This window comes from Leifsonia sp. 10L418, from assembly GCF_056395445.1.
Genome location: NZ_JBFTJN010000008.1, coordinates 112128 through 224543 on the forward strand (window position 1 = coordinate 112128; position 112416 = coordinate 224543).

Genomic DNA, 112416 nt, shown 5'->3' on the forward strand with positions numbered 1-112416 from the left:
TGTCCGCTTCTGATTTCTATTTGAGAACGTAAATGACCAGGAAGAGCCCGATCCAGACGACGTCGACGAAGTGCCAGTAGTAGGAGACCACGATGGCGCTGGTGGCTTCCTTGTGACCGAAGTGCTTGACCGCGAAGGCGCGGCCGATGACCAGAAGGAATGCGATCAAACCACCGGTCACGTGGATTCCGTGGAATCCGGTTGTGATGTAGAAGGCTGAGCCGTACGCGTTGGAGCTGAGCGAGATGCCCTCCGAGACCAACGTCGCGTACTCAAGCACCTGGCCGGCCACAAAGATGGCGCCGAGGGCGTAGGTGAGGAAGAACCACTCGACCATGCCCCACTGGCTGGGCTTCCAACCGGTCGCCCGAGGCTGAAGTCGCTCTGCAGCGAACACGCCGAACTGGCATGTCACTGAGGAGGACACCAGGATCAGTGTGTTGATCAGCGCGTAAGTGAAATTGTGCTTGTCCGTCTCGAACTGCCACAGTTCGGGCGCAGTCGACCGAAGGGTGAAGTAGATGGCAAAGAGGCCGGCGAAGAACATAACTTCGCTGCCTAGCCAGACAATGGTGCCCACTGCCACGCTGTTGGGCCTGTTCACTACCGGCGCAACAGCCGTATGAGTAATTGAGGTGCTCGTCACCCCTCCATTATGGCCGATATTCGTACAGCTTTTTCTCATTCAGGCATGCCTGTCGCCCAATGGTTATGGTTAGGTAAGCCTTACCGAGCGATGAAAATCCGCGTGATTTCGGGGGAGTAGGCAGATTCCTCTACGATTGTGCGCATGCTGGAATCGCAGTCTTGGCCCAATATCCTGAGCTCCCTTCTCCGTGGAGAGGACCTGAGTGTCGCCGATGCCGCCTGGAGCATGGAACAGATCATGGTCGGCGAGGCCACAGCGGCCCAGATGGGCGCGTTTCTGGTGGCTCTTCAGGCCAAAGGGGAGACTGTCGACGAGATTGTCGGGTTCCGTGACGCGATCCTCGATCACGCCATTCCACTCCCCGTCAACCCCATGGCCTTGGACATCGTCGGCACGGGTGGAGACAGGTTCGGCACCGTCAACGTGTCCACGATGGCGTCAATTGTTTGTGCGGCCTCTGGCGTACCAGTAATCAAGCACGGCAATCGAGCGGCAAGTTCCGACTCGGGCGCGTCGGATGTGCTCGCGGCGCTCGGCATCGACCTCACGCTGTCCGCCACCACGGTCGCCGAGATCCTGGATGCGACGGGAATCACTTTCGCGTACGCCGCCGCTTTCCATCCCGGTTTCCGTCACGCAGCGGCCACGCGCAGCGAACTGGGCATCCCCACGGTCTTCAACTACCTCGGCCCACTGTGCAACCCGGCGAGGCCGGAGGCCTCGGCGGTCGGTGTCGCGACACTGTCTCGCGTTCCGCTGTTCGTCGGCGTGTTCCAAACCCGCGGTGCGACGGCCCTTGTCTTCCGCGGCGATGACGGCCTCGACGAGATGACCACGACAGGCCACAGTCACGTCTGGGAGATCTCCCGCGGACTGGTGACCGAGCACGACATCGATCCTCGCGACCTCGGCATCAAGCGGTCCAAGATGAGTGACTTGACCGGGGGAGACGCCGCGCACAACGCCTCCGTTGTGCACTCGGTTCTGGCCGGCGATCAGGGCCCGGTGCGCGACATCGTGTTGCTGAACGCCGCGGCCGGATTGGTCGCCTACGCGTTGGCACAGGATCCCTCCCAGAGCCAGATCAGCATTCTGGATCGTTTCCGCGCTCAGATGCTCGTCGCAGCGGAGGCGATCGATTCGGGCGCCGCCGCTCGCAAACTCGCACAGTGGGTCGAGGCAACCCGGGGCTGAGCCGGGCGCGTCACGTGTTGCCCCCACAAAAGTCCGACCGACCTGCCCTGATGGCGTGGTCGGTCGGACTCTGCTGTTTCGTCAGTTGACGTCTTCGTCGACCCATCCGAAGGTCTTTGTCACGGCCTTCTTCCAGTTGCGCAGCTGACGTGCCCGCTCCGCCTCATCCATCTGCGGCGTCCACCGGCTGTCTTCTTGCCAGTTGGCCCGCAGATCGTCAAGGTCGCTCCAGAACCCGACGGCAAGGCCTGCCGCATAGGCAGCGCCGAGCGCAGTCGTCTCGGCGACCACGGGGCGAACGACCGGGACGCCCAGGATGTCAGCCTGGAACTGCATGAGCAGATTGTTCGCGATCATTCCGCCATCCACCTTGATTTCGGTCAGCGGCACGCCAGAATCTGCGTTGACGGCTTCGATGACCTCACGCGTCTGAAAGGCAGTCGCCTCGAGTGCAGCACGGGCGATATGGCCCTTGTTGACAAACCGAGTCAACCCAACCAGCGCGCCACGGGCATCCGATCGCCAGTACGGTGCGAACAGGCCGGAGAACGCCGGCACGAAGTAGGCGCCGCCGTTGTCGTTGACGGTTCGAGCCAGTGCTTCGATCTCGTCGGCCGACGAGATCAGGCCGAGGTTGTCACGCAACCACTGCACGAGAGCACCGGTCACGGCGATTGAGCCTTCCAAAGCGTAGTGCGGAGCTGCGTCGCCGAGCTTGTAGCCCAACGTGGTGAGGAGGCCGTTCTTGGAGTGGACGATTTCTTCGCCGGTGTTGAAGATGAGGAAGTTGCCCGTGCCGTAGGTGTTCTTCGCCTCGCCGGTGTCGAACGCGGCCTGGCCGAACGTTGCTGCCTGCTGGTCGCCCAGGATGCCCGCAACCGGAACTTCTCGCAGCAACGAGTGTTCCTCGACGATCCCGTACACCTCTGACGAGCTCTTGATCTCGGGAAGCATGGACTTCGGCACATTGAATGCGGCGAGGATGTCGTCGTCCCACTGCAGCGTCTCGAGATCCATGAACATCGTGCGCGACGCGTTGGTCACATCCGTGGCATGCACGCCGCCGTTGACACCACCGGTGAGATTCCAGAGAACCCACGCGTCGGTGTTGCCAAAGAGCAGGTCGCCGGCTTCTGCCTTCGCCCGGGCACCCTCAACGTTCTCCAGGATCCAGACGATCTTGGTGCCCGAGAAGTAGGTCGCCAAGGGCAGGCCCACCTTCTGTTTGAAGCGCTCGACGCCACCGTCGGCGGCCAGCCGGTCGACGATCGGCTGGGTGCGGGTGTCTTGCCAGACAATCGCGTTGTACACCGGCTCGCCGGTTGTCTTATCCCAGACGACTGCAGTCTCACGCTGGTTCGTGATTCCGACTGCCTTGATGTTGTGGCGGGTGATGTTCGCCTTGGCCAAAGCCTGACCAATTACTTCACGAACGTTGTTCCAGATCTCCTTGGGGTCGTGTTCGACCCACCCGGCTTGCGGAAATATCTGTTCGTGTTCGAGCTGGCCGGTCGAGACGACCGAGCCTTCTTTACTGAAGATGATGGCCCGAGAACTCGTTGTTCCCTGGTCGATCGCGAGAATGTAATCAGTCATGGTGACCTCCGTTGGGCGGACTCTCTACCGTCGCTGGCCGGCGCAGTTGCTGCACATGAGGCGTGGAGATGAGACGCTGCAACGAACGGGGGCCAGGGTGAGCGTTTGGCTACACCCTAGCCTCGGCGCTCTGTGAGGGGAATGGCCAGGGTCCTCCGTGCGCGTTGCCCTTACCCCGCGGGCGAGCATGGCGTAGTTTGAGCGGGAGAACCACGACGATTCGAGACGGAGCAGACGTCCGGGTGGTTTCAGATTTGCCGAGTGAACGGAAGCTCATGAAGAAGCTCATCAATGATCCGAAGAATGTCGTTACCGAGGCTGTGTCAGGTTTCGGTGCGGCCCATGCCGATCTGGTCACGGTCTCCCTCGACCCGATCTTCATCGTTCGCCGTGACGCACCGGTGTCCGGAAAAGTGGGAATAGTGAGTGGCGGTGGCAGCGGCCATGAGCCCATGCACGGCGGGTTCGTCGGGCCGGGCATGCTCGATGCCGCAGTTCCTGGGGCAGTGTTCACTTCCCCGACGCCCGATCCCATCCTTGCCGCGACGAAGGCAGTCGACGGCGGCGCCGGAGTGCTGCACATCGTCAAGAACTACACCGGCGACGTGCTCAATTTCGAGACAGCGGCCGACCTGGCAGCGGCCGAAGACATCGACGTGCGCGCAGTGATCATCAACGACGATGTTGCGGTCAAAGACTCGCTGTACACGGCCGGGCGTCGTGGGGTTGCCGGTACCGTGCTCGTGGAAAAGATTGCCGGTGCGGCGGCCGAACGCGGCGACGATCTCGCCGGCGTGGCTGCAATTGCCGAAAAGGTGAATGCGCAGGTGCGAACCATGGGCGTTGCCCTCACCCCGTGTGTGGTTCCCCACGCCGGTGAGCCGAGCTTCACCCTGGCCGATGACGAGATCGAAATCGGTATCGGTATCCACGGCGAACCCGGGCGGGAACGCATCAAACTCGAACCGGCCGATGCGATTGTCGACCGGCTGCTCGCCGCGGTGGTCGACGATGTGCCCTTCGTCGCCGGTGACAAAGTGCTGCTGATGGTGAACGGCATGGGCGGCACGCCGCAGGTCGAGCTGTACATCGTCTATCGGCGTGCGGCCGAGGTGCTCACCGAAAAGGGGATCGACGTCACCCGGTCATTGGTCGGAAACTTCACCACCTCCCTCGAAATGCAGGGCGCGTCCATTAGCGTGTTGAAATTGGATGACGAACTGACCACGCTCTGGGATGCACCGGTTCACACCGCTGCATTGCGCTGGGGTCGGTAGGGAACTGAGGCGGATCTGCCCCGGACGGTCGAGGTTAAAGTTGGAGAAGGAGACCGAATGAGTGTGGGAGCCGACTGGGCCGAGGCATGGATCAGGCGAAGCGCGGCGGAGATCGCCCTGAATCGCGCCGAGTTGAACACGCTGGATCGGGACATCGGCGACGGCGACCACGGTGAAAACATGGATCGCGGCTTTCAGGCTGCCCTTCCGAAGCTCACCGAGCTAGCCAATACGGCGACTCCGTCCGATGTGTTCAAAGTCCTCGCCACGACGCTGATCTCCACGGTCGGCGGCGCGGCCGGCCCGCTCTACGGCACCGCGTTTCTCAAGGGATCGCTCTCGATCGTGGGTCTGACCGAACTCGACGGCACCGGCATCGTCACCTTTCTCACCGCGGCACGTGACGGCATCGTTCTGCGCGGCAAGGCCGAGTCGGGAGACAAAACCATGGTCGATGCCTGGACGCCCGCCGTCGACGCCGCGGCGGCGGCAAACGGGGCGGGCGCGAACGTCGCGGAGATTCTCGCCCGCGCGGCCGATGCCGCGCAGGCTGGGGCTGTGTCCACTGAACCCTGGGTTGCCCGCAAGGGGCGGGCGAGCTACCTGGGCGACCGGGCCATCGGTCACCGTGACCCCGGGGCCGAGTCGACGGCGCTTCTGCTTCGGGCCGCAGCCGACGCGGCAGGGACGGCTTAGCCGTGGCTGCAGCAGGCGCGCGGGTCGGGGTCGTCTTTGTCTCGCATAGTGAGAAGATCGCCGATGGTCTCGTTGACCTCGCCCGGCAGATGGCACCGACCGCGCTTCTCGTCGCGGCAGGTGGTACCGACGAGGGCGGCATCGGCACGAGCTTTGACAAGGTCAGTTCGGGCATGGCAGCGGCCGACACCGGTGCCGGCGTTGTGGTGTTGTGCGACCTCGGCTCAGCGATTCTGACTGCGGAGACGGCGCGTGATTTTCTTGTTGACGCAGACCGCGAGCGTGCAGTGATTGTTGATGCGCCGCTGGTCGAGGGTGGTGTTGCCGCCGCAGTTGCGGCCGAGTCGGGAGAAGACCTCGCCGCGGTGGTCGCTGCGGCGCAGTCGGCGAATGCTGCGCACGTCCCCGTCCAGGCGCCGGCCGGCCCGGTGTCCAGTGCGGTACCTGCCGGCTACACCCGAACGGTGACTTTGATCAACGCCGACGGCTTGCACGCGCGACCCGCTGCCGACTTCGTCAAACTTGCAACGACCTTTCCGGTGCGGGTGACGGTCAACGGCAAGGATGCGAAGAGCTTGCTGGGCATCATGGCGCTGGGGCTCACCCGGGGTACCGCTGTCGAGATCAACACCCTTGATGACGAGGGAAAGGGCGCCGTCGACGCCTTGGCCGCCTTGATCGAATCGGGCTTCGGCGAGGCCTGATCAGCTGATGATGCTCCGTTCGGCCGTGTCGAATAACTCGTGCGGATCAGGGCGATCCGGCGTATCGTGTGGGCATGGCCGACGAGAAGAAGTCCCGAGCGAACGGGGCATACGCGCACCTCTTCGAATGGGTGGAAGACAAGCTTCGACCAGCATTCGAGAACCCGCCGCCCGGCCGTTACGACGCGGAGACCAGCGTCGACTTGGCTGTGTGCCCCGTCTGCGGGCGATCCATGCAAGAGCACGTCATTGACCATTCGGTACAGAACACTCGGTTGATCTGCCCAGGTCCGCCGACTAACACCGGTGACCCCGATGTGTTTGAGCCGGTCAACGAATTCGGCATGGTCATCCACCCGACGCCAGAGGATACCTCCACCTAGGTTGCCGGACGCCCTGCCGCTGGTAGTGTCGGCGCATGAGCGGGAGCCGGCGGTCGCGATGAAGCGTCTCAGCGGCATGAGCCGGTCTGGTGGGGGAGTGGCGCGACCGAGTCGGGTCTGGTGGTTCGTTGGAGCGGGGTTCATTGCAACGGCGGTACTTGCTGCGGTGACGGTGGCGGCACCGGTCGCGTCACTCGTTGTCGTGGTCTTGTTCTGGGCCTCCATCGCCGTGGGGATGGTGGTCCGATTGGTCAAGGCGCGGCCTGGCTCGCGCATCCGTTCTGCCTTCGGGCCGGTGATGAGCGCTGCCGAGGAGTACCAGCGGCTGTACACGACTCAGCCGGGACTCGGCATCTCGATCGACTACGCGATCCGGGAGCAACAGGAGAACAGCGCTGAAACGCCGGGAGGGCAAGACCGCTGAATCTGCGGAAGGCGAATATGACCGTTCATCGCTTCTGGGCGGTATAGACCACAAGCGATCCGCACAGTCGATAGGGCACTCCGCCGCGTTCCTCGCAGACCGACGCGGATTCAGTCATTGCGCGCAACACCGTCCATCCAGCAAAAAGCGAGCTGAAACACGCCCGTGCGTCAGCGGCAGAGAGTGTGGTCTCGACGATTCCGGTGGAGCGTGAACCATCGGCAGCAATCTCTACTCGGTCGGCAACGACCCCGAACGAGACGATTCCTCCGGGAACTGTCGCCTCCCGGCACTGCGTGAGGAGCGCTCGCATGGCACGGGGGGAGTTGAGATGCTCAATGACCGAGAAGCCGACAATCAGCGCCGTAGGGTCATCGCCGAGTCGGTAGTCTTCGAGGTCCGCGACCACGGGCATGACCGACTCGAGCACCCCGGCGGCGCGACAATTGCTGACGAGCATCGCGACAGCGCTGGGAAGTAAATCGACCGCGGTGACGGTCGAACCGATGGGGAGAAGCTGTGCCATCGGCACCGTATGTCGTCCGACTCCTGCTCCGAGATCGTATGCTCGGACCGGCTCGGTTTGAGAGACGAGACTGATTGCCTCGAGTACCGACGGGTGCGGCGCGGCCAGCCAGGAACCATCCGTGCCGAGCGACGTGACGGCGTAGAAACTCTCGTGATAGCGAATGGTTTCCAAGCGAGCCGCGCTGATGCCAGCCATGAACTCGACGCTACTCCGACAGCGGATTGCACGATACGGCAGGTGCCGGCGGGCGGGCCAGGAGCGCGAGGCGCGGGCTCGGCGCATCCGTCGTCTGGTGAAGCAAACAGCAGCAATGGTGTCTGCTCGGCAACGACGCATGTCCTTCCACTTCCAATCTATCGCCGAGGGGGTACCTTGCGGCAAGCCCCCTGTCGTGTCCCACACTTGTCGTGCCCCGTTAAGGAGGGAGTTGCTGTCATGACGGTGACCACCAGTGCGTTTGATCTTCCCGACCGCCTCGCTGCTAAAGCTGACCCGCGACTGATCGGGAGCGATGAGCAACACTTCGCTGACATTGCGACGACTCTCGAGCAGTCGATTGCCGAGCTGACGGCCCGGCTCGCTGGTCTGCGCAGGGCGCCCGGCGGTAGCGGTCAGGAAGCGATGGACCGCGACCTGGAGATCCACCGACTGACGTCCCGCCTCCGGCTTCTGCGCCGGTTTGGACTGGACCTCTGCCTCGGCCACGTCGTTCGGGCCGACAATTCTGAAACCATCTATATCGGGCGGCTGGGGCTGGTCGATAACACGGGCCGTCGGCTCCTCCTCGACTGGCGTTCCCCGGCGGCCGAGCCGTTCTTCGGGGCGACACACGCCAACCCGATGGGCATGGCCAGCCGTCGCCGGTATCGCTGGACGCGCGGACGGATCAGCGACTATTGGGACGAAGTCTTCGCCCTCGACGGGCTGGAAGGTCGCGCTGCTCTCGACGACCAAACCGCCTTCATCGCCAGTCTGGGCAGCAGCAGGTCGTCACACATGCGTGACGTGCTCAGTACAATCCAGGCCGACCAGGATTCCATCATCCGCGCAGGGTCTCGTGGCGCTCTGGTCGTCGAGGGCGGGCCGGGAACGGGCAAGACGGTTGTTGCTCTGCACCGCGCCGCATACCTCTTGTACTCCGACTCGCGGATCGCCCGGGGTGGGGGAGGCGTGCTCTTCGTCGGTCCGCACCAGGCCTATCTGGCCTATGTCAACGATGTTCTACCCAGCCTGGGAGAGGAGAGCGTGCAGATTTGCACGCTGCGCGACTTCGTGGCCGAGGGTGCGTCGGCGCAGGTGGAGATCGATTCGGATGTCGCCCGGTTGAAGGCAATGGGCGACCTGCTGAGTGCAATCGAGGCTGCGGTGAGGGTGTACGAGCGTGCTCCGTTGAACGCCATGACGATTGAGACGCCCTGGTCGGATGTCTGGCTCAGCGCTGCCGAGTGGTCTGAGGCATTCGACGCCCCGGACCCCGGTACTCCGCACAATGAGGCGCGTGACCAGGTGTGGAACGCTCTCCTCGACATCCTGATCGACAAATTCGACGATGAAGAAGTCGCACCCCAGACGGTGCGTCGGGCACTGCTGCAGAACGACGAGCTGACCAGTATTTTCACGAAGGCCTGGCCGTTGCTCAACCCGGTCGGAATCGTCAGCGACCTGTGGTCGGTTCCCGCCTATCTCGGCGCGTGCGCGCCGTGGCTCACTTCCGAGGAGATTCGGATACTGCAGCGCCCGGATGCCCAGGCCTGGACGGTATCCGACCTGCCCTTTCTGGACGCCGCGCGCCTGCGAGTGGGTGATCCGGGAGTGGCTCGACGCCAGCGTTTGCGCGAAGCCCAGATCGTCACAGATCGGGACCAGATGGAGCGAGTCGTCGACGATCTCATCGCGGCAGACGACTCAGAGCTGCTCGTGATGTCGATGTTGCGCGGTCAGGATGCCCAGAACAGTTTGCTGGACGAGTCAGCGTTGCCTAACGCTGACCCTGACCTCCTTGCGGGACCGTTTGCCCACATCATCGTCGACGAGGCTCAGGAACTGACGGATGCCGAATGGAGGATGCTGCTGGTTCGGTGCCCGTCCCGGAGCTTCACCATTGTGGGGGACCGGGCGCAGGCGCGGCATGGGTTCACCGAGTCGTGGGACGAGCGGCTCGCCCGGATTGGGCTGGGGAACTTCAGTCTGAACTCATTGAGCATCAACTACCGTACGCCTGAGGAGATCATGGTCGAGGCTGAGCCGGTCATTCGGTCAGTGTTCCCGCATGCCAACGTGCCGACCTCCGTCCGCCGAAGCGGGGTTCCGGTCGAGCACGCATTAGTGTCGGATCTCGGGTCGATCCTCGAGGGCTGGCTCGCCGAGCATCCCGAAGGAGTCGCGGCCGTCATCAGCACCGACGGAAGCGATGGCGACGTCTTCACCTCACTGCCTCGCATCCGGTTTGTTACCCCGGAACTCTCACAGGGACTTGAGTTCGATCTCGTCGTGCTCATCGACCCCGAAACATTCGGAACGGGCATCGAAGGGGCAGTTGACCGTTACGTCGCGATGACTCGGGCGACCCAACGCCTCGTCATCCTGTCGACGGCAAAGCGCGACTGAGCTTGAAGTGGCACACATTCCTTGCGGTTCTCGTGAATTCGGGTGGCTGCTTGCGCGACCCCGCCAGTAAGCTGGCCGCAAATCGGCCGCGGGCGGATTGCTCGAGGCTGACGTTGTGTAACGAGGAGGCAGATCATGGGCGTGACGGGAATCGGCGGGCTCTTCTTCCGCAGTAATGATCCGGACGCACGGGCGGCGTGGTACCGCGAGCATCTCGGTATCGAGGCCGGTCAGGACAAAATCTGGCAGCAGGAAGCAGGCATGACCGTCTTCGCGCCGTTTCCCGCCGACAGCGACTATTTCGCGGCGGACCAAGCGTTCATGCTCAACGTGCGCGTCACGGAGCTGGATGCGTTGGCCGGGAAGCTGGAGGCGGCGGGCATCGCCGTGGAGCGCCGTCCCGAGTGGAACACCGACGACTACGGTACCTTCGCCCGCATCCACGACCCCGAGGGACTGGCGATCGAGCTGTGGGAGCCGCCGGAGTGATCCGTTTCGAGATCACACAGCCGACTGTGGCGGATGCCCCGGTCATCGCAGCACTCCATGTCGCCACGTGGCGAGAGGCGTACGGCCATCTGCTTCCTGCGGAATTCTTTATGGAGAAGCACCTGCACGGACGTCAGGAGCAGTGGGATCAGGCCCTTCGAAATCCCCGCGATGAATGGACGATTCGGGTTGCCAGGACAGGGGAGGGGATCGTCGGGTTCGCCGTGGCCGGGCCAAGCTCTGGTCCGGAGGGACGACACCTCCCTCGGGAGCGCCAGTTGTACAGCCTCTACGTGCTGGCGGACTCTCACGGAACCGGCGTCGGCCAAGCGCTGCTCGACGCGGTACTGGGCGAGGTGCCGGCGATGCTCTGGGTGGCGAAGGAGAATCCACGCGCCATCGCGTTCTATCGTCGCAACGGATTCGAGTTCGACGGCGTTGAGACGTTTGACCTGAGCGCTCCGGGGATCACGCACGCCCAGATGGTGCGTTAGTCGAGGGGAGTGGACTGCCAGCATTAATGCTCGTAGAGTTCCATCCACAGGGGAGGCGGAGCCTATGCTCAAGAGAATTCTCGGTCTAGTCGGTCGAGCCTTCCAATGGCTTGCTGCCGTGATCACTCAGGTCGGCGGTGCGGCCAATGGAGGTCGAGAGGCTGACCAGTCTGCGCGTTCGCTTTATGAGGAGAAGAAGGACTACCGCCCGTAGCGAGCTTCACGATTTCTCGTTGACAGCTATGCGGTGCTCAATACAGTCGGTGCAGTACGCAAAGCGTATTGAGAGCTGGAACGCCTCGCCCTGGACGGGTAGCCCTTGTCTGCCATCATCCGATCTGGACGAGTGCGGCCCTCGCTGCCGACGGCAAAGGGTAGCCCCCGGTCGCTCAAGGACCGGAAGCCATGTTGAGGATACGTGGCTCGGTGTTACGCGGGTCAGGAGCGCAGTCTCAACGCGGAGACGCTGGCCATCACGGCGCCGATGAGCACCGGGTAGCCGCTCGCTGCGCCGAAGGCCACCGCATTGAACGGATTCAGCCAATCTGAAGCCGACCCCGACGATCCGATTCGTGCTGCCACAACGGCGGCGACGACGAGGACGATGACAACGCCGGCCGTCAGGCCCACTACGGGCCAGCGCCACGCAATGGCGACCACGAGGGCGCCGACGAGGGCGATCAACGCCAGGGTCAGAGGATTGACCGTGAAGGTCCCAGGGATTTGCGCCGTCGCGACCACCGCGATGACGTAGTAGACAACGACGCCCGTGAGGGCACCGAGTACCAACGACACCGCGATCTTGGAACCACTCAATCGTGCATGGCCCAACTCAGAATCTGATTTCACCATAAAAGCATCCCTTATCAGTTGACCCCTGCCTTAAGGAATCTGTTTCCCCCCAGAGCCTTGACGCACAGGTCTACCAGCGAACTTTTCAACCTGTCTAGATCCCTCTACCCCCCCCCAGTCCGGGTGCCGGCGCGGAGCTCTGACTTTGTCCTGCATTGACGGTTCGTCAGGGGATCATTCAGGGACACACCTCATGAGAAGAACGACATGTCTGATGAGACCGGACAATCGAGGAGGCGTCGGGATGCTTCTCCAGATCTTCTGATGGTGAAATCGATTAACCGCATTTCTACAAAGGTCTGGCTCTGGTGAGCCATCAGTTCGCCTTCACAGGAGGCGCGGTTCAGACGCGCTGCCTACTCGCCAACGCACACGGCCCCGGAATTCTGTGAGAAACGCGGCCTCGAGATCGCACGCTTCCTAGCCAAGGACGCTGATTAGACACGGATGGATACGCAGCTGAGTGAACTCGTTCGAGCGGATCGCTCTGGGTGATCCGACGAATCAGTCCGCCTATGTCACGAATATCAGTTCGGGGGCATGGGAGTTCTGCTTCCAAAACGTCTGTGTCTGTTGGGGCCGCTAGCAAGGAGCTTGGGCAAGATCCTACGATAGCTACGGCCGGGTGCGACGCAGGTGCAACGGTCCGGATCACGAACACCCTCTATTTTCGACGCATCGGCCGGTGCCGTACACTGCGTGGGGTGGTCAATGATCCTGGCATCTGGTTCCTGAATCGCGCTGAGCGGGGGAATCTGGCCACTGCCGTGCACGCCGGCGCCACCGGGTTGCCGTCCTGGTCCGAGGGTAATCTTGTGCAGCCTCTGATTCATGGCGCAACCTACTTCGCACGGCTGCACGAGGAGCTGACGGCGCTGCACGCAGGAGACCGCGTGTGGTTCACCGACTGGCGTAGCGACGCCGACGAGCGGCTGCTGGCAGACGGACCCTCGATCGGCGATCTGCTTGCTGGCTTGGCCCGTGTGGGAGTGGAAGTGCGGGGCCTTGTCTGGAGATCCCACGGAGAACGTGTGTCGCCCCCGATCAGCGGCCGAGCCAATGAGTTGCTCAGCCGTCAGATCAACGCCGCAGGCGGAGAGGTGTTGCTGGATCAGCGAGTACGCCTGTTCGGCTCCCATCACCAAAAATTCTTCGTCATCCGCCATCGCGACAACCCGTCGCGGGACATCGCATTCGTTGGCGGGATCGACCTCAGCCACAGCCGTCGGGACGACGCCGGCCACGCCGGAGACCCGCAAGCACTGACCATGGATTCACGGTACGGCCAACGACCCCCGTGGCACGATGCTGCCCTTCAACTGCGTGGCCCCGTGGTGAGTGACCTACTGGCAGTTTTCGCTGAACGGTGGAACGACCCTACTCCGCTGGACCGGCGCACTCCCTACCGGATGCTGAAGCAACGACTTGCCCGCATGCCTCCGCAACCCAAGCCGCTCCCAGAAACGTTGCCACCACCACCACCGGCGGGCCCTCACGCTGTACAGCTGTTGCGCACTTACGGGGTGAAACGTCCGCCGTTCCCGTTCGCGCCGGCCGGGGAGCGCAGCGTTGCGCGCGCCTACGCGAAAGCCTTCGCCCGCGCCCGCTCTCTGATCTATATTGAGGACCAGTACATGTGGTCGACTGAGGTCGCGGCCGCTCTCGCCAAGGCCCTCAAACGGAACCCCGAATTGAACGTGATCGCCGTCGTGCCCCGTTACCCTGCCTCCGACGGCCCTCTCACGGGGCCGCCGAGCCGGATCGGGCAACTGCGTGCCATAAGAATGCTGCGCCAAGTCGCGCCAGGCCGCGTCGGTGTGTTCGACCTTGAGAACAGTGCCGGAACTCCGATCTACGTCCACGCCAAGATCTGCATCGTCGACGATACCTGGATCACCTGCGGCTCAGACAACTTCAACCGTCGATCCTGGACCACCGACAGCGAGCTCACCTGCGCAGTCCTCGACACCACTGCCGACAACCGGGACCCATCCGGTACCGAGACCGGCCACGACGATTCCCGACGGCTGGCCCGCGATCTCCGCCTCCAACTCTGGGCCGAACACCTGGGTATGGACCAGAACGATCCCCAACTCTACGACCAGTCGGCTGGGCTCAAACTTTGGAACACCGCCGCCGCCGGTCTCGACCGCTGGCACGAAACTGACCGCCGCGCCCCTCGACCCACCGGAAACGTGCGCCACCACACTCCCGAACCCGTCCCGCCCATCCAACGACTGTGGGCGGTCCCGATCAGCCGCCTCGTCCTCGACCCAGATGGCCGCCCCCGCCGGCTGCGAGGTACTGCGCAGTTTTAGGCCCACGAGGGTGGCGCCACCATCACGGCACGCAGATCACACAACCAGCTCGAGCCATCCACTCGACGCTGGTGCCGAGAGCGGTGCCGGTGGAGAATAAGCACCCTGCGAAAGGTGCATCATGGGTAAGGACATCAGAGCATTCTGGACCGAAGACCTGTTCAGCGCGTTGCGTGTGACGCCAGGATTCACACTGGCACACGTCGAGACGGGCTCGACTCCGGGCTTCAACGGACGGAAGAAGGACTCCGCCGCGGCAGGAGCGGAAGGCGCCGGCATCCTCTCTCATCTACAGGAGATGCTTTTCGCGAACAGCAAATGCGGGGACAACCGCAAGGTGCTCCTCGTGTTGCAAGCCATGGACACGGCGGGAAAAGGCGGAATCGTTCGACACGTCGTTGGCGCCGTCGACCCACAGGGGATCAGCCACTTCGCCTTCAAAGCACCCACTAGGGCGGAACTCCGCCACGACTTCCTCTGGCGTATCCGCAAACGTCTGCCCGAGGCCGGCATGATCGGAGTGTTCGACCGCTCCCATTACGAGGACGTGCTTATCGCACGTGTTCATGAACTCGTCCCGGCAGCGGAAATCGAGAAACGCTACGACCTGATCAACAAGTTCGAGCAGGAGCTTGTCGACGATGACACCACCGTGATCAAGGTCATGCTGCAGATCAGCTCGGCCGAGCAAAAGTCGCGCCTCGCCGAGCGTCTGGACCGCCCCGACAAGTACTGGAAATACCACACCGTCGACGTTGACGAGCGGGCTCGCTGGTCGGGTTACCAGGAGGCATACCAGGTAGCGCTGGAGCGCACCTCTACTGCTGCGGCGCCCTGGTTCGTTGTTCCCGCCGATAGGAAATGGTATGCGCGCCTGGCTGTGCAACACCTCCTTGCTAACGCGCTGAATAGCATGGTCCTGTCCTGGCCAGCGGCAGAGTTCGACATTCCCGCCGAGAAGCTCCGTCTGGCCGCGACCACCTGATGGCCTCCACTCGTTCATTTCCTGATGCAGCAGCGTCCCGTGTGGCCGCCGTCGTCTACAACCCGATCAAGGTCGATCTGGCGGCCGTCAAAGCCGCGGTGACTGTTGAAGAAAGAGACGGCGGATGGGGACCGACACTGTGGTTCGAAACCAGCGAGGAGGACGCCGGCCAGGCGGCAACCAAAAAAGCACTCGCAGCCGGTGCCGGCATGGTCATCGCGGCCGGGGGAGATGGCACCGTTCGCGCCGTTGCCGAGGCGGTGCATGACAGCGCTGCGTCGCTCGCGTTGCTTCCGTCCGGGACGGGAAACCTTTTGGCTCGCAATCTCAGCCTCCCTCTCGATGATCTGGAAGAGTCCATCCACATCGCGTTCACCGGTGACGACCACAATATCGATCTCGCCCTCATCGATATTCAGGGCGAGGACCAGTCAACAACTCGACACGCGTATGTTGTCATGGCCGGCCTCGGCCTCGATGCGAAAATGCTCGTGCACACCGACGACGACCTCAAGAAGAAGATCGGCTGGCTTGCCTACGTCAGTGCTCTCCTTGCAGCCGTGCGCGACAAGGAACAACTTCACCTGCGCTACAGCCTCGACAAAGGGCGAACTCGCTCGGCCCGCGTGCACACCCTCATCGTCGGCAACTGTGGTTCTCTCCCCGCTGACATCGTTCTCCTTCCCGATGCGGCCGTCGACGACGGCATGTTCGAACTTGTCCTTCTGCGCCCTGAAGGCTTCATGGGTTGGTTGCAGATCGCCGTCAAGATCATCTGGGAGAACGGGGTACTCCGCCGCACGGAAACCGGGCGCACATTGGCCGGCCCGACGAAGAGAATTAGAGCGCTCCACTACGCCACAGGGAGTGAGCTGACGGTCCGCTTCACGCGGGCCCATGACATCGAGCTGGACGGCGACAGCTTCGGCACAGCACAAGCACTGAAGACCTGGATCGAACCGGGAGCACTGACGGTGCGTCTGGCGGCTGAAGATTGAGCCATCACATAACTATCGGCCACTGGCGATTTACCATTGCTCCATGGGCATCCGTCGGACCCCCGAGGTAGCAGCCAAGCCACCTGCGAAACGCATCACACGCCTCTGGCCGCTGGTGAGCGGCATCGCCGCGCTAGTGCTCACCTTTGCATTGGGCGCACTGATCGTGCTCCGCAACAACGGGTTGCCGTTCTCGATCGACACCAGGTGGATGCAGGATGTCATCGAGCATCGCGCGCCCGTCTGGGACGCCCTCTCGCTCGCAATGAATTACCTCGGTGGCGGCCTGGCCGCAATCCTCATCGTGCCGGTGCTCATCATCGCCGCCCTCTTGCTCGTGAAACGTCCCTGGGCAGCCGGGTACTACCTCGTGGCCACTCTGGTGACCGGGGGCACCGTGCAACTTCTCAAGCATCTGTTTGGCAGGGCGCGGCCAGAAGACATTCTCGTAACCGTCGATTACGGATCATTCCCGTCTGGTCACGTCGCGAACGCAGCGACCATGGCCGCCGTTCTCTTTATCCTTTTCCCACGCTTCTGGGTAGGGGCAGCCGGTGTCTTGTATACGGCCGTGATGATGTTCAGCCGCACCTACCTCGGCGCGCATTGGCTGAGCGACACGATCGGCGCGTTACTCCTGGGGATTGGGGTCGCGATCGTCGTCTGGGCGCCGCTTGCCGCGAAACTCGACGGTGAGCATGAACTTGCACCGCCGTATCCCGCGAAGCTCAGGCATCCGCGCCAGGAATGAGTGAGAAGGTCTGAAAGTCGATCCCGCGGTCAGGACAGGCGGGCCAGGCGCGCCCGTGCACAGCAATACACCGCATATGCGATGAGTCCGATGCCAATCGCCGCCAGGATCAGGGCGCCATATGGCAGCGCGACAAGTGATTTCAGCGCCCCATCAAGTCCGGTAGCTTCGCTGGGGTTGAAGGTAGCGGCCGCGATCACGAAGAGTATCCCGACCATGCAGAGGGCGACCCCTTTCGCAACGTAGCCCAGCACGCCCAGTGTGACGACGATCCCACCGGCAGTTCCCGACGGAACGACGATGTCGTCGGTGAACTTCTTGGTTGCACCTTTGAACACGAAGTATCCGCCGATCCCTCCCACACCGAGTCCGACCAGGATCAATAGGATGACTCCGCCGGGTGCCGCAATCAGCGTGGTGCTGAAATCTCGTGTGGAGGTGGCGGAGTTCGTCGATCCGCCACTGGCAAAGATGAATGTGATGGCTGCGATGGCAAGGTAGGCAATCGCCTTGCCGAAGTCACGGATGCGGTGGGCCCACTTTCGTTTGGGGTCCGGACCGACAGCGACAATGATTTGAATGATCTGCCACAGCCCGAGAGCGACCAATCCAACCACGATGATCCACAACAGCACGGCACCACCGGGCGCCTCGGCGAGTTTCGCAAGGGCGCCAGATTGGTCGGCTTCACCGCCTCCTGCGCCGATTGCGAGGCTGAAGGCGATTGCACCGATGACGCCATGCAGCAGGCCATTGACCACGAAGCCCATACGTGCCAGAAATTGGAGTGTCTTACTGCGCTTCGCGGTGCGCGCGGCCTCGGCCGCGACTCCATCTGACATGTGCACAGCGTAGCCCCGCACCGCCACATTCACAGGATGAGTTATCGCGCCTTGAGCGCAACGCTCGGCCCAAGTTCACCCAACCAGGGCGTCACCAACACCGTGTCGACCACCATCGGTAGGCGCCGACGTGCAGGAGCAGTACGTTCTTCTCAACTGAGACGCGTTTGACGAAAGGGATGCAAATGAGAAACGTACAGTTCCATTGGTCAGTTCTGGGAACCGTGGGGTAGCGATATGCCTCCCGCTCGCGCACTCGATGGCAAACCGGCCGGCGCAGTCGGCGGGCCCGCCCACCTGAAAGTCGGACTCGTCATTGCCGCAGGCCTGCTCGTCGCCGTGGGAACGGGATGGTTTTTTCTCATGCTGGCCTCGGTGTCTGGAGAGTTCGGTCTGGCCCGAGCCGACTGGCCAATTCTGACCTGGTTGGTCGAGCACCGGACGCCGGTTCTCACCTCTGTCACAACGGTGATCGCGACAGTCTCGGGCCCGGTGGGCATGCCGATCATTGTTCTCGTCACAACACTCGTCTGGGCGTTGACCTCCCGACGCCTCTGGCGTCCGGTGCTCCTTGCGAGCGCAATGATCCTGGGTGTGCTGCTCACGTTCCTGATCACGCACCTCGTCGGCCGCCCTCGGCCGCCCGGAGATCTGATGTTGCTGGGGTTCGACCCCACCCCGTCTTTTCCGTCGGGCCATGCCGTTGGAGTGGGCGACTTCCTCCTGGTCGGGGGATATCTCATCTGTTCACGGATGTGGTCGGTGACGCGCATCGTGCTGTGCGCGCTCACCGCTGTCGTTGGCATCTTGTTGGTCGATTTTTCTCGTCTGTATCTGGGCTACCACTGGTTTACCGATGTTGTAGCGGCTCTGGGGTTGTCGGTGGCAGTGCTTGGACTCGTCATCGCCGTTGATGCCGTGAGGCAATCCAGAGGAGAACGATACGCGCAGAGCCGAACGAAAGAATTCCACTGGTAGCACGATCTGTCCTTGACTTTCTCGCCGGCCTGCTTCAGATTCGCGTCGCCTGTGTGGCCGAGATCAGAGACAAATGCATTCCTATCAGGAAAAGACGATTCGGGGGACCGTTCTCCAACTTTCAACAATCTGCACGGTTTGCACTTTCCATCTTTACGAGCTGACATAATGTGCATTATCGGACACATTCGATATGCCACGGAAAGCGGCTGTTCTTCCGGTTTTCCGCTGGTTCGGCGTCAGGATGCTTCCTGTGGCGCCGTGCGCTGACGGCCGTGTGTTTTGCACTGTTTTGCAAACAGACTGTGTTGTGAAAATCGCGCACAACGCGGCTGCACCGGTGATCGACGCATTGGCTGCTGGTTCGTGCTGAGCTATTTCACGATGCAGCTTCGTTGCCCCGCCGGACTCCGGGCGAGGCAGCTCGCCTGAACCGAATGTGCATATTATGTCAGGTGATTTCGGCTGCACGCAGGCAGCGACGGCCCAGGTTACGAATTGCCGGACGAACATCGCGACCGTGCACCCTCGCGCAGTAGGTTGGGCCTGAACTATTACCTTCGCTCGACACCGTTCCCATACGGACTAGTCGCGGCGTTCACTGAGGGGAACAGCATGTCACAAGGTGTCACGGTATTCGATCTCACGATCGATCCAACACAGCTGAGCAAGTCCGAAGTCATGGGAATTCGCGTCGCCATCGGCATCAGCGGCCTGGTCGCAGTTGGGCTCGGGATCGTTGTGCTCGTCTGGCCGGAGTCCACTCTGTCGGTGATTGCCGTTCTGTTCGGTCTCTATTTCTTGATCGTCGGAATCGTGCGCGTTACTCGCGGCCTCTTCACCACCGGGATGAGCGGCGGGTTGAGGATTCTGGCCATTCTGCTCGGCCTGTTGCTGATCATCGCGGGTATTATCACGATCCGAAACCCACTCGATTCGCTCGTCGTGCTCGGCATGCTCGTTGGCATCTCATGGATCATCGAAGGCGTCGCCGCACTCGTCGAGACTGCGTCTGACTCCAGCCGCTGGTTTGGCACCCTGTTCGGTGCGATCAGCATCATCGCCGGCATCATCGTGCTGCTCGTTCCCCTGCAATCGCTCAGTGTGCTCGTGATCATCGGTGGAATCTTCCTGATCGCATCGGGTCTCGTTCAGCTCGCGCAGTCCTTCACCTTCGGTCGCGCGGCGAAGTAGATCCCTACAACGTTGCCGCAGATTGCACAGACAAGAAAGGCGTCGCACTCCCCCGGAGTGCGACGCCTCTTCTGTTGGTGAAGTTTTACGCTCCGAAGTCTGAGATGTCGCCGACGTAGCGCGTGTTGTTGGCCGGAACCGGTTCAACAGCGGCCGACGCGATCTCGGCTGCGAACTCGCTGACGTTGTAGAGGCGCCCCGCTGAGTCCTTGCGGGCGCTGATCGCTCCCGGGTTGGCACGCTCGAGCAGTGTCGCCGTGATCGTTCCCTCGATCATGTCACCGGAGACGACGACAAAGCCGATTCCCTTTTCGTCGAGCTCGGGGATCAGGGCACGGAGGGCGTCCTCCCCCGCACGCTTGCTGCGCGCGACGGGCTCGTACTCCGGCATCGTCTCGGTGGTCTCGATGAAGTGTGCCTGGTGGCTCGTGACGAAAACGACGCGGGCGCCGTCGGCCAGCACGGGCACCGCAGTCTTCAGCAAGTTGACCTGAGCGTCTCGGTTCAGCTGCATCGCGTAGTCGGCGGCCATGCCGCTTTCCATACCGCCTGAGGCATTCATCACGAGGATGTCGAGACCACCGAACTCAGCGCGGATCGTTTCGAACATGGCCGCGACCGAATCCGCGTCCGTCAGGTCAGCCCCCACGGTGAGCGCGGTGCCGCCGGCCGCACGAATCGCGTCTGCGAGCTTCGTGGCGCGAGCCTCCTTGTTGCGGTAATTGATGACGACCTTCGCGCCGGCTTCGGCGAAGTAGCCCACCGTGTCGGCGCCGATCCCCCGGGACGATCCCGTGACGAGTACACGCTTGCCCTCGAGTGTTCCGGCTGCAAGTGGATTGGTCACATGTACTCCTCAGAAATAGTTCAAGTTCAACAGAACGACACTACCAAGTTGACGGTCAGTCCCCGTGGTCCACCTGCTAGTTTCGAAGATGTACCCAACAAAGAAGGGGGCTCAAATGGACATCTTCCTCGCTGACTACGGCTGGATTGTCTGGCTTGTGCTCATCCTCATCTTCGTGACAATTGAAATGGTCACACTCGAACTCACCTTCCTCATGATGGCCCTGGGAAGCCTGGGTGGGCTGGTGTCCGGACTCCTCGGCGCCCCCTGGTGGTTGCAGCTGATTCTCGCCGTCGCTCTGTCACTCGTGCTTCTGCTTGGCATCCGTCCCCCGTTGCTTCGAGCGCTCAAGCGCGGCGGTGACCCGAGCAAGACCAATGTCGACGCCCTCATGGGTCTCGGCGGACGCGTGGTTCGCTCAGTCGGCATGAACGGCGGGCAGGTGCGTTTGGATAATGGGGAAACCTGGACCGCCAGGCTCTCCCCCGATGTTCCCCCGCGCGACTTGCAGCCGGGCGAAATTGTGAGCGTCACGGCAATCGACGGCGCCACCGCAGTTGTGGTGCCTTCTGAAGGGAACACTCCATGATCGGCACCAACCTCCTCATCCTGCAGATCTTCGTGGTGATTGTGATCGTGGCGCTCGTCGCCTTCCTGATCGTCACGTTGTTCAAAGCGATTCGCATCATCCCCCAGGCCAGCGCAGGCGTCGTCGAACGGCTCGGTCGCTATCACAAGACCTTGATGCCCGGCCTGAACCTGCTCATCCCGTTCGTTGACCGGCTTCGGCCGTTGATCGATATGCGCGAGCAAGTCGTGTCGTTCCCGCCGCAGCCGGTGATCACCGAAGACAACCTGGTGGTGTCGATCGACACGGTCGTCTACTTCCAGGTGACGGATGCACGTGCCGCGACCTACGAGATCGCCAACTACCTCGGCGCGGTCGAACAACTCACGACGACGACACTGCGTAACGTCGTCGGCGGGCTGAACCTCGAAGAGGCCCTGACCAGCCGAGACAACATCAACGGCCAGCTGCGTGTGGTTCTCGACGAAGCAACGGGCAAATGGGGAATTCGTGTCGGCCGGGTCGAGCTGAAGGCCATTGACCCGCCTCACTCCATCCAGGATTCGATGGAGAAGCAGATGCGGGCAGAGCGTGACCGACGTGCCCTCATCCTGACGGCGGAGGGCACGAAGCAGTCCGCGATTCTCACCGCGGAGGGCGCGCGACAGGCCGCCATCCTCTCCGCCGAGGGTGACGCCAAGGCGGCGGTGCTGCGTGCACAGGGTGAGGCCGAGGCCATCACGACCGTGTTCAAGGCGATTCACGACGGCGACCCCGACCCCAAGCTGCTCGCCTATCAATACCTGCTGACCCTTCCCAAGCTCGCCGAGGGCAGCGCCAACAAGCTGTGGATCGTGCCCAGCGAACTGACCGAGGCCATGAAGGGAATCGGTCGCGCATTCGCACCGCAGGGCCCGGCCGGCACCCCCGTCCCGACCACCGCAACTCCGGCCGCCTCCCCCGCCGGCCCCACTCCCCCGGCGTCGTAATAAGGAACAGGTACCACGCATCACCGCGCTTTCATTCTTCTCCCCGGCAACACCCCGCATTTTCGCGCATCGCGGATTGGCCGTCAACGCGCCGGAAAACACACTGTTGGCGTTTCTCAACGCGCTCTCGACCGGGGTCGGCTACCTCGAGACCGACCTTCACGTGAGCCAGGACGGCGTCGCAGTGATCAGCCACGATGCCGATCTGTTGCGGCTGGCCGGCCGTTCCGTTCGGGTCGACCAACTGACCATGGCGGAATTGCGCCGAGTCGACCTCGGATTCGGACAGACATTCTGTTCGCTCAGTGAAGCCCTCGACGCGTTTCCGCAAGCACGGTTCAATCTCGACATCAAAGCCCTCGGTGCGGCCGAGCCGACTGCGCGTGCTGTGCAGAAGGCGAAAGCTACGGATCGAGTGTTGATCGGGTCTTTCTCTGAGGAACGACGGCTGCGCGCTCTGAGCCTGCTTCCGGGTGTCGCAACGTCTGCTTCTGCGGCAATTCTGCGTCAGGTGGTGTCGGCCGCAAAGTTTGGGTTGACGGCGCAAGTGCGGCGGAGTATGACTGGCATTCACGCTGTGCAGGTTCCGGAGAGCGTGAAGTTTCTGAGAATTGTCACACCCCGATTCGTGCGTCTCATGCACGCGACGGGTGTCGAGGTGCACGTCTGGACGGTCAACGAAGAATCGGCCATGAATCGTCTGCTCGATATGGGTATTGACGGCATTATGACTGACCGGTGCGATGTCGCCTTGGGGGTGCTGGCCCGGCGAGACTGAGAGTTTCCTCTCAGATGGCGGGTCACGGAAAGATAACGCCCAGCTTCATGGTTTACAACTGTGAATGCATCGCGAGAGGAGACCACACGATGGCGGATCGCAGTTTGCGTGGAATGAGATTGGGCGCACAAAGCCTTCAGACTGAAGAGGGAGTCACCTTTTCTCCACGAGTTAGTCACACTTACCTGTGTGCCGCGTGCGGACGCGAAACGGTGTTGATTTTTTCGGCTGAAGCCGACGCACCTGACGAGTGGGAGTGCAAGCACTGTTCCCAGGTGGCAACCCGCCTCGTTGATTCGAAGCCCGTTGTCGTCGACCACTCAGATGAGAAGATTCCCCGCACCCCGTGGGACATGCTGCTTGAGCGTCGCACCCTGCCCGAGCTTGAGGAACTGCTCGAAGAGCGCCTCACGTTCTTGCGCGCACGTCGCGGACAGCAGAAGATCGGCGCATAACGTGAAGTGACCCACCAGCATCCGGGCGTGGCGATTTCATACGCTCGAATTGTACGGACCGGCCGAAGCCACGCTTAACTGCGTGGCTTCTTCCGTTTCCGGCCGTCTCGTTGAACGGCGCCGGACTGAACCGTGCCGGACTGAACCGCACCCACGGCGCAGAAAGCGAATCCGGCGAGGCCGAGGCCCGAAACAAGCCATTCAATCCCCCGCCCTGCGGCCATGGCCGGGGTCACCGTGTCGCTGAGTGGAACCGTCTGAACCATTGCTCCTGGCACCCAGGTGGGAAGCGAGTCGAGGGTCGACCCGTCCGGGGTGATGATTGCGCTGGTGCCGACGGTCGAGATGTTGACGACCGTGCGCCCGGCTTCAATCGCCCGGATGCGCGCGATGGCGAGTTGCTGCACGCTCTCGTCGGTCGTGCCGAAATCGGCATTGTTGGTCTGCGCCAGAATGATCTCTGCCTTCTTGTCGATCATCTCGTGAACGAGTTGATCGTCGGCGATGTCGAAACAGATCGCGATTCCGGCGAGTAGGCCGTTGATGTCGAAGATGTTGCTCTGGGTGCCGATCGTGTAGTCGCGGGAAATCAGGTCGATCAGCTCGGGAGCAAACGGGCGCCAGAACGCTCGATTCGGCATGTACTCGGCGAACGGAACCGGGTGCACTTTGTCGTAAATCTGCACGGCGCCCTCGTCGGCCTTCCAGAGCAGCGACGAGTTGTAGTAGAGCCCGTCCCGATGGGTGATTGTGCCGGTGACGACGGGGGCATCCATTGCCGTGCTGATGTAGTCCATGATGCGCGTGGCATCCGCGGATCTCGTCGGGTCGACATCGCTCGCGTTCTCCGGCCAGACCACGAAATCGACGCTCTCGCTGACCAACGGCAATGTCGCGGAGGCGTGGTCGTTCAGAATCTGACCCGGCGCATGCTGAGCGAACAGCCCGGCGTCGGCCCCGCCTTGCACCGCTGCCAGACGAGTGGTTCCCGACTGGATTGTCGGCCAGGCCGGAAAAACAATGAGCAAGGCGACGGATGCGACGGCGATCCCCCAACGGGGCGCCACCCGGAGATCAGGCTCCCGGATCAACTGAATCGCGAGGGCACTCAGCCACACGATCAGGAAGCTGAGCCCTGACATGCCGACCCAGGCGACAAGCGGGCCGAACGGACTTTCCGACTGCGAGATCGCCACCCTGCCCCAGGCGAAGCCGCCGTACGGCCAGACGGCGGCCAGCGCTTCGCGGGCCGTCCAGAGGCCCGCGACGACAATCGGCACCATGCCGACCCGGCCAAGCGGGGTCGGCCAGACGCGCGGACCCCAGCGCAGGACAACGGCGATCAAGGCGAGTCCGATGCCGAAGAAGATCGCCTCGAGCACGGCCAAGGCCAGCCACGGGACCGGTCCGAGGTAGAGCGTCAGCCAACTGATGTGGATGGCCCAGAACGAGAACCCGGCCGTCAGGCCGACGAGAAGCCCGGTCCACGGCCCCCGGCCGATCAGAGCGACGAGCATTAGGGCCACGGCGACCGGGGCCAGAAACCACAGGTTGAGATCGGGGAACGCCGCGTCGAGAACAGCACCAGCACCGACCGCAGTGAGGAGGGCCGCCCAGAGTGGGAGCCGAAGTTGTTCTGTAGCCGGCAGCGCGGCCGGAGCCTTCTTCGCGACCGGCGCCGCAAGCGGTTCGGTTGTTGCCACTGTCACCATTTCAGCCTAGCCAACCGATGAGTAGGCCACGATGCCGCGACGTATCGAGTCCATTGCAACCCGGGCAGTGCGCCCCACGTGGCCGTCTGCGACAACCGAGAGCTGGTCGAGCAAGTCGATGGTTTGCTTGGCCCAGCGCACGAAGTCACCGGCAGCCATCTCTGCCTCTTCGAGTACGTTGACGAGCGAGTCGCCGCGCGCCCACCGCCACATCGCCAGGCTGAGGCCGACGGCCAAGGGGTTGCTGCCGGGCAGGTGGTTGTCGCGCTCCAGGTCGTCGAGGCGGCTCCAGAGCTCTTGGGTCTCATCCAACGCCGGTCGAAACGTGCCCTTCGGCAGGTAACGAGCGTCGATCAGGCCCTCGTCGCGACGCGGCTCGAAGACGAGCGCGCACGCCATGGCTGCCAGGCCGGCGGCATCGAGGTGGTTCCAGAGACCGCGGCGCAGTGACTCGGCGACCAGCAAGTCGCGCTCCGCATAGATGCGACGCAGGATCAGACCGCTCTCGCTCAGCGTGAGCTGGCCCGACGGATCGGCGACGAGGTAATCGAACCCGAGGAGCACATCGGTGACCCGGTCGAAGATGCGGGCGATGGCACCGGTGCGGGAGGCAATCTGCTTGCCCAGGGCGTCGTTCTGCCGTTTGAGCTTCCAGTAGCGTTCGGCCCACCGCGCGTGCTGCTCTCGTTCGGGGCATTGGTGGCAGGGATGCGCCTTCATGCGCTTACGCAGGCTCTGCAGCTCGCGTTGGCGCAGCTCGCGTTCGCCGCGCTTGGTCTGATCGCTGCGCTCGTTCTCACGCTCCAGGTCGCTCAACCGGCGACGGATGCCCGAATACTCGGTGAAATCGCCGAGGTGGCAGGTCATCGCCTCGGCGAACCCGGCCAGCGACTCATCTTGTTGTCGAACGGTGCGCGCGAGATCCACAACGGCTCGGTCGGCTTGGAACTGAGCAAACGACGACTCGAGCACCTGGCGGGTGCGCGTGCGGCCGAACTGATTGATCAGGTTCACCGCCATGTTGTAGGTGGGTTTGAAACTTGAGTTAAGTGGGTAGGTGCGCCGGGACGCCAATGAAGCGACAGCTTGCGGGTCGAGCCCCTGCTGCCACTGGATCACCGAGTGGCCGAGCGCGTCGATACCCCGGCGTCCGGCACGGCCGGTCAGCTGCGTGTACTCCCCCGGCGTGATCGGAACCCGAGCTTCGCCGTTGAACTTTTCGAGCTTGTCGAGCACGACGGTGCGCGCCGGCATGTTGATGCCGAGCGCGAGAGTTTCGGTCGCGAAGACGGCCTTGACCAGCTTCTTCTGAAAAAGCTCTTCGACAACTTCTTTGAACGCGGGCAGCATGCCGGCATGGTGCGCGGCGACACCGCGCTCGAGCCCGTCGAGCCATTCCCAATAGCCGAGCACGGCCAGATCCTCATCGAGCAGGGTGCGGCACCGGTCGTCGACGATCGCGCGGATCTCATCGCGTTCCTGCTCGTCGGTCAGACGCACGCCGGCGCGCAGCACCTGGCGAACCGCCTGATCACAGCCGACCCGGCTGAAAATGAAGAAGATCGCCGGCAGCAGGTGCTTGCCGTCGAGCATCCGCACGATCTCGGAGCGATCCATCCGGCCGAGCTCTGGCTGCATCCGTTCGTGATAACGGCCGCCGCGATCGTTGCGTCGCCGGTTGTTGCTGAAACGGGAGGATGCGCCTCCTCCGCCTCCACGAGTCAACTGCACGAGTTCCGGGTTCACCCGGTGTGTCGCTGCTTTGCCCGACGAATCGAAGAGGTCGAGCATTTTGCTCTTGACCAGAACGTGCTGCTCGAGAGGAACGGGCCGCTCCTCCGAAACGATTACGTCGGTCTCACCGCGCACAGCCTGCAGCCAGTCACCGAATTCTTCGGCGTTCGACACGGTGGCGCTCAGCGACACCATGCGTACCGACTGCGGGAGGTGGATGATCACTTCTTCCCACACAGCCCCGCGGAACCGGTCGGCCAGATAGTGCACCTCGTCCATGATGACGAAGGCCAGGTTGGTCAGCAGATCGGAGTCGGCATAGAGCATATTGCGCAGAACCTCGGTGGTCATCACCACGATGCGCGCGTGCGGGTTCACATTGGTGTCGCCGGTCAGTAAGCCCACTTCGTCGGCGCCGTACTGGGCGACGAACTCCTGAAATTTCTGGTTGCTCAGCGCCTTCATCGGCGCCGTGTAAAAGACCTTGGCCGAGGGAGTCGCCATCGAGAGGAACACGGCGAACTCGGCGACGATGGTCTTCCCGGCGCCGGTGGGCGCCGCGACCAGCACGCTGTTGCCGTCTTCGATCGAGGTGCAGGCAGCAATCTGGAACGGGTCAAGACCGAAGTTGAGTCCGGCTCGGAATGCTTCGACTTGGGGATGTCCGGCGCGGGTGCGTGCTGCGGCGAATCGTTCGGCTGGGGAGAGTGTGTCTGTCACGTTTGCGGGCACGAATCTGCGGGGATCAGACGGCATACTCTGCGGCGAACGACTGGGCGCGTTTGGCGACTCGGCGATCGTGGAGCCAGGCGATTCCGTAGGCCAGGAAGTACAGAACGATCATCGGAAGCGCGAGAAGGAACATGGACACCACGTCGGCGGCCGGCGTGGCGATCGCGGTGAACAGAATGATGACCAGGATGGCGATCCGCCACGATTTGATGATCGACGCGGCGCTGATCACTCCGGCGAAGTTCAGCAGCACGATGAACACGGGAAGCACGAACGCGACGCCGATGGCGACGACGAGTTTCAGAACGAAGTCGAAATAGTTTTGGGCGTTGATGAACGCCGCGTCTTCTGAGGGCGCGAAGCTGGTCATCAGCTCGACCACATGCGGGAGCACGTACCAGCCCGCCGCGCAGCCGGCGAGAAACAACGGCACAGCGGTGAAGAAGAAGCCGAAGGTGTACTGCTTCTCACGACGGGTCAGACCGGGCACCAAGAAGGCGAAGATCTGGTAGAGCCACACCGGGCTCGACACAATCAGGCCCACATAGAGCGAGATCTTGAGCTTCAAGTCGAACGCCGACGTGATGTCGGGATAGTTGATCTGGGCGTTGCGGTGCTGCGCCTCGATGATGGCGTAAATCGGCTCGCGCAAGGCATCCCAGACGAAGTCTGAGAGAAACCAGCCGGCGATCGCACCGACGAACAGTCCGGCGGCCGCGAGGAAGAGTCGCTTGCGCAACTCGAGAAGGTGCTGCCCGAGCGACATCTTCCCGTCGCGGCCCGCCCTCTGTGGGACGCGCCCAGTCACCAGATTACGGCTTTGTCGTGGGATCGGCCGGGCGAGCAACTTCGGCGTTCGGGTCTTCGTCGACCTTGTCGCTCTTGATCTCGCTCTTGAAGATCTTCATTGACTGTCCGAGGCTTCGGGCCAGTCCGGGCAGTTTCGGTGCGCCGAACAAAAGCAGCACGACGACAAGGATGATTAGGAAGTGCCATCCGGTCAAGTTCTGAAGCATGAGGCTGTGTCCTCTAAATTCGTTGGGGTGTGTGTGAGTAGTTTACCGCGGTCAATCCGTGTATCTCGACGAACCTGGCGGCGACGGGCGTGTTCAGCACGATCCTGCTCCCGTAGGAACCCGAGTTCGCCGGCATCCTGAAAGATCGCCGGGTCGAATCGGGGCTCGTGCTGGGCCGCTGCCTCGGCGAATGCCGCGTCGAGCAGCGTCATTTTGTCGCCGAGTTCGGCCAGAGCATCGGCCGTGACCATCGCTTTTCGAAAAAGCCTGATCGCGAACCAGACGAGCATGCCGAGCAGCCCGAGAATCAGCGCGCTCCAAATCAGGAGCCAGCCCCACCATGCCATGGCTATGCCTCGGTCTCGTCGTAGTGGGCGGCGCCATCCGCAGCCCAGTCGGCGACAACCCGACGAGCCGCATCCGGCGACACGACCGTGACGATGCCGGCCAGACCGGTGACGAGCCGTTTGAGACCGTGAAAGTGGGCAACCCGCAGGGTCGTGCGCACTCGGTCGCCGTTTCCGATTGGTTCTTCACCGACCGGCCGGTAGTCGGCCATGAGCCGCATGGCTGTGGCCGGCAGTTCCACAACGACCGTGAGATCGTCGTCGGAGCCTTCGAAGAGGCGTTCTGGAAGCCGCACATCACCGGCATGCGCTGCGGCCGGCTGATCTGTCGGCGCCACCAGGCTCATCCGGTCGAGCCGGAAGGTGCGCACGGCCTCGCGGAGGTGGCACCAGCCGCGCAGGTACCAGTCGTTGTCGACGGATTCGACCCTCAGCGGGTCAACGACACGGTGAACGCTCTCGCCCCGTGCGTTCAGGTAATCGAATTCGACGGGCAACCCGTCGCGCACGGCGGCCTGAATCGTCGAGATCGTCTCGCTGGCGACGACCTCAGAGACCGCGACCTGGCTGGGTGCCGACGAGGCGCCACGGGTCAGTTTGGCCATCACTCTGGCAATTGCCTCTTTGTCCGCGTTCTCCGGTAGCGAGGACAGGTACTGAAGGCCGGCAATCAGCGCAGCGGCCTCCCGCGCGCTGAGCCGGGGAGCATCGTCGATGGCCACCAGGTGGGTGAGCACGATGCGGTCGTTGTCTTCGAACTCATCCCAGTGGATGTCGAAGAGGTCGCCGTGCTGGTACTGACGTGACTCCCCCGGCACTCCCGAGAGCGCGATCAGCCGAACTGCATCGCGCACCTGGTTCGGGCTGACGGCGAAATGGGCGGCGACCTCGGACACCTCGACGTTGGTGTGCTCGGTGAGGTACGGGACCAGCGACAACAGAAAAGTCAGCTTGTCTGGCGCGCTGAACTGGGCAGCTCGTTCGGTCATGAGTTCACGCTTCCGCTGTCTGTTGCGCCGGGTGCGGCACTCGCCGGTGCGGAGTGGGCGTCGCGCACCCCGATCAGGCGGGTGCGCACGGCCTGGCGTAGCTCCCGTGGCGTCTGGACGACGACCTCGGGGCCGTAGCCGGCGAGTTCGTCGGCGAGGATGTTCAAGTCGGTGAAGTGCAGGGTGAGCAGGTTCTCGCCTTCGTTCTCCGCGGCATTGCGTTTGCCGAGGCGAAGCGCTGCGTCGCTGCCGGGGCGCACCTCGACGACGGCCGTGTTGGCACTCCAGAGGCGGTCGAGGTCTTCGAGCGCGTTCTGCGCGGCACCCGGCACCACCTCGGCGCTGGGACCGGGCATCGTTTGCACCGGTCCGGTGATGCGTGACAGCAAGAAGGTGCGGTTGGCGTCGGCGGCCAGGTCGGTGGCCGCAAGGTGCCAGCGCCCTTCGTGCAACACGATGGCGCGCGGGATGACCTGCCGGCGGCGCGGCGCGGGCTCACCCGGCTTCAGATAGAGAAATGCGACACTCTGCCCACGATCGAGAGCCTTGCTCAGTGGCTCGAACGCCGCATCCCGCGCCCGGAGGCTCGGCGCATAGCCGAGGATCGGATCGTTCGAGTCAACCCCGAGCGAATTGAGCTTGGTGAGCGCCCGGCGGGATTCCGCCGAGAGCGAGCCCTCCCGCCAGACCGTGCCGGCAAGCTTGAGGAGCATGAGCTCGTCGGCCGAAAAGGTGATGTCGGCGGGCAGGTCGTAGAGGCCCTTGGGAATGCGATAGCGCAGGTGGTGGTTGCTTCCTGGCTCGTCGTCGGAGTCGATGGTTTCCAAGGGGATGCCCAGGTCGCGGATGTCGTCTTTGTCACGTTCGAATTGGCGTTCCAGGCTCGCATTGTCACCGCCCAGCACATAGCGCTGACGGTAGCCCTGCACCGTGGACAGAATGTCGGACTTGGTCAGCCCGATTTCGGTCGCGATCAGCGCGAGGACGAGGCTGAACAGGCGTTCCTCAATGGCGACGGTGGGGTGTTTGTCTGCGGTGGGCGGCACAGGGGCGATTCTATGGGATTGACGTGCGCGGGAGGTGGAGGCGGGCAAGACGAACGCCCCGCGTCGGCCAGCTGACTGACCAACACAGGGCGTTCGGGGAAGCCGGTTGCGGCATCCGGAAGTGAACCTAGTTCACACCGAGGATGTCGACGACGAAGACCAGGGTGGAGTTGGCGGGAATCGATCCCGACTCCTGGTCGCCGTAACCCTGGTCGGGCGGGATGACCGCAATGATCTGCGATCCGACCGTCTGGCCGATCAAGGCGTCGGCGAATCCGGGGATCACGCCGCCCTGAACCTTCGAACCGTCGGCCGCAACGAACTGCGCAGGGGTGCCCTTCTCCCAGCTGGAGTCGAAGACCTTCTTGGTGTCCCAGACCACGCCGGTGTACTGCACGGTAACGGTGTCACCCTCCTTGACGACGGGGCCGTTGCCCTTCTTGAGCACACCGATGGCGAGCTCGGTCGGAGCATCGCCTGAGGGAATCGTGATTCCGGGGGTGCCGTCTTCGGCCAGTACGACCGCCGGCAGGCCGGATGCGACGGGCTGGTCCTTGCCGTTGGCGCGCGGCAGGTAAGCCTTCACGACATCGATCACGAAGACGAGGGAGTCGGTGGCGCTCACGCCGAGCTGTTCCTGACCACCCTGCGGGCCGAAGCCGTCGGCCGGGGAGACAGCCACTGCAACGCGTTCGCCGACCTGGGCGCAGAGCAATCCGTCGACGAGGCCCTTCATCGTCGCGTCGTTCAGCACCAGGGTGGCGGCTTTCTCGCCGTCGTAGCCGGTTGCCTCAATCAGTTCGCCCGAGGTGCCGTTGTAGACGCTGAAGTCGACCTTGACCATCTGGCCCTCGACCAGCGGGTCGCCGGACCCTTCGATGATCGTGGTGCGCTGCGTGGTCTTGGTCTTCAACGGGGTCGGGAAGTCGACGGTCGGAGCCGTGCCGAAATCACCCGAAACGTCGATGAGCTCTGACGCGGCGCCCGACTTCACTGGTGCAGTACAGTCGGCAGCGGCAGTGCCGGGGGCGCTGCATCCCGTCAGGGCTGCAGCCAGAAGCGCAGCGGTGGCGATCAGTGCGGATGCTTTACGCACGAGTCCTCATTTCAGTACAGGGTGTCCGGTGTCAATCAATGTCTGTCAATGCGTGGTGGCCCGTGTGGCAGTGCTGTGACGCACTGCCAGTGGCGAGCCGGTGCCTATCCTAACCGGCGTCGACGTTGTCGCCGGTGCCGTCGGCGACGGTGTCGTCACCGGTGCTGACACCATCGACCTCGAGCTCCCGGCCCTTGGACAGGGCGGCGCTGGTTCCGGCGGCGCGCATCCGCTTGCGCATGCTCTTCGCACTCACATTGCGTTCGCCGAGTGCGCCAGGGGTCCAGGCTTCGAAGTCCGCGTCGGCGAAGTCGGTCTTCGACGGGCGACGCTTGAGCTCGGGCAGGATCGTGTCGGGAGCCAAACGGCGGGCGGTGATCAGGAATCCGGTGTGGCCGATCATCCGGTGGTCGGGGCGGACCGCGAGGCCCTCAACGTGCCAGCCGCGCACCATCGTCTCGTTGGAGTCCGGGTTCGTGTAGAGGCCGCTGCCGCGGATTGCCTCGGAAACGCGCGAGAGCTGAGTGACGGTCGCGACGTAGCAGAGCAGCACTCCACCGGGCTTGAGCGCGTCGGAGACGACGCCCAGGCACTCCCAGGGAGCGAGCATGTCGAGCACAACCCGGTCGACGCTCTGCGGTTCCATCGTGTCGGGCAGGGTGTCGGCGAGGTCGCCGAGAGTGATCGTCCAGTTGTCGGGGTCGTAGCCGAGGAACGTGGCGATGTTGTCGCGGGCGACGTCGGCGAACTCTTCACGGCGTTCGAACGAGGCCAGACGACCGGACTGACCGATCGCGCGCAGCAGCCAGAGCGAGAGGGCGCCGGATCCGACACCGGCCTCGACGACGGTGGCGCCGGGAAAGATGTCGGCCTGGGCGAGGATCTGGGCGGCATCCTTGGGATAGATGATCGCCGCGCCACGCGGCATCGACATGACGAAGTCGTTGAGGAGCGGGCGCAATGCCAGGTGCTCGACGCCGACGTTGTTCGTGACGACGGAGCCATCCGGCAGGCCGATGATGTCGTCGTGGGCGAGGATGCCGCGGTGCGTGTGGAAGACCTTCCCCGGTTCAAGCGAGATGGTGTTCAGCTTGCCCTTGGGGCCGGTGAGTTGAACACGGTCGCCGACCCGGAACGGGCCGCTGTTCTGGTTGACCTGGTTGTCGCTCATGCTGTTGCGTCCTCGTGGTTGTCCGCTGTGGCGCGGGAATTGGTGTGTTCAAAGTCAAGAGTTGCGGGGGCGGCTTCGTCCAAGAGGTCGAAGCGGATGCTGCACAGTGCGGAGAAATCGGCCAGGGTGCGCTCAGCGAGGGTGGGCCAGCGGGTGTGCGTGTCGGCCTCGGGAAGATCGACCTCGTGCGGCACGTGGATCGCAATCGTGCCGGCGGCAATGGCTGCGCCGAGTCCGGTCGGGGAATCCTCGATCGCGACGCAGCGGGCCGGGTCGACGTCGAGCAGGGTGGCGGCGAGCAGGTAGGCCTCGGGGTGCGGCTTGCTCTTCGCAACCATGTCGCCGGCGACAATGACGTCGAACGTGCCGGCGCCGATGAGGTCGGCGACCTGACGCGCCATCCGCTCGATCGACATCGTGACCAGGGCCATCGGCACGCCGGCTTCGGCGAACGCGGTGAGGAGTTCGCGGGCCCCGGGGCGCCAGGGCAACCCATGTTCGTTGATCTTCAGCTGCACGCGGTCGGTGAGCCAGGACACGATGGCGTCAAGCTCCATGTCGACGCCGCGCGACTGCAACACCGCCGCCGCGTTCGGCAAACCGGAGCCGACGAGCAGCATGCAATCGTCGTAGGTCCAGGTGCCGCCGAAGGAGGTGACCAGGTCGGTCTCGGCCTGCATCCAGTACGATTCCGTGTCGATCAGGGTTCCGTCCATATCCCACAGAACGGCCGCGGGCAGGGGGGAAAGAGTTCTGATCTGGTTCACGGGGTTCAAGTCTAGAGGGCACGGCCTATCCTTGACTGTGGGTGCGCCGAACGGGCACGCGGAATGATCGAGGTTTGCAAGCGTGACAAACGGCAATGGGTTTTTGAGCGGGCGCCTTCTTGTGGTGGCGTTCGAGGGCTGGAACGACGCAGGCGAGGCTGCCACCGGCGCGGTGAGCACGCTCAAAGATTTGCTGGGCGTCACACCGATCGCTGAAATCGACCCCGAGCTGTACTTCGACTACCAGTTCAACCGCCCCACGATCTCGACGAATGACGAGGGCGGCCGCTCGATCGAATGGCCAGAAGCGGTCATGTACGGCCCGGTGTCGCCGGGCGTGGCGCCCGTTCCGCTCGCCGAAGACGCCGAGTTGGCTGTCAGCGGAACCAACGCCGGCAACATCTACCTGTTGCTCGGCACCGAGCCGTCACGCAGTTGGAAGAGTTTCACGTCCGAGATACTGGATTCGGCGCTGGCCGCCGACATCAGCGGGGTCGTCTTTCTGGGTGCGATGCTCGCGGATGTCCCCCACACGCGACCGATTTCGATCTTTGTCTCGAGTGACAACCCTCAGGTGCGCAAGGAATTGCACATCGAGCGCAGTAATTACGAAGGACCGGTCGGCATTCTGAGCGTACTGTCCGAGGCTGCGGAGAAAGTCGGGATCCCGACACTCTCGATCTGGGCTTCCGTGCCGCATTACGTGCATAACGCGCCGTCACCGAAGGCCGTGCTGGCTCTGATCGACAAGCTCGAGGAGATCATCGACGTCGTCATTCCGCGTGGCGACTTGGTCTCGGATGCTGCCGAGTGGGAGCGCGGAATTGACGCACTCGCCGCCGACGACGACGAGATGGCCGCCTACATCGCGCAGCTCGAACAGGCTCGCGACACCGTCGACTCCCCCGAGGCAAGCGGTGAGGCGATTGCCCAGGAATTCGAGCAGTACCTGCGCAAGCGCGGGGACGGCCGTGAGGGCTGGGCCGACGGCCGCTCCGGGCCGGATGGGCGTCCGGGGCCCGAAGGCCCGCCGCGCGCCTAGCTCTCACATGCCGCGATTCGGTGTCGGCCCGATTGCTAGAGCTGCACCCCGAGAAGCGCGTCGATCGCCTGCGCGATCAGCGCCGGGTCATCGGACAGCGTGGCGGTTGCAGCGTCGATGACGGCCAGCGCGCCCGGAGTGTCGAGGTCGTTGTGCAGGGCGTCACGCAGCTGCTGAACGACAGCGTTCGCCGAACCCGTGATGGCCGGCTCCGCCGCATCCGTTGCCGCATCCGTGCTCGCTTGGTCGGTCGCGAACGCGGCACCCCAGCGAGCCAGGCGAGCCTGTGCCGCCTCGAGCGTGGCGTTGGTCCACTCCCAGTCGGAACGGTAGTGCTCGGAGAGCAGAGCGAGTCGGATGGCCCGCGGGTCGACGCCCTCGGCGCGAAGCCCGGAAACGAGCACCAGGTTGCCGAGCGACTTGCTCATCTTCTCGCCCTGGTAGGCGACCATTCCGGCATGGGAATATACGCCGGCGAGAGGATGCCCGGACAGGGCAGCCGCATGACCGGCGCTCATGTCGTGGTGCGGAAAAATCAGGTCGCTTCCGCCGCCTTGCACGGTGAAGTCGGTGCCGAGCTCCTTGAGCGCGATGACCGAACACTCGATGTGCCAGCCCGGGCGGCCGGCACCGACGCGGGTCGGCCAGGACGGCTCGCCCTCGCGGGCCGCACGCCAGAGCAACGGGTCGAGTGCGTCACGCTTGCCGGCGCGATCCGGGTCGCCGCCATGCGCGGCGAACAGCTCGAGCATCGCGGGGCGGTCGAGGTTGCTCTCGTCGCCCAGGCGCCAGGGCGCGGCTTCCTCGGCCGCGGCGTTGTCGAAGTAGAGATCGGCTCCGCGCTCCCCCGATTCGGTGAGCAGCGCATCCGGGGTGTCGACTGCATAGGCGAGACCGGCGTCAGCGAGTGCGCACACCGCCGCTGAGATCTCGTCGATCACCTCGGTGACGGCCACGTAGTCGTTAGGCGGCAGGATGCGCAGAGCCGCCATGTCGGTGCGAAAAAGCTCAACCTGCGACTCGGCGAGTTCGCGCCAGTCCACGCCGGTGGCCGCCGCCCGCTCGAGCAGCGGGTCGTCGACATCCGTCACGTTCTGTGCGTAGTGAACCTTGTAGCCGGCGTCGAGCCAGACGCGCTGCAACGTATCGAATGCAAGGTAGGTGTTCGCGTGCCCGAGGTGGGTCGCGTCATACGGGGTGATTCCGCAGACGTAGAGGCGGGCGACGTCTGCCGGCTGCGCGTAGACGAGCACGTCAGTCGCCGTGTCATGAAGCAGCGGGGCGTCGGAATGGCCCGGCACAGACGGGACGACAGGATGTTGCCAAGCACGCATGAGATCCAGCCTAACTATGCGGCGATGACGTTCGTGCCCAGAAGCACGAACACGACGATGCCGGCCACGATGCGGTAGATCACGAAGGGCAGGAAGCTGTGCTTCGAGATGTAGCTCATGAAGAACGCGATCACGACCAGGCCGACGAAGAAGGCGACGATCGTGGCAACCAGGGTCTCGGCGGGACCGAAGACCTCTGGCGTGCAGTTGGTGGCACCGGCAAGGCAGGGGTCGGCAATCGACTTGTAGACCTGGTAGAAACCGCTGCCGAGCACAGCCGGGATGGCGAGCAGGAAGGCGTAGCGGGCCGCAGCCTTGCGCTCGTAGCCCATGAACAGGCCGGCGGTGATCGTGCCGCCGGAACGGGAGACGCCGGGGATCAACGCGAGGGCCTGGGCGAAGCCGTAGATCGTGCCGTCGCGCACGGTGAGGTCTTTCAGCCGGCGCTTCTTGGCGCCGACGTGGTCGGCGATACCGAGCAGGATGCCGAAGAGGATGAGCATCGTCCCGGTGATCCAGAGGTTGCGCAGAACCGTCTCGATCGCATCCTGAAAGAGCAGGCCGAGCACGATGATCGGCAGTGAACCGAGGATGATGAGCCACCCCATGCGGGCATCGGGGTCGTTGCGCGGAACCTTGCCGACCAGCGAACGGCACCACTGGCCGATGATCTTCACGATGTCGCGCCAGAAATACAGCACGACGGCGACTTCGGTTCCGATCTGGGTGATGGCGGTGAACCGGGCGCCCGGGTCTTCACCCGTGCCGATCAGCTGACCGACGATGCTCACGTGAGCGCTCGACGAGATCGGCAGGAACTCGGTGAGGCCCTGGACCAATCCGAGAATGATGGCGTTAATGAAATCCACTTGTGGTGCTCCGCAGGTTTAGTAAGTCGACAGCAGGTCGGTCAGAACCCGCCTGCCAAACACTAATGCGTCAAGCGGCACCCTCTCGTCAACGCCATGGAACATGCCCGGAAAATCCAAATCGGCTGGGAGTTTCAAGGGGGCGAAACCGTAACCGGTGATTCCAAGCTTGCTCAGGGCTTTGTTGTCGGTGCCGCCAGAGAGCAAGTACGGCAGAACAGGCGCGCCGGGGTCATGCGCGTCCAAGGTGCTGACAATCGCGTCAATGAGCGCGCCGTCGAAGGGGTTTTCGAGGCCGATGTCGCGGTGCATGACGACGATTTCGATGTCTGGCCCGACGAGCTCGGCGATTTCGGCGAGCACGGCGTCTTCTTCGCCCGGCAGCGTACGCACGTCGATCAGTGCCTCGGCGGTGTCGGGGATCACATTGTGCTTGTATCCGCCCGTCAGGACCGTCGGGTTCGAGGTCGTGCGCAGGCTTGCCTGGATGAAGCCGGAGGCGGTGCCCGTGGCGAGAGCCAACGCGTCGGGTCCCACCCGCTGCGGGTCGACATCCAGGATGCGCGCAATCTCACCGAGCAGTTGCGTGGTCGTGTCGGTCAGGCGGATCGGCCATTCGCGGCGGCCGACGGCGGCAACGGCCTCGGCCAGTCGGGTCACCGCATTGTCGTGGATGAGACGTGAGCCGTGCGCAGCGCTGCCGCGGGCGACGAGTTTGATCCAAATCAGTGCTTTCTCGCCGGTCTGCAGCAGGTACGAGCGCTGGTCGCCGAACGTGATGGAGTAGCCGCCCACCTCGCTGATCGCCTCGGTGGCACCGGCGAAAAGGTCGGGGCGGGTGTCAACCAGATAGTGCGAGCCGAGCACTCCCCCGGCTTCCTCGTCGGCGAAGAAGGCGATTACGAGGTCACGGGCCGGTGCTTCGCCGGCACCGAGGATGTCTTTCAGGGAGGCGAGCATCATCGCATCCATATTTTTCATGTCGACGGCGCCGCGGCCCCAGAGCAGACCGTCTTTGATCACTCCACCGAACGGGTCCACCGACCAATTGGCCGGGTCCGCGGGAACCACGTCGAGGTGGCCGTGCACGACGAGCGCACCCTTGTTGCTGTCACGACCCTTCACGCGGGCGACGACGCTCGTGCGGCCGGGTTCGGATTCAAAGATTTCTGGCTTGAGGCCGAGTCCGCGCAAATTCTCGGCAACGTAGTCGGCGGCATCCGCCTCACCGTTGGAACGCCCCTCGCCATAGTTGCTCGTGTCGAACCGAATCAGGTCGCGTGCGATGCGTGCGGTGAGATCAAGAATTTCTTCTTCGGGCCGTGCGTTCCCAGTGATTGACATGTGGTTCACGGTACCGGTCGATTCGACACGCCGCCAAGCTGAGAAATGCTCGCCCGCACGGCGGCCGAGTGGTGTTTTGGTGCTCAGAAACCGTGCTAAGTTATTACCTCGTCAGCAAGAAACACAACGCAGACGACATCCAGTCCGGGTGGCGGAATTGGCAGACGCGCTAGCTTGAGGTGCTAGTGTCCGTATAGGACGTAGGGGTTCAAGTCCCCTCTCGGACACAGTAAGAATCCCCCGTAGAACTTCGGTTCTGCGGGGGATTTTTCGTTAACGCGTGAAAAGAACTTTGTGAAGAAATTCTGGAGTCGACGCTCTGAGCGCGGCCACGAACTCGTGATCGCAGAAGTCGCCTCGTGATTTCTAGATCCGGCGGCGCCCCGGCGTGACTACCGCCCCGACGACTGCCGCCTTCGCCACTGGGGAAGGGCCCGGCGTCACTGCTGCTGCGACAACGGCGGTTTTCGCCACGGGTGCGCCGACGACGCCGACTCTTCCCACTCGTCCTGGTCGAAGTGGCATGTCACTCTCCTACTCTCTCGAGTGTTTGATCGGCCTCGAGTGAGGCGATGATGGCCTGAATGGGAATTCGCCCATTTGCAATCAACTGCCCGCCCGCTCGGCGGGCCGCCGATGCGAAGGGTGCCGCCCAGAGGTTCTCGTAGACAAGAACTCCGGCGGTGCTTCCGGGATCCATCGCGGCCGAAAGGTGCAGAACGTCATCCTCCGCCAGCAGCTCAGCGAGCTCTGCCTCAATCTTCTGCAGCGCGCCGAGCTCGTCCATGTCGGAGAGTTCCATCGCCTCAACAACGCCATCGTCGCCTTTGGCGAGAATCAGGATGTCGATGATCCGAATCGTGCCTGCATCGACAAGTCTCACCAGTTCATCGACCATTTCGCCCGTGAAATTGGATTGGTCTTTGGGAAACTCAACGATCACAAAATCGACGGGTCCCAACTCGTCGAGTGAAGTCTCGGCCATAACATTCCCCTCTGTCGGTCTCGATCGCTCTCGTTCGGACCAAGAATGTGGCCCATGGTACGCCTCGCCCTGGCAGTCCAACAGGCCGAATCAGCGTGACCCCTGGCCTGGCCCGCCCTGACCGCCAGTGTGGTGTTCCTGCTGGCGCCGCAGGCGCGGCAACGTTGTCGGCGCGGACTCTGCCGCCGAGGGATGCTCGACCGCGTGTGCCGCATACCAACGGTGATAGGAGGCGACCAGGGGGACAGAGGTCAGCCCGTGAAGGATGACGCTGAGCGCGACGGTCACAATGACGGTGGTGAGCACGACCTCGCTGTCGGGGATGCCCCGTTCGAGAGCGAGCAGAGCGAACACCAGCGAGGCGAGCCCGCGTGGGCCGAACCAGCCGATGAAGGCCACGGTCGGGCGCCTGACCCCCTGACCGGCGAATGCGATCACGACCGGGATCATGCGAACGAGGGTCAAGCTGAGCGCTGCGTACAGCACGACCTGCCAGGTGATATGCGGGAGAACGAGGGTGAGCGCGAGGGCTCCGAACCCGATCCAGGTGACGGCGGCGAGAAAGCCTCCCGCTTCTTCGGTGAGCAGGGTGACAGCCGAACCGCGCGCGCCCGAGAAGCTTCCGAACGCGATGCCGCCGACGAACGCCGCGATGAATCCGCTGCCGCCCAGCAGGACTGCGACGGTGTAGGCCAACAGCGCCACCACGAGCGGCAGAACCTGTCGCCACTCGCGCCCGATCCATCCGCGCCGATCCGCTGAACGGAACAGGAGCCCGCCCACGATGCCCGCGCCGAGTCCGGCAGCGAGTCCCCCGCCGATCTGAATGGCCATGTTACTGATGACGGATGCGGTCACCCCCGCGTGCAGGTCGGCATTGGCAACGTCGAGCGCGACGAGGAAGAAGGGCACGGCAAGGCCGTCGTTGAGACCGCTCTCCACGTCGAGCGCTTGGCGTACGCGGGCCGGCACCGCCGGGTCCGAGACGACTTTCTGGCCGAGCGCCGCATCGGTCGAGGCCAGCATTGTGGAGAGGAGAACAACGGATGCGAGCTCCATGCCCGGAAAGACAAGCGCCCCAACGCCCACGCCGGCCAGCATCGTGAGCGGGAGCCCGATCAGGAGTAGTCGACTCGGCCAGCCGAGCTCGTGTCTGAGCGATCGGAGGTTCAGCCGGCTCGCGTCGCTGAACAAAAGCAGAACCAGCGCGACCTCCGCCACTCGCTCGGCAAACACGGACTCGACTGAAAAGTTGAGAATGCCGAGGGCCGAGGCGCTGACGAGGAGGCCGGCAACCATCAGGAAGAGGGCGGAGGTGATGCCACGCCGGTCAAGTGGCCCGGAGAACACGCTCCAGATCAGGATGAGCGCCAGTATCGTCGTCGCCGCTACCATACGGATCAGTGTGGCCTGCGCACGCCCATCCTCCAAGGCACGATGCCGCGACGGCCCTATCGTGGCCAGGATGTGAAGCGGATAATTGCTCTCATGCCGACCGATGGCTCGGGACTCGACGAATTGGCCAGCGCGCACCTGGCGTTCGACGAGTGGCGCTGGGAAGATGCGTTTACTCATTTCATGGCCGCTGACGCCGAACATCCGTTGGCATCTGCAGACTTGGAGCTCTTGTCCAGATCTGCGGAGTTGACCCGGCATGACACGGTGGCATCTCAAACGCTTGAGCGCGCCTATGCCTCCTGCCTCGCGGAGCACGCTGAATTGCGCGCGGCCCGCCTGGCGTTTTGGCACGGATACCGGTTCGCTTCTCTCGGGGAATCCGGGCAGGCCGAGGCCTGGCTCGGCAGATGCGAGCGACTCGTCGACCTGCACGGCGATTGCGCCGAACGCGGCTACCTGTTCTTGCCGCGCATCCATCATCTGATCCACCAGAAGCGCACCGAGGAGGCGCACGCCGCAGCTCAGGAAGCGATGGCGATCGGTGATCGTTTCACCGACGCCGACCTTTCTGCACTAGCACGCCAGCTCGGCGGACGCGCTCTCGTCGAAGCCGGTCGGGTGTCGGAGGGAATGCGCCTTCTGGGCGAAGCCATGCTCATCGCAACCACCGAGCCGGTGACCGAGCTCAGCAAGGGCCTGGTGTACTGCGCGGTAATCGCCAGCTGTCAACGGGTGTTCGCCGTCGACCGGGCCCGTGAGTGGACCGCGGTACTCGACGGCTGGTGCCGGTTGCAGGAACAGCTCGGAATGTTCAGCGGCACCTGCCGAGTTCACCGAGCAGAGCTCATGAAGTTCGGCGGCCTCTGGTCAGAAGCTCTCGATGAAGCTCGCCGGGTGACCGCTGGGCTGTCCGCCGACGATGACGGACGGGCCTCCGCGTTCTATGAGGAAGCAGAGATCCACCGGCTGCGCGGCGAACATCGGGCGGCCGAGCTGGCCTACGAGCGAGCCAGCGCACTCGGCGGAGAACCGCAACCGGGGCTGGCGCTGCTGCGTCTGGACCAGGGTCGGTTCGATATCGCGAGCGGCGCGATCAGTCGGGCAGTGATTACCAGCAGAACCGACCTCGACCGGGCCCGGTTTCTTCCCGCCCAGGTCGAGATCATGTTGGCGGTCGGCAACAGCTCGGAAGCCCAGGCTGCCGCGCACGATCTCGAAGAAATCGCCGCGCTCTACGACACTCCCGTCTTGCAGGCGATGTCTGCGCAAGCGAGCGGCCTTGTTCTGCTTGACGCCGGCAACCCCGAAGATGCGCTCCGCTCGCTGCGTCTGGCGCTGCAGCTCTGGTTGATGCTGGCGGCGCCGTATGTGGCGGCTCGGGTGCGCGTCGGCCTTGCTGCAGCATGCGGTGTGCTGGGCGACATCGAGGGTGCGCGGATGGAATTGACTGCGGCACGAGACACCTTCGCCGCGTTGACGGCACGCCCCGATCTCGACCGCTTGGCGTCAGCGCACCCGGCAGCCGCACCTGCGCACGTGCTCAGCGCGCAAGAGCTGCGGGTGCTGCGCCTGGCCGCGCGCGGAGCGACGAACAAGCAAATCGCCACCCAGCTGAAACTCAGTGTCAGAACCGTCGACCGGCACATGAGCAACATCCTCGCGAAACTCGCTGTGCCGTCACGGGCGGCAGCGACCGCCTACGCCTATGAGAACAGGCTGATTCAACGCTGACTGTTGGCGTCGGGCGACGGATGCCTCGACCGCCCAGGACTCCGCGCGGCGGACTGGGTAGAAGTACCCATTCGGTAGGAGCAGGGTGCGGAAGATTTCGCCGATGTGCCGGCAGGGGACGCGTTCTACCGTGTGTGCATGGAACAGCTACGGAACTCAGAAAACACGTCAAGCGGTTGGAATCGCATCGACGTGATCGTGATCGGCGGTGGCCAGGCGGGACTCTCGGTCTCGTACCACCTCGCCCAGTTGGGCGTGCACCATGTGGTGCTCGATGCGGCAGCCCACATCGGCGATGCCTGGCGCAATCGATGGGACAGCCTGCGGCTGTTCACCCCGGCTCGATACGACGGCCTCGACGGGATGAGGTTTCCTGCCGACGGCGGCAACCTGCCGACCAAAGATGAGATGGCCGACTACCTGCAGGCGTACGCGTCGCACTTCGGCCTCCCGGTGTTGAGCGGGATGCGGGTTGACAGTCTGTTTCGCGACGGTGACGACTTCATCGTCACGTGCGGCGCCCGGGTCTTCATCACCAGTCAGGTCGTCGTGGCAATGGCGAACTTGCAAGTCGCCCAAGTGCCGGCCGGCGCGAAGGGGCTCTCCCCCGCCATCCGCCAGTTCGACGCGGTCAGCTATCGCAATCCCGAACAACTCGCAGAGGGCACGACGCTCATCGTGGGAGCCGGAAATTCGGGCGCCGAAATCGCAAAGGATCTCAGCGCGACGCATCCCGTCGTCTTGGCTGGAGCGGGTCCCGGTGAGTTGCCCTTCGCCTCGACAAGCTTCATCGGCCGTCATATCGTCGTGCACCTCCTCAACCGCATCATCTTTCCGAAGGTTCTGTCGGTCGATACACCCATCGGGCGGCGGGTGCGGCCGAACATGATGAAGCGTGGCGTGCCGTTGATTCGGGTGCGGTCGAAGGAGCTAGTGGCCCTTGGGGTGCGCCGAGTCGGCCGATGTGTCGGAAGTGCTGACGGGAGGCCGCTGCTCGAGGATGGCACCGTGCTGCCCGTCGCCAATGTGGTGTGGTGTGCCGGATTCATCGCTGACTTTTCCTGGATTCACCTGCCGGTATTCGGTGCAAACGGCGAGCCGATTCACGATCGAGGACTCGTGGCGACCGAGCCGGGGCTCTATTTCGTTGGGCTTCACTTTCTCACGTCGGTCTCGTCGGCAATGGTGCACGGTGTGGGCCGAGACGCCCGGAGAATCGCGTCTGTGGTGGCGGAACGGGTCGAAGGCCGACCGCCCGCGACCGAGAAGGCACAGGATCACGCGGTAGGATTGACCTAGATTTCCGGTGCCGCGCAAGCCGCGCCGGAGAGTACTGGTTGAGACAGTGCTCACAGCCCCGGCGCTTTGGCGCCGGGGCTATTTTGTTCGACGCAGCGTCTTTTCGGCACAGCGGATGCCATCGACGCGTCCGGCCTGTGACCTACCGTCAGGACCGGTCCCGCACTAGCATTTTTTCATGGTTCAGTTTGTGGTCGTGGAATGCCAGCGCATTCACCATGAGTGCTGATTACGAGTTCCACACCGACTGGCGCATTCCGGGCACGGTGCCGGAGATCGCGGAGGTCCTGGCCGATGCGGCGACGCTGCCCCGCTGGTGGCCGGCGGTCTACCTCACTGCCGTCGTGTGGCGACCTGCGGATGCCGAGGGACGCGGCGCGGTTGTGCGGCTGCACACGAAGGGGTGGTTGCCGTATACCCTCCATTGGACCTTGACCGTGACCGAACCCGTCACAGCGGCAGGATTCGCTGTGACTGCCGACGGCGATCTCGTCGGCGACGGCCGGTGGTCGTTCGAGCAGGACGGACCCGAAGTCGTCGTCGGCTACGACTGGCGGGTGAGCGCAAGCAAGGCGCTGTTGCGCCGTCTGACCTGGCTCCTGCGTCCCGTGTTCGCTGCAAACCATCGCTGGGCGATGGCACGCGGCGAGGAGAGCCTGAAACTTGAGTTGCGTCGTCGGCGTCAACTGACTTCCGGAGCCGATCGACCGGTGCCGGCCCCTCCCGGCGCGACGTTTCGGCTTCGCCGGCGATCCGTGTCACGCTAGCGTGGCCGAACGACGGGAGGCAAAGTCGCGAGGAATGCAGCGACGGCGTCGCGCTCCTGCTCCGCGTGAGGCCCGATCCAGAGGAGGTGGCTGACCGAATCGGTCATCACCAGCGTCGCGTTGACGATCTGATCGACGAGCGCAAACGGATGTTCCTGGCCAACTGCCCCGTCGTGACGGCTCGCCACGATGAGTGTGGGCTGATGTATCGATTGGGTGACGTCGATCGGCTCCCGCAGATCGTTGAGAAAGCCTCTTCCCGAGCGCATCCGTGTGAAGAGCGCCACCAACTGTGCCCGGTCCGCCTCCGACAGTGCCCGGAGGGCTGTGTGAGCGGGAAGCGTGGAAAGAGTTGTGAGCATCCCCCACAACATGATGTCGGGGAACAGGCCGAAGAAGAGACGCGTGACTCCCCACGTCACTCGTTCAACCGTCGGGCGGAAAAGCACCGTCGCGCCAGTTCTGGTCCACCGTGTAGGCCAAGGCAGAAAACTGACTGAACCTTCCAAGACCAGCCCGGAGACAATATCTGGATGCCGCGCCGCGAACGTCATCGCAGTACGACCGCCAGCGGAGATCCCGATCGACACCGCGTCCTGATAACCGAGTTGCGCACAGAGCAACGCAATCCGGTCGACGTAGGCCGCGTCATCCGGCCCAGCCTTGAGGGGTGTACCGCCATAGCCGGGTCGCGAAGGGTGCAGAAGCGACCAGCCGGCAGAGCTGAAGGACTCTTGCCCGATCGCGAGGTCCGCCCGCAGGTGCCCACCGTGAAAGAGAACGGCCAGGCGCGGCCCGCTCGTGCGAAGAAGGTACTCGATCTCTGCACCGTCAATCACCCGAGTCACGGGCACCGTGGGCTGCCGTTTCATGGCCTCACCCTAGTACCGGCCATATCGCCCAGCAGCGATGGTCAATTGGTTGTGATACTCCAGCCACAAGACTATGGTGATCGCATGTCCACCGAAATGCGCGAACCGACCTTCTGGGTGCTCACCGTGTTGACAGGCGGCCGACGTCATGGCTACGCGCTGATCGAAGAAGCCCGTCAGCTTTCTGGAGGGCGCGTCCGCCTCAAGGCTGCCACGCTCTATGCGGCGCTCGAACGACTCGGACAGCTTGGTTGGGTAGAACTCGACGGTGATGAGGTGGTTGACGGTCGCTTGCGCCGCTACTTTCGACTGACCGATGCGGGCGCAGCTGAGCTCGAGACCGAGGTCGCCCGGCTTGAGGCGAACGCCGGCCAGGCACGAGCCCGGCTTCAAGCCCGCAGCTTGTCAACTCCGATTGCGGCGTTCTAACTGTGAGCGGCCACGGAGACGGCTCGCGCAGTGCGGCAGAGGCGGCACGGGCGTCGCGATATCGGAAGCTCGTGCGCTGGTATCCGTCCGACTGGCGCAAGCGCAACGGTGAAGCACTCGTGTCAGTGCTCTTGGACGAGGATGATGCGCAGGGACACGTCGCGCCCACCTTGTTGAGCAGCCTCACCGTTGTCGCCGCCGGCTTGCACGAACGTTTCATCGCACCCGAGCGTCTCAATCGGGTCGGTCTCGCCGCACAGGTCGTCGCGGCCGTCTTCTCGGTGTGGTATCTCGCCGTGATTGCCTGGGCTCCGGGCATTACCTCTGCAGGAACGATAGGACCGTTCTCGAACCCGTCGGCGATCATCGGCGCGATGCTGACGAGCGGGCTGGTGTGTGCTCTGCTCGGACGAGGGAGGACGGCTCGGCTTGTCGCGATGCTCAGTGTTCCCGTCACAATCCTGATTGGAATCCTGTCAGCGAGCCATTCCTGGCTGGGCCCTGGCCTGCCTGCCGTCGTCATCTTTGCCGGACTCGGGCTGATGGCTGGTCTGCAGCTTCGCTCCACCGTCGATGTCGGCCGAGTTCTCGGCGCCCTCTTCCTGCTGGTTCTCGGGATCTACCTGTCGCAGATCGTTCTCGCGCGCTTGCCCGTGCTGACGTCAAGTGCGGTGGGTGTCGGGATGGCCATCGGGGCAGCCGCGTCGTTGACGGGCGCGCTCGTGCTCCTCTGGCCGCTGCGACCGCGTCCCCGTCGCACGGAATTGAATTAGCGCCGCGAAGCCGGCGCGGGGTATCCCGTTGGGCGCGCGGTAGAAACCGCGCCCACGGGGATAACCCGCGCCCAAGTCGAATCGCGGCTTCACGGGCGACTCACTGGGTCTCGACAGGCTCGACCTCCGTCTCATCCCGACCGTGATTTAGACGTACGCCGGATGCTCCGGCGGCAGCGCATGCCGCTGCCCAGCCGCCGCCAGCTGCACGTTGCGGGCTTCCCATTCGGCGAGCTCGCTGCGCAGGGTCTCGAGGGTCTGTCGGTCCGGGCACTGCGCCACGCTCATCCCGCACCCGCACTGTGCCGGCTGGGACGGATTGACCGTATGCCGGTGGGCGAGCCGCCAGAGCACTGCCATCGCCCGGTCGGTGCGCCGGGAGGCGAGCTCCGTCTTGCGCTCGGCCCGTTTGACGAGATCGTTCTCGAGAACGTCCCGGATGCCCCCGCGCGGCGTTGAATCGAAGCTTCCGGCCAGCAGGCTCCGCAGCTCGTCGACCTCGGCCACACGTTCGGCAATGGTCTGGTCTTTCGCCGCCAACTCAGCGGTCGCGTTCTCAACCGCTGTCGCATGGACATCCTGCAGCTCGGTGTAGAGCCGAAGCCAAAGCGCGACATGGTCGGCGTCGCGACGTTCGGCCCGATCGGCGCCGGTGTGCCGCACGCAGAACGAGCAGACAACCTGATCGGCCGCCGACGTGAAATGGAACGGCTGCATCGACCGGCAGCACAGGCACTGTGCGGCAATGTCTTGATACAGCGGATAGGCGTGGGCCACTCGAACTCCTGTGGTCGATGGGGGAACAACGCGACGTCACTTCGTGGGTTGAACGAGGTGAGGTTGAGCTCCGGAAACGAACTCTGGGTGAGGCGGGTGAGTCAGGCGCCGCTCGGCGCCTCGTCGATAATGCCGATGAACCGGGTGCCGATTCCGTCAACCTCACGACGGGCCAGACCCTCTGCCGGCTCCGGCAGTTCATCGAATCCATGATGATCACAGCTGAGGTAGGTGAATGTCGGCCACCACTTCTTGGGCCGGGCCGCCTCGGTGAAACCACAGATGTCACAGCGAAGCTCCACCCAGACCGGCTTCTTTCCGGTGCGGTTTGCGCGCGACTGGGCCAGCCAGACCGGTGGATTCGTGTCGATCTCGGCGAGCTGCGCCTCAGTCAGTCGCGAGGGAATCCCATTGCGCTGAGCCATCTCGAGCGGGATATCAAGGCGGAGTGCTGCTTCTCTTCTGGTAATCATCTCCACCAAGAATAGGCCGTCGGCCGCACCCACGCCGAGGCGGCCCGCGGGCAAGAGCGGCAGCGCCTGAGATGAAAGAATGATCGGATGCCTGACATCCACTCTCCGCTTGGTCTGCTGCTTGACGTCGACGGGCCGATCGCGAGCCCCGTGACCCGCACCATCGCCACCCCGAGCATCGTCAACGACCTGATTCTGCTCGCCGGCGCGAACGTGCCGATCGCGTTCATCACCGGTCGATCAGCCGACTTCATCCGCGACGAGGTGATTGCTCCCCTGGTTGCCGCCGGCCTGCCCGATGGGCTCCGGATGTACGGCGTGTGCGAGAAAGGGGCGGTCTGGTTTCCGATCAGCCCGGCCGGCATGGGCGAGGTTGTCATCGACGCCTCGGTCGCATTCCCCCAGGCCGTCATCGACGAAGTGCGCCAACTGGTCGCCGAGCGGTTCAGCGACACGATGTTCTTCGACACGACCAAGCGCGCGATGATCTCGGTCGAGCAGCGCACGGATGTCGACAGCGCGACCTATCTGGCGGCCCAGCCCGCCTTCAACGAAGCCGCGTTCGCCATCGTCGCCCGCCATGGTCTCGGCGTGCGCTACGGCGATCGGGAGAAACCCGCCGCGGACGGTTCGGTTCCGTTCCGCCTCGACCCGACGATCATCTCCACCGACATCGAGTCGGTGACCCTCGACAAGGACCACGGCGCCCGTCGGGCCCTGGAGTTCTTCGCCGAGTCCGGTTCGCTGCCCGAGGTCTGGCGCTCAGTCGGTGATTCTCGTAGCGACTATCTGATGGCCGATCACCTGCATGCCGCCGGGTATGACGTCGCGCACGTCGACGTGCGACCGGCCGATGGCATTCTGGACCGCCCCTACCCCGTGATCGTCATGGGTGAACAGATTCACGACGAGGCCGGGGCCGCTTTTCTTGACTACTGGGTGGAGAAACTGACGCTGCGCTAATCCAGCAGCCGCACGCCGTTCTGCAGGGTGCTGCGCAGCTCGAAGACCTTCTCGAAACTCCCCCGGCTCATCCCTGGCATGCCCTCGCGCAGCAGCCCGACCAAGCGTGACCGCGGAACGACGAGAAGAATCGGGCGGCGACCCCGCGCCGGCAGCGTGAAGACTTCGCTGAGCGCCGCATCGGGAAGCACGATCACGAGGGCGGTGAACTTCACCCGCAGCTCACGGGAGAACGCCCGGGCGGCGTCTTCGAAATCGTGAATCGGCTCGGCGCCCTCAAGCGACTCCCCGACCAGTTCGCCGCGCTTGAGCTCGACCGGACCGCCCCAGTCCTCCGACAGGATCGCGAAGAGGCCGGCCGGACCCAACACCACATGGTCGAGCTTGTGGCCACGCGGGCCGGCTGCGACGTCGTGCCAGGCGGTGTAGCCGATCCCGAGACTCGAGATGAGCTGGGCGGTGGATTCCTCGGCGAGGGCCTTCGCCAAGGTGTGCCGGATCTCCCGCGGGGCAGAGCGGATCAGTTGCGGCGCGTAGGGGTCGTCGAGCGTGGTTCCGCGGCCAGACCACTCCCGGATCAGCGTGAGGTAGTGCTGCCGGGCAATGCCACCGGGATGCCCGTGCATGCGTGCCTTCGGCCCCGACGACTGGGTGGAGCGACCGGAAGCACCGCCGCCCGCGCGAGCAGATCCCGACGCACTGCCGGGACCCGCCGTGCGCGTCGGATGCTGATCGGCATCCGCGTAACGATGGCCGTCGTAGGCCGCCCGACTCTGGGGAGTGCCGATCCGCTCCCAGGCTGTCTGTACGGCCTGAAATTCAACGGCGTTCCCTCCCACATCGGGGTGGGTGGCACGCAGGCGCCGACGATACGCGCGGCGCAACTCGTCGTCGCCGACCGTGGCGGCGACACCCAACACTTCATAGGGGGTGGATGCGGCGGGACTATCAGGCATCCGGGGCGTTCTCTTTCAACGTGGATCAAGGGCGGGAGACACCGCTCAATCGGCAGCGCACCCCCACGGGCGGTATAACAACGTATCGAACAATTCTGGCACGATGCCGATGAACACCTGATCATGGCTGCGGATGCCCGCGCGTCGCGCTGGGCACCCGACGCGTGGTGAACCCGGCCAGAGCGCGATTCTGTGCAAGCATCGGCGCATGAAGAGTAATACGTCGTGGCCGCGAGTGCACCGGTCCGGCACCCGATTCGTGCTGATGCTGGTGGCGGGCGTGCTTGTGGCTACCATCACCGGGCTCCTCGGCTACTGGGACTTCGCGCTCATCGCCGGCTGGGGCGCCGCCTCCATCACCTATATCGTCTGGGTCTGGGCGATGATCGGGCGTATGGATGCCGCCACGACGGCCAGCCACGCAACGCGCGAGGACCCGGCGCGACCGATGGCCGACCTCCTGATCGTGCTCGCCAGCATTGCGAGCCTCGGCGCCATCGTGTTTCTGCTCATCGGAACCAGCGGAGCCAGCGACAGGGTGCAGGTGGTGGTCGCGGTGTTCGCGGTCTTCGGCGTCGCACTGTCCTGGTTTCTGATCCACACCCTGTTCACGCTGCGCTACGCGTCCCTGTACTACCGAGGGGTCGACGGGGGCGTGGACTTCAACCAGAAGGAACCGCCGAGCTACGGCGACTTCGCCTACCTGGCGTTCACCCTGGGCATGACGTTTCAGGTTTCAGACACGAACCTGACCACTCGTGAGGTGCGGATGACGGCCTTTCGACACGGTTTGCTCTCGTATCTCTTCGGCTCGGTGATTCTGGCCAGCCTGATCAACCTGATCGCCGGGCTCTCGAGCAGCACGTCATAAGCCCGGCCCTGCAGGAGCAGGGCCGGGCTGGGTAGAGCGAGACGGAGAGTTAGTCGCGCAGAATGTTCGTCGGAATCGCGATGGACAATGCCACGCACAGAATTCCGGCGAAGAAGATCGGCAGCATGCCGGCGGTCACAGCGAACGCGAGGCCAAACAGCCACATGCCAAGCACGAAGATGGCGAGAGAGACGATGAAGATAACGACATTCATGAACTGTTCCTTGCGATGGGCTGCCAACGGGCACGGCTGACGCCGCACCATCGAGCGTAGCGCGTTGCCGGGCACCGGAGGCGGCACAGAGAAAAGCCGGTCCGTTCGAAGGGCTCCTGTTACCCTGAAATGACCAAGACAGGGGTAGCAAGCCCAGCTGATCGGTCGGGTTCTCCCCTCTCAGGCGAGGAGGAATCCATGCAAGCGTCCGAGACTCTCAGCAAGAATCTGCAATCAGTTCTGGTGGACCTGATCGAACTGCATCTTCAGGGCAAACAGGCGCATTGGAACATCGTCGGAACGAATTTTCGCGATCTGCACCTCCAGCTCGACGAGATCGTCGATGCAGTGCGCGAGTTCTCCGATGTGATCGCCGAGCGGATGCGCGCGCTCGACTGTGTGCCAGATGGCCGCAGCGAGACGGTCAGCGACACGACCAAGCTTCCGCCCTTTCCCGACGGCGAAGTCAGCACGTCGGACGCCGTCGACCTGATCACCGAGCGGCTGACCGCGACGGTGAACAACGTTCGTGCCGTGCATGACGAGGTCGACGATGAAGATCCGTCGACCGCCGATCTGCTCCACGGCATCATCGACACGCTTGAGCAGTATGCCTGGATGGTCGGCGCCGAGAACCGTACGCCGCGCAAGCCCGGGTTTGAGCGCGTGGCCCGAGTTCTCTGAGGCTCGACGATGGCAGGGCCCCGCCTTCCGGATCTGACCGACCGTCCGCACACGCTGCACGTGGAACGGGTGATGGTCTCGCATCCCTCCGACCTCTACGACGCCTGGACCGAGTGGTTCGAACTGTGGTTCGCGGCCCGCGGTTCGGTGTCGATGCTCGCCGAGGTGAACGCGCCGTTCTTCTTTCAGACCGAGTTCGAGGGCAAGAGACACCCGCACTATGGGCGGTTTCTGCGCCTCGAGCACGACCGTCTCGTCGAACTCACCTGGGTGACGAGTGGAACGCTGGGTGCCGAAACCGTGGTCACGGTCGAGCTGATCCCGCACGGTGAGTCAACGCTGCTCCGTCTCACCCACGCCGGATTCCCGAACGCCGAGCTGAAGGAGCAGCACGCCGCGGCCTGGCCGGAGATTCTTGATCAGCTCGACGCACGGCTCATTGAGCACAGCGGGCAGTGAAGCGCAGTCCACAGCTTCACACGGAGTTCGCGCCAGGCCCGCCTGCATCGGTACCGTGGGACCATGTCAGAAACAGCCGAGGTGAGCATCCGTGTGCATGATGGCATCGGCCACCTCACCCTCAACCGTCCGGAGGCGTTGAACGCCCTCACCCATTCAATGGTGCTGTTGCTGACCGAAGCACTCACCGCGTGGCGGGACAGTTCTGAGGTCTCACTCGTCGTTCTCGACGGCGCCGGCGACCGCGGCCTCTGCGCCGGCGGCGACGTGCGCGTTCTCTACGACAACGCCGTGTCGGGAGACACCGCTGCCTCGCTCGCCTTCTTGCGCGACGAATACCGGCTGAACGCAATGATCGCCGAGTACCCGAAGCCGTTTGTGGCGATCATGGATGGCGTCACAATGGGCGGCGGGATCGGTCTGGCCGGTCACGCCAGCATCCGTGTCGTGACCGAACGCTCGAAGCTGGCCATGCCGGAGACCCGAATCGGCTTCTGCCCGGATGTCGGCGGCACCTGGCTGCTCGCCCGCGCTCCGGGCGAACTGGGTACCTACCTGGCGCTGAGCTCGGCGACCATGAGCGGCTCGGACGCCCTCGTGCTGGGTTTCGCCGACTACTTCGTGCCCTCGCGGTTGCTGCCGCACCTGTTGCTGGCCTTCGCCGAGCGCGCAGATCCCGGTTCACCGAGTGAGATTGTGCTCCTTTTCGACGAAACGCCTGAGCCGTCGGAACTCTCCCTTCGTCGCAACTGGGTCGACGCCTGCTTCTCTGCCGACACCGTGTCAGAGATCATCGCGCGACTCGACGACTACGCCGCGACCCATTCCAGCGAGGAGGCGAGAGCCGCCGCCGATGCGCTGGTCTCCCTCTCCCCGACCGCGGTGACCGTCACGCTCGCCGCGCTCCGCGAGGCACGCGGTCTTCCCGGTCTGCGCGCCGCGCTGGAGTTGGAGCACCGGGTCTGCGCCTGGCTGCTCGATGAACCTGACCTGCGTGAGGGAATTCGCGCGCAGATCATCGACAAAGACCGCTCACCCCGTTGGAACCCGGCACGCCTCGACCTGCTTTCGCCCGATCTCCCCGCCCGTGCCCTGCAGCATCCGGTGACCGACCCACTCTGGTAAAACGCATCACTGGCCTGCGAGATGAGCCTTGTCGACTCCTTGGCACGTGAGTAGGTGTCAGTCAGAGGTCGCCTGGCGGTACCCGTCGAGTAGGGCATCCGTGAATTCGACTGGTCGTACCACGCTGACCATATGGCTGGCGCCGGGCACCGTCACCAGCCGGCCGTCGCGGGTGGCCGCGAGATAACGGCCGGCGTGGGCGCGCACGTGGTCGAAGCGGCCGTTGACGAAAAGCACGGGCACGTGGATCTCCCGCAGCCGGTCGACGGGGTGCAGCGCCAGCAGTGAGAGAAGCACGTCATCCATGACCTCCAGGGCGACTCCCCCGGCGATCACGTCGGTTGCCCCCGGCTGCGGAACGAGGAGTCGCACCGTGAAGTCGTTGAGCGCCCGGCCGCGATCGGGAAACGTGTGAATCACCTTCGACGCGGCCCGCCAACCGTGCATGATGACGGGGTGAGGCACCGTCGCACACGCGGCTGCGAGCAGCCCAGCGACCCGGCCGGGATTCTGCGCCACCCATTCGATCGAGAGATAGCCGCCCAGCGAGAACCCCACCAGGTAGGGCTTGCTCCCGGATGCCTCTGCCGCCGTCACCGCGTCACCAATGGCCTTCAAGGCGAGGTCGAGGGTGAAGCGCTCCCCCAGGCGCTGTCCGTGCCCGGGTAGGTCGATCGCGAGGGTGGGAATGCCGAGGCGGCCGAGGTGCTCCACCTGGTGGCGCCAGAGGGTCGCCGAGGTGCGGAGGCCATGCACAAAGATGACGGTGGCGGGCATGCCCTTCATTGCGGCCACGAACTAGACGAGCTGACCGATCTCGCCGATCGGTTCGAGCAGCTCGGGACCATTGCCGTCGGCAGGAAGCGGAGCAACCGCATAGAACTGCAGACTCGCGGCCAGCGGGCGCGACGCGTCGACTGCCGCATTCGCCAGGCCTTGATCGCCCTTGGTGTGCGGGTCGAGCCAGTGATCCCACCATTCTTCGGGAAGCACGACCGGGATGCGTTCGTGAAGCTCTGCGAGCGGGCCCTGAGCGTCGGTCGTCAAGATCGTCGCGGTCAGCACCCAGCGGGCCGGGTCGGTGTCGGCCAGTGCGGGGTTGCGCCACCACGAGTAGAGGCCGGCAAAAGCGAGAGGCAAGCCGTCGTCGGAATGCACGAAGTAGGGAGTCTTCTTCGTGCCGACCGTGTGCCATTCGTAGTATCCGGTGGCCGGGATCAGCGCCCGCTTGGAGGCCAGCGAGTTCTTGAAGGTCGACTTCTCGCCGACGGTCTCTGCGCGTGCGTTGAACGTGGGGTACGGGGCGACGAGTTCTTTCGCGAATGAGGGAACCAGCGACCAGCGTGCCGATTCGAGGCGCCGCACCGCCGGCTCTTGCTTGGCCGACTCGAGCACGATCGGAATCTGCTCGGTCGGCTTGACGTTCCACGACGGCTCGGGCAGGTTCTCTCCCTCATGTTCGACGTCGAACATGGCGACGAGATCGGGCGCCGTATCGGTAATGATGAATCGACCACACATAGGGCTAGGTTACTCCCGGACCCGGTTGATATCGGGAAAGGCGTGCCCGCACGGCACGGTGCACTCACAGCGATTCAGGACGAGAATTAACGTAGACGGCAAGCAGGAGTCTTGCCGTTCGGGAGATGATTCTCATGTTCTGGACAATTCTGTGGTGGACGATCGCAGGCATTATCGTGATCGCCTTGGTGATCGCGTCGATCCGCATCGTCAAGCAGTATGAGCAGGGTGTCGTGTTGCGATTCGGCCGGCTGACCGGAACCCGGATGCCGGGATTGCGGTTCATCATCCCGTTCGTCGACGTCATGCACAAGGTGTCGCTGCGGATCGTAACGCTGCCCATCCAATCGCAGGGCATCATCACCCGTGACAACGTGAGCGTCGGGGTCTCCGCGGTCGCCTACTATCGGGTCGTCGATCCGGTGAAATCGGTGATTGCGATCGAGAACGTGGGGGCAGCGATCGACCAAATCGCGCAGACGACGTTGCGCAAGGTGGTCGGTCAACATGCATTGGATGAGACGCTCGCCGAGACAGACACCTTGAACGTGAACATTCGCGAGATTCTTGATGTGCAGACTATCGACTGGGGTGTCGCGGTGACCTTGGTCGAGCTCAAGGACATTCTGCTTCCTGATTCGATGAAGCGCGCCATGGCCAAGCAGGCGGAAGCCGAGCGGGAGAAGCGCGCGAAGATCATCGCCGCCGAGGGCGAGTCCCTGGCCGCTGCGGCCCTGGGTGATGCCTCGGACACGATGATGGCGCATCCGCTTGCCCTGCAACTGCGTACTCTGCAGACCCTGGTCGACATCGGCGTCGACAAGAACACGCTCGTGGTCTTCCCCGCGCCGTTGATGAGCACGATCGGTGAGCTGAGCAACTTCTTGGCGCGGGAATCCACGGCGAGCGGTGAGTTTGCGGGTGGCGACAAGCCGGGCGATGCCGTCGTCTCTGCGCATCCGTCGGTTCCGCTCGCCGGTCCGCGCACGGTTCCGGAGGCGGTATGAACCGGGGGGTGATCCGGATGTCGGTGGTCACTGTCAGAGTGGTCGGCGCACGGAATTCAGCGCGCCGGTGAGCCGCCTTCCGACTCGCCGTGAATGCTGAATCTCGATTGACTTAATAGAACAAGTGTTCGAATATTGAGGTATGTCCATTCCCGCCGTCTTTCCCTCGCCCGCAGCAGGTGCAGCGGGTGCAGACGGGCATGGTGCAGATCAGTACGGTGCATCTCAACACGGCGCAGATCAACAGAGTGCGCACAGCCGGGTGGCCCTGCTGCAACAACGTATCCAGGGCATGCAGGCCACCAAACTGTCGACGAAGGCGCTGCCCACCCTTCCCGCCCTGGCCGATGTCTTGCCCGGCGGTGCGTTGCGGGAGGGCGCTGCCTACTCGGTCGACGGCTCCACCACCCTCGTGATGGCGCTGCTGGCGGGCCCGTCGCAGAGCGGCGCCTGGTGCGGAGTCGTCGGCCTGCCGCATTTCGGTGCCGAGGCGGCGACCCGGTTCGGCATCGACCTCGAACGACTCGTCTTGGTGCCGTCACCCGGCGAGCAGTGGCTCACCGTCACCGCAGCCCTCGTCGACGTGCTCACCGTGGTGGTCACCCGCCCGCCGCAGAAGGCCAGTGATGCGGATGTCGCCCGGTTGGGCGCCCGCCTCCGCCAACGCGGTTGCGCGCTGATCGTGGTGGGCGACTGGCCGCAGAGCGAAGCACAGTTGCGGGTGACCTCGAGCCGGTGGAGCGGCGTGGGGCGCGGGCATGGCCTGCTGACCGGGCGTGAGGTGACGGTCTCGTCCTCCGGGCGCACCGGGTTCGCCCGGGCGAACAGCACGCGGCTCTGGTTGCCCGACGGCGAGCAGCAGTTCAAGCCGGCGAAACCCCAGCTCGGGGCCGTGCCGGCACTCGCCCGGGCCGGCAACGCAGCCGCCCGGAACGGCCTGACCCATGCGGTGGCGGGGTGACCATGTCTTCCCGGCTGACCCGCACGATTGTGCTGTGGTGTCCCGACTGGCCGATTGTCGCGGCAACCCAGGCGCTGGAGTCCGGGGTGAGCGCCGACGAACCATTGGCCCTGATCGAGCACGGCCTCGTCTTCGCGTGTTCGCGTGCCGCCCGGGCCGAGGGGGTGCAGCGCGGTCTGAAACTGCGCGAGGCCCAATACCGCTGCACGACGTTGACCGTTCTTCCCTATGACCCGGTGTACGACGCCCGCGCGTTCGAACCGGTGATCCGCCGCATCGAAGAGATCACGCCGGGAGTGCAGGTGCTGCGGCCCGGAACCAGCGCCATCCGCGCCCGCGGGCCGAGCCGTTATTACGGGGGCGAAGAGGCCGCCGCGCGGGAGCTCATCCGCTGCCTGGTCGAACTGGGCATTCCCGATGTGCGGGTGGGAATCGCCGACGGCCCCTTCGCCGCTGAGCAGGCGGCGCGTGCCACCCGGAACCCTGAGAACCCGGTGCTCATCGTCGAGCCCGGCGACTCGCCCCGCTTTCTCGCCCCGCTGCCGGTCAACATCCTGGTCGATTCCCGGCTCGCCACCCTGCTGCACCGGCTCGGCGTGCACACCCTCGGCGACTTCGCCGCGCTGCCCGCGCTCGATGTGCGCCGCCGGTTCGGCGCGGAGGGCGCTGCTGCCCATGAGAAGGCGAGCGGGCTCGACAGCAGAAGCGTCATCGCCCGAGTTCCGCCGAAACTGCACGATCTCACGGTGGAGTTCGACCCGGCGCTCGACCGCGTCGATCAGGTGACCTTCGCCATCCGGGCGGCGACCGAGGGATTCATCGATGCGCTCACCGAGGCGCGGTTGGTGTGCACGGCGGTGGCGATCGAGGTGCACACCGAATCAGGCGAGATTTCGCTGCGCAGCTGGCTGCATCCGCGTTGGTTCACCGCCGGGGATGTCGTCGACCGGGTGCGCTGGCAGCTGCAGGGGGGCGGCAACATCGATACCGGGCTGCGCTCAGGCATCGCGAAGGTGCAGATCACGCCGGAACGGGTCGACTCGACCGGTCACCACGAGCAGGGGCTGTGGGGTTCGGGACCCGACGAACGCATTCACCACGGACTCACCCGGGTGCAGAGCATGCTCGGGCACGACGGCGTGCTCACCGCGGTCATCGGCGGCGGGCGGATGCTGGCCGACCGGCAGATCCTGGTGCCCTGGGGCGATGAGGTGCCCGGGGCCGGCGCCGTACTGCGCGGTGCGCAGGCACAGCCCTGGCCGGGCAGCCTGCCCGGGCTGGCACCCTCGACGGTATTCACTGTGCGACGGCCCGTTGCCGTCGTTGCCGCAGGGGGTGAGTCGATCGATGTCGACGAGCGGGGCATCCTCACCGGGGCGCCGAGCTGGTTCTCCCCCACCACGAAGGCCGCCGACCAGCGCCCGATCGATGCCTGGGCCGGGCCGTGGCCGGTCACCGAGCGCTGGTGGGATGCCGAACGCGGGCGCGGGTTGCATCGCTTTCAGGTGGTCGACGCCGACGGCAACGCCTGGCTGCTCGCGCTCGAAGAGCACGTGTGGTGGGCGGAGGCGCGCTATGACTAGGCAGGTGTCGGTCCGTTGGTCGAGCTTGTCGAGACCGGGTGCGCCGATCTCGAGACCAGCTCACGAGATCACTTCGACAGGCTCAGTACATCGCTCGACAGCTCGATCACCGGGTGTGAGAAGAAGGTGAGTACCCATGGGCTGGAGTAACCCCCCGATCCCCTGGTCTGAGCTTGAGCGCAAACTGTCCGACCAACGCCGCCCGGGCGGCGCCCCGCCCGCCGCCAACGGGGGTGACAGCCCGGCCTGGTCGAGCAAGCGTCAGCCGTACGAGCCGCACGAGCCGGCTCCGGCGCCGTCCGGCGAGACGGTGCCCTACGCCGAGCTTCACGCACACTCCAACTTCAGCTTTCTCGACGGGGCCAGCTCACCAGAGCAACTGCTCGAAGAAGCAAGCCGGCTGGGGCTGACCGCTCTCGCCTTGACCGACCACGACGGCCTCTACGGCGTGGTGCGCCTGGCCGAAACCGCCGAGAGCTTTCCGAACATCGCCACGGTGTTCGGCGCCGAACTCTCGCTCGGGCTCAGCGCGCCGCAGAACGGCGTCGCCGACCCGGAAGGAACCCACCTGGTCGTGCTCGCCCGCCAGGAGGAGGGCTATCACCGGCTGGCCTCGGCGCTCACTCACGCTCAGTTGAACGGCCAGGAGAAGGGCCGTCCGGTCTACGACCTCGACACGCTGGCCGAGCAGGCGTCCGGGCACTGGGTGGTGCTGAGCGGATGCCGCAAGGGCGCCGTGCGTCAGGCCCTCGCCACGAGCGGTCCGGCTGCGGCCGCCGCCGAGCTGGCCCGCCTGGTCGACCTCTTCGGCGCCGACAACGTCTACGTGGAGCTGTTCGACCACGGGCACCCGACCGACAGCAGCACCAACGACGTGCTGGCCGAGCTCGCCGGCCAGGCCGGCCTGCCGATCATCGCGACGAACAGCGTGCACTATGCCACCCCGTCTGAGCACCGGTTGGCCGGCGCGCTCGCCGCGGTGCGCGCGCGGCGCAGTCTCGACGAGATGGACGGCTGGCTGCCGGCATCCGGCGGCGCGCACCTGCGAAGCGGCGCCGAGATGGCCGAACGGTTCGCCCGCTTTCCCGGTGCCGTCGCCAACACGGTTCCGCTCGCCGCCGAACTCGCTTTTCCGCTGCGCCGGGCCCGACCGCGGCTGCCAAAATTGAAGGTGCCCGATGGACACACACCGATGAGCTGGCTGCGCAAGCTCACCTGGGAGGGAGCGGCCGCGAAGTACCCCGGCTACGACGACCCCGGCTCGCACAACAGTGTGGCTGAGCGAATCGAGAAAGAGCTCGCTGTGATCGAGGCAAAAGACTTTCCCGGCTACTTTCTGATCGTGCACGACATCGTGCACTTCGCGAAGGGCCGCGGCATCCTCTGCCAGGGCCGCGGCTCTGCGGCGAACTCCGCCGTCTGCTTCGTGCTCGGGATCACCGCCGTCGACTCGATCTACTACCGGTTGCCCTTCGAGCGTTTTCTCTCGAGCCTGCGTGACGAAGAGCCGGACATCGACGTGGACTTCGACTCCGACCGCCGGGAGGAGGTCATCCAGTACGTCTACGCCACCTATGGGCGGCTGAACGCCGCCCAGGTGGCCAATGTGATCACCTACCGGCCCAAGTTCGCCGTGCGGGACATGGCCAAGGCGCTCGGCTACAGCACCGGGCAGCAGGATGCCTGGTCGAAGCAGATCGAACGCTGGGGCGGGCAGGTGGCCAGCGGCGACCACGACATCCCCGCATCCGTCGTCGAACTCGCCGAGCAGGTGCTCACCTTTCCGCGGCACCTCGGCATCCACTCCGGAGGAATGGTGCTCACTGACCGGCCGGTGGGCGAAGTGTGCCCGATCGAACACGCCCGCAAAGAGAACCGCACGGTATTGCAGTGGGACAAAGACGACTGCGCCTGGATGGGCCTGGTCAAGTTCGATCTGCTCGGCCTCGGCATGCTCGCCGCCCTGCAGTACACCTTCGACCTCACTGCCGAGCATCTCGGTGAATCGTGGGCGCTCGACACGATTCCACGGGAGGAACAGGGCGTCTACGACATGCTCTGCCGGGCCGACTCGATCGGCGTCTTCCAGGTGGAGAGCCGGGCGCAGATGGGCACGCTCCCCCGGTTGCAGCCACGCCGGTTCTACGATCTGGTGGTCGAGATCGCGTTGATCCGCCCCGGCCCGATTCAGGGCGGCGCCGTGCACCCGTACATCAGGCGCAAGCTCGGCACCGAGAAGGTGACCTACCTGCATCCGAAACTCGAACCGGTGCTCGAACGCACCCTCGGGGTTCCGCTCTTTCAGGAGCAGCTGATGCAGATGGCCATGGCCGTCGGTGGCTGCACCGGCGAAGACGCCGACCTGCTGCGCCGGGCGATGGGCTCCAAACGCGGGATCGAGAAGATCTCCTCACTCAAAGCCAAGCTCTATGCGGGGATGGCGGAGAACGGCATCGAAGGAGAACTCGCCGACAACATCTACGACAAGATCGAGGCGTTCGCGAACTTCGGTTTCGCCGAGAGTCACTCGATCAGTTTCGCGCTGCTCGTCTACGCGAGCGCCTGGCTCAAGCTGCACTACCCCGGCGCGTTTCTCGCCGCGTTGCTGCGCGCCCAGCCGATGGGGTTCTATTCGCCGCAATCGCTCGTGGCGGATGCGAGACGGCACGGCGTGATTGTGCTGCGCCCCGACATCCTGCACTCGGGCGCCGATGCCGGCCTCGAAGTATTGGGGAGTGCGCCGGGCAACGCGCCGGGTGCGCAGGCTTCGGAGACGGCTGCCGCTCCGGGCGGGCAAGACAGCTGCCTCGCTCACGACCAACCGGAGGTGCCGCTCTTCGACCGGTCGATTCCGCCGGACTGGGCGAAGCACCGCCGCGACGGCGGCTTCGCCGTGCGACTGGGCCTCGCCGAGGTCAACACCATCGGGCAGGATCTCGCCGAACGCATTGTCGCCGAACGCGCGGCCTATGGCCCCTATCGGTCGATGGCGGATGTCGCGCGTCGCGTCGGATTGACCACCGAACAGCTCGAGGCGCTCGCCGCGGCCGGCGCGTTCGACGCACTCGGCCTGGAACGGCGAGAGGCGCTCTGGAACGCCGGGGATGCCAGTCAGGACAAGGCCAGCTATCTGAGCGGCTCGATGGTGAGCGTGCAACCGCCGCTGTTGCCGCTGCTGAGCCCCGCCGAGCAAGTGGTCTACGACCTCTGGGCCACCGGGATCTCGACCGACGACCATCCGATCCGCCATGCCCGCGAGAAACTGACCGCCCGGGGCGCGCTGCGGGTCGACCAGTTGGCCGAGCATGAATCCGGCCGACGGATCGAGGTGGGCGGGGTGGTCACGCACCGCCAGCGACCGGCGACCGCGGGCGGGATCACTTTCATCAACCTGGAAGACGAGACCGGAACCCTCAACGTGATCGCCGGGATCGGGGTCTGGAACAAGTACAGGCGCATCGCCCGGGAGTCGCCCGCCCTCGTGGTGCGCGGCATCCTGGAGCGCTCCCCCGAGGGCGTGACGAACCTGATCGCCGACAAGTTCGAGCCGTTGACCGTCGGGGCGCGGATGAACTCGCGGGACTTCCGCTAGCTCGGTGGTCGAGCCATCCCGTCGGTCGAGCCTGTCGAGACTCGGCGAGCCGGCCTCCGGACTCGACCCGCTCACCCGGCTCCGGCACGGGGCCGAAATCAGGAGTGGAGGTGTGTCGGCCGGGGTGCTCCCGCGGAATTCCGTGGCGCAGCATCTGCGACACGCCCTCCACTCCTGATTTTGGTACCCCTCGATGGCGTTCGCTCCTCAACGAGGATGTCGTGAGGCTGGCCACCGACCTGGAGTGGCAGAGTCTCGCCGTTGCCGCCGGCAACTTTCAGGAGCGATACCGGCCGGGTGCCACCCCCTGGTTCGGATTTTCACTCACTGCCGTTGATAGCAGCGGAGGTACCGGCGGGGATTCCGCTGTCGAACAGCTGACGGCTGCGAGACGCGCCCTGGCCACGGAGCTCTTGCTGGCCGTGCCGAACGGTTGGACGGCCTGGCGGCCACGCTCCTGAAAGCGTGTCGCTGAGACACCGATCTCGACAGGCTCGATCAACGGGACGGTTCGATCGACGTTTCGGCTAACGTAAAACAGTGATTGACGATCGATACGGACACGACGTGCTCGCCCCCGGATGGCGAGAAGCCGGCAGAACCCTCATCAACAAGCAGGAGGCCACCCGCGACCTCGTCGTCGAAGAGGTGGCGACCGGGTTCTGCGGCGCGGTGACGCGCGTCGAGAAGGGAATCGTCACTCTCGAAGACCGACACGGCAAACTGCGCCTGTTTCCGCTCGGCACCGGATTCCTGGTCGACGGCGTGCCCGTCACCCTCATCAACCCCACGATGAAGACCACCCAGCAGCGCGCCCGCACCGCATCGGGATCGATGGCGGTCGCCAACACGCCGGCCCGGGTCGCATTGCCGAGCCGCATCTTCGTCGAGGGCCGCCACGACGCGGAACTCGTCGAGAAGGTCTGGGGCGCCGACCTCAGGATCGAAGGCGTCGTCGTTGAATACATCGAGGGCGTCGACAATCTGGCTGAGCTCCTGGCCGAGTTCAAACCGAGTGCCACGCGCAAAGTCGGGGTGCTCGTCGACCACCTCGTGCCCGGATCCAAGGAGAGCCGGATCGCCGAAGCCGTGGCGCGCGGGCCGCACGGCCGTCATGTGCTCGTCGTCGGACATCCGTATGTGGATGTCTGGCAGTCGGTGAAGCCGGCCCGCCTGGGGTTGGCCAGCTGGCCGCAGATCCCCCGCTCGATCGAGTGGAAGCACGGAATCTGCCAGGCGCTCGGCTGGCCACACGCCGAGCAGGCCGACATTGCCCGAGCTTGGCAGCGGATTCTCGGGCAGGTTCGCAACTACGCCGACCTGGAGCCTGAGCTGCTGGGACGGGTCGAACAACTCATCGACTTTGTGACCGTAGATAACGCTTGATAACGAATTTCTGAAAGGTTCAGGTGAAAACGCAGCTTCATGGTCTAGTGTTTAGAAAGAAGTTGTAGTGCTTGCACGTCTTAAAACGCATTGACCCCGGTCTGTGCGCCACATTCCTTTCGGAAGCGGACGACGAATACCGCGACGAACGGTCCCGACAGTCGGGACCGGTCTTACACTCCTGGAGGAGTTTCATAATGGCAACAGGTACCGTGAAATGGTTCAACGCTGAAAAGGGCTTCGGCTTTATCGCACCCGACGACGGAAGCGCCGACGTGTTCGCGCACTACTCCGCAATCGCTTCGAGCGGCTACAAGTCCCTCGATGAGAACCAGAAGGTTGAGTTCGAGGTGACGCAGGGCCCGAAGGGTCCGCAGGCCGAGAACATCCGCGCCCTCTAAATCCTTTTTTAGGGCTGGTTCTTCTGAACGCTGGTTCTTTTGAACTACGTAGTTCTTCGGAACTGCAACAACAACGCTCTCCGCTTCGGCGGGGGGCGTTGTTTCGTTAACGCGTGAACTGCGGCCAGTAGTCGGGTGGGCCGAAGCCCACCCATCCGCTACTTGACCAGGTCTTGCCAGCCATCGCCGTCGACGTACTCGAAGATCAGGTTCGTCTCCGTGTGGGCGACAGCGGGATGCTCAGCCAAATGCTCGAGGACGAAGTCGCGCAGGTGAGTCGCATCGGCCGCCGCAACGTGCAGCAGATAGTCGTCGGCGCCGGCGGTGTGAAAGAGGCCGATCACGCCGGGCCAATGCGGGGCGGCATTGCGGAAGGCGTCAATCTGACCACGCGCATGCTTGGCCAGCCGCACCGAGATGAGCGCCTGCAGTGAGGCACCGAGGGCGGCGAGGTCGATGTTCGCCCGGTACCCTCGAATGTGGCCGAGTTGTTGCAGGCGTCGCAATCGCAGTGACACCGTCGACTCGGCAACGCCAATCTCGGCCGCGAGGGCAGCGCCAGAAGCCCGAGCATTCACTGACAGCGCCCTGAGCAGCGCCCGATCGACTCTGTCGAGTTCGGCCTTCTTCGAATCCATGGGTCCAACTTTCTGTTTCAAGAAGTTTATGCGACCTGGACCCCTGATTTGGAAGAGACTGCGAGCCAACTTGTACATCTGAGCAGGATCTGCTTTTCTCGGGTCATGACAACGACGCATGAGCAGCTCGACACGACGCACGAGCACATCGAAACACGGGCCGTTCACGGTGGAATGCGCGGGGTGGCCGCGGGCGGTTCACACGTTCCGGTGATTGATCTGTCGACGACAAACCCATTGGCCGGCGTCGAATCGGGTGGCGACTCCTACGAGAACCTGGCCACCGGCGGCGACCTCGGCGCAGGCGATTCCGCCGTCTACCAGCGGCTCTGGCAGCCGGGTGTCGCCCGGTTCGAAGAGTCGCTCAGCGCACTCGAAGGAACAGAGGGCACCGTCGCGTTCGCGACAGGGATGGCGGCACTCAGCGCCGTGCTGATCGCCGCGGTTGCCGCCAAGACTCCGCACATCGTCGCCTTGCGTCCCCTGTACGGCGGAACCGATCACGTTCTGGCTTCCGGCCTGCTCGGCACCGAGGTCACCTGGACCGATGTTGCGGGAGTTGCCGCCGCGATTCGCCCCGACACCGGACTCGTCATTCTCGAAACGCCGGCCAACCCCACGCTCGAGCTCACCGACATCCGCGCGGTGGTGGATGCGGCGGGCACCGTTCCGGTGCTCGTCGACAACACATTCGCCACGCCCGTGCTGCAGCGTCCGCTGGAGTCGGGAGCAACACTGGTTCTGCACAGTGCCACGAAGTACCTCGGTGGTCACGGTGACGTCATGGGCGGCACAGTGTCCGGCCCGACCGAGTGGATCGTGCGCCTGCGCCAGGTGCGCGCCCTCACGGGTGGCCTGCTTCACCCCTTCGCGGCGTACCTGCTGCACAGGGGTCTTCGCACGCTGCCGGTGCGCGTACGTGCCCAGCAGGACACCGCGGGCGAGGTGGCCCGCCGCCTCGTCGGACACCCGGCCCTCAACCGGGTGCTCTACCCCGGCCTGCCGGGACAGGACCCGGCCGGCTTGATCGGCCGCCAGACGTCCGGTGCCGGATCGCTGATCGCTCTCGACCTCGCCGGCGGCTTCGACGCCGCCGTGCGCTTCACTGAGGCCTGCGAATTGATCACCCACGCCGTGTCACTCGGCGGCATCGATTCGCTCGTGCAGCACCCGGCTTCACTCACCCACCGCCCGGTCGAGGCCAGTGCTCGCCCGTCGGCCGGAGTCGTGCGCATCTCCATCGGCCTCGAGCACGCCGACGATCTCACCGCCGACATCCTGCGGGCGCTCGACGCGGTGTAACGAATTCGTCGGTCGAGCGTGTCGAGACCAGGTCACCAGGTCTCGACACCCGGCGATGACCGGGGCGAAGCTGACGTTGCGGTAGGCAAACGCTGTTTCACCGGCGCCCACCCGCTGCACGGCGCCGTTGATCGGATAGTAGTGATTCGCCGACTCGAGACTCGGCACTCGGCCGCCGAAGTCTGCCGCAACCTTCAAGGCATCGTCGGAAAGCTCGGTGAGAAAATCTGCCTTCCAGTACGCCTGCAGGCCCTTCGGCAGCATCGGATCGAAGAGGGTGTTCAACACGGGATAGGGCAGGGGTCCGACGAAGGAGCCGAGCACCGGTGCGGCGTCGAGAATGGGTTGCCATTGCGCCGGACCCTCAGCCGGATCGCCGGTCCAGGCGCCCACAATCACGCAGACCGGCTTGCCGTGCCACTCCTCGGGCAGGAACGGCACGGGAGGCCCCTGATGGAAGCCCAGGAAGACGCCGAGCTCTTCCGGGGCCGAAGCGATCAGATCGCGATACATCTCCCCCACCGCCACGGCGTGTTCTGCCGAGAAGATGACGACTCCGCCGTAGATCATGTCGACCGGGTGCAGCTGAAACTCCAGGGAGGTGACGACCCCGAAATTGCCGCCTCCACCCCGGAGCGCCCAGAACAGGTCGGCATTCTCCTCAGCACTCGCCGTCACAAACCGACCGTCGGCCGTGACGACATCCGCCGAGAGTAGATTGTCGCAAGACAACCCGTGTTGGCGAGCCAGGTAGCCGATGCCGCCACCGAGCGTCAGGCCGGCGACTCCGGTCGACCCGATGATTCCTCCCGTCGTGGCCAGTCCGAAGGCGTGGGTTGCATGGTTGAAGTCGGCCCAGGTCGCGCCGGGTTCGGTACGAGCCGTGCGGGTCGAGGGGTCGACGCGCACACCCTTCCGCGCGGCGAAATCAATCACGACCCCTCCGTCGCAGGTGCCAAAGCCGGGCGCGCTGTGCCCACCGCTTCGAATGGCGAGGTCGAGCCCGGCGTTCCGGGCGAAGTTCACTGTGGCCATCACATCCGCAACCTGGCTCACCCGAACGATAGCGGCCGGATGTTTGTCGATCGACCCGTTGTAAACAGCCCTCGCCTCCTCATAGTCGGCGTCGCCGGCGACGATCACTTGACCGCGGACGAGTTCACGGAGGGAGTCGAACTGATCAGACATGGGTCTCCTCGTTTCAATTTTCTCGGGTCGCAGATGCTCTTCGGAGGCGACCCTAAATCTCATCGGCGGCGTACGATATACGTAGATTGCGCATGCTTCTGCCGCGGGTGTAACCCACGCTCGCGCGAATCGAGTCGCCCGTGGATTCATTCTCAGAACAACACCCTGAAGCTCGAATTCGCTCGGTTGCTAGGCCGGGCGATCCCAGAGCGCCCTCCCCCGTGTCACCGGCGCCGTCAGTCGCCTCAGTCAGCGTTCTCACGCCACGAGAGCTCAGGGTGCTCACCCTGGTCGCCGGCGGGAGCACCAACGCCGCTATCGCTGTCTCACTGTCGTGCAGCCCCCGCACGGTGGCGAAGCACCTTGAGCATGTCTATGCGAAGCTTCACGTGGCGAACCGGGCCGCCGCCGCCGCGCGCCTCGCCACGGCGGTCGCTGAGCAGCGCTGACCCACGATGTCGCCAGAGTCGTCAGACGTGGATCTGGTGGCTAGCTGCGCCCGAGACGCCGACGCAGCAAGTCGATCCGCTTCTGCAGCTGGGTCACGCTGGCTTGGGCGACGGCAGGGCCACCGCAGAGCTGACGTAGTTCGGCGTGCACCATGCCGTGCGGTTCTTGCGAGAGCTTCGACCACATTCCGACGAGGCTGTTCAGCAGGGTGCGCTGCTCCTTGAGGGTGCGGAAGAGCGCTGGCTCACCCGGCTGCTCCTCGCCGGTGACCGGATCTTTGCGCTTGTCCGACGACCGCTTGGATTGCCGGGCCTGACGCTGCTGCAGTAACTCAGAGACCTGCTCGGGCTCCAGCAGGCCGGGGATTCCGATGAAGTCGAATTCTTCGTCGGTTCCGGGTTCGGCGAGTTGGCCGAAGTCGGCACCGTCGAAGACCACGCGGTCAAACGTGGCCTGCGAGTCGATCGCTTGCCAGCTGAACTCCTCGCCGAGTTCGTCTGACCCCTTCTCCTGCCGGTTCGCCTCGGCGACCATGGCGTCTTCGGGGTTGTACATCCCGTCGCCCTCGTCATCGCGATTGCGGCGATCGAGTGCGTGATCGCGCTCCAGCTCCATGGCGCCGGCGAGTCCGGTCAGGGCGGGAACGTCAGGCAAGAAGATTGAGGCGGTCTCACCGCGGCGACGTGCCCGCACGAACCGGCCGATGGCCTGGGCGAAGAAGAGCGGAGTGGAGGCACTCGTCGCGTAGACGCCGACGGCCAGTCGCGGCACGTCGACACCCTCGGAGACCATACGCACGGCCACCATCCAGCGCTTGCTGTTCTGGGAGAACTCTTCGATCCGGTCGCTGGATTCCTTCTCGTCGGAGAGCACGATGGTGACGCTCTCCCCTGAGATCTCCTCGAGGATGGCGGCGTAGGCGCGGGCTGCCGTCTGGTCGGTCGCGATCACCAAGCCACCGGCATCCGGGATGCCGTGGCGCACCTCGGTGAGACGCAGATCTGCGGCGCGCAGCACGGCAGGAATCCACGAACCGCCGGGGTCGAGCGCGGTGCGCCAGGCCTGAGAGGTGATGTCTTTGGTGTTGCCCTCGCCGAGCTTGGCTTCCATCTCTTCACCGGCCCGCGTGCGCCAGGTCATGTGGCCGGCGTAGACCATGAACATGACGGGGCGAACAACACCGTCTTCGAGGGCGCGGCCGTAACCGTAGTTGTAGTCACTCTGCGAGAGACGGATGCCGTGCTTGTCGGGCAGGTAGCTCACGAACGGAATGGGCGACGTGTCAGAACGGAACGGGGTTCCGGTCAGCGAAAGGCGACGTGTGGCCGGATCGAAGGCTTCACGGATCGCATCGCCCCAGCTCAGGGCATCGCCACCGTGGTGCACCTCGTCGAGGATCACCAGGGTGCGGTTGGCCAGGGTGATGTCCCGGTGCAACGCAGCACGGGTCGCCACCTGTGCATAGGTGACGGCGATGCCGTGATAGTGGTTGCCGTAGCGGCCGTCGCTGTTTTTGAAGGTCGGGTCGAGACGGATGCCCGCGCGCGCCGCCGCATTCGCCCACTGCGTCTTCAGATGCTCGGTGGGGGCGACGACGGTGATGCGGTCGATCACTCGGCGAGAGCGCAGTTCAGCGGCGAGGCGGAGGGCGAAGGTGGTCTTGCCGGCGCCGGGGGTTGCGGCAGCCAGAAAGTCGCGCGGCTCGTTCTGGAAATAGGCTTCGAGCGCCTCAGCCTGCCAGGCACGCAGCTTGCTTGCGGTTCCCCAGGCGGCTCGTTCCGGGAAGGAGGGCGACAGATGTTCGGCTGCACTCGTTCCCTGGGCGGGGCCGAAAACAGGTGGAGTAGTCACTTCATAAGAACCTATCAAGTTGTGTCGGCCTCCGCTGGACGAGGCACAATGTTTGGATGACCAAATCACAGCATCCGTGGAGCAGGTACGTCGCACTCGGTGATTCCTTCACGGAAGGAATCGGCGACCCGGAGCCCGCAAGTCCGGGCGGAAACCGAGGTTGGGCCGATCGCGTTGCCGAGCAGCTGAGTGCCGGCACCGACGACTTCGCCTATGCGAATCTTGCTGTTCGCGGAAAGCTGATTCGTCAGATCAGTTCCGAGCAGGTCGAGCCGGCGCTGGAATTGCGCCCCGACCTGATCACGATTTCAGCCGGGGGCAACGATGTGATTCGGCCAGGGACCGACCCTGACGACATCGCGGTCCAGTTCGACGAGACGATCCGTCGGCTCGCGCGCGACAATGCGACAATCGTGGTCTTCACCGGCACCGACGTCGGCTTCTCCCCCGTCTTTCGCACACTGCGTGGCAAGGTCGCGATCTACAACGAGAACATTCGGGCGATTGCGGCCCGGCATGACTGCATCGTCGCCGATCTCTGGGCTCTGTCCGAGATCCAAGACCCGCGGATGTGGTCACCCGACCGACTGCACTTGAATGCCCTCGGCCATCACACCGTGGCACGCATGGTGCTCGACACTCTGAACGTAGAACATTCGCTCACGCCGCTCGTTCCCGAGCCGATGCCGGGAACGACCTGGCGACAGGCCCGCACGGAGGACTTCGCCTGGGCACGCGAGTACCTGATGCCGTGGGTGTTGCGGCGTATCCGTCACCAGTCGTCGGGCGATCACGTGCAGCCCAAACGACCGGATGCCGGTCCCTACGATGCGGAGAACCGCCCGGTCTAGAGCGGAGCGGGTCGAGACCGGCCCGGACGAGAGGACTAGAAGATCTCGCCCGGGTTGGACAGGCGCCACCCGAGACCGGGGTCGCTGACCGTGCCGTCCAGGATCAGCGGCACGCTGATCGTGCGCGAGCCCACCTGGAAGTCGATGCTGCCGACGGTGTCACCCGAATGTGCGGTGCCGACCGGCTTGGCCGTGACCGTACCGGTGACGGGCGTGTCAGACCAGACGAGTGCGGTCTTCGACTCGGCTGCGACCGCCTGACCGGTTTGACCCCACGCCGACGCGTACGAGGCGTATGGAGCACCGGCTTCCGTCAGCGTCAACTCCTGAAAACCGGGCTTCACGCTCTGGATGAGCTCCGCGATGGCGTCGTTCAGCTCGGAGTGCGTGTCTCCACCGAGCATCACTCCGACCAGGGTCACCGTCTCGGAGCCGACCGTGAAGTCGGCGGAGAAGAGCAGGCAGGCGCCCGCTTCATCGGTGGTGCCGGTTTTGATCCCGTCGACGCCGAAGTCACCAAGCAGCTTGTTCGTGTTGGTGAGCACGCCGATGGTCGGCAGATCGGCCTTCGTCATTGCGACGATGTCGGCGAGCACCGGGTTGGTCGCCACCATCTTGCCGATCTCGACCAGATCGGCCGGGCTGCTCATGCTGCCCGCCGATAGTCCGCTCGTGTCGACAACTGTCGTGCCGGTCAAGTTGTGCTGGTCGATCCACGTAGATGCGGCGGCCAGGTAGTTGTCGACCGACCCATAGGCCCAGTTCGCAAGCGAGACGGCGTAGTTGTTCGCCGAAGGAATCAGCATCGCCTCGAGCGCCTGGCGCTCGGTCAGCACCATGCCGGCGACCACCGGGGCGGACGAGCCATCCTCGGCGATCGTGTCGTAGTAGATGTCGACGTCGGCATCGGTGAAGGTGATGTTCGGTCCCTGCTCACCGGCGGCCAGCGGCTTGGCTTCGAGAATGACCAGAGCCGTCACCATCTTGGTGATGCTCGCAATCGGAACGGCGCCTTGGTCGCCGCTGGAGGCGAGAACACCGTCGAATCCGACGGCGCCGATGGCCGTCTCCCCGAAGTCCGGCCAGGCCGGCTGGGCCGCTGCAGCGGTCAACGCTTCGGGCTGGCTCAGCGCGGCGGCGGCGGCGGGAAGCGGCGCGGCTCCGGCACTGACCACGTAGACAAGTCCGGCAAGAACGAGGGCCAGTACCCCGAAGAAAGCGATCCGGCGGTTGCGGTACTTCTGTCGTCGGGTCAGCTGTTGTCGCGGGGAAGGCATCCGTCAATCCTAACCAAGCTGCGCTGACTAAACGCGGAGAACGTAGAGCGCAAGGGCGCTGGCGGATGCGACGTTGAGCGAGTCGACGCCGTGCTTCATCGGAATCGTCACCACGGTGTCCGCGGCGGCGAGTGCCTGATTGCTCAGCCCGTCGCCCTCGGTCCCGAGAATGAGGGCGAGTCGCTCGGGAGCATCCGAGGCGAATTCGTCGAGCGTGACCGCCGTGTCGGAGAGCGCCAGTGCGGCGAGGTGGAACCCCGCGTCATGGAGCAGCGGGCGGGCCTCAGCCCACTCCGGCAGGCGGGTCCACGGCACTTGGAGCACTGTGCCCATGCTGACCCGCACGCTGCGGCGGTAGAGCGGGTCGGCGCAGCGCGGGGTGATCAGCACCGCGTCGGCGCCCAGACCGGCGACCGAGCGGAAGATGGCCCCCACATTGGTGTGATCGACGATGTCTTCGAGGATCACGATGCGCCGGGCGTCGGCGATGAGGTCGGCGACCGGCGCCAGGGGCGGCCGGTGCATGGCGGCGAGGGCACCACGGTGCAGGTTGTACCCGGTGAGTTTCTCCAGCAGACGCGCTTCGCCGACGTAGATCGGCACATCGGGCCAGTCGGCCAGGAGTGGTTCCACATCGGCCAGCCACTGCTCCTGCAACAGCACGGAGCGCGGGCGGTGCCCGGCGTTCAACGCCCGGGTGATCACCTTGGCCGATTCGGCGATATACAGACCGCCGGCCGGCTCTGAAACGCGACGCAGGGCGACATCCGTCAACCGTGAATAGTCGGAAAGACCAGGAAGGTCGAGGTCTTCGATGTGGATTACCGGCACGGGGTGACGCCTCTTTCGCAGTTGTCGGGATCACTAGCCTGACAGGTGCGGAAACAAACTGCGAAACGCCGGTGTTTAGACTCAGGAGAACACGAGTTTTCGCTCTCACGCGACTGCTCGTCAGGGAAGGACGACGGATGACCATGGAGAGTGGCATGAGGGTCGAAGCCGACGTCGACAATGCGATGGAGCAGGTCGTGGATCTGCTGCGCGGGCGGCAGGCGGCCGTGCTGACCGGCGCCGGCCTGAGCACCGACTCCGGCATCCCCGATTACCGGGGCGAGGGCTCGCAGCCGCGCACCCCGATGACGTTTCAGATGTTCCTCGGCGACGAACGCGCACGCAAACGCTACTGGGCGGGCAGCCACCTCGGCTGGCAGCGGTTCAACTCGGTGACCCCGAACGCCGGGCACGAGGCATTGGTTGCCCTTGAGGCGGCCGGGCACATCAACGGGGTGATCACTCAGAACGTCGACGGTCTGCACACCGAGGCCGGGTCACGGCGGGTCGTTGAATTGCACGGGGCGATGGACACGGTGGTGTGCCTCGCGTGTGGGCAAGCGTTTGGGCGTGAGAGCGTCGCCGAACGGCTCGAGGCGGCAAACCCGGTCTTGAGCACACCGGAGTCGATCCGACTTGCGCCCGATGGCGATGCGGATGTCGGCGAAATCGACGACTTCGTGATCCCCGACTGCACAGTGTGTGGCGGGATGCTGAAACCCAACGTCGTGTTCTTCGGGGAGTTCGTACCCACCGAGACTTTCGCCGAAGCTGCAGCTCTCGTTGCCGCCGCCGACGCGCTGATTGTCGCCGGGTCGTCGCTCACAGTGAATTCGGGCATCCGCTTGGTGGAGCAAGCACGGCGCGCGGGCAAGCCGATCGTCGTGATCAACCGTGGGGCCACCAAGGGCGATGGGCGGGCGGTTGTTAAGATTGATGCTGGAACCTCAGAAGTGCTCACCGAACTGGCTGAGCGCCTCGGAGGCCACGCTGATTCCGGCGGTGATGGACTCTCATGACCGCGGCACATTCCACCTCTGAAAAAATTGACGCAGGGAAGAACAGCTCGATGACACGCATCTCGATCGTGCGCCACGGTCAAACCGATTGGAACTTGCACAAGCGCATTCAGGGCAGCACCGACATCCCTCTGAACCACACGGGGCGCGCGGAGGCTGCTGAGACTGGTGTTCGCCTGCGGGAGCGCACCTGGGATGCCATCGTCGCGAGCCCACTCGCCCGGGCCGAGGAGACGGCGCGCATCATCGCGGGCGAGCTCGGGCTCTCCGCTCCCGAGACGCTCGCGGACATCACCGAGCGTCATCACGGCGAGATTGAAGGGCTGACCTTCAGCGAACGTCAGGCCCGTTTCCCCGACGGCGTCCCCGTGCCGGGGCTGGAGAGCCGGCAAGACGTGCTCGACCGCGTGCTTCCGGCACTCGGCCGCATCGCCGACCAGCACCAGGGCAGGTCAGTGCTCGTGATCAGCCACGGCGGCGTGATCGGCACGCTCCTCCGGCACGCGACCGACGGCGAACGACCACGCCACGATGAACTCATCGCCAACGGTTCGGTTCACGACTTCGTCTGGAAAGACGGCGAACTCGTCTTGACCCACTTCGACGCGACGGTGCGTCACATTGACGAGACTTTCACGCCGATCGCCTGAGCAGGTCGAACACCCCTGCGTCCCGATCGCCTGAGCAAATACTCGACATCGAACCCGCGCAACTGTATCTTTCACTTGATACAAGTTGTGCAGGCGGTGTTGCCTGCGCAGCTCAACAGCGGGGGCGGTTGCAGTGCTTGGATTTTGGTACACCTACATCGGTTACATCAATTTGGCGACGACCATCCTCGTTCCGCTCGGGGTGTTGCTTCACTACATGCGCAAGGCAGACCGGCATCCGCCTGTCGCACGCGGTCTCAGTGCGGATGCGGCCGCCTTCTGGCAACTCAGCGCTCGGCGGGTTGTCGCGCGGGGTCGGTGGGCCAGCGGATGCACTCTCGCGCTTGCTCTGCCGTTCATCTACATGCAAAACGCGTTCTATATTGACGAATCCAAATGGATCACCTATCTGGGGCCGCTCGTCGTAGTCACCGCGATCATCATCGTCTTTCTGTGTCGACCGGCAGCGCACCGCGTGGGGAGCGGCGATCTCGCTCGGCAAATTGATCTGAATCAGCGGACGGTGTGGTCGTTTGGGCGGCGTTGGTGGTTCGTCGGCACTCTCTCGGCAGCCGCCATGCTGGTTCTCAGCCTGGTCGCGGCTGGGCTCGCCTCAAGTCCCGACGAGAATGGCGACTTTACGCAGCTGTCTGTCGACGTCGGTTCGGCAAGCGCGGCCACCGAACTCATCGGCTGGTACTACGGCGTGCCGATCATGGTGGCGGCAACCGCTCTGGCGCTCGCAGCGCTCGGCGCACTGTGGCTCAACGCGCGGACGCCTCTCGCCGTAACGGCCGGAGAGCGCGCCATCGATGTGTGGCTGCGGAACCGGAGCACCCGCGCCGTGGTCGCACTCAGTGGCGGCGCCCTGATTCTGACGCTGGCCTACGTCTGGTCCCAAATCGGCGGTGCCGCCTCACTCGGCTTTGAAGATGGTGCCACTGGCATCAAAGTCGGAACCCCCATCGCTGCTCTCTCCGTTCCGCTGATAGTGTCCGGCCAGCTGCTGAAGGGCCTCGGATACGCACTCATCGCGCTCCCTTTCCTCACGCGGTCCCCTCGGCTGACGTTCGCGGCGCCAGTTGGCCCACGCGCTGAGGCCCTCCCTGCCGAGGAACCGTCCAACGGCGCCGCTGGCGTGACGCACGTCGATAGCGTGGCCTCGGTGGAGCGGCCCTGATCATGCCCGCCATCTCTTTGTCGGGTCACGGCCTTCCGGCCGATCAGATTCACCGCCAGCTCGGCAGCGTCATCGCTGCGGGTCGACTGGCTGCTGGCGAGAGACTCCCGTCCGTTCGACAGCTCGCTCGCGACTTGAATGTTGCGGCCGGCACCGTGGCCAGGGCCTACAAGCTGTTGGAGCAGGATGGTCTCGTCACATCGCGCGCGGGTAGCGGCACCCGGGTCAGCGCGCGGGTCACGACGACCCCGAGCGAGGTGTTGCACGCGGCCCGCACTCTCGCTGAAGCTGCCCAGCGCTACGGTCTGAGCAACGACGAGGCGATCGGTGCGCTTCAGGCGTCGTGGCCCCGCGACGTGCCGGATTGACGCGCGCCCGAGGGCGGTGCTTAGCGAGAAACTTTCGCGCTCTGAATTTCCGTCTTCGACTCACCGACGGAAGTCAGGAGCTCGAAAAGCCGCGCGGCCGACGTCTTCCAGGTGAACGAACTCGCCTGCGCGACGGAGCGCCGTGAACGCTCGCTCCACTCCCCCGGCTTTTCCAGTGTGAGCACCGCATCGGCTAGGCGCTGCGGGTCTTCAGCGGGGAAGAACAGCGCGGCGTCGCCGCCGATCTCACGAAAGATCGGAATGTCGCTCACGACGATCGGGATCCCGAGGCCCATCGCCTCAACGAGCGGAATGCCGAAGCCCTCATCGAGCGAGGCGGTGACCAGAGCTGTTGCCGAACGCAACACCTCGACATAGTCCTCATCGGACACGCCGTTGTGGAAGACGAGACTCGCCTGTGGCGCGAGCAGCGTGAGACGCTCGCGTTCGGAATCGCTCACCCGACTCATCAGGTGCAATTCGTAGCCGGGCAGCGCCGCGGCGGCGCGCACTAGTGTGTCAACGTTCTTGTACGGCATGTACGAGCCCATGTAGACCAGCCGCGCAGTCTCGGGAGTTGTCCGCTGCACAGGCCCAGACGTGACGGCATCCGCAGCGTTGTAGATCACCGTGACCGGGCGAGTGGTGAGACGGTGCTCCGCAATCAACTTCTTCGTTGTCTCGGACACAGAAACTACCGCGTCGGACCGATTGAGCAACATCCGCTGCGGCCACCACGAGAGGTGGTACAGCCGCCAGATCGCCCGGATCGGGGCGGGAAGATCACGCGGGGGCGTGCGATTGCGGTAGTAGATCAGGTCATGCACGGTGAGAATGAGGCGGTACTTGCGCCCCCACGAGCCCATGGTTTGCATCGGGCTGTAGACCACATCGGGGCGCAACCGGTTGACGGTCAGGGCGAGGAACGGTTCACGGATGCTGGTGGGCGGGCTCACCAGCTGCCAGGGCAGAGACGGGAGCAACGCCAGTTGGCGGTGATCGCTGATCAGCATCGTCACCGGATGCAGTTTCGCGAGTTCGGTCACCAGTCCGGCCGTATAGCGGCTGATGCCGTCGTGTTGATCGAAACGGGTGTACCGGCAGTCGAAGACTATTCTCACGCTGACTTCTCCTCGTCAAGAAAACTCTGCAGATGGGCGGCGGCAATGGCAGGTACTTCGTAATGAATCAGGTGCCCGACCTTGTCGATGACCTGCAGCGTGGCATCCGGAAACAGCTTCTGCAACCGGTGCTGGGCGGCCACCGTGGTGATGTCGTCTTTCTCGGCGGCGATCAGAAGCGTGCGCTCCGGGATGTCCGCGGCGAACTCGCTCACATCGTTGCCGACGGAGGCGCGGAACGCCTCGAGGACGACCCGTCGATCGGAGAACGCCGAGAAATAGCGATCGTGCTGATTATGGATCCAGCGACGCAGCTCCGGGTCTTTCGTCTTGACCATCGCCAGGCTTGTCACGCGCACGATCACGCGGTTGCGAAGCAACGCGAAGCCGAGGCGCTCCGGGAGCTTTGCTCCGGCCCAGTAGTAGAAGACCGCGAGCCGGGTCAAGATGCCGCGGGGGCCGGACAATGCCGGGGCCGCGATCGGGTTGACCAGCACGACGTCGTCGGCGCGCAGCCCGCCCGCCACCGTCGCCGAGACGACAATCGACCCGAACGAGTGGCCGAGGATCACGAAGCGACCGGACGGAGCGACCGCGGTCACGAAAGCAGTCAGCCAGCGGCGATAGCCGTCGATGTCGTGGGTGGCGTCGATTAGCGGCTCGGACTCGCCGAACCCAGGAAGGTCTGGGGAGATGATTCGAAAACCGGACAACTGGGCCACAACGGGTTCAAGTCCATGGTGGTCGCCGCGAAAGCCGTGCACGGCCACGATCGTCGTTGGCGACTGGGGGTCGCCGTATTCCCAATAGCGGGTGGCGCTGCCGAGCACCGAAACCGTGTGCTTCTGCACGGGAATGGGAGCGAGCAGGTCGTCATAGGGCGAGGGAACGATCATCGAACCCAGTTTAGGCCGCTCGGGTCGTGGAGTTCGCACCGATCGATGTGAAGCAAAACCGGGCTCGTGAATCTAGACTGCTGTGACCTGCCCTGTGTATTCCGGGGCCGAAAGGAGAACGGTGAGCTTCACTGCCCCCATCCAATTGCCCGGGTTGACACTCGACCCACAGTGGTACCGCCGTTCCGTCTTTTATGAAGTGATGGTGCGGTCATTCGTCGACAGCAATGCCGACGGTTCCGGCGATCTGGCGGGGCTGGTCTCCAAACTCGACTACCTGCAATGGCTCGGAATTGACGCGTTGTGGATACCACCGTTCTTCACCTCACCGCTCGAAGACGGCGGATATGACGTGGCCGACTACCGGTCAGTGCTGCCCGAGTTCGGGACACTCGACGAGTTCAAAGATCTCGTCACGAAGGCGCACGAACGCAATATGCGCGTCGTGATCGACCTGCCCCTGAACCACACCTCTGATCAGCACGAGTGGTTTCAGCAATCGCGCGAAGACCCAACCGGTCCTTATGGTGACTTCTACGTCTGGAGTGACACCGACGAGAAGTATCCGAACATTCGGATCATCTTCACCGACACCGAAGACTCGAACTGGGCGTTTGACCCGGTCCGCCGTCAGTTCTTCTTCCACCGCTTCTTCTCGCACCAGCCCGACCTGAACTTCGAGAATCCGGCCGTGCATGAGGCGATGTTTGAGATCGTGCGATTCTGGCTCGATCTGGGCGTCGACGGATTCCGGCTCGACGCCATCCCGTATCTCTACGAATCCGAGGAAGGAAACGGCGAGGGCGAACCGCCGACGCACGAGTTTCTGCGCAAGCTCCGGGCGATGTGCGACCGTGACTACCCCGGTCGCATCATGATCGCCGAGGCCAACCAGTGGCCGCGCGAGGTTGCGGCGTTCTTCGGAACCGAAGACGAGCCGGAATGCCACATGGCCTTCGACTTCCCGGTCATGCCGCGCATCTTCTACTCGCTGCGTTCTCAGCAGGCCGACGAGCTCGTGCGGGTGCTCTCAGAGACCACCGACATCCCCGACGGCGCCGGCTGGGGCGTCTTCCTGCGCAACCACGACGAGCTCACGCTCGAGATGGTCAGCGAGGAGTACCGGCAGGCCATGTACGGCTGGTACGCCTACGACCCGCGGATGCGCGCGAACATCGGTATCCGTCGCCGGCTGGCCCCGCTGCTCGACAACTCGCGGGCGGAACTGGAGTTGGCGCACGCGCTGCTCTTTGCCCTTCCCGGCAGTCCGTTTCTCTACTACGGCGATGAGATCGGGATGGGCGACAACATCTGGCTGCCCGACCGCGACAGCTCGCGCACGCCGATGCAGTGGACCCCCGACCGGAATGCGGGATTCTCGCATGCCGACCCGGGCAAGCTCTATCTGCCGGTCGTGCAGTCGCTCGTCTACAACTACACGCAGACGAACGTCGAAACGCATCTCGCTCAATCGGGCTCCTTGCTGCACTGGGTGCGCAACGTGATCCACGTGCGCAAGGCGCACCCGGTCTTCGGGCTGGGCGGCATCCGCGTGCTCCAAACCAACCACGAGTCGGTGCTTGCCTTCACCCGGGAGTACGCCGGTTCGGGCACCCAGCACGGAGATCAACCGGAAACGGTGCTGTGCGTGTTCAGCTTCGCCCACAACCCGGTGGCCTTCCGCATCGAGGACGCCAAGATGGCCGGCGTTCGCCTGTACGACATTTTCGGGGGCGCCGTATTCCCCCAGTTCGATGAGGACGGTGGGCTCACCCTCACCCTGGGCGCGCAGAGCTTCTACTGGTTGCACTGCGGCTAAATTGCACTGCGGCTAGGTTTCTCTGCGGCTTCGTTGCCCTGCGGCTCGGTTGAACGGCTTTGTCGGTGGTCGCCCGTAGGCTGCTTTCATGAGCAATTGGAGCGATACCCTCGCCGTCTTCGACCTTGAAACCACTGGCATCGACGTGGAGACGAGTCGCATCGTCTCGGCGACCGTCGCCGTTCTCGATGCGATGGGTCACGTCACCGAACGCACCGACTGGCTCGTGAACCCGGGCGTCGAGATCCCCGAACAGGCCACTGCTGTGCACAAGATCACCACACAGCACGCCGTCGAGAACGGCCGGGATGCGGCAGAGGCCGTCGCCGAGATCGTCGCCGCGCTCCGGGTGCCGCTTCTGCAGGGCATCCCGCTCGTTGCGTACAACGCCCCCTACGACCTCACCCTGCTCAATCGTGAGGCGATCCGATACGGCATCGCCCCGCTGGTCTCCCCCACCCCGGTGATCGACCCTCTGGTCATCGACAAGGCGGTTGACCGTTACCGCAAGGGCAAGCGCACCCTGGAAGCGGCCAGCGCCTTCTACGAAGTGGTGCTTGACGGAGCCCATGATTCGGGTGCTGACGCGATCGCCGCCGGGCACGTCGCCCAGGCCATCGCACGGGTTCACGCGGCGACTCTGCCGCTCACTGCTGCAGAACTCCACGACCTGCAGGTCACCTGGAGCCAGGAGCAGGCTGCGAACTTTCAGTCCTACATGCGCCGGGAGCGCGACCCGCAGTTTGTCGCGAACGGCAGCTGGCCGGAGCGCTAACACCTCGGTGGTCGAGCTTGTCGAGCGATGTACTGAGCCGGTCGAAGTGATCCGGTGACCTGGTCTCGACAAGCTCGACCAACAGACGTAGAGATCAACAGACGAAAAGGGCAACCGGCCGAAGCCGGTTGCCCTTTTCAGTGCGCCACCCTGAGGTGGCATGAAGCGGTAGGTGACTACGCGCCGAAGCCCTTGTAGCGGGTGTTGAACTTCTCAACGCGGCCTGCGGAGTCCATGATGCGCTGCTTGCCGGTGTAGAACGGGTGCGACTCCGAGGAGATTTCAACGTCGATCACCGGGTAGGTGGTGCCGTCTTCCCACTCGATCGTCTTCGAGCTGGAGACCGTCGAACGGGTCAGGAACGTCGCGCCAGACGCCAGGTCGCGGAAAACCACGGGAGCGTACGTGGGGTGAATGTCAGACTTCATGAAGACTTCCTTGTTGCTATTCGATAGGTGGAGCGCGATAAAACGATGCAGTACTGCGCAATGAACGAGTGATGCGAAGCCGAATACGGCATAAAACTGGTTGGCCTGAGGGCCAGCTATAAAGTTTAGCAGAAACCAACGCATCCGAGCGCCACGGTAACCGGGCAACGGACTGGGCTGTGACCAGATCAGTTTCCGTCTTGAATGTGTTGCGCCGAAACAAGCTTAGACGGCACGGGCGTTGTAGCGACCATCTGTTTCGGTGAGTTCAATCTGCAGACCGAAAGTCTCGGTCAGTGATTCGGAGGTGAGCGCCTCAGCGAGCGGGCCCGCCTTGACGATCTTTCCACCGGCCAGCAACAGAACGTGTGTGAAGCCGCGGGGAATCTCTTCGACGTGGTGGGTGACCATGATGATGGCCGGTGAGCTGGTCTCGCTGGCGTAGCCGCCGAGCAGCTGGAGCAATTCTTCGCGGGCGCCAAGGTCGAGGCTGGCCGCCGGCTCATCGAGCAACAGGATTTCGGGGTCGGTCATCACTGCGCGGGCAATCTGTACCCGCTTCTGCTCGCCGTCACTCAGCGTGCCGAACTTGCGGTCGGCCAGGTGGTCGAGGCGCCATTCGCTGAGCACACGCTGGGCGCGACGCTCGTCGATCTCTTCGTACTCTTCGTTCCAGCGACCCGTCACCGAGTAAGCGGCGGTCATGACGACGTCGATGACCTTCTCGGCGCCGGGAATCTTGCGGGCCATCGCCGTCGACGCGAAGCCGATCCGCGGGCGCAACTCGAAGACATCGGTTCCGCCGAGCGGCTCTTCGAGAACTTCGGCCTGTCCCGTTGTCGGGTAGGCGATTGCTGCGGCGATCTGCAGCGTCGTGGTTTTTCCGGCGCCGTTGGGCCCCAGGATGACCCAGCGCTGATCGTCGTCAACACTCCAGTTCACGGTGTCGAGAATGGTGTTGCCACCTCGAACGACGGATACGTCAGTGAATTGAAGAACGTTGACCATGTAGCCATGTTATCTGGCGTGCGGATGCCCGGGGCACGCATCCGTCTGCCCGCGAGACAGCGTCGACCGCCCCGCTTCCCCGATCAGAGCAGGGTCGCGTAAATCTCGCGGGTGCGAGCGGCGATGTGATGCCAGCTGAACTCGCGCTCCGCCCGCGCTCGACCGGCCCGGCCCATCTCGGCAGCCCGATCGGGGTCGGCGAGAACCTCGGCCATCACGCGCGCGAGATCCGCCACGAATCGATCGGGATCTGTCGGTGTTCCCGTTCCGTCATCCACCTGTTCGATCGGCACAAGGCGTCCGGTCACCCCATCGGCGACGACCTCAGGAATCCCGCCGGTTGCGGTGCCGACCACGGGCAGCCCGCAGGCCATTGCCTCGAGATTCACGATTCCCAGCGGTTCGTAGATCGACGGGCAGACAAAGAGGGTGCCGGCGGTCAGCACGGCAGAGAGCTCATGCTGCGGGAGCAGCCGGTCAATCCAGATCACGCCGTCGCGTTCACGTTGCAGCGCCTCGACTCCGGCGGTGACCTCGGACATGATCCCGGGGGTGTCGGGGGCGCCGGCACACAGTACGATCTGAACGTCTTCGGGCAGCAGCGCCACGGCACGCAGCAAGTACGGCAGGCCCTTCTGACGGGTGATTCGACCGACGAACACCACTGACGGGCGATCGGGGTCGATACCGAGGCTGCGCACCAGTGCGCTGTCGGGGTTGGGCTTCCACCGTTCAATGTCGATGCCGTTGTACACCACGTGCACCCGGGCGGGATCGAGTGCCGGGTAGCTGCGCAGGATGTCGCGGGCCATGCCGCCGCTGACGGCGATGACGGCATCGGCGGCTTCGAAGGCCGACTTCTCAATCCAGCTTGAGACTCGGTATCCCCCGCCGAGTTGCTCGGCTTTCCAGGGGCGGAGGGGCTCGAGGCTGTGCGCGGTGACGACATGCGGAATCCCGTGCAGGAGCTGGGCCAGGTGGCCGGCGCCGTTGGCGTACCACGTGTGGGAGTGCACGAGATCGGCGCCGTGTGCGTCGTTGGCCATCTGGAGATCGACGCCGAGCGTGGCCAACGAGGCGTTCGCATCCGTCAATTCAGCGGGCACCGGATAGGCAATTGTGTGCGGGGCCGAGCGTGCTTCACCGAAACATCGCACGGTGACATCGATGTCGGCGCGCAGGGCTCGAACGAGCTCTGCGACGTGCACCCCGGCGCCGCCGTAGACCTCTGGCGGGTACTCCTTGGTCATCAGATCCACTCGCATGCAGCAAAGCTAGCGCAACGGTGTGGTTAACACTGCTTCATCCTCTGGTTCCGCCCGCCGGAATGGCCGTACTGTAAAGACATGAAGGCCACGAAGATCTTTGGAATCGTTCTCGCGGGCGGCGAAGGCAAGCGCCTGATGCCTTTGACCGAAGACCGGGCCAAGCCCGCGGTTCCCTTCGGCGGGCATTATCGGCTGATCGACTTCGCGCTGTCGAACCTGATCAACTCGGGTGTGACGCAGGTCGTTGTGCTGACGCAGTACAAGTCGCACAGCCTCGACCGTCACGTTTCCCAGACCTGGCATGTCTCCGGCGGACTCTTCAACTCCTACATCGCGTCCGTGCCAGCGCAGCAACGGCTGGGCAAGCGGTGGTTCAGCGGTTCCGCCGACGCAATTCTGCAGAGTCTCAACCTGATCCACGACGAGAAGCCCGACTTCGTCGTGGTGGTCGGCGCCGACCACGTGTATCGGATGGACTTCAGCCAGATGATCGACGCTCACATCGCCTCTGGCGCGGAGGCCACAGTTGCCGCGATCCGGCAACCGATCGGCCTCGCCGACCAATTCGGTGTGATCAGCGTTTCAGCCGACACTCCCGACCGGATCACGGCATTCATCGAGAAGCCGAAGGATGCGGTTGGCCTGGCCGATGCTCCGCACGAGGTTCTCGCGTCAATGGGCAACTACGTGTTCAACACCGACGCGCTCATCGATGCGGTACTGCGCGACGGCGACCGCCCCGACTCCAGTCACGACATGGGTGGCGACATCATTCCCGATTTCGTCTCGCGGGGAACGGCCGGCGTCTACGACCTGAAGAACAATGCTGTTCCCGGTTCGACGACGCGCGACCGCTACTACTGGCGTGACGTGGGAACCATCGAGTCATTCTTCGAAGCCCACCAGGATCTGATTTCCACTCTGCCGATCTTCAACCTCTACAACCGCGACTGGCCCATCTTCAGCCAGCAGCTCAACTCTCCCCCGGCGAAGTTCGTGCGGGATGCCGCCGGTGCGATCGGCACGACCATCGATTCGATCGTCTCCCTCGGCAGCGTCATCTCCGGCGCTCACCTCGAGCGCAGCGTGCTCGGACCATGGGCAACCGTCGAATCGGGCGCCAAGGTCGTCGATTCGATTCTGTTCGAACGCGTGCACGTGCAGCCGGGCGCAACCGTTCGCCGCGCCATCCTCGACAAGGACGTGGTGGTCTCAGCGGGGGCGGGCGTCGGGGTGAGCCGTGATCGAGACCTCGCTCGAGGATTTAGTGTGACTGATACAGGTATTACCGTCGTTGGCAAGGGAGTGCACGTTCAACCGTGACCGTTTCAAACCGTTTTTTGATAGTTCTAGACGCAGATTCCACCTTGATCGAAGACGAGGTTATTGAGCTTTTAGCGGATGCGGCAGGGTCACGGGAGTTGGTGGCTGACGTCACAGAACGCGCAATGCGCGGCGAACTCGACTTCGCCGACAGCTTGCGCGAGCGCGTGAAGACCCTCGCCGGCTTGCCGACCAGCGTGTTCGCCGAGGTCGGCCGACTGATCCGGCCGACACCGGGCGTGCACGACCTGATCGCCGGCATCCACGCGCACGGCAGCCGGGTCGGAGTCGTCTCCGGCGGATTCCATGAGCTGCTCGACCCCCTGGCCGACACGCTCGGGCTCGATCACTGGCGTGCCAACCGGCTCGAAGTGGTCGACGGGCATCTCACCGGCGGTCTCGTCGGACCGATCATCGATGCCGCAGCCAAGGCCGAGGCGCTCCGCGAGTGGGCCGCAGCCGACCAGGTGGACATCCGCCAGACCGTCGCCGTGGGCGACGGCGCGAACGACCTCGAAATGATGGCCGTGGCCGGACTCTCCGTGGCGTTCAACGCCAAGCCGCGGGTGAAAGAGGAGGCGGACGTCGTGATCGACGTCTGCGACCTCAGCCAGGTGCTGCCGCTTCTCGGCCTGCGCGGCTAAGACGATCGGTGGTCGAGCTTGTCGAGACCCGGCGCGCCGATCTCGCATTGCGGGGCCACGGCTGGGTTGATTGCGACCCGGGCGCGGGGTATCCCGGTGGGCGCGGGGTAAAGCGCGCGCCACAGGGAATACACCGCGCCAGCATGTAGCGAAGGGTGAGGGAGCTAGTGGCCCATCCCCAGGCCACCGTCAACGGGAATGACTGCACCCGAGATGTAGCCCGCGTCATCGCCGGCGATCCAGGTGACCACACGGGCAACCTCGGTCGGGCTGGCGAAGCGGCCGGCCGGGATGTTGCGCTTGTACTCGGCCTGCTGCGCCTCGGGCAGTTCGGCGGTCATGTCCGTTTCGATGAAACCGGGCGCGACGACGTTCGCAGTGATTCCACGCGAGCCGAGCTCGCGGGTCACCGAGCGAGCGAGACCGACGAGTCCGCTCTTGGACGCCGAATAGTTGACCTGACCGGCCGAGCCGTACAAGCCGACGACGCTCGAGATCAGCACGATGCGACCGAAGCGAGCCTTGAGCATCCCCTTCGACGCGCGCTTGACGACGCGGAAGGCGCCGCTCAGGTTGGTGTCGATGACCGAGGTGAAGTCGTCCTCGGACATGCGCATCAGCAGGGTGTCGCGGGTGATGCCGGCGTTGGCGACGACGACCTCAACGGGGCCGTACGCAGCCTCGATCTCGGTGAACGCGGCATCGATGGATGCGGCATCCGTCACGTCGGCACGCACCGTGAGGCTTCCCTCCGGGCCGGCGCCGCTGCGCGCGGTCACCGCGACCCGGTGGCCCTGCGCCAGAAACTCTTCGGCGATGGCGAAACCGATTCCACGGTTGCCACCGGTAACAAGCACTGTACGAGCCGTTGTCATGCACTAATCCAATCTCTCGCCCGGCCGATTGCTGCCGCGCATACGTGAAATCAAGCTTAGAGCGTCGTCCACGCAGCCCAGCGAGACGTAGGCTGGAGTTAGCACAACTCCCACCGGCTCACCGAAGCGACAGCCTCCATGAAACAGCAATCGATCACCTCCCTCCCCCTCTCCCCCGAGGCGGAACGACGCAATCGAATGATCAAATATTCGATCACGATGGGTATTCGTGTCGTCTGCATCCTTCTGATGCTGTTCGTACAGGGCTGGTGGCTCGTCGTCTGCGCCATCGGGGCCATCGTTCTGCCCTACATCGCCGTTGTTATCGCCAATGTGCACGCCGATCCCAGCGGTTCCCAGGTGATGCGTCCCGGCGGCGTTCAGGTTTATCGTCCGGAGCCGTTCACCCCCGACGCGAATCCGACTAACTCCTCAGGCACCTCAGGCCCGTCGGACGACAAGCCTGGTTCCGACCAGCAGAAGGATGCTCGATGATCGGGCTCAGCACCCCGCTCGATTCTCCGACCTGCTCACGCGCAGGCTGTCGCGACGATGCAATCTGGCGGCTGGACTGGCGCAACCCGCGCATCCACGCTGCAGACCGCACCAAGACTTGGCTCGCCTGTGCCGAGCACGTCGACTACCTCCGCGATTTTCTCGCGACCCGCGACTTTCCCCTCTCCGTTTCCCTCCTCGTCGACCAGACGTCAGATGAGGCATACCCCGACCAGACAGCTGATTCAGTGATCACTCCTCGCGCCCAGTCCGTCACCGAATCCACGGTCGCCACCGTCACCGCGGCGGACGCCCGATGACCGGGTGGAAGTTCGCGTTCAGCCGCCGCTGGGCCGGCTACCTGGCGATCGCCATTCTGTTCGCCGCGGCGTGTGCCGGTCTCGGCATGTGGCAGGTTGCCCGTCGTGAAGAAGCATTGGCCGAGATCGCAAAGGTCAACGCAAACTGGGATTCCGCACCCATCCCCGTCACCGAGGCGCTCCCGACTCTTGACGCGTTCACAGACTCGCAGAAGTGGCTCCCGGTCACCCTCACCGGAACCTACCTGACCGAAGACGAAATGCTGGCCCGAAACCGTCCGCTGAACGGCATGCCGGGGTTTGAGGTGCTGACTCCCCTGCAGCTGGCGGATGGCACGGTCTTCATCGTCGACCGCGGCTGGTTGACGACGGGCTCGAAGCAAGACGCTCCCGATGCCGTTCCTGCTGCACCCACCGGCGAGGTGACTGTTGTGGCCCGTCTGAAGGCGGGAGAGCCGAACTTGGTGGGTCGCTCCGCGAGCGGCAATCAAGTTGCGACGATCAACCTCAACGACATTGCGAAGCGCTTGGACACCCCGACCTATACCGGCGCCTACGGCCTGATGGCCTCGGAAGACCCGGCCCCGGACACCCGCCCGACGGCAGTGGTTCGGCCCCCCGCCGACGAAGGCCCCCACCTCTCGTATGCCTTCCAATGGTTTGTCTTCGGAGTGCTCGCCTTCCTCGGGCTCGGTTGGGCGGTGCGTGAGGAGTACCGCAACGTGAACTCGGAAGACCCCGAAGAGCAGAAGCGCGCCGAAGAGCGTGCTCGGCGAAAGGCCGCGAAGCCGCGAAGTGACGCAGAAGTCGAAGACGAGCTGCTGGGCTCCTCACACTGACGGATAACGAAGAAAGCGGCGGTCCCGATTGATTCGGGACCGCCGCTTTCTTCACTCTGAAGCGCCTGACTACGCCAGCGTGATCAGATCCAGGTAGTCCCGGTTCCAGTGGTCCTCGACGCCGTCGGGGAGGATGAGCACGCGCTCAGGATTCAGCGCCTCCACTGCTCCCTCATCGTGGCTGACCAGAACAACAGCGCCGCTGTAGTTGGCCAGTGCGTCGAGGATCTCTTCGCGGCTGGCCGGGTCGAGGTTGTTCGTGGGCTCATCGAGAAGCAACACGTTGGCGCCGGAGACCACGATCATCGCCAGTGCGAGTCGCGTCTTCTCACCACCGGAGAGCACGCCGGCGAGCTTGGTCGAGTCGTCACCGGTGAACAGGAACGAGCCCAGCACGCGCCGGGCTTCCATCTCAGTGATGTTCGGCGACGACGAGACCATGTTCTCGAGCACCGAGCGCTTCACGTCGATGGTCTCGTGCTCCTGGGCGTAGTAGCCGATGCGCAGACCGTGGCCGGGGATGATCTCTCCGGTGTCTGACTTGTCGACGCCGGCGAGCATCCGGAGCAGGGTCGTCTTGCCGGCACCGTTGAGGCCCAGGATGACGACCTTGGAGCCGCGGTCGATCGCCAGATCGACGGCGGTGAAGATCTCGAGGGAGCCGTAGCTCTTCGACAGGTTCGTCGCCATGATCGGAGTGCGACCACAGGGAGCGGGCTCGGGGAACCGCAGCTTGGCCACGCGGTCGACGGCGCGCACGTCATCGAGGCCGGCGAGCAGCTTCTCGGCGCGTGCCACCATCTGGTGGGCCGCGGCGGCCTTGCTGGCCTTGGCGCCGAACTTGGCAGCCTGCAGCTGCAGCGTCGACGCCTTTTTCTCGGCGTTGGAGCGTTCCTTGCGGCGGCGTTCCTCGTCGGAGGCACGCTGGCGCAGGTAGTTCTTCCAGTTCATGTTGTAGACGTCGATGATGGTGCGGTTCGCGTCGAGATAGAACACCCGGTTGACCGACTCGCCAACGAGCTCGATGTCGTGGCTGATGATGATGCAGCCACCGCGGTAGCTCTTGATGTGCTCGCGGAGCCAGACGACGGAGTCGGCGTCGAGGTGGTTGGTGGGCTCATCGAGAATCATGGTCTCGGCGGCCGAGAACAGGATGCGGGCCAGTTCGATGCGACGACGCTGACCACCCGAGAGGGTCTTCAGCTGCTGGTCGAGAATGTGGTCGGGAAGGCTCAGGTTGCTGGCGATCGATGCCGCTTCCGCTTCGGCGGCGTAGCCACCGAGAGCGTTGAACTGGTCAGTGAGCGTGGAGTACTTGCGCATCGCGGCTGAGCTGACGGAGGCATCCGCATCACCCATCAGCAGGCTGGAGTCATGCATGCCCAACGCGATGGTGCCGAGGCCGCGGGCATCGAGGATGCGCGTACGAGCGAGCATCTCCGGGTCGCCGGAGCGCGGGTCCTGCGGCAGGTAGCCGATCTCGCCGATGCGTTCGATCGTGCCCTTGGTCGGCAGCGTCTCACCGGCGAGGGTCTTGGTCAAGGTGGTCTTGCCGGCACCGTTGCGACCGACCAGGCCGATCTTGTCGCCATTGGAGACGCGGAAGTTCACGCCTTCCATGAGCACGCGTGCCCCCACTCGGATTTCGAGATCTTGCACACTGAGCACAGCAATAGTCCGTTCGGAAAGAAGTGAAGAGAGACGGCCCGACCGGGCCAACTCTCTAGTATATTTGCCCGCGCGCACTCCCACGTGCGCTTCGAGGTTCTGAGCTCTAGGAGAGAGCCCCGCGCAGAGCCTTTTCGAGCCAGTCGCGGTAAGCCTCGCTCGACCAGCCGAACTCGGTGACAAGCATTCGATAGACCTGCGGATGGCCGAGGGCCCAGATCGCAGCGGCGGCTTCCGGATCGCTCATCCCACCACGCAAGCCCCGCAGAGCGCGGAGCGACGACGCAACCTCGCCGAACGTGTGAAGGCGTGACGCAACGGACCGACGTTCAATCGCTCGGACATCGCCGTCGACGGCCGCAGCCTGACTGATCATCAGCAAGACATTCACTGTGCGTTCGTTGACAGCGAGAAACCAGTCAGCAACGACCCGCAGAATCTCGGCCGCCGACGATGACGCCACCACGCGTTGCCTCAGCGCCGCCGGAACAAGGTCTTCCGTGCCGGGTCCCTCTGCAGCCAGCTCGAGTACGGCAGCGAGCAGTTCGGCCTTACTGCCGACCGAGTTGTAGATGGTCTGCACCGCGACATCCGCTTCGGTGGCTATCGCGCCGATCGACGTGGCGACATAGCCCCGGTGAAGCATGAGGCGACCGGCGGCGCGCACAATGTCACGCCGGGTTTCACCGGCACGCTCAGTTCGCCGTCGTTCCGCGGGAGTTTCGTGTTTCGTCACTCCATTAGAATAGCATTCCAGTAGGTAGAACCGGACTCCAAGTGAGGCCGCGCCATGGCACGCGGCACCGAGCTTGACCGTTCCGGTCAAGTTTCCCTGGTACGCCGGGGAGTCTCGACCACAAGTGTCAAACTCGGCGAGATTGCCTCGGCGGGATTGAGTCGTGACAGCGAAAACGCCCGGCCCCTCAGGAGAGGGACCGGGCGTTGGGATTGCGAGAACTAGATCGAGAAGCCGAGGGCACGCATCATGTCGCGGCCGTCATCGGTGATCTTGTCTGGACCCCACGGCGGCATCCACACCCAGTTGATGCGGAACTGGTCGACGACGCCGTCCAGCGCCTCGGCCGTCTGCTCTTCCAGCACGTCGGTCAGCGGGCAGCCGGCCGAGGTGAGGGTCATGTGGATGATGAGAGCGTCGTTCTCGTCGTCCCACCCGAGGTCATAGATGAGTCCGAGGTCGACGACGTTGATGCCGAGCTCGGGATCCATCACGTCTTTCAGCGCTTCTTCGATCTCATCGAAGCGCGCCGGACTCAGTGTCGAAACCATGCTTCTAGCCTACGTTCGGCAGTGCCAGAAAGCGATCGTAACCTTCGTCTTCGAGGCGGTCGGCCAGCTCGGGTCCACCCTGCTCTGCAATGCGTCCGTTGACGAACACGTGCACGAAGTCGGGCTGGATGTAACGCAGGATGCGCGTGTAGTGGGTGATCAGCAGCAGACCGAGGCCGGTGTTGGCCTTGGCGCGGTTGACACCCTCAGAGACGATCTTAAGCGCGTCAACGTCGAGGCCGGAGTCGGTCTCGTCGAGCACGGCGAACTTCGGCTTGAGCAGTTCGAGCTGCAGGATCTCGTTGCGCTTCTTCTCGCCACCGGAGAAGCCCTCGTTGACGTTGCGCTCAGCGAAGCTCTTGTCCATGCGCAGATTCGCCATCGACTCGCGAACGTCCTTGATCCAGCCACGGATGGCCGGAGCTTCGCCATCGATTGCGGTCTTGGCGGTGCGCAGGAAGTTGGTGACGGAGACCCCGGGAATCTCGACGGGGTACTGCATCGCGAGGAACAGGCCGGCGCGGGCGCGCTCGTCGACGGTCATGGTGAGCACCTCTGCGCCGTCGAGCAGGATGGAACCGCTCTCGACGTGGTACTTCGGGTGTCCGGCGATCGTGTAGGCCAGCGTGGACTTGCCCGAACCGTTCGGACCCATGACGGCGTGAATCTCGCCTTCCTGGATGCTCAGGTCGACACCGCGCAAGATCTGCTTGGTGCCCTGGTCGGTCTCGACGCTGACGTACAGGTCTTTGATCTCAAGAACAGACATGAATTTCGTTTTCTCTTTCGTAAGTGTGAACGCCTGGGCGACGGGATGCGTTGGCCCGGTGGCGAGGTCAGTTTCGGTCAGACGGCCAGAATGACGGCGGTGTCGATGTACACGTCGCCGTCGATCAGCTCGACCTTGTACGCGGGAACCGGCTCGTAGGCCGGGAGGGTGAGCGGCTTGCCGGTGCGCAGCGAGAACTTCGAGCCGTGGGCCCAGCACTCGAGCGTGTCGTCTTCAACGAAACCCTCCGACAGTGAGATGTCGCCGTGCGTGCAGGTGTCGCCGATGGCGAAGACCTCTCCGGCTGAATCACGAACGACGGCGATCGGAATGCCGTCGATGTCGACCTTGATGGCCTGATTGGCTTCGAGCTCGTCGAAACCACAGATCTTGATTGACGCCATGTTTACTCGCCTTCCGTTCCGGTGAGTTCTGCCTCGATGGTGATCTGCAGGCGTTCTTCAAGCTGCGGGGAGCCGATCTGCTGCACGATCTCGGTGAGGAAGCCGCGCACGACGAGGCGACGCGCTTCGTCTTCGCTGATTCCGCGTGACTGCAGGTAGAACAGCTGTTCGTCGTCGAATCGACCGGTAGCGCTGGCGTGGCCGGCACCGAGGATGTCGCCGGTTTCGATCTCCAGGTTCGGAATCGAGTCGGCACGTGTGCCTTCGGTCAACACCAGGTTGCGGTTCTGCTCGTAGCTGTCCGTGCCGGTCGCCTTGTTGCCGATCAGCACATCGCCGATCCACACCGTGCGAGCGCCCTGCCCCTGCAGTGCACCCTTGTAGGTGACACGGCTGCGGCTGTGCGGTGCGTCGTGGTTGACGTAGACCTGCTGTTCGAGGTGCTGTCCGGCATCCGCGAAGTAGAGACCCAGCGCTTCGATGTCCGAGCCAGAACCGGCCAGGTGCACCGAGGGGTTGACGCGCACGATGCTGCCGCCGAGGGAGACGACGACGTGCTTGAGGCGCGCGTCGCGGCCGACGGATGCGAAGTGGTTGGCCAGGTGCACTGCACCGTCGTTCCACTCCTGCAGCGTGACCACCGTGAGGTTGGCCGATTCGCCGAGGATGATCTCGACGTTCTCGGTCAGGCGGGCGTCACCGTTGTTCTGCAGGATGACGACGGCGCGGCTGAACGGCTTGGCCTCGATGATGGTGTGGGCGGCACGCGGGGCAGAGCCGAGGTTCGCACGGCTGACCGTGATCTCCTTGGCGTCTTCACCGCTGACCGTGATGGCCAGAGCCTGCTCGAAGGAGGTCCACGCGTTGGCGGAGGCGCGCTCCTCCGGCAGTCCGGCGAGGCCGATGCGGGAGTCGTCGCGGCCGACCCAGCCGACAGTGATGTCAGATGAATCGACGTCGGCGGTGTCGGTCGAGCTGATCTCGTAGGCAGAACCGTCAAGCTCGCCGGCGGTCAAGTCGGTGAATTTGGCGACCGGGGAGAGCTTCCAGACGGCTTCGCGGCCGGTGACGGCTTCGAAGTCGGTGACCTCGGCGCTCTTGAACCGGGCAGAGCGGGTCTGCACCGGAACAAAACCGAAGCGACCGTCTGAGTGCTCCTTGATCCCGTGCTGTTCGGTGGTGGGCAATGCGTTTGAAGTTGAGGCGACGGACATTTAACCGACGGATCCTTCCATGCCCATTTCGATGAGCTTGTTGAGTTCGAGGGCGTACTCCATGGGGAGTTCCCGGGCGATGGGTTCGATGAAGCCACGCACGATCATGGCCATTGCTTCGTCTTCCGGCATGCCGCGGCTCATCAGGTAGAAGAGCTGCTCTTCGCTCACGCGCGACACTGTCGCCTCGTGGCCGAGCTGCACGTCGTCGACGCGGATGTCGATGGCCGGGTAGGTGTCGGAGCGTGACTTGGTGTCAACCAGCAGTGCGTCGCAACGCACGGTGTTGGCCGAGTGGTGGGCCGCCGCATCCATGCGCACCTCGCCGCGGTAGCCGGCACGACCGCCGCCACGGGCGATCGACTTCGACACGATCGAGGACTGCGTGTACGGAGCCATGTGGATCATCTTGGCGCCGGCATCCTGGTGCTGGCCGGGGCCGGCGAACGCGACGGACAGGGTCTCCCCCTTGGCGTGCTCCCCCATCAGGTAAATCGACGGGTACTTCATGGTGACCTTGGAACCGATGTTGCCGTCGATCCACTCCATGGTGGCGCCTTCGGCAGCCGTCGCACGCTTGGTGACCAGGTTGTAGACGTTGTTCGACCAGTTCTGGATCGTCGTGTAGCGAACGCGCGCGTTCTTCTTCACGATGATCTCGACGACGGCCGAGTGCAGCGAGTCCGACTTGTAGATCGGGGCGGTGCAGCCCTCGATGTAGTGAACGTAGCTTCCTTCATCGGCGATGATCAGGGTGCGCTCGAACTGACCCATGTTCTCGGTGTTGATGCGGAAGTAGGCCTGCAGCGGGATCTCGACGTGCACGCCGGGCGGCACGTAGACGAACGATCCGCCCGACCAGACGGCCGTGTTGAGCGCGGCGAACTTGTTGTCGCCGGACGGGATGACGGTGCCGAAGTACTCGGTGAAGAACTCCGGGTGCTCCTTGAGCGCGGTGTCGGTGTCCATGAAGATGACGCCCTGAGCCGCGAGGTCTTCGTTGATCTGGTGGTAGACCACTTCGGACTCGTACTGAGCCGCGACACCGGACACGAGGCGCGAACGCTCAGCCTCGGGGATGCCGAGCTTCTCGTACGTGTTCTTGATGTCGTCGGGCAGGTCTTCCCAGGTCTGGGCCTGGCGTTCGGTCGACCGAACGAAGTACTTGATGTTGTCGAAGTCGATCTCCGACAGGTCAGCTCCCCAGGTGGGCATCGGCTTGCGCTCGAACAGTTCGAGAGCCTTCAGGCGACGCTTGAGCATCCACTCTGGTTCGCTCTTCAGGTTCGAGATGTCGGTGACGACCTCGGGTGAGATGCCTCGGCGAGCGGATGCGCCGGCGGCGTCGGAGTCGGACCAGCCGAACTCGTACACCCCCAGGCTCTCCAGCTCGGGGCGGTCAAGCAGAACGTCCGACATACTTACCTCTTCTCCTATCCAACACAACCCGGATATCAGTCCGGTCATTCCCAGACACGCCTCCGTGACGGAGACCCTGCCAGGGAACGGGTTGCGTGGACGGCTACGTTGCGTACCTACGATTGTTCAGGATCACTCCTTGCTGCGTACCATTGGAACGAAGCCAGCGCGCGAGAAATCCACGAAACACCTAATTCTACAGGTTGATCCGTTGATTCGGAGCGACTGCTCGGCATTTTCACACGCGCACGACAGAACAGGATCGACTCCCGGTGAAGCGGATTACAAATTGGTTGCCCGATCGCGTCGATGGTCGGCTGCGTGTGATTGCCTGGGTCTACCTGGCGGCACAGATTCTGCTGGTCGGAACCGGCGGACTGGTGCGGTTGACCAGCTCAGGTCTCGGCTGCCCGACCTGGCCGAGGTGCACGGCCGAATCCTTCGTGAACACGCCGGAGATGGGCATCCACGGAGTGATCGAGTTCGGCAACCGCGTGCTCGGTATCCTGCTCGGCCTGCTGGCCATCGTCGCGTTCGTCGCCATCCTGCGCATCCGCAAGGAACGCCCTGATCTGTTCAAGCTCACCCTCTGGGCCGGCCTCGGCATTCCCGCGCAGGCCGTCATCGGCGGAATCAGCGTGCTGACCCAGCTGAACCCGTATGTCGTCGGGTTCCACTTCATCGTTTCGGTCGTGCTTGTCGTGCTGTGCACCGCATTCGTCTACCAGGTGTACACCCCGGTCGGTCCGCGTGTTCCGGCCGCTCCCCGTTGGTTTGCGCTGCTCGCCTCCGTGACCAGCGCCGTCATCGGGCTCACGATCCTCGTCGGCATTCTGACCACCGGGTCCGGACCGCACGCCGGCGATGCGGATGCCCCGCGCAACAATCTCAATTCCGAGTTTCTGCAGCATGTGCACAGCTGGCCCGCCTACCTGACACTGGCCCTCACGCTCGTTCTGGTGATCGCGGCCATCAAGCTGCAGCTGGGCTCGGTACGCACTTGGACCGTGGCGCTGCTCGCCGTCGAGTTGGTGCAGATCGGCGTCGGTCTCTGGCAGGCACGCAGCGGGCTGCCGCCGTTCCTCGTCGGCATTCACATGGTGCTGGCCTGCTGCCTCGCCGCCGCCATGGTCGCCGTCATCCTGAACCTCAAGAAGCCGGTGACGGCTTCGACCGATTCAGCTGAGGCCTCCGCGGACGCATCGGTCAACGCCTAGCCAACGTCACCCCCCGATCACGCCTCACGGCCCCATCGGGTGCCGGGCGTTCCTGGCGCCCCGGGAGGCGACAGCAGGCTGTCCGCGCAGTATTCTGCAGGCATGTGGCAGAGCGACGACGCCCCATCTCCCCCGCCGGACGATGCCGCGCGATTGGCCGAATTCGGTCCTCCGGTGTTCGGATTCGTTCCGCAGCCCCGACTGCGTGAGCGTGGCTGGAGTTGGTTTGCCCGCGATGGGATCACTGTGGAGGCGCAGGCCCACTACTGGCTCGCGGATGCGAACGGCGACTTCGGTTTCACCCAGTCACCGCTCGGGTTGCCCGGCACGGAATTGCGGGGCTTCGTCTTCACCGATGTGATCGGTTCGACCGGCCGCCGCGACGAACCGATTCACGCCGCGCTGGTGCAGCATCTCGACTACGTGGTCAGCAATTATCAGAAGTCACGCTACGAACCCGGCACGCCCCAATGGATCGACCACGGCCAGTCACGACGTGCAGCGATCGAAACGGCCGAACTCTCCCCCGCAACGCTGACGGTCTTCGATGACTTGGCCGCCGATCCCCCAGAACAGAACCGCTCGGTCAACGCGATGTCGGCATCGGCCGCCGTGTTCTCGGCGACGACGGCAGCGATCGACGGGCGCATCGTGACGGTCGTCATCCACCACGCCGATCGCGAGCAGATCGACATCCGTCTCGTTCGTCGAGTTTGAGACTTGCGGTCGAGTTGCCCTGCTCTACCCGGCAAACTCGACCGGAACAGGCAAACTCGGCGCCGCACGCAGGGTGCGAGAACGGTTAGAAGGGCAGCAGCGGGTCGACGCCGACAGCCACGAAGACCAGGGTCAGATAGGCGATTGAACCGTGGAACACGCGCATCGGTGAGACGTGCTCGTGGCGAATCGCGAAATTGTAGAGGCGGTGCGTCTCGTAAATGAACCAGCCGCCGGCGACCAGAGCCGTGAACGTATAGAGCAAGCCCATGTCGGCGATCGGAATGAGCAGCAGCGAACAGGCGACAGTTGCCCATGCGTAGAGGATGACCTGCAGGCCGACCTGAGTGCGGCCGCGCACCACGGCGAGCATCGGCACGCCGGCCGCCTGGTAGTCGTCTCGGTACTTCATCGACAGCGGCCAGTAGTGCGGCGGCGTCCAGAGGAAGATGATCGCGAACAGGATGAACGGCGGCCAGGACAGGTCGCCGGTGACGGCGGCCCAGCCGATCAGCACGGGCATGCAGCCCGCTACACCGCCCCAGACGATGTTCTGTGCCGTGCGGCGCTTCAGAATGAGCGTGTAGAACACGACGTAGAGCAGGATCGCGCCGAGCGAGAGCGCTGCGGCGAGCCAGTTCGTGAAGATCCAGAGCCAGGCGATCGAGGCGGCGCCGAGCACCCAGGCGAAAACTAGAGCCTGGCGGTCGGTCAATTCACCGGTGACCAGCGGGCGGCCCTTGGTGCGCTTCATCACGCGGTCCATGTCGCGGTCGATGTAGCAGTTGAAGGCGCCGGCCGAACCGGCGCTCAGCGCGCCACCGATCAACGTTGCAAGAACCAGCCAGAGGTTCGGGATACCCCGCTCGGCCAGGATCATCGTGGGCGCGGTGACCACGAGAAGCAGTTCGATCACCCGCGGCTTGGTCAGGGCGATGTACGCCTGCAGGGTTCGACGGAAGCCGGGCTTCCCGCCTACGGTGCGTGTCTTTTCGGCGACGTCCATTGCTCCTCTAACGCTGTGCGATCCCATCAATTCTAGGCCATCCCCCGCCGACGTCTGACTGACAGCGAGGATGCAGCATGCCCACTGCACGCGTGCCGCCTCCCTCCCTATACTGAGAGTGTTCCCCCAACTCACAGTGAACGTGCCTCTGGGAGCCGCTCTGGCCCCCTGGTAGTTCGCAGCGATGCCGATGACGTCAAAGGGCGCGCACACCTCTATCAGGGAGCGGGTTGACGTCAACCTGCCCTCATTGCATTCAGAAGGGTCAGATCAAGTGGCAGCATTCCAGTGGGACTCCATTGACAACAAGGCAGTAGACACGGCGCGAATTCTCGCAGCGGATGCCGTTGAGAAGGTTGGAAATGGGCATCCTGGCACCGCCATGAGCCTCGCCCCCGCCGCCTACCTTCTGTTTCAGAAGGTCATGCGTCGCGACCCGTCCGACATGGACTGGCTCGGCCGCGACCGCTTCATCCTCTCGGTCGGCCACAGCTCGCTGACGCAGTACGTTCAGCTGTACTTCGGTGGATACGGCCTCGAGCTCGATGACATCAAGGCACTGCGCACCTGGGGCTCATTGACCCCCGGTCACCCCGAATTCGGCCACACCAAGGGTGTCGAGATCACCACCGGCCCCCTCGGCCAGGGCCTCGCCTCCGCCGTGGGCTTCGCCTACGCCGCCCGCTTCGAGCGCGGACTGTTCGACCCTGAGGCCGAAGCCGGCACCAGCCCGTTCGATCACTTCGTCTACGTCATCGCCGGCGATGGCGACCTGCAGGAGGGCATCACCGCCGAGGCCTCCTCACTGGCCGGCCACCAGCAGCTCGGCAACCTGATCGCGATCTACGACAGCAACCAGATCTCCATCGAAGACGACACGAACATCGCCTTCACCGAAGACGTACGGGCCCGCTACGAGGCCTACCACTGGCACGTGCAGACTGTCGACTGGAAGAAGACCGGCGAATACATCGAGGATATCGCCGAGCTCAACGACGCCATCGAAGCGGCCAAGGCCGTTACCGACAAGCCGTCGCTGATCATCCTGAAGACCATCATCGGATGGCCGAGCCCGAAGAAGCAGAACACGGGCAAGATCCACGGTTCGGCACTCGGTGCCGAAGAACTCGCCGGAGTCAAGGAAGTTCTCGGTTTCGACCCGGAGAAGAACTTCGAGGTTGCCGACGACGTCATCGCTCACACCCGCCTCGCGGTGGAGCGTGGCGCGGCGGAGCACGCCGAGTGGAACGAGGCGTTCGACGCGTGGGCCGCCGCAAACCCCGACCGCAAGGTCTTGCTCGACCGTGTTCTCGCCGGCGAACTGCCCGACGGCGTCGACGAGGCTCTGCCGGTCTTCGCCGGTGGCGTCGAGGTGTCGACCCGTGCGGCTTCCGGCAAGGTGCTGAACGCACTCGGACCGGTCATCCCCGAGCTGTGGGGCGGCTCGGCCGACCTCGCCGAATCGAACAACACCACGATCGCCGGTGGCGCGTCGTTCATCCCGAGTGAACACTCCACCCATGAGTGGACCGGCAACCCTTACGGACGCGTTCTGCACTTCGGAATCCGCGAACACGCGATGGCCGCCATCCTGAACGGCATCGCCCTGCACGGCAACACCCGCGCCTTCGGCGGAACCTTCCTGATCTTCAGCGACTACATGCGGCCCGCCGTGCGTCTCGCCGCGCTGATGAAGGTGCCGTCGATCTTCGTCTGGACTCACGACTCCGTCGCCCTCGGTGAAGACGGCCCGACCCACCAGCCGATCGAGCAGCTCGCGACGCTCCGCGCCATTCCCGGACTCGACGTGGTGCGCCCCGGCGACGCCAACGAGACCGCGTGGGCCTGGAAGACGATCCTCGAACGCCGCAACGGCCCGGCCGGCATCGCGTTGACCCGCCAGAACATTCCGGTGTTCGAGCGTGGCGAGGGCGACGCCGTCGGCGATGTCTTCGCGTCGGCCCAGAACACGGCCAAGGGCGCCTATGTGCTTGCTGAAGCAGCGAACGGCATGCCCGACGTCATCCTCATCGCGACCGGCTCCGAAGTTCAGCTGGCCGTCAACGCCCGTGAGGCGCTGAAGGCCGACGGCATCAACGCCCGCGTCGTGTCCGCCCCGAGCCTTGAGTGGTTCGAGGAGCAGTCCGCCGAGTACCGCGAGTCGGTTCTGCCGGCTGCGATCACCGCTCGGGTATCGGTTGAGGCCGGAATTGCGTTGACCTGGAATAGCTACGTCGGCGACAAGGGCCGCTCCGTCTCGATCGAACACTTCGGTGCTTCGGCCGACTACAAGACCCTGTTCCGCGAATTCGGCATGACGACTGAAGCAGTGGTCGCCGCTGCCAAGGATTCACTCGCCGCCCACTGAGCGCCGCTCACCGTTCGCGCTCAACGGCGCAGCACTTAAGAAGTACTGAAGGAGATAGACATCATGACTGAAACCACTCCCCTCGCCCAGCTGTCCGCTGCCGGCGTCAGCATCTGGCTCGACGATCTCTCACGCGACCGCATCGTTTCGGGTGGCCTGCAGAAGCTCATCGACGAGAAGAACGTCGTCGGCGTCACAACCAACCCGACGATCTTCGCCAACGCTCTGGCCAACGGCACCTCGTACAGCGACCACGTTGCCGAGCTCGCCGCCAGCGGCACCAGCGTGCACGACTCGGTCTTCGAGATCACCACCGAAGACGTGGCAGCTGCCTGCGACATCTTCCGTCCGGTCTACGACCGCACCAACGGTGTCGACGGTCGCGTCTCGATCGAGGTCGAGCCGGGCCTCGCCCACGATGCAGCGGGCACCATCGCCCAGGCGCAGCAGCTCTGGGCCAAGGTCGACAAGAAGAACGCGATGATCAAGATTCCGGCGACCATCGCCGGTCTCGAAGCGATCACCGAGACCATCGCCCTCGGCATCAGCGTCAACGTCACGTTGATCTTCAGCCTGGAGCGCCACCGCCAGGTCATCAACGCCTACCTGTCGGGTCTCGAGAAGGCCAAGGCAGCCGGCATCGACCTGTCGACCATCCACTCGGTTGCCTCGTTCTTCGTGTCGCGTGTCGACACTGAGATCAACAACCGTCTGGAAGCCATCGGCACGGATGCCGCACTCGCGCTGAAGAGCAAGGCCGGCGTCGCCAACGCCCAGCTGGCCTACGAGGTCTACGAGCAGGCTTTCGCCAGCGAGCGGGCCGTTGGCCTTCTTGCTGCCGGCGCCAACAAGCAGCGTCCGCTCTGGGCGTCCACCGGCGTCAAGGACCCGTCGCTTCCCGACACCCTTTACGTGACGAACCTCGTGGCCCCTGAGGTCGTCAACACCATGCCGGAGAAGACGATGGAGGCGACGTTTGACCACGGCGTCATCCCCGCCGATTCCGTGACCGGTTCCTACGCCGCGGCCAACGCCGTTCTCGACGAGCTCGCCGCCCTCGGCGTCTCATACGACGACGTCACCCGCGTTCTTGAAGAAGAGGGCGTCTCCAAGTTCATCGTCTCGTGGGACGAACTGCTGGTGACCGTCACCAACGCCCTCGAAGCCGCACAGGTCAAGGCATAGCGTTGAGTTTTCGCATCTCGGTGAGCGGTGCGGCAGCTGACGCTGTCCGCACCGCGGTGCCCGTGCTGGTCGACGACCTCGTCGCGTCCGGCATCACCGCGCTTGACCCCGCACTCTGGGGCCCGGCCGCGGAGGACGAAGCAAGCAAGCGACTCGGCTGGACCGAGTCGGTCGCGATTTCGCGCCCGCTCGTTGCGGAAATCGTCGCCCTGCGCGAGAGCCTGCTCGAAAAGGGCGTGACGCACATCGCCCTCGCCGGCATGGGCGGCTCGTCGCTCGCTCCCGAGGTCATCACGCGCACCGCCGGTGTCGAACTCACCGTGCTGGACGCCACCGACCCCGGTCAGGTTCTTGCCGCGCTGAACGACCGACTCGCCGAGACGGCGCTCGTCGTCTCGTCGAAGTCCGGCTCGACCGTCGAAACCGACAGCCAGCGCCGTGTGTTCGAGCGTGCGTTCGTCGCCGCCGGCATCGACCCGGCTGAGCGCATCATCGTGGTGACCGATCCCGGTTCGCCGTTGGAGGCATCCGCCACCGAAGCCGGCTACCGCGTTTTCAACGCCGACCCGACCGTCGGTGGACGCTACTCGGCGCTGACCGCCTTCGGCCTGGTGCCGTCCGGTCTCGCCGGCGTCGACATCGCCGAACTTCTCGACGAAGCAGAGTCGATCTCGCTGGCCCTGGCCATCGATTCGGCCGAAAACCCCGGCCTGGTGCTCGGTGCGGCCATCGCCGCCACCACGCCCCGGCGTGACAAGCTGGCCATCGTCGCCGACGGCACCCACATCGTCGGGTTCGCCGACTGGGTGGAACAGCTGATCGCCGAGTCGACCGGCAAGCTCGGCACCGGCATTCTGCCCGTCGTGCTCGACACCGACGCACCGGAACTGGCCGAGAACCTAGCCGACGTTCAGGTCGTGCGTGTGGTCGACGACGCCGGGCTGGAGATCTTCCCGGCGCACGACAACTCGGGCGAGATCCGCGTCAGCGGAACTCTCGGCGCCCAGTTCCTGGTCTGGGAGTACGCGACGGTCGTCGCGGGTCGTCTGCTTCAGATCAACCCGTTCGACCAGCCCGACGTCGAATCCGCGAAGATCGCCACCCGCGGTCTTCTCGACTCCCGCCCGGAGCCCGAACCCGCCGCCTTCATCTCTGACGGCATCGAGGTGCGCGGAACCCCGCATGTCATCGGTGCGGCCAGCGACCTGGCCTCTGCGGTCGACGCCCTGCTCGAAGAGCTCGGACCCGACGGCTACGTCGCGGTGCAGGCCTACGTCGACCGCCTCGCACTGCCCGAACTGGTGCAGGTGCGCGATCTGTTGGCCGCGCTGTCCCACCGTCCGGTCACGTTCGGATGGGGACCCCGGTTCTTGCACTCCACTGGTCAGTTCCACAAGGGTGGCCCCGCCACCGGCGTGTTCTTGCAGATCCTGGCCACCCCGGCCGAAGATCTCGACATTCCCGGGCGTCCGTTCACCTTCGGTGAGCTCATCCAGGCGCAGGCGAGCGGCGACGCGAGTGTGCTCGCCGAGCACGGTCGTCCGGTCCTCACCTTGACGCTGACCCAGCCGGCATCGAACCTCACCACACTGTTCGACGCGCTGCGCTAGCTGCACAGAGCGTCTTTTCAAAGCTTTTCAAAGGAGCTGCATGTCCCCGGTGGAAATCACCCCGGAGTTCAACCCGCTACGATCGCCGTCTGACTATCGCCTCAATCGGATAGCCGGACCGTCGAGTCTCGTCATCTTTGGCGTGACCGGTGACCTGTCGCGTAAGAAACTCATGCCCGCCGTCTACGACCTCGCCAATCGCGGCCTGCTTCCTCCCGGCTTCGCGCTTGTCGGTTTCGCCCGGCGCGACTGGGACGACCAGGACTTCATGAAGGTCGTCTACGACGCGGTGAAGGAACACGCTCGCACCGAGTTCCACGAGGATGTCTGGGCCCAGCTGGCAGAGGGCATCAGGTTTGTCTCCGGCACGTTCGACGACGATGCAGCCTTTGAAAAGTTGAAAGTTACGATCGACGAGCTGGATCGAGAGCGTGGAACCATGGGCAACCATGCGTTCTACCTCTCGATCCCGCCGAAGGCATTCCCGCAGGTGACCGAGCAGCTTCGTCGTTCAGGCCTCGCCGACCAGAAAGCCGGTCAGTGGCGCCGCGTCGTCATCGAGAAGCCGTTCGGCAGCGACTTGAAAACCGCACGCGAATTGAATGCCGTCGTCGAGTCGGTCTTCCCGGCCGACTCCGTCTTTCGCATTGACCACTATCTCGGCAAAGAGACGGTACAGAACATCCTGGCTCTGCGTTTCGCAAACCAGATGTTCGAGCCGCTCTGGAATGCCAACCACGTCGATCACGTGCAGATCACCATGGCCGAAGACATCGGAGTGGGCGGCCGCGCCGGCTACTACGACGGGATCGGCGCCGCACGCGACGTCATCCAGAACCACCTGCTCCAGTTGCTCGCCCTGACCGCGATGGAAGAACCGATCTCGTTCGACGCCGCAGACCTGCGCACCGAGAAGGAGAAGATCCTCGCCTCGGTGCGTCTCCCCGACGATCTCGGCACCGGCACCGCGCGCGGCCAGTACGGCGGTGGCTGGCAGGGTGGTGAGAAGGTACTCGGCTTCCTCGACGAAGACGGAATGAACCCCGAATCTCTCACCGAGACCTATGCAGCACTGCGCCTCGAAATCGACACGCGTCGCTGGTCGGGTGTGCCGTTCTACCTGCGCGCCGGCAAACGTCTCGGCCGCCGCGTCACCGAGATCGCCGTCGTGTTCAAGCGTGCACCTCAGTATCTCTTCGCCGCGAGCCAGACCGCCGAGCTCGGTCAGAATGCTCTCGTGATCCGGGTACAGCCCGATGAGGGAGTCACGATCAGGTTCGGGTCGAAGGTTCCGGGCGTCGGCATGCAGGTGCGTGACGTGACGATGGACTTCGGTTACGGTCACGCCTTCACCGAGGCCAGCCCTGAGGCCTACGAACGGCTCATCCTGGACGTGCTCCTCGGCGACCCGCCGCTGTTCCCCCGTCACGAAGAAGTTGAACTTTCCTGGAAGATCCTCGACCCGATCGAGGAGTACTGGGCGACCCAGGGCCAGCCGGAGCAGTACCGCCCGGGCACCTGGGGACCCGATTCCGCTGATGAACTAATGGCCCGCGACGGCCGCACCTGGAGGCGTCCATGATCGTCGACCTGCCCGACACAAACACGTCGAAGATTTCGAAGGCACTGGTCCGCATCCGTGAAGAGGGCGGCGCCGTCGCCCTCGGTCGCGTCCTGACCCTGATCATCGCGTCGACCCACGGCCACGAGGAAGTCGCGATCGAAGCGGCCAACGATGCGTCACGTGAGCACCCGATGCGCGTCATCGTTGTGTCGACCGCTGCGGTTGACGGCCCCGACCCGGATGCCGAAGCCCGCGTCGACGCAGAAATCCGTGTCGGCGGCGACGCCGGCGCCAGCGAGGTCATCGTGCTTCGTGTGTACGGCGAAGCGGGCGCCGACCCGGAGAGCCTGGTCACCGGGCTTCTCCTCCCCGACGCTCCCGTCGTTGCCTGGTGGCCCGGAGAGGCACCCCACATCCCGGCAGAGTCACCACTTGGCCGCATCGCCTACCGTCGGATCACCGATGCGTCGGCGCAGTCTGACCCGCAGGCGGCATTGCACCGGCTCTGCACCACGTACCGCCCCGGCGACACCGACTTCGCCTGGACCCGGTTGACGCTGTGGCGTGCCCAGCTTGCCGCGGTGCTCGACCAGCCACCCTACGAGACGATCACTGCCGTCGAGGTGACCGGTGCAGCCGACTCCCCCTCCACCGCATTGCTCGCTGCCTGGCTGCAGATGCAGTTGAAGGTTCCGGTCGACTACGAATTGACGACGGGGCCGCTGGCGAACGGCATCCACGGTGTGAGCCTCACCCGCGAGTCCGGCGTCATCTCGCTGGAGCGCGAGGTTCCGGATGTCGCGACACTCGCGCAGCCTGGCCAGCCGACCCAGGACCTGACGCTCAAGCGTCGGAGCCTGCGCGACTGCCTCTCTGACGAACTCCGCCGGCTCGACCCCGATGAACTGTATGGTGAGGTCATCACGCACGGTTTGCCGCATCTCGCCGACGCCGTCGCACTACAGGCCGGAGTATGACCGTGACTAACGAACGACGCGTACTGGTTCATTCCGACAAGCTGGCCCTGGCCGGCTCCGTCGCGGCCCGCTTCATCACGAAGACTGTCGACATCCTCGACGACAACGGTGTGGCACACATCGTGCTGACCGGCGGATCCGTCGGCATCGCGGTCCTCGAGGCCATCAACGCCTCGTCGGCCCGCGACAGTATCGACTGGTCGAAGGTGAGCTTCTGGTGGGGTGACGAGCGGTGGCTTCCGCGTGCGGATGCCGAGCGCAATGACGTGCAGGCTCGCGCTGCGCTGCTCGATCACATCGCCGTGCCCGCGGAGAACGTGCATCCGTTCGCTGCGTCAGACGACGGAATCGCGTTGGAGGATGCGGCTCTCGCCTATGCGGCGGAGTTGGCCGAAGCTGCGCCGTCCGATGCGGCTTTCCCGCGTTTCGACATCACCTTCCTCGGTGTCGGTGCCGATGGACACATCGCCTCGCTGTTCCCGCACCTCGGCGGCATCCGTGAGACGGAGTTGAGTGTCGTCGCTGTCACCAACTCGCCCAAGCCACCGGCGGAGCGTCTCAGCCTGAGCCGCCCAGCCTTGAACTCGTCTGACCGCGTCTGGTTGGTACTGGCGGGCGCCGACAAGGCATCCGCCCTCGGGCTGGCCTTGGCCGGCGCAAGCCGTGATGAGGTTCCGGTCGCCGGAATCAAGGGCCGTCGCCGCACGGTCTTCTTCGTGGACGGTGCTGCGGCCGCGGAGGTTCCCTCGAACCTGATTGCGCCCAGCTACTAAGCGAAGCAACCCGGTCGACCTTCCGGTTAACCAACTGTGGCCCAGCTGATGAGAATCAGCTGGTCCACACGTGTATAACCGGGTGAAACCTTAGTTGGTCGCAGTGAGCTTTCCACGACGGATGCGCAGCTGCACGAGCGCCTCTTCGAGAAGCGACTCGGCTTCTTCTTCCGTACGGCGTTCCTTCACGTAAGCGAGGTGCGTCTTGTACGGCTCAAGCTTGGCGACCGACGGCGGGTTCTCCTTGTCGCGACCTGCCGGCAGACCGGAGGTCGGGCAGTCGATCGTCTCGGGGATTTCTTCGTCGGGCAAGTTCGCCGCGAAGTAACGGACCGTCTCGTTGCCGAGGGCATCCCAGTAGGAGACCTTGATACGGTCCGCGTGGAAGCCACGGTCCTGCTCGCCCATGGGGCCAGCTCCAACACGGGAGCCGCGAATTGCGCTACCACCAGATGCCATTGTGTTCCTCTGCTAGAAATCTAAGTGTGTGTCAGGTGCCTGACGCGCTGAGTTTCGAGAAACCTACGCGCCGGTGTCGAACTTGGTGATCAAACCAAGAACCACGATCGTCGAGATCCAGAGCAGACCCAACACAACGGTGAAACGGTTGAGGTTGCGCTCGGCAACACCCGATGAACCGAGGCCCGATGTAACGCCGCCTCCGAACATGTCTGACAAGCCGCCACCGCGGCCCTTGTGCAACAAAATAAGCATGGTGAGCAGGAGGCTCGTAATGCCGAGCAGTACCTGCAACACAACCTGGAGAATCTCCACGCGAAACCTTTCACAAAGCGGTGGGCATGAGGGCACCACCAGGGCCACTGGCAATTATAGCCTGACGGCAGTCCCCGACCGGGGACGACCCGCACGTGCACGACGCACAAGCGTCAGCCGGCGGGCAGAAGTAGGCCCGCGTCGACCGGCATCCGCCGGCTGACACGGGCCGTCTTGCTACAGTCCGACGTGCTTCTGGTAACGAACGATGCTCGAGAACTCCGGGATGTCGAGGCTGGCGCCACCGATGAGAGCTCCGTCGACGTTCGGCTCACGCATGAAACCGGCGATGTTTGCCGCCTTCACCGAACCGCCGTAGAGGATGCGGGTCTTGTCGGCGACATCGTCACCGAGCAGTTCCTGGATCACGGCGCGGAGAGCCGCGGCAACCTGCTCGGCCTGCTCGGGCGTTGCGGCCTGTCCGGAACCGATCGCCCAGACCGGCTCGTAGGCGACGACGAAGTCGGCGGCGTTGGAGACACCGGCGAGAGCAGCACGGAGCTGGGACACCGGGACGGCGCTCGGGCCGTGCTCGGCGAGGTCTTCGGCGGTTTCGCCGACGCAGATGACGGGGACCAGGTTGTGTCCGAGGGCTGCGGTCACCTTTGCGGCGACGACCTCATCCGTCTCGTTGTGCAGAGTGCGACGTTCGGAGTGACCGATCAGCACGTACTGGCATTCCAGCTGGGCCAGGAACGATGCCGAGACCTCGCCGGTGTAGGCGCCCGATTCGTGCATCGAAACGTCCTGCGCACCAAAGGTCAGCGGAAGTTTGTCCGCCGAGATGAGCGTCTGCACCGAACGCAGGTCGGTGAACGGCGGGAAGATCGCAACCTCGACGGTGGCGAAATCGTGGTGCGCGTCTTTCAGGCTCCAGGCCAGTTTCTGCACGAAGGCGATCGCCTGAAGATGGTCAAGGTTCATCTTCCAGTTGCCCGCCATCAGCGGGGTACGACGCGGGTTGATGGTTACGCCCATCCGAGGACCTCCAGTCCTGGCAGTCGCTTACCCTCGAGGAACTCGAGGCTGGCGCCACCGCCTGTTGAAATGTGACCGAATTGGTCGTCGTTGAATCCGAGAATGCGCACGGCCGCGGCTGAATCGCCACCGCCGACCACGCTGAGGCCGTCGACCTCGGTGAGAGCTGCAGCGACGGCACGGGTGCCTTCGGCGAACGGTGCCAGTTCGAACACGCCCATCGGGCCGTTCCAGAACACCGTCTTCGAGTCGCGGATGATTGCAGCGAATGCCTGCGCCGTGTCGGGGCCGATGTCGAGCCCGAGGCCTGCGGCACCGAACGGGGTGTCTTCGATGGCGTCGGCGGCGGTGACGACAACGTCGGCGTCGGCTCCGAACTTCGAGGCTACGACCACGTCGGTGGGCAGCACGATCTGCACGCCGAGACGCTCAGCCTCAGCCAGGTAGCCGCGCACGGTGTCGAGCTGATCGGCTTCGAGCAGGCTGGAGCCCACCTTGTGGCCCTGAGCGGCCAGGAAGGTGAACAGCATGCCGCCGCCGATGAGCAAGGAGTTCACGCGGGGCAGCAGGTGGCCGATCACGCCGAGCTTGTCCGATACCTTCGAGCCGCCCAGGACGACCGTGTACGGCGCCTCAGGCTTCTCGGTGAGGCGATCGAGCACATCGAGCTCTGCGGCGATCAGAAGACCGGCAGCGCTCGGAAGAATCTGGGCGAGGTCGAAGACACTCGCCTGTTTGCGGTGCACAACACCGAAGCCGTCGGAGACGAGAGCGTCACCGAGTTCGGCCAGCTGCGCGGCGAAAGCGCCACGCTCGGCGTCGACCTTGCTCGTCTCCCCCGCGTTGAAACGCAGGTTCTCGAGCACGACGATCTCGCCGTCGGACAACGCGGCGACGGCATCCGTGGCGGATGCGCCAACCGTGTCGGTGGCGAAGGACACCGGGCGCTCGAGGAGCTCGCCGAGGCGGGCGGCAACCGGCGCCAGGCTGTACTTCGGGTTCGGCTCCCCGTCGGGGCGCCCGAGGTGGGAAACAACCACCACGCGGGCCCCCTCGGCGAGAAGCGCAGTGAGAGTGGGCAGTGACGCTCGCACGCGACCATCGTCGGTGATCCGGCCGTTGTCCAACGGCACATTCAGATCACAGCGAACGATGACGCGCTTGCCGCGGAGCGAGCCGAGCGATTCAATGGTGCGAAGCGTCACTGCTCTTCCCCTACAGGCTCTCTGCGACGAACTCGGTCAGGTCGACGAGACGGTTGGAGTAGCCCCACTCGTTGTCGTACCACGAAGCAACCTTGACCTGGTCGCCGATCACCTTGGTGAGGCCGGCGTCGAAGATCGAGGAGTGCGGGTCGCCGACGATGTCGCTGGAGACGATCGGGTCTTCGGTGTACTTGAGGATGCCCTTGAGGGGGCCCTCTGCTGCAGCCTTGTATGCCGCGTTGACCTCTTCGACGGTAACCGGGCGCGAGGCCGTGACGGTCAGGTCGGTGATCGAGCCGGTCGGAACCGGAACGCGCAGGGCGTAGCCGTCGAGCTTGCCGATCAGCTCGGGGATGACCAGGCCGAGGGCCTTGGCCGCACCGGTCGAGGTGGGGATGATGTTTGCGGCGGCGGCGCGGGCACGACGCAGGTCGCTGTGCGGGCCGTCCTGCAGGTTCTGGTCAGCGGTGTACGCGTGAACCGTGGTCATCAGGCCACGCTCGATGCCGAAGTTGTCCATGAAGACCTTGGCGAGGGGTGCGAGGCAGTTCGTGGTGCACGAGGCGTTGGAGATCACGTCGTGGATCGCTGCGTCGTAGACGTGCTCGTTGACGCCGAGAACGATGGTCGCGACGTTGTCGCCCGTGGCGGGAGCCGAGACGAGAACCTTCTTGGCACCGGCGGCGATGTGCTTGCGGGCCAGTTCAGCCTTGGTGAAGAAGCCGGTGGACTCGATAACGATGTCAACGCCCAGCTCGCCCCAGGGGAGGTTGGCGGGGTCGCGGTCGGCGAGCACCTTGATGCGGTGGCCGTTGACGACGATGGTGTCGCCGTCGAGCTCAACCGTGGCGTCCAGACGACCGGTGATGGTGTCGTACTTCAGGAGGTGGGCGAGCGTCTTCGGGTCGGTGAGGTCATTGACCGCGACGATTTCGAGGTCGCTGCCCTTGGCAAGCGCTGCTCGGAAGAAATTACGACCGATGCGGCCGAATCCATTAATACCGATCTTTACAGACACAGATAACTCCTGTTACTGAGGGCGCCTGAGGCGCGTTGGGTGGTGAACAAGAATGGACGCCGGTGTCCCGCGGATGGGTCCACGGGACACCATCACGCTATGACAGTAGCAGCAGGCCGTTGGTCTTCTCGCGCGCGGTTTCGAAGCGCTGCTGCACGTTTGCCCAGTCAACGATGTTCCAGAACGCCTTGACGTAGTCGGCGCGCACATTGCGGTAGTCGAGGTAGTAGGCGTGCTCCCAGACGTCGAGCATGAGAACGGGAATGGTGCCGGCCGCGAAGTTGGCCTGCTGGTCGAAGAACTGCTGAACGATCAGCTGCTGACCGATGGAGTCCCAGGCGAGAACGGCCCAGCCGGAACCCTGAACACCCAGTGCGGTTGCCGCGAAGTGAGCCTGGAACTTGTCGAACGACCCGAAGAAGTCGTCGATGGCCGAGGCGAGCTCGCCGGTGGGCTTGTCGCCACCGTTCGGGGACATGTTGGTCCAGAAGATCGAGTGGTTGACGTGGCCGCCGAGGTTGAACGCCAGGTCTTTCTGCAGCTTGTTGACGTTCGCGAGGTTGCCGGACTCGCGGGCCTCAGCGAGCTGTGCCAGGGCGGTGTTCGCACCCGTCACATACGCCTGGTGGTGCTTGCTGTGGTGCAGCTCCATGATGGCCCCGCTGATGCTCGGTTCCAGCGCCGAGTAGTCATAAGGCAGGGCGGGCAGAGTGTATTCGGGCATTCTTTTCTCCTCTGTGAGTTGCCGGTCGGCACGCTCGAGATTCGAGCTCGCTCACCAGCGTTGTGAACGACATTTTCAGTCTAGTCAGATCGAAAAGTGTCTCTCGGGTCAACGGTCGACACACTCCATCGATTCCCCGTGTGACGGTTTAGACGTCGTCGAGGTCAGCAGGCAGGTTGGCGTCGGTGCCCGGAATGTTCAGGTCGACGGCCTTCTTGTCGGCCATCGCGAGCAAACGACGGATGCGACCGGCGACGGCATCCTTGGTCATCGGCGGTTCGGCATGGTGGCCGAGTTCGTCGAGGCTCGAGTCGCGGAACTTCAGACGCAGCTCACCGGCGTAGCGCAGGTGCTTCGGGATGTCATCGCCGAGGATCTCCATGGCCCGATCGACGCGCGCACAGGCCGCAACCGCAGCCTGGGCGGACCGACGCAGGTTGGCGTCATCGAAGTTGACCAGACGGTTGGCGGTGGCGCGCACCTCGCGGCGCTGACGCAGCTCTTCCCAATTGAGCACGGTGTTTGCCGCGCCCATCTGAACGAGCATGGCGCCGATCGCGTCGCCGTCACGGATGACGACGCGGTGGATGCCGCGCACCTCACGGGCCTTGGCAGCCACGCCGAGACGACCAGCGGCGCCGACGAGGGCCATGGCCGCTTCGTTGCCGGGGCAGGTGATTTCGAGTGCTGCCGAGCGACCCGGGTCGGTCAGGGTCCCCTGAGCAAGGAACGCGCCGCGCCAGATGGCCGCGACTTCTTCTTTGGATCCGGTGGTCAGACGGTTCGGAAGACCGCGGATCGGACGACGTCGGGCGTCGAGCAGACCGGTCTGGCGGGCGAGAGTTTCGCCGCCTTCGAGCACACGGACAAGGTAGTGGTTGGTGCGGCGTAGACCAGATGCCGGAATGACGGTGGCCGTGCTGCGCACACCGTAGAGTTCCGCGAGATCTTTGCGCACCCGACGGGCAAGCAGCGGGGTGTCGAGTTCGGACTCAATTGCGATGCGACCCGAGATGAGGTGCAACCCGCCGGCGAAACGAAGAATCGTCGCCAGTTCTGCGGCCCGCACTGAGGTCTTCGAAACCTCGACGCGGGTGAGTTCGTCTTTAACGTCGGCGGTGAGTGCCAATCGTATTTCCATTCTGTTGTTCTGGCCGACTTCTGTGGTGTACAGCGGCCGTAATTATTCGCGCCCCAGGTCGCGGTGCTTGATGCTGACCGCAACGCCGGGAAACTGAGAAATCAAGGATGCGATTTCAATGGCAATGGCGACCGAGCGGTGTTTGCCGCCCGTGCAGCCGATCGAGATGGTTGCATGTCGTTTGTTTTCGCGCTGATAGCCGGCCAAAACCGGCTCCAGTGCTGCCGCATAGAGGTCGATGAATTCGCGTGCACCGGTTTGGGCCAGTACGAACTCACGCACCTGCGCGTCCAGTCCATTGTGTGAACGGAGCTCTGGCACCCAAAACGGGTTCGGCAGGAAGCGGGCATCGGCGACAAGGTCAACATCCGTTGGCAACCCGTACTTGAAACCGAAGCTCATAATTGTAACCTGCACACCGGCGGTGTTTTCATCCGCGAAGCGTTCGGTGATGGTCGTGGCCAGCTGGTGAATGTTCAGATCTGATGTGTCGATGACGCTGTCGCTGGACTCCCGCACCTCCTTCAGGCGCGTACGTTCAGCGGTGATCCCGTCGAGGATGGTTCCCTCGCCCTGCAATGGGTGGGGGCGCCTGACCGATTCGAAACGGCGAACCAGGATGTCGTCGCGCGCTTCGAGAAAGATCACCCTGACCTGGGTGCCGTTGCGCAGCGACTGCACGATCTCCTGAAAATCACTGAAGAAATCGCGCCCACGGATGTCGACGACTGCTGCGATCTTCGGCAGGTTGGTTCCGGCCCGCGACACCAACTCGACGAGCGGTCGCAGCATCTGCGGGGGCAGATTGTCGACAACGTACCAACCCAGGTCTTCAAGAGCGTTTGCGACGGTCGAACGACCCGCTCCGGACATTCCAGTCACGATCAGCATCTCCTGCTGCTCGTTCTCCGTTGTCATCGTTGATTTACGCCTTCGTTCGAGGGGAAGTCTGTTCCCCC

At 64.3% G+C, this 112416-nt stretch carries 113 protein-coding genes, 1 tRNA gene and 2 pseudogenes; 60 read left to right on the forward strand and 56 right to left on the reverse strand.

All coding sequences use genetic code 11. The features are described 5' to 3' along the window. Positions 1-16: 16 nt before the first annotated feature. Positions 17-685, reverse strand: coding sequence for an aa3-type cytochrome oxidase subunit III (ctaE, locus tag AC1DCF_RS15570; RefSeq protein ID WP_441789749.1), 669 nt, complete (start codon positions 683-685; stop codon positions 17-19). 105 nt (positions 686-790) lie between these two features. Here ctaE and trpD point away from each other — a divergent pair, with 105 nt between their 5' ends. Beyond that, complete coding sequence (gene trpD, locus AC1DCF_RS15575) at positions 791-1843, forward strand: anthranilate phosphoribosyltransferase (protein WP_441789750.1); 1053 nt, start codon at positions 791-793, stop codon at positions 1841-1843. Positions 1844-1924: 81 nt separating this feature from the next. Here the strand turns inward: trpD and glpK are convergent, their stop codons facing one another. Beyond that, on the reverse strand, positions 1925-3439 hold the full coding sequence (gene glpK, locus AC1DCF_RS15580) for a glycerol kinase GlpK (RefSeq protein WP_477211820.1): 1515 nt from the start codon (positions 3437-3439) through the stop codon (positions 1925-1927). A gap of 275 nt (positions 3440-3714) precedes the next feature. Here glpK and dhaK point away from each other — a divergent pair, with 275 nt between their 5' ends. The 5 genes from dhaK to AC1DCF_RS15605 all read left to right on the forward strand — a co-directional run bounded on the left by dhaK (position 3715) and on the right by AC1DCF_RS15605 (position 6923). Further along, the gene (gene dhaK, locus AC1DCF_RS15585; protein WP_477211821.1) at positions 3715-4716 is read left to right on the forward strand and encodes a dihydroxyacetone kinase subunit DhaK; all 1002 of its coding nucleotides are present in this window, start codon (positions 3715-3717) and stop codon (positions 4714-4716) included. A 57-nt stretch (positions 4717-4773) separates the two neighbouring features. Continuing rightward, entirely contained in the window at positions 4774-5412 is a 639-nt protein-coding gene (dhaL, locus tag AC1DCF_RS15590; RefSeq protein ID WP_477211822.1) for a dihydroxyacetone kinase subunit DhaL, read from the forward strand. A 2-nt stretch (positions 5413-5414) separates the two neighbouring features. Next, positions 5415-6116, forward strand: a complete 702-nt coding sequence (dhaM, locus tag AC1DCF_RS15595; RefSeq protein ID WP_477211823.1) for a dihydroxyacetone kinase phosphoryl donor subunit DhaM — start codon at positions 5415-5417, stop codon at positions 6114-6116. A 74-nt stretch (positions 6117-6190) separates the two neighbouring features. Continuing rightward, positions 6191-6499, forward strand: coding sequence for a hypothetical protein (locus AC1DCF_RS15600; protein WP_477211824.1), 309 nt, complete (start codon positions 6191-6193; stop codon positions 6497-6499). A 58-nt stretch (positions 6500-6557) separates the two neighbouring features. Beyond that, entirely contained in the window at positions 6558-6923 is a 366-nt protein-coding gene (locus tag AC1DCF_RS15605) for a hypothetical protein (RefSeq protein WP_477211825.1), read from the forward strand. A gap of 25 nt (positions 6924-6948) precedes the next feature. Here AC1DCF_RS15605 and AC1DCF_RS15610 read toward each other — a convergent pair whose 3' ends face one another. After that, complete coding sequence (locus AC1DCF_RS15610; RefSeq protein WP_477211826.1) at positions 6949-7647, reverse strand: class I SAM-dependent methyltransferase; 699 nt, start codon at positions 7645-7647, stop codon at positions 6949-6951. Positions 7648-7887: 240 nt separating this feature from the next. Here AC1DCF_RS15610 and helR point away from each other — a divergent pair, with 240 nt between their 5' ends. The 3 genes from helR (at position 7888) to AC1DCF_RS15625 (ending at position 11042) form a co-directional block, all read left to right on the forward strand. Next, positions 7888-10059, forward strand: a complete 2172-nt coding sequence (helR, locus tag AC1DCF_RS15615; RefSeq protein ID WP_477211827.1) for an RNA polymerase recycling motor ATPase HelR — start codon at positions 7888-7890, stop codon at positions 10057-10059. 135 nt (positions 10060-10194) lie between these two features. After that, entirely contained in the window at positions 10195-10548 is a 354-nt protein-coding gene (locus AC1DCF_RS15620) for a VOC family protein (RefSeq protein WP_477211828.1), read from the forward strand. After that, positions 10545-11042, forward strand: a complete 498-nt coding sequence (locus tag AC1DCF_RS15625; RefSeq protein WP_477211829.1) for an N-acetyltransferase family protein — start codon at positions 10545-10547, stop codon at positions 11040-11042. Before AC1DCF_RS15620 ends, AC1DCF_RS15625 begins: the two co-directional genes overlap by 4 nt. A 438-nt stretch (positions 11043-11480) precedes the next feature. Here AC1DCF_RS15625 and AC1DCF_RS15630 read toward each other — a convergent pair whose 3' ends face one another. Then, positions 11481-11894, reverse strand: a complete 414-nt coding sequence (locus AC1DCF_RS15630; protein ID WP_477211830.1) for a hypothetical protein — start codon at positions 11892-11894, stop codon at positions 11481-11483. Positions 11895-12598: 704 nt separating this feature from the next. Here AC1DCF_RS15630 and AC1DCF_RS15635 point away from each other — a divergent pair. The 4 genes from AC1DCF_RS15635 to AC1DCF_RS15650 all read left to right on the forward strand — a co-directional run bounded on the left by AC1DCF_RS15635 (position 12599) and on the right by AC1DCF_RS15650 (position 16946). Then, positions 12599-14212 (forward strand): phospholipase D family protein, encoded by a 1614-nt coding sequence (locus AC1DCF_RS15635; RefSeq protein ID WP_477211831.1) that lies wholly within the window; start codon positions 12599-12601, stop codon positions 14210-14212. Between the two features lie 121 nt (positions 14213-14333). After that, positions 14334-15197, forward strand: a complete 864-nt coding sequence (locus AC1DCF_RS15640) for a PPK2 family polyphosphate kinase (RefSeq protein ID WP_477211832.1) — start codon at positions 14334-14336, stop codon at positions 15195-15197. Further along, complete coding sequence (locus AC1DCF_RS15645; protein WP_477211833.1) at positions 15197-16195, forward strand: diacylglycerol/lipid kinase family protein; 999 nt, start codon at positions 15197-15199, stop codon at positions 16193-16195. The genes AC1DCF_RS15640 and AC1DCF_RS15645 overlap by 1 nt, the downstream gene beginning before the upstream one ends. 43 nt (positions 16196-16238) lie before the next feature. Beyond that, the gene (locus tag AC1DCF_RS15650; RefSeq protein ID WP_477211834.1) at positions 16239-16946 is read left to right on the forward strand and encodes a phosphatase PAP2 family protein; all 708 of its coding nucleotides are present in this window, start codon (positions 16239-16241) and stop codon (positions 16944-16946) included. A gap of 29 nt (positions 16947-16975) precedes the next feature. On the opposite strand, the gene AC1DCF_RS15655 is transcribed toward AC1DCF_RS15650, so the two are convergent. After that, positions 16976-17788, reverse strand: a complete 813-nt coding sequence (locus AC1DCF_RS15655) for a DUF1206 domain-containing protein (RefSeq protein WP_477211835.1) — start codon at positions 17786-17788, stop codon at positions 16976-16978. 237 nt (positions 17789-18025) lie between these two features. On the opposite strand from AC1DCF_RS15655, the gene AC1DCF_RS15660 reads away from it, so the two are divergent. Then, a complete protein-coding gene (locus AC1DCF_RS15660) occupies positions 18026-18766 on the forward strand; it encodes a phosphatase PAP2 family protein (protein ID WP_477211836.1) in 741 nt (246 codons plus the stop codon). 615 nt (positions 18767-19381) lie between these two features. After that, the gene (locus AC1DCF_RS15665) at positions 19382-19960 is read left to right on the forward strand and encodes an HdeD family acid-resistance protein (RefSeq protein ID WP_477211837.1); all 579 of its coding nucleotides are present in this window, start codon (positions 19382-19384) and stop codon (positions 19958-19960) included. 85 nt (positions 19961-20045) lie between these two features. On the opposite strand, the gene AC1DCF_RS15670 is transcribed toward AC1DCF_RS15665, so the two are convergent. Beyond that, a complete protein-coding gene (locus tag AC1DCF_RS15670; protein ID WP_477211838.1) occupies positions 20046-20807 on the reverse strand; it encodes an SDR family oxidoreductase in 762 nt (253 codons plus the stop codon). 115 nt (positions 20808-20922) lie between these two features. Here AC1DCF_RS15670 and AC1DCF_RS15675 point away from each other — a divergent pair, with 115 nt between their 5' ends. The 4 genes from AC1DCF_RS15675 (at position 20923) to AC1DCF_RS15690 (ending at position 23597) form a co-directional block, all read left to right on the forward strand. Continuing rightward, positions 20923-21396, forward strand: coding sequence for an NfeD family protein (locus tag AC1DCF_RS15675; RefSeq protein WP_441789771.1), 474 nt, complete (start codon positions 20923-20925; stop codon positions 21394-21396). Continuing rightward, complete coding sequence (locus AC1DCF_RS15680) at positions 21393-22364, forward strand: SPFH domain-containing protein (RefSeq protein ID WP_477211839.1); 972 nt, start codon at positions 21393-21395, stop codon at positions 22362-22364. Before AC1DCF_RS15675 ends, AC1DCF_RS15680 begins: the two co-directional genes overlap by 4 nt. Positions 22365-22440: 76 nt before the next feature. Further along, positions 22441-23142: a glycerophosphodiester phosphodiesterase family protein gene (locus tag AC1DCF_RS15685; protein ID WP_477211840.1), complete on the forward strand. Its 702-nt coding sequence runs from the start codon at positions 22441-22443 to the stop codon at positions 23140-23142. Between the two features lie 89 nt (positions 23143-23231). Then, on the forward strand, positions 23232-23597 hold the full coding sequence (locus AC1DCF_RS15690) for an RNA polymerase-binding protein RbpA (protein ID WP_441789774.1): 366 nt from the start codon (positions 23232-23234) through the stop codon (positions 23595-23597). Positions 23598-23671: 74 nt separating this feature from the next. On the opposite strand, the gene lnt is transcribed toward AC1DCF_RS15690, so the two are convergent. The 10 genes from lnt to AC1DCF_RS15740 form a co-directional block, all read right to left on the reverse strand. After that, a complete protein-coding gene (lnt, locus tag AC1DCF_RS15695; RefSeq protein ID WP_477211841.1) occupies positions 23672-25306 on the reverse strand; it encodes an apolipoprotein N-acyltransferase in 1635 nt (544 codons plus the stop codon). A gap of 9 nt (positions 25307-25315) precedes the next feature. Beyond that, on the reverse strand, positions 25316-27763 hold the full coding sequence (locus AC1DCF_RS15700) for a DEAD/DEAH box helicase (RefSeq protein ID WP_441789776.1): 2448 nt from the start codon (positions 27761-27763) through the stop codon (positions 25316-25318). A 25-nt stretch (positions 27764-27788) separates the two neighbouring features. Next, positions 27789-28541 (reverse strand): twin-arginine translocase subunit TatC, encoded by a 753-nt coding sequence (tatC, locus tag AC1DCF_RS15705; RefSeq protein ID WP_477211842.1) that lies wholly within the window; start codon positions 28539-28541, stop codon positions 27789-27791. 46 nt (positions 28542-28587) lie between these two features. Next, positions 28588-28791 carry a Sec-independent protein translocase subunit TatA gene (gene tatA, locus AC1DCF_RS15710; RefSeq protein ID WP_477211843.1) on the reverse strand — a complete coding sequence of 68 codons (204 nt, stop codon included), beginning with the start codon at positions 28789-28791 and terminating at the stop codon, positions 28588-28590. Beyond that, on the reverse strand, positions 28776-29081 hold the full coding sequence (locus AC1DCF_RS15715; protein WP_477211844.1) for a hypothetical protein: 306 nt from the start codon (positions 29079-29081) through the stop codon (positions 28776-28778). Before AC1DCF_RS15715 ends, tatA begins: the two co-directional genes overlap by 16 nt. A gap of 59 nt (positions 29082-29140) precedes the next feature. Further along, positions 29141-30127 (reverse strand): helix-turn-helix transcriptional regulator, encoded by a 987-nt coding sequence (locus AC1DCF_RS15720; RefSeq protein ID WP_477211845.1) that lies wholly within the window; start codon positions 30125-30127, stop codon positions 29141-29143. Then, complete coding sequence (locus AC1DCF_RS15725) at positions 30124-31173, reverse strand: helix-turn-helix transcriptional regulator (protein WP_441789781.1); 1050 nt, start codon at positions 31171-31173, stop codon at positions 30124-30126. The genes AC1DCF_RS15720 and AC1DCF_RS15725 overlap by 4 nt, the downstream gene beginning before the upstream one ends. Positions 31174-31300: 127 nt before the next feature. Continuing rightward, entirely contained in the window at positions 31301-32269 is a 969-nt protein-coding gene (locus AC1DCF_RS15730; protein WP_441789782.1) for an FKBP-type peptidyl-prolyl cis-trans isomerase, read from the reverse strand. Between the two features lie 109 nt (positions 32270-32378). After that, positions 32379-33440, reverse strand: a complete 1062-nt coding sequence (locus AC1DCF_RS15735; protein ID WP_477211846.1) for a tRNA (adenine-N1)-methyltransferase — start codon at positions 33438-33440, stop codon at positions 32379-32381. After that, complete coding sequence (locus AC1DCF_RS15740; protein WP_477211939.1) at positions 33437-34198, reverse strand: HAD family hydrolase; 762 nt, start codon at positions 34196-34198, stop codon at positions 33437-33439. Before AC1DCF_RS15740 ends, AC1DCF_RS15735 begins: the two co-directional genes overlap by 4 nt. Before the next feature lie 91 nt (positions 34199-34289). On the opposite strand from AC1DCF_RS15740, the gene AC1DCF_RS15745 reads away from it, so the two are divergent. Next, positions 34290-35249 carry a PAC2 family protein gene (locus AC1DCF_RS15745; protein ID WP_477211847.1) on the forward strand — a complete coding sequence of 320 codons (960 nt, stop codon included), beginning with the start codon at positions 34290-34292 and terminating at the stop codon, positions 35247-35249. A 35-nt stretch (positions 35250-35284) separates the two neighbouring features. On the opposite strand, the gene mshC is transcribed toward AC1DCF_RS15745, so the two are convergent. Genes mshC through AC1DCF_RS15760 form a run of 3 tightly spaced genes read right to left on the reverse strand, consistent with a single transcriptional unit; the run spans position 35285 to position 38796 of the window. Beyond that, the gene (mshC, locus tag AC1DCF_RS15750; RefSeq protein WP_477211848.1) at positions 35285-36583 is read right to left on the reverse strand and encodes a cysteine--1-D-myo-inosityl 2-amino-2-deoxy-alpha-D-glucopyranoside ligase; all 1299 of its coding nucleotides are present in this window, start codon (positions 36581-36583) and stop codon (positions 35285-35287) included. Between the two features lie 14 nt (positions 36584-36597). Continuing rightward, positions 36598-37452 carry an undecaprenyl-diphosphate phosphatase gene (locus AC1DCF_RS15755; RefSeq protein ID WP_477211849.1) on the reverse strand — a complete coding sequence of 285 codons (855 nt, stop codon included), beginning with the start codon at positions 37450-37452 and terminating at the stop codon, positions 36598-36600. A gap of 18 nt (positions 37453-37470) precedes the next feature. Continuing rightward, on the reverse strand, positions 37471-38796 hold the full coding sequence (locus AC1DCF_RS15760) for a M20/M25/M40 family metallo-hydrolase (protein WP_477211850.1): 1326 nt from the start codon (positions 38794-38796) through the stop codon (positions 37471-37473). A 142-nt stretch (positions 38797-38938) separates the two neighbouring features. Here AC1DCF_RS15760 and AC1DCF_RS15765 point away from each other — a divergent pair. Further along, positions 38939-39023: transfer RNA gene (locus tag AC1DCF_RS15765), tRNA-Leu, on the forward strand. A gap of 139 nt (positions 39024-39162) precedes the next feature. Here AC1DCF_RS15765 and AC1DCF_RS15770 read toward each other — a convergent pair. The 3 genes from AC1DCF_RS15770 to AC1DCF_RS15780 all read right to left on the reverse strand — a co-directional run bounded on the left by AC1DCF_RS15770 (position 39163) and on the right by AC1DCF_RS15780 (position 41176). Beyond that, on the reverse strand, positions 39163-39321 hold the full coding sequence (locus AC1DCF_RS15770; protein WP_441789793.1) for a hypothetical protein: 159 nt from the start codon (positions 39319-39321) through the stop codon (positions 39163-39165). A gap of 1 nt (position 39322) precedes the next feature. Beyond that, a complete protein-coding gene (locus AC1DCF_RS15775) occupies positions 39323-39781 on the reverse strand; it encodes a DUF6325 family protein (protein ID WP_441789794.1) in 459 nt (152 codons plus the stop codon). 90 nt (positions 39782-39871) lie between these two features. After that, a complete protein-coding gene (locus AC1DCF_RS15780) occupies positions 39872-41176 on the reverse strand; it encodes a cation:proton antiporter (RefSeq protein WP_477211851.1) in 1305 nt (434 codons plus the stop codon). Positions 41177-41269: 93 nt separating this feature from the next. Here AC1DCF_RS15780 and AC1DCF_RS15785 point away from each other — a divergent pair, with 93 nt between their 5' ends. The 3 genes from AC1DCF_RS15785 to AC1DCF_RS15795 all read left to right on the forward strand — a co-directional run bounded on the left by AC1DCF_RS15785 (position 41270) and on the right by AC1DCF_RS15795 (position 44976). After that, positions 41270-42910: a LuxR C-terminal-related transcriptional regulator gene (locus AC1DCF_RS15785; protein WP_477211852.1), complete on the forward strand. Its 1641-nt coding sequence runs from the start codon at positions 41270-41272 to the stop codon at positions 42908-42910. A gap of 138 nt (positions 42911-43048) precedes the next feature. Next, positions 43049-44209, forward strand: coding sequence for a flavin-containing monooxygenase (locus tag AC1DCF_RS15790; RefSeq protein WP_477211853.1), 1161 nt, complete (start codon positions 43049-43051; stop codon positions 44207-44209). A 218-nt stretch (positions 44210-44427) separates the two neighbouring features. Then, positions 44428-44976 carry an SRPBCC family protein gene (locus AC1DCF_RS15795; protein WP_477211854.1) on the forward strand — a complete coding sequence of 183 codons (549 nt, stop codon included), beginning with the start codon at positions 44428-44430 and terminating at the stop codon, positions 44974-44976. Here AC1DCF_RS15795 and AC1DCF_RS15800 read toward each other — a convergent pair. Continuing rightward, on the reverse strand, positions 44973-45848 hold the full coding sequence (locus AC1DCF_RS15800) for an alpha/beta fold hydrolase (RefSeq protein ID WP_477211855.1): 876 nt from the start codon (positions 45846-45848) through the stop codon (positions 44973-44975). The genes AC1DCF_RS15795 and AC1DCF_RS15800 overlap by 4 nt on opposite strands. Before the next feature lie 84 nt (positions 45849-45932). Here AC1DCF_RS15800 and AC1DCF_RS15805 point away from each other — a divergent pair, with 84 nt between their 5' ends. Both AC1DCF_RS15805 and AC1DCF_RS15810 read left to right on the forward strand, forming a co-directional pair. Beyond that, on the forward strand, positions 45933-46277 hold the full coding sequence (locus AC1DCF_RS15805) for a PadR family transcriptional regulator (protein WP_477211856.1): 345 nt from the start codon (positions 45933-45935) through the stop codon (positions 46275-46277). Positions 46278-46279: 2 nt separating this feature from the next. Further along, a complete protein-coding gene (locus tag AC1DCF_RS15810; protein ID WP_477211857.1) occupies positions 46280-47050 on the forward strand; it encodes a hypothetical protein in 771 nt (256 codons plus the stop codon). A 147-nt stretch (positions 47051-47197) separates the two neighbouring features. Here AC1DCF_RS15810 and AC1DCF_RS15815 read toward each other — a convergent pair whose 3' ends face one another. Both AC1DCF_RS15815 and AC1DCF_RS15820 read right to left on the reverse strand, forming a co-directional pair. Then, positions 47198-47827: a hypothetical protein gene (locus tag AC1DCF_RS15815; protein ID WP_477211858.1), complete on the reverse strand. Its 630-nt coding sequence runs from the start codon at positions 47825-47827 to the stop codon at positions 47198-47200. A 101-nt stretch (positions 47828-47928) separates the two neighbouring features. Next, on the reverse strand, positions 47929-48300 hold the full coding sequence (locus tag AC1DCF_RS15820; protein WP_477211859.1) for a hypothetical protein: 372 nt from the start codon (positions 48298-48300) through the stop codon (positions 47929-47931). Between the two features lie 87 nt (positions 48301-48387). On the opposite strand from AC1DCF_RS15820, the gene AC1DCF_RS15825 reads away from it, so the two are divergent. Continuing rightward, entirely contained in the window at positions 48388-49263 is an 876-nt protein-coding gene (locus AC1DCF_RS15825) for a hypothetical protein (protein WP_477211860.1), read from the forward strand. Here the strand turns inward: AC1DCF_RS15825 and AC1DCF_RS15830 are convergent. Further along, positions 49260-50219 (reverse strand): DnaJ domain-containing protein, encoded by a 960-nt coding sequence (locus AC1DCF_RS15830; protein WP_477211861.1) that lies wholly within the window; start codon positions 50217-50219, stop codon positions 49260-49262. The genes AC1DCF_RS15825 and AC1DCF_RS15830 overlap by 4 nt on opposite strands. Positions 50220-50427: 208 nt before the next feature. On the opposite strand from AC1DCF_RS15830, the gene AC1DCF_RS15835 reads away from it, so the two are divergent. Next, on the forward strand, positions 50428-51090 hold the full coding sequence (locus tag AC1DCF_RS15835) for a DUF1345 domain-containing protein (RefSeq protein WP_477211862.1): 663 nt from the start codon (positions 50428-50430) through the stop codon (positions 51088-51090). A 49-nt stretch (positions 51091-51139) separates the two neighbouring features. Here AC1DCF_RS15835 and AC1DCF_RS15840 read toward each other — a convergent pair whose 3' ends face one another. Further along, positions 51140-51304: a hypothetical protein gene (locus AC1DCF_RS15840; protein WP_441789807.1), complete on the reverse strand. Its 165-nt coding sequence runs from the start codon at positions 51302-51304 to the stop codon at positions 51140-51142. A gap of 198 nt (positions 51305-51502) precedes the next feature. Between AC1DCF_RS15840 and AC1DCF_RS15845 the strand changes: the two genes are divergently transcribed. The 3 genes from AC1DCF_RS15845 (at position 51503) to AC1DCF_RS15855 (ending at position 53572) form a co-directional block, all read left to right on the forward strand. After that, the gene (locus tag AC1DCF_RS15845; protein ID WP_441789808.1) at positions 51503-51988 is read left to right on the forward strand and encodes a Dps family protein; all 486 of its coding nucleotides are present in this window, start codon (positions 51503-51505) and stop codon (positions 51986-51988) included. 9 nt (positions 51989-51997) lie between these two features. After that, positions 51998-52447, forward strand: coding sequence for an SRPBCC family protein (locus AC1DCF_RS15850; RefSeq protein WP_441789809.1), 450 nt, complete (start codon positions 51998-52000; stop codon positions 52445-52447). 63 nt (positions 52448-52510) lie between these two features. After that, positions 52511-53572 (forward strand): enoyl-CoA hydratase/isomerase family protein, encoded by a 1062-nt coding sequence (locus tag AC1DCF_RS15855; protein WP_477211863.1) that lies wholly within the window; start codon positions 52511-52513, stop codon positions 53570-53572. A gap of 57 nt (positions 53573-53629) precedes the next feature. Here the strand turns inward: AC1DCF_RS15855 and AC1DCF_RS15860 are convergent, their stop codons facing one another. Both AC1DCF_RS15860 and AC1DCF_RS15865 read right to left on the reverse strand, forming a co-directional pair. Beyond that, positions 53630-54349, reverse strand: coding sequence for an alpha/beta fold hydrolase (locus AC1DCF_RS15860; protein ID WP_477211864.1), 720 nt, complete (start codon positions 54347-54349; stop codon positions 53630-53632). 21 nt (positions 54350-54370) lie between these two features. Beyond that, complete coding sequence (locus tag AC1DCF_RS15865) at positions 54371-55093, reverse strand: SOS response-associated peptidase (RefSeq protein ID WP_477211865.1); 723 nt, start codon at positions 55091-55093, stop codon at positions 54371-54373. A 134-nt stretch (positions 55094-55227) separates the two neighbouring features. Between AC1DCF_RS15865 and AC1DCF_RS15870 the strand changes: the two genes are divergently transcribed. The 7 genes from AC1DCF_RS15870 to cspE all read left to right on the forward strand — a co-directional run bounded on the left by AC1DCF_RS15870 (position 55228) and on the right by cspE (position 64023). Further along, entirely contained in the window at positions 55228-56100 is an 873-nt protein-coding gene (locus AC1DCF_RS15870) for a slipin family protein (protein ID WP_477211866.1), read from the forward strand. A gap of 142 nt (positions 56101-56242) precedes the next feature. Next, complete coding sequence (locus tag AC1DCF_RS15875; protein ID WP_477211867.1) at positions 56243-57061, forward strand: hypothetical protein; 819 nt, start codon at positions 56243-56245, stop codon at positions 57059-57061. A 2-nt stretch (positions 57062-57063) separates the two neighbouring features. After that, positions 57064-58644, forward strand: a complete 1581-nt coding sequence (locus tag AC1DCF_RS15880) for a DNA polymerase Y family protein (RefSeq protein WP_477211868.1) — start codon at positions 57064-57066, stop codon at positions 58642-58644. A 136-nt stretch (positions 58645-58780) separates the two neighbouring features. After that, on the forward strand, positions 58781-62236 hold the full coding sequence (locus AC1DCF_RS15885; protein ID WP_477211869.1) for an error-prone DNA polymerase: 3456 nt from the start codon (positions 58781-58783) through the stop codon (positions 62234-62236). Positions 62237-62457: 221 nt separating this feature from the next. Next, the gene (locus tag AC1DCF_RS15890) at positions 62458-62697 is read left to right on the forward strand and encodes a DUF6226 family protein (protein ID WP_477211870.1); all 240 of its coding nucleotides are present in this window, start codon (positions 62458-62460) and stop codon (positions 62695-62697) included. Between the two features lie 82 nt (positions 62698-62779). Further along, the gene (locus tag AC1DCF_RS15895; protein WP_477211940.1) at positions 62780-63622 is read left to right on the forward strand and encodes a DUF3097 domain-containing protein; all 843 of its coding nucleotides are present in this window, start codon (positions 62780-62782) and stop codon (positions 63620-63622) included. Positions 63623-63819: 197 nt separating this feature from the next. Next, positions 63820-64023 (forward strand): transcription antiterminator/RNA stability regulator CspE, encoded by a 204-nt coding sequence (cspE, locus tag AC1DCF_RS15900; protein ID WP_055814297.1) that lies wholly within the window; start codon positions 63820-63822, stop codon positions 64021-64023. A 158-nt stretch (positions 64024-64181) separates the two neighbouring features. Here the strand turns inward: cspE and AC1DCF_RS15905 are convergent, their stop codons facing one another. Continuing rightward, the gene (locus tag AC1DCF_RS15905; RefSeq protein ID WP_441789822.1) at positions 64182-64661 is read right to left on the reverse strand and encodes an Lrp/AsnC family transcriptional regulator; all 480 of its coding nucleotides are present in this window, start codon (positions 64659-64661) and stop codon (positions 64182-64184) included. Between the two features lie 105 nt (positions 64662-64766). On the opposite strand from AC1DCF_RS15905, the gene AC1DCF_RS15910 reads away from it, so the two are divergent. Next, positions 64767-65963 carry a trans-sulfuration enzyme family protein gene (locus AC1DCF_RS15910; protein WP_477211871.1) on the forward strand — a complete coding sequence of 399 codons (1197 nt, stop codon included), beginning with the start codon at positions 64767-64769 and terminating at the stop codon, positions 65961-65963. Between the two features lie 681 nt (positions 65964-66644). Here the strand turns inward: AC1DCF_RS15910 and AC1DCF_RS15915 are convergent. Beyond that, positions 66645-67301 (reverse strand): annotated as a pseudogene (locus AC1DCF_RS15915) (FAD-binding oxidoreductase); the annotation flags it as partial. Between the two features lie 71 nt (positions 67302-67372). Between AC1DCF_RS15915 and AC1DCF_RS15920 the strand changes: the two are divergent. Beyond that, entirely contained in the window at positions 67373-67600 is a 228-nt protein-coding gene (locus AC1DCF_RS15920) for a response regulator transcription factor (RefSeq protein ID WP_477211872.1), read from the forward strand. 40 nt (positions 67601-67640) lie between these two features. Here AC1DCF_RS15920 and AC1DCF_RS15925 read toward each other — a convergent pair whose 3' ends face one another. Further along, complete coding sequence (locus tag AC1DCF_RS15925; RefSeq protein ID WP_441789826.1) at positions 67641-69452, reverse strand: DEAD/DEAH box helicase; 1812 nt, start codon at positions 69450-69452, stop codon at positions 67641-67643. 56 nt (positions 69453-69508) lie between these two features. On the opposite strand from AC1DCF_RS15925, the gene AC1DCF_RS15930 reads away from it, so the two are divergent. Then, positions 69509-70303: an SGNH/GDSL hydrolase family protein gene (locus tag AC1DCF_RS15930; RefSeq protein WP_477211873.1), complete on the forward strand. Its 795-nt coding sequence runs from the start codon at positions 69509-69511 to the stop codon at positions 70301-70303. A 35-nt stretch (positions 70304-70338) separates the two neighbouring features. On the opposite strand, the gene AC1DCF_RS15935 is transcribed toward AC1DCF_RS15930, so the two are convergent. Together AC1DCF_RS15935 and AC1DCF_RS15940 are read right to left on the reverse strand one after the other, a co-directional pair. Further along, positions 70339-71580 carry a D-alanyl-D-alanine carboxypeptidase family protein gene (locus AC1DCF_RS15935; protein WP_477211874.1) on the reverse strand — a complete coding sequence of 414 codons (1242 nt, stop codon included), beginning with the start codon at positions 71578-71580 and terminating at the stop codon, positions 70339-70341. Positions 71581-71607: 27 nt separating this feature from the next. Continuing rightward, positions 71608-72411 (reverse strand): TrmH family RNA methyltransferase, encoded by an 804-nt coding sequence (locus tag AC1DCF_RS15940; RefSeq protein ID WP_441789829.1) that lies wholly within the window; start codon positions 72409-72411, stop codon positions 71608-71610. Positions 72412-72548: 137 nt separating this feature from the next. Here AC1DCF_RS15940 and AC1DCF_RS15945 point away from each other — a divergent pair, with 137 nt between their 5' ends. The 4 genes from AC1DCF_RS15945 to AC1DCF_RS15960 all read left to right on the forward strand — a co-directional run bounded on the left by AC1DCF_RS15945 (position 72549) and on the right by AC1DCF_RS15960 (position 75628). Next, positions 72549-73430 carry an NAD-dependent protein deacetylase gene (locus AC1DCF_RS15945; protein WP_477211875.1) on the forward strand — a complete coding sequence of 294 codons (882 nt, stop codon included), beginning with the start codon at positions 72549-72551 and terminating at the stop codon, positions 73428-73430. 50 nt (positions 73431-73480) lie between these two features. Then, complete coding sequence (locus tag AC1DCF_RS15950; protein ID WP_441789831.1) at positions 73481-74080, forward strand: histidine phosphatase family protein; 600 nt, start codon at positions 73481-73483, stop codon at positions 74078-74080. A 133-nt stretch (positions 74081-74213) separates the two neighbouring features. Beyond that, entirely contained in the window at positions 74214-75260 is a 1047-nt protein-coding gene (locus AC1DCF_RS15955; protein ID WP_477211876.1) for a hypothetical protein, read from the forward strand. Positions 75261-75262: 2 nt separating this feature from the next. Next, the gene (locus tag AC1DCF_RS15960; RefSeq protein ID WP_477211877.1) at positions 75263-75628 is read left to right on the forward strand and encodes a GntR family transcriptional regulator; all 366 of its coding nucleotides are present in this window, start codon (positions 75263-75265) and stop codon (positions 75626-75628) included. Positions 75629-75648: 20 nt separating this feature from the next. Here the strand turns inward: AC1DCF_RS15960 and AC1DCF_RS15965 are convergent, their stop codons facing one another. Both AC1DCF_RS15965 and AC1DCF_RS15970 read right to left on the reverse strand, forming a co-directional pair. Then, entirely contained in the window at positions 75649-76749 is a 1101-nt protein-coding gene (locus tag AC1DCF_RS15965) for a glycosyltransferase family 4 protein (RefSeq protein ID WP_477211878.1), read from the reverse strand. Beyond that, positions 76746-77645 (reverse strand): alpha/beta fold hydrolase, encoded by a 900-nt coding sequence (locus tag AC1DCF_RS15970; RefSeq protein WP_477211879.1) that lies wholly within the window; start codon positions 77643-77645, stop codon positions 76746-76748. The genes AC1DCF_RS15965 and AC1DCF_RS15970 overlap by 4 nt, the downstream gene beginning before the upstream one ends. 121 nt (positions 77646-77766) lie before the next feature. Here AC1DCF_RS15970 and treS point away from each other — a divergent pair, with 121 nt between their 5' ends. Both treS and AC1DCF_RS15980 read left to right on the forward strand, forming a co-directional pair. After that, positions 77767-79464, forward strand: coding sequence for a maltose alpha-D-glucosyltransferase (treS, locus tag AC1DCF_RS15975; protein ID WP_441789836.1), 1698 nt, complete (start codon positions 77767-77769; stop codon positions 79462-79464). An 88-nt stretch (positions 79465-79552) separates the two neighbouring features. Further along, complete coding sequence (locus tag AC1DCF_RS15980) at positions 79553-80239, forward strand: exonuclease domain-containing protein (RefSeq protein WP_477211880.1); 687 nt, start codon at positions 79553-79555, stop codon at positions 80237-80239. 176 nt (positions 80240-80415) lie between these two features. Here AC1DCF_RS15980 and AC1DCF_RS15985 read toward each other — a convergent pair whose 3' ends face one another. The 3 genes from AC1DCF_RS15985 to glgA all read right to left on the reverse strand — a co-directional run bounded on the left by AC1DCF_RS15985 (position 80416) and on the right by glgA (position 82940). Next, positions 80416-80667, reverse strand: a complete 252-nt coding sequence (locus AC1DCF_RS15985; RefSeq protein ID WP_179578121.1) for a type B 50S ribosomal protein L31 — start codon at positions 80665-80667, stop codon at positions 80416-80418. A 225-nt stretch (positions 80668-80892) separates the two neighbouring features. Further along, on the reverse strand, positions 80893-81675 hold the full coding sequence (locus AC1DCF_RS15990) for an ABC transporter ATP-binding protein (RefSeq protein ID WP_477211881.1): 783 nt from the start codon (positions 81673-81675) through the stop codon (positions 80893-80895). 83 nt (positions 81676-81758) lie between these two features. Beyond that, complete coding sequence (glgA, locus tag AC1DCF_RS15995; protein WP_477211882.1) at positions 81759-82940, reverse strand: glycogen synthase; 1182 nt, start codon at positions 82938-82940, stop codon at positions 81759-81761. Between the two features lie 81 nt (positions 82941-83021). Between glgA and AC1DCF_RS16000 the strand changes: the two genes are divergently transcribed. Both AC1DCF_RS16000 and serB read left to right on the forward strand, forming a co-directional pair. After that, positions 83022-84266 carry a glucose-1-phosphate adenylyltransferase gene (locus tag AC1DCF_RS16000; RefSeq protein WP_441789840.1) on the forward strand — a complete coding sequence of 415 codons (1245 nt, stop codon included), beginning with the start codon at positions 83022-83024 and terminating at the stop codon, positions 84264-84266. After that, positions 84263-84910 (forward strand): phosphoserine phosphatase SerB, encoded by a 648-nt coding sequence (gene serB / locus AC1DCF_RS16005; RefSeq protein ID WP_477211883.1) that lies wholly within the window; start codon positions 84263-84265, stop codon positions 84908-84910. Before AC1DCF_RS16000 ends, serB begins: the two co-directional genes overlap by 4 nt. A 164-nt stretch (positions 84911-85074) precedes the next feature. On the opposite strand, the gene fabG is transcribed toward serB, so the two are convergent. Beyond that, entirely contained in the window at positions 85075-85785 is a 711-nt protein-coding gene (fabG, locus tag AC1DCF_RS16010) for a 3-oxoacyl-ACP reductase FabG (RefSeq protein WP_441789843.1), read from the reverse strand. 138 nt (positions 85786-85923) lie between these two features. On the opposite strand from fabG, the gene AC1DCF_RS16015 reads away from it, so the two are divergent. From AC1DCF_RS16015 to AC1DCF_RS16025, 3 genes and pseudogenes are all read left to right on the forward strand, one after another. After that, positions 85924-86280: a DUF3099 domain-containing protein gene (locus AC1DCF_RS16015; protein WP_477211884.1), complete on the forward strand. Its 357-nt coding sequence runs from the start codon at positions 85924-85926 to the stop codon at positions 86278-86280. Further along, positions 86277-86480: pseudogene (locus tag AC1DCF_RS16020) on the forward strand (hypothetical protein); the annotation flags it as partial. The gene AC1DCF_RS16015 and the pseudogene AC1DCF_RS16020, both read left to right, overlap by 4 nt. A gap of 116 nt (positions 86481-86596) precedes the next feature. After that, a complete protein-coding gene (locus tag AC1DCF_RS16025) occupies positions 86597-87439 on the forward strand; it encodes an SURF1 family cytochrome oxidase biogenesis protein (RefSeq protein WP_477211885.1) in 843 nt (280 codons plus the stop codon). A gap of 69 nt (positions 87440-87508) precedes the next feature. On the opposite strand, the gene AC1DCF_RS16030 is transcribed toward AC1DCF_RS16025, so the two are convergent. The 7 genes from AC1DCF_RS16030 to sufB form a co-directional block, all read right to left on the reverse strand. Beyond that, complete coding sequence (locus AC1DCF_RS16030) at positions 87509-89107, reverse strand: ABC-F family ATP-binding cassette domain-containing protein (RefSeq protein WP_441789846.1); 1599 nt, start codon at positions 89105-89107, stop codon at positions 87509-87511. A 106-nt stretch (positions 89108-89213) separates the two neighbouring features. Next, on the reverse strand, positions 89214-89843 hold the full coding sequence (locus AC1DCF_RS16035) for a TetR/AcrR family transcriptional regulator (protein WP_477211886.1): 630 nt from the start codon (positions 89841-89843) through the stop codon (positions 89214-89216). 221 nt (positions 89844-90064) lie between these two features. Beyond that, entirely contained in the window at positions 90065-90394 is a 330-nt protein-coding gene (locus AC1DCF_RS16040) for a metal-sulfur cluster assembly factor (protein ID WP_345062610.1), read from the reverse strand. A gap of 4 nt (positions 90395-90398) precedes the next feature. Next, entirely contained in the window at positions 90399-91163 is a 765-nt protein-coding gene (sufC, locus tag AC1DCF_RS16045) for a Fe-S cluster assembly ATPase SufC (RefSeq protein WP_477211887.1), read from the reverse strand. A gap of 77 nt (positions 91164-91240) precedes the next feature. Continuing rightward, positions 91241-91567 carry a non-heme iron oxygenase ferredoxin subunit gene (locus tag AC1DCF_RS16050; protein WP_441789849.1) on the reverse strand — a complete coding sequence of 109 codons (327 nt, stop codon included), beginning with the start codon at positions 91565-91567 and terminating at the stop codon, positions 91241-91243. Between the two features lie 2 nt (positions 91568-91569). Further along, a complete protein-coding gene (gene sufD, locus AC1DCF_RS16055; RefSeq protein WP_477211888.1) occupies positions 91570-92781 on the reverse strand; it encodes a Fe-S cluster assembly protein SufD in 1212 nt (403 codons plus the stop codon). Beyond that, on the reverse strand, positions 92782-94200 hold the full coding sequence (sufB, locus tag AC1DCF_RS16060; RefSeq protein ID WP_345062602.1) for a Fe-S cluster assembly protein SufB: 1419 nt from the start codon (positions 94198-94200) through the stop codon (positions 92782-92784). It abuts the gene before it with no gap. Between the two features lie 272 nt (positions 94201-94472). On the opposite strand from sufB, the gene AC1DCF_RS16065 reads away from it, so the two are divergent. Further along, positions 94473-95417: a COX15/CtaA family protein gene (locus AC1DCF_RS16065; protein ID WP_477211889.1), complete on the forward strand. Its 945-nt coding sequence runs from the start codon at positions 94473-94475 to the stop codon at positions 95415-95417. Between the two features lie 102 nt (positions 95418-95519). Continuing rightward, positions 95520-96134 (forward strand): hypothetical protein, encoded by a 615-nt coding sequence (locus AC1DCF_RS16070; RefSeq protein WP_477211890.1) that lies wholly within the window; start codon positions 95520-95522, stop codon positions 96132-96134. Between the two features lie 85 nt (positions 96135-96219). On the opposite strand, the gene AC1DCF_RS16075 is transcribed toward AC1DCF_RS16070, so the two are convergent. Then, positions 96220-97140 carry a heme o synthase gene (locus AC1DCF_RS16075; protein ID WP_441789853.1) on the reverse strand — a complete coding sequence of 307 codons (921 nt, stop codon included), beginning with the start codon at positions 97138-97140 and terminating at the stop codon, positions 96220-96222. Positions 97141-97414: 274 nt separating this feature from the next. Here AC1DCF_RS16075 and tkt point away from each other — a divergent pair, with 274 nt between their 5' ends. The 6 genes from tkt (at position 97415) to pgl (ending at position 105617) form a co-directional block, all read left to right on the forward strand. Continuing rightward, positions 97415-99508, forward strand: coding sequence for a transketolase (gene tkt, locus AC1DCF_RS16080; protein ID WP_477211891.1), 2094 nt, complete (start codon positions 97415-97417; stop codon positions 99506-99508). A gap of 63 nt (positions 99509-99571) precedes the next feature. After that, on the forward strand, positions 99572-100693 hold the full coding sequence (tal, locus tag AC1DCF_RS16085) for a transaldolase (RefSeq protein ID WP_441789855.1): 1122 nt from the start codon (positions 99572-99574) through the stop codon (positions 100691-100693). A 2-nt stretch (positions 100694-100695) separates the two neighbouring features. Continuing rightward, positions 100696-102303, forward strand: coding sequence for a glucose-6-phosphate isomerase (locus AC1DCF_RS16090; RefSeq protein WP_477211892.1), 1608 nt, complete (start codon positions 100696-100698; stop codon positions 102301-102303). A 40-nt stretch (positions 102304-102343) separates the two neighbouring features. Further along, a complete protein-coding gene (gene zwf, locus AC1DCF_RS16095; RefSeq protein ID WP_441789857.1) occupies positions 102344-103885 on the forward strand; it encodes a glucose-6-phosphate dehydrogenase in 1542 nt (513 codons plus the stop codon). Further along, positions 103882-104844, forward strand: coding sequence for a glucose-6-phosphate dehydrogenase assembly protein OpcA (locus AC1DCF_RS16100; RefSeq protein ID WP_441789858.1), 963 nt, complete (start codon positions 103882-103884; stop codon positions 104842-104844). The genes zwf and AC1DCF_RS16100 overlap by 4 nt, the downstream gene beginning before the upstream one ends. 2 nt (positions 104845-104846) lie before the next feature. Then, positions 104847-105617, forward strand: a complete 771-nt coding sequence (pgl, locus tag AC1DCF_RS16105) for a 6-phosphogluconolactonase (protein ID WP_477211941.1) — start codon at positions 104847-104849, stop codon at positions 105615-105617. Positions 105618-105707: 90 nt separating this feature from the next. On the opposite strand, the gene AC1DCF_RS16110 is transcribed toward pgl, so the two are convergent. The 8 genes from AC1DCF_RS16110 to rapZ form a co-directional block, all read right to left on the reverse strand. Then, positions 105708-106076: an RNA polymerase-binding protein RbpA gene (locus AC1DCF_RS16110; protein WP_345062584.1), complete on the reverse strand. Its 369-nt coding sequence runs from the start codon at positions 106074-106076 to the stop codon at positions 105708-105710. A gap of 63 nt (positions 106077-106139) precedes the next feature. After that, on the reverse strand, positions 106140-106391 hold the full coding sequence (gene secG / locus AC1DCF_RS16115) for a preprotein translocase subunit SecG (RefSeq protein ID WP_345062583.1): 252 nt from the start codon (positions 106389-106391) through the stop codon (positions 106140-106142). 177 nt (positions 106392-106568) lie between these two features. Then, complete coding sequence (gene tpiA, locus AC1DCF_RS16120) at positions 106569-107369, reverse strand: triose-phosphate isomerase (RefSeq protein WP_441789860.1); 801 nt, start codon at positions 107367-107369, stop codon at positions 106569-106571. Continuing rightward, a complete protein-coding gene (locus tag AC1DCF_RS16125) occupies positions 107360-108574 on the reverse strand; it encodes a phosphoglycerate kinase (protein WP_477211893.1) in 1215 nt (404 codons plus the stop codon). Before AC1DCF_RS16125 ends, tpiA begins: the two co-directional genes overlap by 10 nt. Positions 108575-108584: 10 nt before the next feature. After that, entirely contained in the window at positions 108585-109592 is a 1008-nt protein-coding gene (gap, locus tag AC1DCF_RS16130) for a type I glyceraldehyde-3-phosphate dehydrogenase (RefSeq protein WP_441789862.1), read from the reverse strand. Positions 109593-109689: 97 nt separating this feature from the next. Continuing rightward, positions 109690-110316 carry a superoxide dismutase gene (locus tag AC1DCF_RS16135; RefSeq protein WP_441789863.1) on the reverse strand — a complete coding sequence of 209 codons (627 nt, stop codon included), beginning with the start codon at positions 110314-110316 and terminating at the stop codon, positions 109690-109692. A 148-nt stretch (positions 110317-110464) separates the two neighbouring features. Further along, a complete protein-coding gene (gene whiA, locus AC1DCF_RS16140; RefSeq protein ID WP_441789926.1) occupies positions 110465-111445 on the reverse strand; it encodes a DNA-binding protein WhiA in 981 nt (326 codons plus the stop codon). 54 nt (positions 111446-111499) lie between these two features. Then, positions 111500-112375 carry an RNase adapter RapZ gene (rapZ, locus tag AC1DCF_RS16145; RefSeq protein ID WP_477211894.1) on the reverse strand — a complete coding sequence of 292 codons (876 nt, stop codon included), beginning with the start codon at positions 112373-112375 and terminating at the stop codon, positions 111500-111502. Positions 112376-112416 lie beyond the last annotated feature (41 nt).

What these genes read in the sequence shown, in the direction of transcription:
- ctaE (WP_441789749.1), bottom strand. Translation starts at nt 685, where the DNA reads ATGAGAAAAAGCTGTACGAATATCGGCCATAATGGAGGGGTGACGAGC.
- trpD (WP_441789750.1), top strand. Translation starts at nt 791, where the DNA reads ATGCTGGAATCGCAGTCTTGGCCCAATATCCTGAGCTCCCTTCTCCGT.
- glpK (WP_477211820.1), bottom strand. Translation starts at nt 3,439, where the DNA reads ATGACTGATTACATTCTCGCGATCGACCAGGGAACAACGAGTTCTCGG.
- dhaK (WP_477211821.1), top strand. Translation starts at nt 3,715, where the DNA reads ATGAAGAAGCTCATCAATGATCCGAAGAATGTCGTTACCGAGGCTGTG.
- dhaL (WP_477211822.1), top strand. Translation starts at nt 4,774, where the DNA reads ATGAGTGTGGGAGCCGACTGGGCCGAGGCATGGATCAGGCGAAGCGCG.
- AC1DCF_RS15600 (WP_477211824.1), top strand. Translation starts at nt 6,191, where the DNA reads ATGGCCGACGAGAAGAAGTCCCGAGCGAACGGGGCATACGCGCACCTC.
- AC1DCF_RS15605 (WP_477211825.1), top strand. Translation starts at nt 6,558, where the DNA reads ATGAAGCGTCTCAGCGGCATGAGCCGGTCTGGTGGGGGAGTGGCGCGA.
- AC1DCF_RS15610 (WP_477211826.1), bottom strand. Translation starts at nt 7,647, where the DNA reads ATGGCTGGCATCAGCGCGGCTCGCTTGGAAACCATTCGCTATCACGAG.
- helR (WP_477211827.1), top strand. Translation starts at nt 7,888, where the DNA reads ATGACGGTGACCACCAGTGCGTTTGATCTTCCCGACCGCCTCGCTGCT.
- AC1DCF_RS15620 (WP_477211828.1), top strand. Translation starts at nt 10,195, where the DNA reads ATGGGCGTGACGGGAATCGGCGGGCTCTTCTTCCGCAGTAATGATCCG.
- AC1DCF_RS15630 (WP_477211830.1), bottom strand. Translation starts at nt 11,894, where the DNA reads ATGGTGAAATCAGATTCTGAGTTGGGCCATGCACGATTGAGTGGTTCC.
- AC1DCF_RS15640 (WP_477211832.1), top strand. Translation starts at nt 14,334, where the DNA reads ATGGGTAAGGACATCAGAGCATTCTGGACCGAAGACCTGTTCAGCGCG.
- AC1DCF_RS15645 (WP_477211833.1), top strand. Translation starts at nt 15,197, where the DNA reads ATGGCCTCCACTCGTTCATTTCCTGATGCAGCAGCGTCCCGTGTGGCC.
- AC1DCF_RS15650 (WP_477211834.1), top strand. Translation starts at nt 16,239, where the DNA reads ATGGGCATCCGTCGGACCCCCGAGGTAGCAGCCAAGCCACCTGCGAAA.
- AC1DCF_RS15655 (WP_477211835.1), bottom strand. Translation starts at nt 17,788, where the DNA reads ATGTCAGATGGAGTCGCGGCCGAGGCCGCGCGCACCGCGAAGCGCAGT.
- AC1DCF_RS15660 (WP_477211836.1), top strand. Translation starts at nt 18,026, where the DNA reads ATGCCTCCCGCTCGCGCACTCGATGGCAAACCGGCCGGCGCAGTCGGC.
- AC1DCF_RS15665 (WP_477211837.1), top strand. Translation starts at nt 19,382, where the DNA reads ATGTCACAAGGTGTCACGGTATTCGATCTCACGATCGATCCAACACAG.
- AC1DCF_RS15675 (WP_441789771.1), top strand. Translation starts at nt 20,923, where the DNA reads ATGGACATCTTCCTCGCTGACTACGGCTGGATTGTCTGGCTTGTGCTC.
- AC1DCF_RS15680 (WP_477211839.1), top strand. Translation starts at nt 21,393, where the DNA reads ATGATCGGCACCAACCTCCTCATCCTGCAGATCTTCGTGGTGATTGTG.
- AC1DCF_RS15690 (WP_441789774.1), top strand. Translation starts at nt 23,232, where the DNA reads ATGGCGGATCGCAGTTTGCGTGGAATGAGATTGGGCGCACAAAGCCTT.
- tatC (WP_477211842.1), bottom strand. Translation starts at nt 28,541, where the DNA reads ATGTCGCTCGGGCAGCACCTTCTCGAGTTGCGCAAGCGACTCTTCCTC.
- tatA (WP_477211843.1), bottom strand. Translation starts at nt 28,791, where the DNA reads ATGCTTCAGAACTTGACCGGATGGCACTTCCTAATCATCCTTGTCGTC.
- AC1DCF_RS15715 (WP_477211844.1), bottom strand. Translation starts at nt 29,081, where the DNA reads ATGCTCGTCTGGTTCGCGATCAGGCTTTTTCGAAAAGCGATGGTCACG.
- AC1DCF_RS15720 (WP_477211845.1), bottom strand. Translation starts at nt 30,127, where the DNA reads ATGACCGAACGAGCTGCCCAGTTCAGCGCGCCAGACAAGCTGACTTTT.
- AC1DCF_RS15735 (WP_477211846.1), bottom strand. Translation starts at nt 33,440, where the DNA reads ATGAGCGACAACCAGGTCAACCAGAACAGCGGCCCGTTCCGGGTCGGC.
- mshC (WP_477211848.1), bottom strand. Translation starts at nt 36,583, where the DNA reads ATGCGTGCTTGGCAACATCCTGTCGTCCCGTCTGTGCCGGGCCATTCC.
- AC1DCF_RS15760 (WP_477211850.1), bottom strand. Translation starts at nt 38,796, where the DNA reads ATGTCAATCACTGGGAACGCACGGCCCGAAGAAGAAATTCTTGATCTC.
- AC1DCF_RS15770 (WP_441789793.1), bottom strand. Translation starts at nt 39,321, where the DNA reads ATGCCACTTCGACCAGGACGAGTGGGAAGAGTCGGCGTCGTCGGCGCA.
- AC1DCF_RS15775 (WP_441789794.1), bottom strand. Translation starts at nt 39,781, where the DNA reads ATGGCCGAGACTTCACTCGACGAGTTGGGACCCGTCGATTTTGTGATC.
- AC1DCF_RS15780 (WP_477211851.1), bottom strand. Translation starts at nt 41,176, where the DNA reads ATGGTAGCGGCGACGACGATACTGGCGCTCATCCTGATCTGGAGCGTG.
- AC1DCF_RS15785 (WP_477211852.1), top strand. Translation starts at nt 41,270, where the DNA reads ATGCCGACCGATGGCTCGGGACTCGACGAATTGGCCAGCGCGCACCTG.
- AC1DCF_RS15790 (WP_477211853.1), top strand. Translation starts at nt 43,049, where the DNA reads ATGGAACAGCTACGGAACTCAGAAAACACGTCAAGCGGTTGGAATCGC.
- AC1DCF_RS15795 (WP_477211854.1), top strand. Translation starts at nt 44,428, where the DNA reads ATGAGTGCTGATTACGAGTTCCACACCGACTGGCGCATTCCGGGCACG.
- AC1DCF_RS15800 (WP_477211855.1), bottom strand. Translation starts at nt 45,848, where the DNA reads ATGAAACGGCAGCCCACGGTGCCCGTGACTCGGGTGATTGACGGTGCA.
- AC1DCF_RS15805 (WP_477211856.1), top strand. Translation starts at nt 45,933, where the DNA reads ATGTCCACCGAAATGCGCGAACCGACCTTCTGGGTGCTCACCGTGTTG.
- AC1DCF_RS15820 (WP_477211859.1), bottom strand. Translation starts at nt 48,300, where the DNA reads ATGATTACCAGAAGAGAAGCAGCACTCCGCCTTGATATCCCGCTCGAG.
- AC1DCF_RS15825 (WP_477211860.1), top strand. Translation starts at nt 48,388, where the DNA reads ATGCCTGACATCCACTCTCCGCTTGGTCTGCTGCTTGACGTCGACGGG.
- AC1DCF_RS15830 (WP_477211861.1), bottom strand. Translation starts at nt 50,219, where the DNA reads ATGCCTGATAGTCCCGCCGCATCCACCCCCTATGAAGTGTTGGGTGTC.
- AC1DCF_RS15835 (WP_477211862.1), top strand. Translation starts at nt 50,428, where the DNA reads ATGAAGAGTAATACGTCGTGGCCGCGAGTGCACCGGTCCGGCACCCGA.
- AC1DCF_RS15840 (WP_441789807.1), bottom strand. Translation starts at nt 51,304, where the DNA reads ATGAATGTCGTTATCTTCATCGTCTCTCTCGCCATCTTCGTGCTTGGC.
- AC1DCF_RS15845 (WP_441789808.1), top strand. Translation starts at nt 51,503, where the DNA reads ATGCAAGCGTCCGAGACTCTCAGCAAGAATCTGCAATCAGTTCTGGTG.
- AC1DCF_RS15850 (WP_441789809.1), top strand. Translation starts at nt 51,998, where the DNA reads ATGGCAGGGCCCCGCCTTCCGGATCTGACCGACCGTCCGCACACGCTG.
- AC1DCF_RS15855 (WP_477211863.1), top strand. Translation starts at nt 52,511, where the DNA reads ATGTCAGAAACAGCCGAGGTGAGCATCCGTGTGCATGATGGCATCGGC.
- AC1DCF_RS15860 (WP_477211864.1), bottom strand. Translation starts at nt 54,349, where the DNA reads ATGCCCGCCACCGTCATCTTTGTGCATGGCCTCCGCACCTCGGCGACC.
- AC1DCF_RS15865 (WP_477211865.1), bottom strand. Translation starts at nt 55,093, where the DNA reads ATGTGTGGTCGATTCATCATTACCGATACGGCGCCCGATCTCGTCGCC.
- AC1DCF_RS15870 (WP_477211866.1), top strand. Translation starts at nt 55,228, where the DNA reads ATGTTCTGGACAATTCTGTGGTGGACGATCGCAGGCATTATCGTGATC.
- AC1DCF_RS15875 (WP_477211867.1), top strand. Translation starts at nt 56,243, where the DNA reads ATGTCCATTCCCGCCGTCTTTCCCTCGCCCGCAGCAGGTGCAGCGGGT.
- AC1DCF_RS15880 (WP_477211868.1), top strand. Translation starts at nt 57,064, where the DNA reads ATGTCTTCCCGGCTGACCCGCACGATTGTGCTGTGGTGTCCCGACTGG.
- AC1DCF_RS15885 (WP_477211869.1), top strand. Translation starts at nt 58,781, where the DNA reads ATGGGCTGGAGTAACCCCCCGATCCCCTGGTCTGAGCTTGAGCGCAAA.
- cspE (WP_055814297.1), top strand. Translation starts at nt 63,820, where the DNA reads ATGGCAACAGGTACCGTGAAATGGTTCAACGCTGAAAAGGGCTTCGGC.
- AC1DCF_RS15905 (WP_441789822.1), bottom strand. Translation starts at nt 64,661, where the DNA reads ATGGATTCGAAGAAGGCCGAACTCGACAGAGTCGATCGGGCGCTGCTC.
- AC1DCF_RS15910 (WP_477211871.1), top strand. Translation starts at nt 64,767, where the DNA reads ATGACAACGACGCATGAGCAGCTCGACACGACGCACGAGCACATCGAA.
- AC1DCF_RS15930 (WP_477211873.1), top strand. Translation starts at nt 69,509, where the DNA reads ATGACCAAATCACAGCATCCGTGGAGCAGGTACGTCGCACTCGGTGAT.
- AC1DCF_RS15935 (WP_477211874.1), bottom strand. Translation starts at nt 71,580, where the DNA reads ATGCCTTCCCCGCGACAACAGCTGACCCGACGACAGAAGTACCGCAAC.
- AC1DCF_RS15945 (WP_477211875.1), top strand. Translation starts at nt 72,549, where the DNA reads ATGACCATGGAGAGTGGCATGAGGGTCGAAGCCGACGTCGACAATGCG.
- AC1DCF_RS15950 (WP_441789831.1), top strand. Translation starts at nt 73,481, where the DNA reads ATGACACGCATCTCGATCGTGCGCCACGGTCAAACCGATTGGAACTTG.
- AC1DCF_RS15960 (WP_477211877.1), top strand. Translation starts at nt 75,263, where the DNA reads ATGCCCGCCATCTCTTTGTCGGGTCACGGCCTTCCGGCCGATCAGATT.
- AC1DCF_RS15970 (WP_477211879.1), bottom strand. Translation starts at nt 77,645, where the DNA reads ATGATCGTTCCCTCGCCCTATGACGACCTGCTCGCTCCCATTCCCGTG.
- AC1DCF_RS15980 (WP_477211880.1), top strand. Translation starts at nt 79,553, where the DNA reads ATGAGCAATTGGAGCGATACCCTCGCCGTCTTCGACCTTGAAACCACT.
- AC1DCF_RS15985 (WP_179578121.1), bottom strand. Translation starts at nt 80,667, where the DNA reads ATGAAGTCTGACATTCACCCCACGTACGCTCCCGTGGTTTTCCGCGAC.
- AC1DCF_RS15990 (WP_477211881.1), bottom strand. Translation starts at nt 81,675, where the DNA reads ATGGTCAACGTTCTTCAATTCACTGACGTATCCGTCGTTCGAGGTGGC.
- glgA (WP_477211882.1), bottom strand. Translation starts at nt 82,940, where the DNA reads ATGCGAGTGGATCTGATGACCAAGGAGTACCCGCCAGAGGTCTACGGC.
- AC1DCF_RS16000 (WP_441789840.1), top strand. Translation starts at nt 83,022, where the DNA reads ATGAAGGCCACGAAGATCTTTGGAATCGTTCTCGCGGGCGGCGAAGGC.
- fabG (WP_441789843.1), bottom strand. Translation starts at nt 85,785, where the DNA reads ATGACAACGGCTCGTACAGTGCTTGTTACCGGTGGCAACCGTGGAATC.
- AC1DCF_RS16015 (WP_477211884.1), top strand. Translation starts at nt 85,924, where the DNA reads ATGAAACAGCAATCGATCACCTCCCTCCCCCTCTCCCCCGAGGCGGAA.
- AC1DCF_RS16025 (WP_477211885.1), top strand. Translation starts at nt 86,597, where the DNA reads ATGACCGGGTGGAAGTTCGCGTTCAGCCGCCGCTGGGCCGGCTACCTG.
- AC1DCF_RS16040 (WP_345062610.1), bottom strand. Translation starts at nt 90,394, where the DNA reads ATGGTTTCGACACTGAGTCCGGCGCGCTTCGATGAGATCGAAGAAGCG.
- sufC (WP_477211887.1), bottom strand. Translation starts at nt 91,163, where the DNA reads ATGTCTGTTCTTGAGATCAAAGACCTGTACGTCAGCGTCGAGACCGAC.
- AC1DCF_RS16050 (WP_441789849.1), bottom strand. Translation starts at nt 91,567, where the DNA reads ATGGCGTCAATCAAGATCTGTGGTTTCGACGAGCTCGAAGCCAATCAG.
- sufD (WP_477211888.1), bottom strand. Translation starts at nt 92,781, where the DNA reads ATGTCCGTCGCCTCAACTTCAAACGCATTGCCCACCACCGAACAGCAC.
- sufB (WP_345062602.1), bottom strand. Translation starts at nt 94,200, where the DNA reads ATGTCGGACGTTCTGCTTGACCGCCCCGAGCTGGAGAGCCTGGGGGTG.
- AC1DCF_RS16070 (WP_477211890.1), top strand. Translation starts at nt 95,520, where the DNA reads ATGTGGCAGAGCGACGACGCCCCATCTCCCCCGCCGGACGATGCCGCG.
- AC1DCF_RS16075 (WP_441789853.1), bottom strand. Translation starts at nt 97,140, where the DNA reads ATGGACGTCGCCGAAAAGACACGCACCGTAGGCGGGAAGCCCGGCTTC.
- tal (WP_441789855.1), top strand. Translation starts at nt 99,572, where the DNA reads ATGACTGAAACCACTCCCCTCGCCCAGCTGTCCGCTGCCGGCGTCAGC.
- zwf (WP_441789857.1), top strand. Translation starts at nt 102,344, where the DNA reads ATGTCCCCGGTGGAAATCACCCCGGAGTTCAACCCGCTACGATCGCCG.
- AC1DCF_RS16100 (WP_441789858.1), top strand. Translation starts at nt 103,882, where the DNA reads ATGATCGTCGACCTGCCCGACACAAACACGTCGAAGATTTCGAAGGCA.
- AC1DCF_RS16110 (WP_345062584.1), bottom strand. Translation starts at nt 106,076, where the DNA reads ATGGCATCTGGTGGTAGCGCAATTCGCGGCTCCCGTGTTGGAGCTGGC.
- tpiA (WP_441789860.1), bottom strand. Translation starts at nt 107,369, where the DNA reads ATGGGCGTAACCATCAACCCGCGTCGTACCCCGCTGATGGCGGGCAAC.
- AC1DCF_RS16135 (WP_441789863.1), bottom strand. Translation starts at nt 110,316, where the DNA reads ATGCCCGAATACACTCTGCCCGCCCTGCCTTATGACTACTCGGCGCTG.
- rapZ (WP_477211894.1), bottom strand. Translation starts at nt 112,375, where the DNA reads ATGACAACGGAGAACGAGCAGCAGGAGATGCTGATCGTGACTGGAATG.